The sequence below is a fragment of the Shimia haliotis genome, assembly GCF_900114415.1.
Taxonomy (GTDB): domain Bacteria; phylum Pseudomonadota; class Alphaproteobacteria; order Rhodobacterales; family Rhodobacteraceae; genus Shimia; species Shimia haliotis.
Map to the genome: position 1 here is coordinate 115,344 of NZ_FOSZ01000004.1, position 114,888 is coordinate 230,231.

Genomic DNA, 114,888 nt, shown 5'->3' on the forward strand with positions numbered 1-114,888 from the left:
AATAGTTCACGGCCATGTGCCGCTCATGGATGGTCAACGGCTGTTCGGTGAACAGTCCCGGTTCAGCGATGCCTGCGGAAGCTATGGCATAATCTGGTGGTCCCATGGTTTGCACCGCAGCTTTCACAGCAGAGGTGATGTCAGCGCGCTCAGAGACATCAACTGGAAAACCCTGAACAGTGATGCCCGGCGACTGGGCCAAAATGGCGGCACGTGCGGAGGCGAGTTTGTCCGGATCACGAGCGAAAAGCGCGATGTCATGACCCTGCGCCGCCAATTGGTGCGCCACGGCAAGCCCGATGCCACTCGATCCGCCGGTGACAAAGGCCGGACCAGGCATCCTTAATCCTGATCCCCGCTCACAAATTTGAGGATGACGTCATGGGCGTCTGTATCCTCGATCTGTTCAGGTGGGTGTTTGAAAAGGAAGGCGCTTGCCTCGGCAATGGGGCCCGCCATGTTGCGATCAAGCGCGATGCGCGCCAAACGGATCGCCACGAGCGCCTCGGCGGCGGCATTGGGGCTGTCTTCGACATCAAGGCGAATTTCGATATTGGTGCGCGCACCACCAAAAAGTCGTCCCTCAAGGCGCACATAGGCCACCTTGCGATCGTTCAGCCAAGGCACGTAGTCTGAGGGGCCGATACGAATGTCGTTGTCGTCCAGACGCTGTTCCATCACGGCCTGAACAGCTTCGGTTTTGCTCTCGCGTTTGTTGGCGAGGCGGTCGTGCTCGGTCATGTTGAGAAAGTCGGTGTTGCCCCCGACGTTCAATTGATAGGTGCGGTCAATTTCAACACCGCGCATCTCGGCCAGGTTGGTGATTGTGCGGTGCACGATCGTCGCGCCGAATTGCGCTTTGAAATCATCTCCGAGGATCGGCACACCCGCGGCGCGGAATTTTTCGGCCCAGACCGGATGCGAGGCGATGAAGACCGGAATGCCATTGACCACGGCCACACCCGCCTCAAGCGCGCATTCTACATAAAACTCCACGGCCTTTTGGGACCCGACGGGCAAAAAGACAATCATTACCTCTGCGCGCAATTCCCGCAGCTTGGCGACGATCTCCTCCTTGGTCATGGCCGGTTCCGCTGACAAGCGGAAGCTGCGATCCTCGGGTTTGGTCAACATATGCGCCGCAACGCCGTCAAGGTCAGGGCCACGCAGCACCGGTGCAGTTTGATCTGCAAGGTCCGTGTGAAACCGCTCTGTGCAATTGGGCGCGGCAAAGGCTGCTTCGGCCAAAGTCAGACCGACCTTGCGACTGTCGACATCAAAGCCCGCAACCAGGTCAACCTGAGCAGGCGTGTAGCCACCAAGATCAGGGAAGCTGACACCCACGGCATCGTCGCCCTTTTGGCGGCAATACGACACGCCTTGTATAAGGGAGCTAGCGCAGTTGCCCACCCCAACGATAACGGTGCGGATAGAAGAAGTTTTCGTGTTTGTAGTCATTCGCGGAAAGCTCCACCGGAAACGGCAATCGTATGGGTCATGAAGTTGCCCGTTTCCGGGTCAGACGTATAAAGCCGCAATCGCGTTACTCTTGGCAATAGACCGGAGTCATCCACGTCAATATATCCATAAATCATTCTGTAATCGCGCCCGTTTTGACGTGTATAGAGCGCTGCGTCAAAGGGTCCGTTCTGTTTCAACAGCAATTGTTGGTCTTTTAAGCCGTTAAAGCGCACCTCAAAGTCCGCCCCATTGTTCAATGCTCGCGTTCTGGCTCCAAATCCGGCGACACGCTCGTACCAGCGAAATGCCATCTGGTGCCCGCGCCCCGCAAAGCGCCGCCAATAGCCATGCATGGGCCTTTGCCGATTGAGTTGCCCGTCGGCGTCAAACTGCGCGACATATACAATTGTGTTGGCATTGGTGGTGCGTTGCAGGAAGAACACCTGATGCTGATCAACGGGATGTTTGAACTTGGGGTTCGCGACCGGCAAGGTTTCACTGGGGACACTTGATTGCAGGGAGAGACGTGGTTTGGCCTGCACCGACTGCGCCTGAACCGCAAGCATGCACAAAAGGATCACAGCGAGTCGCGAGAACGACAAAAGAATGCTTCGTCGGGCTGGCACGGTTATTCCGCGCTGATCCGGTTGCGCATGGCCTGTGCCGCGGCTGAGGCCTCGGCGACGGCGGCGATAACACGGTCAATGTCTGCCTCAGAATGCGTTTCACTGATGAAAAAGCGGATGCGTGGCAGATCTTTGGGGACACCAATATGCACGACCGGCGGTGCGTAGATACCTTGCTGCATCAGCGCCTCGGCAACAAATATGCAATCCTCAGGTGTCTCAAACAGAATGGGCACCACAGCTTCGCCGATAGCGGTGCCGGTGTTTAGCCCCGCGTCGCGGGCACGGTGCAAAAAGCGTCGCGAGTTGCCGCGCAATCGGGTGACACGATCGGGCTCGGCCTTGAGTATGTCCAGTGCTGCATGCGCCGACGCCACGGTGGAGGGTGACAGGCCAACGGAATACACAAACCCGGGAAGACAGAAGCGCATCCATTCAATCACATCCGCATTGGCGGCAATGAACCCGCCGGAGGAGCCAAAGCTTTTGGACAGCGTTCCGATAGCGACCTCAACCCGATTTGGATCCACACCGAAATGTTCGCAAGTCCCCCGCCCTGTTGGCCCAAGAACTCCGTAAGAATGGGCCTCGTCCAGCAACAACCAGCAATCCGCGCGCTCTTTGATATCTAACAATCGCGGCAAATTGGTGATGTCGCCATCCATTGAAAACAGCCCTTCGGTACAAATCAAAACGCGGGAATAGTCATCGCGCTTGCTTGCGATAATGCGCTCCAGATCGTCGAGATCGTTGTGGGCATAAGTAAGCAGATCGGATTTTACGCCTTTCGCGCCGACCATGATCGAATTGTGGGCCAATTCGTCGACGATCACGAGGTCTTTAGGACCAAGCAAAAGCTGGATAACGGATACATTGGTCAGATAACCAGAAATCACCGACAACGTTCCGCCAACACCCAAAAAGTCGGCCATGGCACGTTCGAATGCCTTGTGCGCCAGACGTTCGCCACCGACCAGTCGGGACGCCCCTGCGCCGGTGCCATGTATATCTATTGCAGTTTTGGCGGCCGACGTTGTCGCCGGATGATGTCCCAGTCCGAGGTAATCGTAGTGGGACATCGACAAATACCCATCCTTCCACTCGGCCGAGCGGGCCTCCAGTGCATCTGTGGGAACAAAATAAGGATGGCCATTCTCAATGATCGCCTTTCCGCTTAGGCGGAAGCGACGGTCTGCATAACTGAGAAAACTATCGTCTTTTTGGGTCATAATAGTCTCCGTTTACGGAGTGCGCTGAAATTGTTGAACTTGACGGTTTTCCGAAAACGGGCAGAATTTCTATGGTCCGTACCAATATGACGGTTAACGTGATGCGGGTCTAGAAATTTAGATCCCTCAAAAAGGATTGGGCCCAAGCGCGACGAACTTAGGCATCTTTGCGATAGATGAAACAGCGCCCTGCAACAGCATTTTCGGGAATCTCGATCTCGGTCAGCGCTTCAAAATACATGCAATCAGAGGATACCATCAAACCGCCCACTGCCAACAGAGGCTCGATGGCGGGCGAAATCGCCCGAGCGAACTGATCGTTGCGTTCCAGATTGTGCCCACCCAAGTCGGCATGAATGATCGAAGCCGTTGCGCCAAATCGGGCCAGCGCGGCGGGAAGTGTTTCGCGCACGTCACCCAACAACACTCGGTCTTCGGGAGGGGTAGACGCCGGATTGGACGCGACCTCACGTTCAAAAACGAAAATATCGCGGCCCGAGACAACCTCGCGGATGTGGTCATAGGTGCGCCCGTTGCCGAGGCCCAATTCAAACACAGGGCCGGAAAGATGGCTCGTGGCCTGAACGGCGAAATCAATGCAGGCGCGTTGCGACACCATTCGGTCAATAAAAACGTCCAGTCGGCTCATCGGTCCCTCACTTTTCCCTTTGCGACTCTCTTAGACACAAAATTTGCCCTCGCACAGGCAATGTGTGCCAATGGCACGATTTTTCCGCCGTTTTGGGCCCAGTTTCGGGAAAGTGCCGCAGGTTCCGTGTGCTTGGCCGCCTGAGATGCTTGCGGCAATTCAATTAATCATGTTCACTCCGAAAAGCGTTCGTGGAGGGCGCACAGGGTGAGACCGCGAAAATGCGGCGAGGGAAAACTAGCGTGACGGCACTATTGACTGTGGAGAATCTGACCATCGGCTTTGGCGGCGGTGCGCCGGTTGTGGACGATGTCAGTTTTTCCGTGAATCCCGGAGAAACGCTGGCATTGGTCGGAGAAAGTGGCTCTGGAAAAACGCTCAGTTGCCGCTCGGCGCTGCGCATCCTGCCGGCAGCCGCGCAAATGCGATCCGGAAAGATCACTCTTGCCGGCAAGGACGGCAAACCCGACATCGACCTCATGTCAGTGAGTGAGCGCAAAATGTGCGCCATTCGCGGCGAACGGATTTCCATGATCTTCCAAGAGCCAATGCGCTCTTTGTCCCCGCTGCACCGGATCGGGAACCAAGTTTCTGAAGTTCTTCGGCTGCACAAGAAAATCAGCAAGTCAGAGCGCAAGAAGCGGGTACTGGCGATGTTTGAACGCGTCGGATTCAAAGACCCGCTGCGTGTCTATGACAGTTATCCGTTTGAGCTTTCTGGCGGGATGCGGCAGCGGGCGATGATCGCGATGGCGATGGTCGGGCGGCCCGATATCCTGATTGCCGACGAACCGACAACGGCGCTGGATGTGACAACACAGGCGCAGGTGCTTGGCCTGATCAAGGATTTGCAGGCGGAATATGGCATGGCCGTGGTGCTTGTGACGCATGACCTTGGTGTTGTGGCCAATATGGCCGATAGCGTCGTAGTCATGAATCGCGGGCGCGTGATGGAGGCTGGCCAAGCGCCGCTGATCCTGAACGATCCAAAACATGGCTATACCCGAGATCTCATGGCGGCGGCTCCGGAAATTCCGGAGACGATTCCGGAACAGAAAAGTGAGACCGAGCGCGACTATATCCTTGAAATGCGGGATGTCAGCAAAACTTACGTCCTGAAGGGCGGGTCCGCATGGAAACCCAAAACCGTGATCAATGCGGTGCGCGGCGTGAATTTCGGTGTTGAACGCGGCAAGACCTTGGCCGTCGTCGGCGAAAGCGGGTCAGGCAAGACCACAACGGCTCAGATGGCGTTGGGGGCGGAGGTTGCCGACGCGGGATCTTCCATTTTGTTCCGCTCCGAGCCGGGCGGAGAAGCCGTCAACCTGCAAGACCTCGACAAAGCCGGCAGGCTGGCGTTCCAACGCAAGGCGCAAATGGTGTTCCAAGACCCCTACTCGACGCTTAACCCGCGTATGAGGGTCAAAGAGGCGCTGACGGAACCGATGGAGATTCATGGTGTCGGGTCAAACGAAGAGCGACTGGACCGCGCCACCGAAATGCTGCGTTGGGTCGGCCTGAGCGAGAACATGTTGACGCGCTTCCCGCATGCCTTCTCCGGCGGTCAGCGGCAGCGTTTGTCGATTGCGCGCGCCCTTATGCTCGGTCCGACATTCCTCGTGTGTGACGAACCCACCTCGGCGTTGGATGTGTCGGTGCAGGAGCAGGTTTTGCAATTGCTGGAGGATATCCGTGACCGGCTTAACCTGAGCTATCTGTTCATCAGCCACGACCTTGCTGTGGTGGCACGGATTGCGGATGAGGTTGCTGTGATGCGGTCCGGACTGGTGGTCGAACAAGGCCCACCCGAGGTGTTGTTCCATGACCCTCACCATCCCTACACCAAAGCTCTGATCGCAGCGCAGCCCGAACCGGATATCAACCGCCCGATTGACCTGAATATCGTGTCACAAGGCGCGGGCGAACCGTCAACTTGGCCGGAAGCGTTTCGGTTTGACGGCGTCGAGGCACCACCGCTGACGCAGACCGGCCCCAACCACAAGGTGCGATGCTATGTTTAAGAAGACTTTGCTTGCTGTTTCCACCGCCTTGGGCGTGATGGCCTCTGCCGTTGTGGCCGTAGAACCAATCGAAGGTGATTTCTGGCTGCAGGAAGTCAACGCAGGAAATCTGCCGCCGGTGAGCGAGCGCATGCCGAGCATTCCGCTCGTGCCTGATCTCAAACTGCGTGGCCGGGAGCTCGGCACACCCGGTGGTACCCTGCGTACCATGGTGACGCGCGCCAAAGATGTGCGCCAAATGGTAGTTTATGGCTACGCGCGGCTGGTTGGATACAACGAGCGCTACGAAATCGTACCCGACATTCTAGAAAGCCTTGAAAACGAAAACGACATCAAGTTCACCTTGCGTTTGCGTCCGGGACACAAGTGGTCGGACGGAAACCCGTTCACCTCTGAAGATTTTCGGTATTGGTGGGAAGATGTGGCCAACAACGAAATGTTGTCGCCTGCCGGTCCGATTGATTTCCTTCGGGTCGAAGGCGAACTGCCAACTGTGACCTTTCCCGACGCGCACACGGTTATCTACGAGTGGCACAAGCCAAATCCGGTGTTCTTGCAAAAGCTGGCTGAGGCCCGCCCGCCATTTATCTATCGCCCCTCCCATTTTCTGAAAGCCCTGCATGCGGATTATGCAGATGAGGAGACATTGAGTGAGGCGCTTTATGAGGCGCGGGTGCGCAGCTGGGCTGCGCTGCACAATCGCAGCGACAATATGTACAAATTCGACAACCCGGATCTGCCCACGCTGCAACCGTGGATGCTTGCCACCAAAGACGGCAAGAGCCGGTTCCTTTTTGTCCGCAACCCCTATTACCACCGCGTCGACCCAAATGGGGTGCAGCTGCCTTATATCGACGTCGTGGAAATGCAGGTTGTGGCGCCGGGTCTGGTGGCTGCCAAGGCAAACGCCGGAGAAGTGGATTTGCAGGCCCGCGGGTTGGATTTCAAAGACACCGCGATTCTCAAAAAGGGTGAGAACTCGGGGAAATACACAACTTTGCTTTGGGGTAATGGCACCGCTTCGCAGATCGCGATCTATCCCAACCTGAACTACAACGACGACTTGTGGCGCGAAACCATGCGGGACGTGCGCTTCCGCCGCGCTCTGTCTTTGGGCATCAACCGCAAGATCATCAACAAGGGCCTGTACTTCGGGCTTGCCAAGCAGGGCGGCATGACAGTCTTGCCGGTCAGCCCGTTTTATCGCGAGAAAAACAGTCAGGCCTGGGCGGACTATGACATCGAACAGGCCAATGCGCTGCTTGACGATATGGGGCTGACGGAGCGCGACAAGGAGGGCACACGCCTTTTGCCGGACGGGCGGCCCATGTGGATTGTGGTGGAGACCGCCGGAGAGCGTCAGGAAGTGGAAAACGCACTCCAGATCATCATCGACAACTGGAAAGACCTTGGCATCAAGCTTTTGATGCGCCCGCTAGAGCGCGATATCCTACGCAATCGCGTGTACTCGGGTGAAACCATGGCGGCGGTCTGGTTCGGTTGGGACAATGGCATCCCGCATTCCTATACCTCGCCTGACTTTGTCGCCCCTTGGCAGCAAGAGTTTTTTGCTTGGCCCAAGTGGGGGCAATATCATCAAACCAGCGGCGACGCCGGAGAGCCACCAGATTTGGCAGCTGCCGTCCGCCTGAACGATCTGGCGCATGAGTGGTCGCAGGCCTACTCCACTGTCGATCGCGCCGTGATTTGGCAGGAAATGATTGATATTCATGCGGAAAATGTCTTTGCCATTGGGCTTTTGAACAACGCGCCGCAACCTGTTGTGGTGTCAAACCGTCTGCGCAACGTGCCGGAAAAAGCGATCTGGGCCTGGTCCCCCGGTGCGCATTTCGGCGTGTATCGCGTCGATGAATTTTTCTTTGATGAATAGGACGATCTGATGGCGCTGCTGCGATTTGCAGTTTTCCGGTTTGTGACGATGCTGGCCACACTTTTGGTGGTTTCAGTGTTCGTCTATGCGATCATAAACCTGCCTCCGGGTGACTTTCTGTCCAACCAAATCAACGAGTTGCGGGCGACAGGACAGTCCAATGGCATCGCCAAAGCTGAATTCCTGCGCAAGGAATTCTCGATGGATCAACCGATCTGGAAGCAATACTTTATCTGGCTTGGCGCATTGCCGGGTCCGCATGGGTTTGCAGGGCTGTTGCAAGGCGAATTCGGATGGTCCTTCGAATTTGACAAGCCGGTAAGCGAACTGGTTGGTGGCGCGCTGTGGATGACGGTTCTGGTGAACCTCGCTGCGGTGGTGTTCATCTATGCTGTTGCCCTGCCGCTGGGCGTTCTGGCCGCCGCCCGATCCAAGACATGGATCGACTACACCTCGGCCTTCATCGGGTATCTGGGGCTTGCCACACCGAACTTTTTGCTGGCCTTGATCCTGTTTTATTACGGCAACCGCTATCTGAATCTGCCGATTGGCGGCCTTATGGATCCGAAATTCGAAGGCGAACCGATGTCCTTTGACAAGATGAAGTCGGTTCTGATCCATCTGATCATCCCGACCTTTGTGATCGGCACCTCTGGCGCGGCGGCAATGATGCAGCGCTTGCGGGCGAATTTGCTGGATGAGCTTGGTAAGCCCTATGTGGAAACCGCGCGGGCAAAAGGCATGCGGGAAAGCGCGATGCTGACAAAATATCCGCTGAGGGTCGCGTTTAACCCCTTTGTTGCCGACATCGGCACGCTGTTGCCATCACTGGTATCAGGCTCGGTTCTGGTTTCGGTGGTTCTGGGACTTCAAACGATTGGGCCAGTGCTCCTGCAAGCGCTGAAATCCCAAGATGTGTTCCTGTCAGCCTTTGTCCTGATGTTCGTGGCGCTTTTGACGCTGATCGGCACCCTTGTGTCTGACCTTCTGCTGGCGCTGCTTGATCCACGAATTCGGTTCGGAGGGCGCGAACGATGACCATTCTGCCAGACGGTCGCTATGTCGACGACGCGCCGTATGAGACCGACACAGGCGCCGAAGCACGCAACGCTGAATTGGACATGTCCAATTCGCGACTCCTTTGGTTGCGGTTCAAACAACACAAACTGGGTTTGATTTCGGCTCTGTTCCTGCTGGTTTCCTACCTCAGCCTGCCTTTTGCGGGGTTCATCTCTCCCTATACGCCAAACGAGCGGCTGGAAGACTATCTCTATGCGCCGCCGCAGTTGGTGAGACTGTTTCACGACGGGGAATTTGTCGGCCCGTATGTCTATGGCACAACCGCAGAGATGGATCTTGAAAGCTTCAGTTGGAAGTACATCCAAGATCGTGAAACGCCCATGAAGCTTAAGTTCTTCTGTGAAGGGAGTGAGTACAAGCTTTCCGGATTTATTCCGACCAAGACGCATCTTTTCTGCGCGCCCGAAGGCGCGACGGTGTTCCTTTTGGGATCAGACAGACTTGGTCGTGACGTGTTTTCACGCATTCTTTACGGGGCGCAGCTGTCTCTTACAGTGGGTCTTGTCGGCATCACCGTCAGCTTTGTAATCGGCATCATATTAGGCTCTATTGCGGGGTACTTTGGCGGGTTCTTGGACTGGATCATCAACCGCGTGATTGAGATCCTGCGCAGCCTGCCGGAATTGCCGCTGTGGCTGGCATTGTCCGCTGCGGTGCCATCGCATTGGGGGCCGGTGGCGGTGTTTTTCATCATATCCATAATTCTCGGGATATTGGATTGGCCCGGGCTTGCAAGGGCCGTCCGATCCAAATTCCTGAGCCTGCGGGAAGAAGAATTTGTACGCGCCGCGGAGATGATGGGCGCCAAACCCAGCCGCGTGATCGGCAAGCACCTTCTGCCCAACTTTCTGAGCCATCTGATCGCCAGCGCAACCCTGTCTATCCCAGCCATGATTTTGGGCGAGACCGCGCTGAGCTTCCTTGGGTTGGGCCTACGGGCACCTGCGGTGAGTTGGGGCGTTATGCTGAACGACGCGCAAAATCTTGCGTCTATTGAAATCTATTGGTGGACGGCCATTCCGATGCTGCCGATTGTGATTGTGGTGCTGGCATTCAACTTCTTTGGAGATGGCCTGCGAGACGCGCTGGATCCCAACCGGAGTTAATCTTCACGCCATCTTGAAATGGGGCTCCGCGCCGCTGCGTGGCTTGCCCCAAAGTATTTGCGCCAGAAAGAAGCTTGGAACACTTGCTTCTTCCTGGCTTCAAATACCCAACGTCCCAACATTGCCGAGAGCGCGGATTTCGGTCAGGCGCGCTAGCGATCGTCGTCAGGGCCACCTTCCATGGCGTCTTCGTCAATCGCGGCCTCAACAGCCCCCACAACCGCTTCCTTTTGCTTTGGAGTGAGCTCACGGTCTTCCTGATCGTCGGCGATGCGCACAGTGACTTCGCGGTGGGCAAACTTAATGCCTTCGCGCTCAAACAGTTCCCGGATGTCTTGATAGACCTTTTTGCGCACGAGCCACTGATCACCGGGCTTGGTCATGAACTTCACACGGATGATCATGGCGCTGTCCTGCATTTCCACCACGCCCTGCGATTTCAACGGCTGAATGAAGTTATGCCCAATGGTCGGATCATCCAGAAGTTCGATACCCAGGTTTTTGATCAACTTGCGGACCCGCTCCACGTCTGTGTCATAGGTCACACGCAGCTTGAGTTTCATGATCACCCAGTCACGCGAATAGTTGGTCAGATATTGGATTTCGCCAAATGGAATGGTGTGCAGCGGGCCGAGGTGATGGCGTAGCTGAAAGGAGCGGACCGAGATTTTCTCGACCGTGCCTTTGACTGATCCGATGTCGATGTATTCGCCTTTGCGGAACGCATCGTCAAACAGGAAGAACGCACCGGAAAAAATGTCGCGTACCAAAGATTGCGCGCCAAAGCCTACCGCCAAGCCGACCACACCGGCACCAGCGAACAAGGGGCTGACGTTCACGCCAAGTTCCAGCAGCACGATCAGAATGATCGAGATAACGATCACCAACAACATCGCAGCGCGGAACAGAGGCAGCAGAGTGGCAAGACGGCTCGCGCTGTTGGCGCCGCCTTCGTCTCCAAGTTCGCCCTCTTCCTCTTCTCCCTGCTCCTCGCGGATTTTGCCATCCACCCAAATGCGGAAGACGTGGAAAACGATGTAGCCAATGAAGACAATCACCAGAACATCAAGCGCACGGTTTGACACCGATTCCGTCATCATTTCGCCAGCGCCGAATGCCAAAACGGCGGCATAGACACCGGCGACAACCGCCAGAATACCAGAGACACGACGGGCGAGCTGCTCGTAGGTGCTGATCTGTTTTCCCTCGAGCCGCTGTTTGAGCTCTTCGATCTCGTCGAGTTGCTCTTGCGTGGGAGATTCGGTTTCTTCGGCCTGCTCTTCTTCCTGCTGCAGTTCTTCGTTCATTTCGCGCACGCGACGGGCGCGGTCAAAGAACTTTTCAATGCAGAAGTTGATTGTCGCATAGACCACTATGATGGCCATGAAGATGCCATAGGCAGCAGCCAGCGCCGGCACCGATTCCTCTACCTCCAAAATCAAATCAAATGCCTGATCAAAGAAGCCGTAAACCACGTAAACGATGAACACAGGCGCCCAGAACACGCTGACAAGGCGCAGGGGCAAGCTGACGTCTTCCAGCGCCTTACCATTGCGGATCGCATTGGCAATCGGTTTGTAGTTCACCAGCGCCATAAGGATATTGCCCAACGAGAAAATCGACACCAGCGCCAATGTCAGGAGTGCATAGACGTCGTAGTTCAGACCCAGCTGACGAAGCCAATCACCAAAGACTTGAGTACAAATGTCCAAAGATGCGAGCAGGAACAGCCACCGATACAACCGTTTTGCATCGCGGGTGGAAAAGGCCGGAATGCGATACTGATCCAAAAAGGGAGAAAGGATCATCCGCCAAAGGAGCGCGGCCACGCGGGCGACGAAATAGGCAAAATAGATCGAACCGATGGTGAAATCGATGGCGGTGTCATCCGAGCTGCCAAACAGAAGCCAACCAAGAATAAATGCAACGGCCATGGAAAAGATCACGCCGAGAACACCACCAATGAACCGCACCACGAGGAACGGCAGCTTGTCGGAATACCCCACTGGGTTTTCCTTGATCATCGGCATGACAAACCGCGCGGCAATACGTTTGCCATAGATGTAGCGTTCGGGGAAAAGCGCGACAAAGAACAAAAGAAGCGACCAAAGAAGCACCTCTACGAAAGTGAATATTTCTCCGGTCGGGCTGCTGGCACGCAGGATAAACAGCACTTCGTTGACCGACGCCGGCCACGCATCAAGACGGCGCTGCAAAAGATCACGAAACTGATCTACTTCAGACTGGACCATCATGATCGTGTTGCCGCTGTCGCCTTCAACGACCTCTTCTACGACGCTTTCCTGCGGCGTTACCTCGGTCGGCACCGCATTGCCATTTGCATCCATGATGATCACAGTCATGCCGTGCTTTGCAGCCTCCTGCATCAGCGAGGTCATCGGGTTGGTCACATCAGCATCGGCCGTCTCCTGAGCCACAAGCACAACAGGCAGAAACAGCGAAAACAGAAAAACAGAGAGGAAGCGCAGCATCAGGGAGCCTTTCTTAACACTTCCACTCGGTCTACCCCGAGATTGCGTATTGGGCAAACTGTTGATTTTGTGTGGCACGCAACCCATACGGGAATGGTTCAGAGGGCGAGTTGCTCAGCTTTTGGGGTGACAACACACAGCAAAAGAGATAGCGCAAAGCCTAGGTTTTCTTGGGGAACGCCAAGGGGCGACCCATAGCAAGAGGCACCACCAATCGTGATGCAAAAGACACAGGAAAAAATCGCGGTATTGGGCCAAGGATACGTTGGCTTGCCGTTGACGCTTGGGTTGGCAAATGCCGGATTTGACGTGGTTGGATTTGACACCAACTCGCGCCTGATTGAGCGGCTTTTGAACGGCACTGATCCCAATGGCGAAGCCAGCAGTGATGCCGTTGGAACAACTGGCGCGACGTTCAGCGCGGATGACGCTGATTTGGCGGAATGCACGGTGTTTATCCTCACGGTTCCGACGCCAATCACCTTGGCCAAGAAACCCAATCTTGATCCGATTTTTGGCGCTGCAGAAACTGTGGCTCCGCACCTGCGCAAAGGATCTTTGGTGATCCTTGAAAGCACAGTCTATCCCGGTGTGACCGAAGACGTTCTTGGAGAGGCTTTGGAGAAGGCCACAGGACTGACACGCAAAGTGGATTTCAAGCTGGGATATTCGCCGGAGCGCGTGAACCCCGGTGATCCGATCAACAAACTGGAAACCATCGTCAAAGTGATCTCCGCTCAAGACGAGGAAACTCTGGATCGAGTTGAGGCGATTTATGCGCCGGTGATCACTGCCGGCTTGCACAAGGCAAGTTCAATCAAAACCGCCGAAGCCGCAAAAGTGATAGAAAACACACAGCGCGACCTCAACATTGCACTGGTGAACGAGTTCGCTCTGATTTTTGACAGGATGGGGCTGGATACGCTTGAAGTACTGGAAGCGGCAGGCACCAAATGGAACTTTTTGCCGTTCAAGCCCGGTCTGGTTGGCGGTCACTGCATTGGCGTCGATCCTTACTATCTGACTTATCGGGCCGAGCAGTTGGGGTACCACCCCGAGGTGATCCTTGCCGGTCGGCGGATCAATGACAACATGGGCAAATACGTCGCGCAGCAGACCATCAAGGGGATGCTGGACACAGGCGCCAATGCGGCCGGTGCGCGGGTACTGGTCATGGGGTTCGCATTCAAAGAAAACTGTGCTGACACGCGCAACACGCGGGTGGTGGATATCGTGGAAGAGCTTGAAAGCTATTCCGCAAAGGTCGAGATCTGGGATCCAAGGGTTGATACCGAAGCCGTGACCGAAGAATACGGCATCTCTCTTACTCGAAATCCGGCATCAGGCGCCTATGACGCGATAATTTTGGCCGTAGGCCATCAGGAATTTGTAGAGATGGGCGCCGCGGCCATTCGGGCTCTCGGAAAGCCAGGAGCTTTGCTCTATGATATCAAAGGCATTTTGGCCAAGTCCGAGTCGGACTTGCGTCTATAATAAACGAAGCGAGGCGGGACGTGGTAGAAGCCATGATACAAGCAGAACAGCGGGTGACGCGCGCGCCCCGCGTTTTGTTTTACAGCCATGATACGTTTGGGCTCGGTCATCTTCGCCGGTCCCGGGCTTTGGCGGGCGCCATCACGCGGGCCGCGCCCGACGTTTCGGCGCTGATCCTGACGGGATCGCCGGTTGCGGGGCGGTTTGCCTTCCCTGACAATGTCGACCACATTCGCCTGCCTGGTGTCACAAAAACACCTGACGGCAACTACGAAAGCGAACGCCTCGGGCTGAGCATTGATGAAGTCACCGAACTGCGGGCGCGTCTGATAGATGCAACCGTCAAGCATTTCGACCCCGATATTGTGATAGTGGACAAAGAGCCGACGGGGTTTCGCGGCGAAATGATCCCCGCGTTGGAATGGCTGCGCAAACAAAAGAAGGCACATATTGTGCTGGGGCTGCGCGATGTGTTGGATGATCCCGATACGTTGGCAGCCGAATGGGAGCGCAAGGGCGCACTTAAAGCGGCTGAGCAGTATTACGACGAATGCTGGGTATATGGGCTAAAATCCATTCACGACCCCACAGAAGGCCTGGAATTCTCCTCCGAGTTTCGTGCAAAGACACGGTTTGCCGGCTATCTGCGCCGCGAAGAACTGCCGGACGGAGAAGCGCCTACGGACCCCTATATTCTGGTCACGCCGGGGGGCGGTGGAGACGGCGCGAGCATGGTGGATCTCGTGTTGTCAGCCTATGAGCGGAATCCCGATTTGGACCCGCGGGCGATGCTGGTATACGGCCCATTTCTGTCTGGCGAAGTGCGGGCGGAATTTGAAGAGCGTGTTGCCAAGCTCAAAGGTCGCGTGCACGCGGTGGGTTTTGACAGCCGCATGGAAACCCTGATGAACGGTGCCAAGGGCATCGTGTCCATGGGGGGGTACAACACCTTCTGCGAAGTGCTGTCTTTTGACAAACCGGTCGTGATTGTGCCGCGCACGCGTCCGCGTCTGGAGCAGTTCATTCGCGCCAGCCGCGCCGAAGAGTTAGGGTTGGTGCGGATGTTGGACGAAACCCGCGGAGAGCTGACCCCCGAGGCCATGACCTTGGCCATTCGCGGTCTAGCAACACAACTTAGTCCATCGTCTGCATTTGTTCCTGGATTACTGGATGGTTTGGACGTGATTGCAGATCGCACGCTCGATATTCTTGACCTGAACCGCTCGCAAGGGGTGGCATGAACACGCTTTCTCGACCCAAACTGGCTGTGGCCGTCAAAGGGTGGCCGCGCCTTTCAGAAACTTTTATTGCCCAAGAATTGGTGGCGCTTGAAGAAGCTGGATATGAACTGGAACTCTGGTCCTTGCGTTTTCCCACGGACACCAAAACACATCCGTTGCACGACCGGCTGAAGGCCAAGGTCCACTACCTGCCGGAGTATCTGCATCAAGAACCCCTTCGCGTGGCAAAAGGCCTATTGCGCTCAATGATGCGGCGCGGATTCTGGGCGGCCTGCGGCACATGGTTGAAGGATCTAAGGCGCGACCGGACGCGCAACCGTGTGCGCAGATTTGGACAGGCTTGTGTGCTCGCTACGGAATTGAACCCGGACATCGACGCCCTCTATGCGCATTTTATGCATACGCCGGCGTCGGTTGCCCGATACGCAGCAATTCTGCGGGGCATGCCTTGGTCGGTGTCAGCCCACGCCAAAGACATTTGGACCTCCCCCGAGTGGGAAAAACGCGAGAAATTGCAGGCCGCGACCCATGGGGCGGAGTTCCTAGCAACCTGCACCGGCGTCGGGGCCGAGCATCTTGCCGGATTGGCGGATCGCCCCGATCGAGTAGAGTTGATTTATCACGGTCTGGATCTGACTCGTTTTCCTGAACCACCGGCCACGCGGGATCACAGCGGGCCAGTTAATTTCCTGTCGGTTGGACGTCTTGTTGAGAAAAAGGGTTTTGACCGGTTGATCGCAGCGCTGGCTCTGTTGCCTGACGATCTTGACTGGCGCTGGGAACATATTGGCGGTGGCGGGTCTGATGCGAAATTCCGCAAGCAAGCCGAAGCCGCTGGCGTGGCAGACCGAATCATTTGGCGCGGCGCTTGTGATCAGCCAGAAGTGATCCAATCGATGCGCGCGTCCGACGTGTTTGTCCTGCCAAGCCGCATTGCAGAAAGTGGCGACAGGGACGGATTGCCGAATGTGTTGATGGAAGCCGCAAGCCAAAAGTTGTGTTTGTTGTCGACCCCTGTCAGCGCCATTCCGGAATTCATCGACGACGGTGTGCACGGCGTTCTGAGCAGTGATGAGCCTGCGCTTTTGGCAAGCGCCATGGAGAGCCTCGCCCGCGATCCCGCAAAACGAGCTGAGCTGGCGGATGCCGCCTATGGTCGTCTGACATCGCATTTCCTGATGCAGCCCGGAATTGCCAAGCTGGATCTGCGCTTGCGCGCCTTGGTGTGACACAGTGGCCCGCATCGCCTTTTACGCTGCCCTGAAATCTCCGCATCACCCTGTGGCTTCCGGTGAGCGCACAATTGCCCGCAACCTAATGACTGCCATTGAGAAACCAAGGCACTCCGTGGATCTCGCGTCGGAGTTTCGACCCTTTGACAAGAACGGTAGTCCAAAGACCCAGAATGCCTTTTTGGCGGAAGCTGACGCCATTGCTAAGGGGCTGATTGCTCAAGGTAGCTGGGACGCTTGGGTGAGCTATCACAGTTACTACAAAGCGCCAGACTTGCTCGGGCCTGTGGTCAGCAAAACCCTTGGCATACCCTATCTGTCAATCGAAGCGACCCGCGCGTCCAAGCGTCTTGGCGGTCCTTGGGACCAGTTCGAGCGCAAGGCAATGGACGCCTGTGACGCCGCAGATGTTTTGTTTCACTTTACCGCGCGTGATGCTGTCGCATTGTGGCGGGACTTGCAGGATCATCAGCTTCTCGTTGGATTGCCCCCGTTCCTTGGTCGCGAAACTTTGCCGGAACCAGCGCGTCCTGAAACACCGCTCATCCTGATTGCAGGTATGATGCGCGCGGGAGACAAACTGGCGTCTTATGAGATCGCAGCCGAGGTTCTGGCGTTGCTGGAGGGAGACTGGCAGGTGGAAATCGCCGGAGATGGACCTGAGCGCGCGCGTGTTGAAGCTTTGATGGCACCCTTTGGGCCGCGTGTTCGATTTCTGGGCGGTTTAGACGAAGCGGGTATGACTGAGGCCTATCGGCGAGCGCGTGCATTTTTCTGGCCAGGTGTGAACGAAGCCTTCGGAATGGTCTATCTGGAAGCACAGGCCCACGGGGTTCCCGTGGTGGCCCAAGACAGGCTGGGTGTGAACGAAGTTGTGTCCGCTGCAGGACTTTGTGCCGTTGACCGCCCGAAGGCCCTTGCAGAAGCGCTTGGGCAGTTGTTGAATGACGACGCATTTCACGCAGCGCGGTCCGCTGCGGCGCGCGACAAAGTTTCCAAGCATCACCTGATGGGGGCTGCGCGCAATACACTTTGGGGCGCCTTGTCGCCTTTGATTTCGGAGACACCATGATCCGTTTTGCGATGCTGCGCCACGGGCACACAAGCTGGAACAGAGCCGGACAGATTCAAGGCAGCACGGATATCCCGCTCGATGATCAGGCGCGCGCCGACCTTGGCGGGTTTCGTCTTCCCGCCGACTGGCAAGACGTTGATATTTACAGCAGCCCCTTGGGCCGCGCGGCAGAGACCGCAGAAATTGTCACTGGCCGTGCTGCGACGACCGTGGATGCAATCACCGAGATGGATTGGGGTGATTGGGAGGGACGCAAAGGTATCGACCTTAAGGCCGACCCCGCCAATGGGTTTCGTGACATCGAGCAATGGGGATGGGACTACCGCCCGCCAAACGGCGAAAGCCCGCGGGATGTTTGGGAGCGGATTGAACCGTGGCTCTTTGGGCTGACGCGCGACAGTCTGGCAGTTTGTCATATTGGAATCATGCGTATGGTTTTGGCCAAAGCGCATGGTTGGGATTTTGACGGTCCTGCGCCCTTTGCGGTCAAACGCAACCGGCTGTTCGTCGTCGAACTGGATGCCGGAACAGTGCGGGTGGCAACACCGGATATCGTGCGTCTGGACAAGGTGGGCGCATGAAAGTTCTGATTGCGGTGACGCACCTGTTGGGTACAGGACACCTCGGGCGTGCCCTGACCCTGGGTCGGGCTTTTGCCAAAACCGGACATGAGGTCGTCGTCTTGTCCGGAGGCCGACCGGCCCCCCACCTTGATGCGCGCGGCGTGCAAGTCGTTCAGGCACCCTCGCTTGCCTCAGACGGCACCAATTTCACGCGGCTGTTGTGCGGTGACGGGCGCGAAGCTGACGCCCAATACCTGAACGATCGCTCTGCCTTCATGGTGGCAACCTTGATGGCGCATCAGCCCGACGTTTTGATCACAGAGCTGTTTCCTTTTGGCCGACGCTCCTTGGCCACGGAATTTGTGGCCCTTCTGACGGCTTGCAAGGACTTGCCCCGCAAACCTTTGATCTTGGGATCTGTGCGCGACATTCTCGCGCCACCAAGCAAGCCCGCCAAGGCGACCCGCGCGCGTGACATCCTGTTGGCGCACTACGATGGCGTTTTGGTGCACTCTGATCCGGCCATCACCGAACTGTCCGTCAGCTGGCCGGTCACTCCGGATGTCGCGGACATGCTGAAATACACAGGCTTCGTCACCCAAGATCCGGCGGGCCCGCATCCTGAGGGTGTCGGAAACGGAGAAGTCATTGTCAGTGCCGGCGGCGGTTCTGTCGGGCAGACCCTGTTCGAAGCCGCCGTTGAAGCAGCGCGCGGCCACCCGCTCCACTGGCGCATTCTGGTAGGCGGAACCGACAAAGCCGAAAGGATCGCCGCGCTAAAAGCGCGGGCCGGAGCCATGGACATCACCATCGAACCCGTCCGCCCTGATTTTCGGGAAATGCTGAGCGGTGCGGCGGCTTCGGTCAGCATGTGCGGCTACAATACCGCGATGGATTTGTTGCAAAGCGGCGTTCCTGCGGTCCTCGTGCCCTTTGACGACGGCGGCGAAGTCGAACAAACCCTGCGTGGGCAGTCGCTGGCAGCACAAGGCGGGTTTGAGGTGCTTATGGCGCAGGACGTTACCCCGGACAGCCTGTCACGCAACGTGACGCGGGTGCTGAAATCCGGCAAGCGTAGCGCGGCCAGCCTGCGAATGGACGGGGCCGCGGAAACGGTTCGAATTGTGGAAACGATGCTCGCTGAGGTGCCAGCATGAAGGTGGACTGGTCACCTCTGAAGCATGAACTTGGCGAGTGGCGCGCTGCGGGGCTGACTCTACCGCTATGGTGGCGTGATGACGACGCTGTTGCGCCGACCGAATCTTTGGCGCGGCTCGAAAGCCTGAGCGCCACAAGCGGCGTGCCCGTTCATATGGCGGTGATTCCGCGCGATGCGACGCGTTCTTTGGCAGATGACCTGAGCGATCAGTTTATCCCCGTGGTGCACGGGTGGGCGCATGTCAACAATCAGACAGAAGGCAAGAAAGCCGAGTTTGGAATGGGGCGGGATGCACATGCCGCACGCTTGGACTTACAGCAATCTATGGCGCGGATGAGGGATCTTTTTGGTGCGCGTCTGGCACCTATGTTTGTTCCGCCGTGGAACAGGTTCGACGCGGCTCTGTTGCCGACACTCGCTGAGTTTGGAATTGACGCCTTATCGACCTATCTGCCGCGTCAAACCGCGACTCCGATCGCAGGCGTCACCCAGATAAACACCCATATCGATCCGATCTTCTGGCGCGGCACCCGTGGATTGGTGCCACCAGACGACCTTGTGGCTCAGACCGTGGCGCTTTTGCAGGCGCGGCGCACGGGCATGCAGGACAACGCCGAACCGCTCGGATATCTTACGCACCACCTTGTGCATGACGCCGATATCTGGGAGTTTTCACAACAGTTTATGCAGGAAATGTGCGATGGGCCGGTGCGGCTTTATCGTCACGACACAAAGGGGTTTTCATGAGCCGTCTCAACAGCATGATGCGTCGCCTCGCGGCTCAGGCCGAAGGCCTTGAGTGGGGGCTGACCCAAATTGGCACTTTGGAAGGGGACTTCCTTGAAATGGGGCTAGGCAATGGCCGGACCTATGATCACATGCGCGAAATCGCACCCGAGCGCCGTATCTGGGTGATTGATCGCGCGTTGAACTGTCACCAGTCCTGTGTGCCGCCCAAGGAAGATTACCTTGAGGGCGAAGCCGAAGACATGCTGCGCAAACTGGCCGATCAAGGCACCAAAGTTGCATTGGGTCACTATGATTTCGGATTTGGTGTCAAAGAGAAAGACGTGGCCGAAGCCGCGCGTTTGTCGGCAATGATTGCACCGGTAATGGCGGCAAATGGCGTGCTCATTTCAGGCCAGCCTTTGGTCGGGTTTGAACAGGTGCGCGGACCGGAAACCGTCGCACCTGATCGATATTACTTTTACCGCACCTAATCTAAGTAAAGCGGCGCAAGGCGTTTTTATCACCATGCGCACAGCGGTTTGTGGGCCACTTGTGGGCGCTATTCGGCGGCCGGCAGTTTGAATTCTGCGGCTTCCGCACGCGTCAGCATCGCGCCCATCTTGCGCTCTCTCAAAACCTCACGTGCCTTGGCATAGATCGGATCTTCCCAGAAGATCAGACATCCGTTGCAGCCCTTGCCACAACACCCTTCCGTGCCTTTGCGGTTGGTCTTGAAGCGCTTGGTGTTGGTGTCGGCTTCGATTGCATCGACCAGCGCGTCGCGCCGGCGTTTATAGGCGGTTTCGTTGGTCGAATCCTTCACTTCCATCGCCAACGCCGTTTTGTCGAGTTGCAGGCGTTTCCACTGCTCCTCGGTCAAAGCGCGCTCTTTGCGGATCACGGTCATCGGCGGGAAATTCGTGCGCAAATCGTTGATGTCTTCATGCTCAAACAATGAGAACGGCAGGCGGATCACGGTTTTGGTGGAACCATGGACGACCTCTTTCTTCTCTCCTGTTGCCGCAACTTCGTAGTCATAAGCACGCAGAAGAATGGTGTTGCGGGCGACTGGCGACACGATTTCCAACACATCACCTGGCTCCAACTTGTTCTTCACTTCTACATGGAAGGCGTCATCCACCACATCGGTCACAAAGCCCGCGTACTCCCATTGGGCGATTGCTTGGGTTTGTTCATAGCCGTGCGCCAGATTCGTCAGGCGGCCCTTGTGGAAGGCGAGGGTGTAGCCGCGGTTGCCCACGGTTTCGAGCTCTTCCATGTAATCCGCCGCGTTCCAGTTTTCAGGGTCAGCGTAATAGTCATCAATCGCCATGCGGTAGGCGCGCGCGACGATGGCGGCGTAGTATTCCGACTTGCCACGACCTTCGACCTTGAGGCTGTCAACGCCGATCCGCAGGTAGTCATCCAGCTTGGGCATCAGGCACAAGTCTTTGGAATTCAAGATATAACTGCCGCGTTCGTCTTCCTGAATGGGCAGAAGCTCCCCGGGGCGCACACCTTCCTCGAGCAGGAATTCGAACATGTGCAGATTGTCTTCATCCACGATCAATTCCTGCACTGTGCCGTCTTTCAGACGCATGTGGAACTTGTAGTTCCAGCGACAGGAGTTGGCGCAGTTGCCTTGGTTCGCGCCGCGTTCGGCCATGAAATTCGACAACAGGCAGCGCCCCGAATAGGTCATGCACATCGCGCCGTGAACAAAGGCTTCGAGCTTGATATCAGGGCATTTTTCGCGAATCTCTTCCAATTCCGGAAAGCTCACTTCGCGAGCCAGAACCACCAGATCGGCGCCTTGGCTTTGCCAGAACTGCGTGGTCAGCCAGCTTGCGATATTGGCCTGTGTGGACACGTGCAAAGGGATTTCCGGCGCGCGTTCCTTGACGTATTGGAACACACCGGGATCAGAAATGATCAGCCCGTCTGGCTTCACCTGTCGCACGGTGTCGATGTATTCATCGAGCTTGGGTATATCTTTGTTATGGCTAAACAAATTCAACGTCAGATACGCGCGTCGGCCATGTTGATGGCAAAATTTAACACCCTCGATCACGTCATCCAGAGAGAACTCCGACTTGGTGCGGAGGCTCATATCCGGCGTACCGAGATAGACAGCATCAGCGCCATAGAGCACCGCCATCTTGAGTTTGCGAAGGTTGCCTGCCGGCATCAGCAGTTCGGATCTGTGTTGGGTCATTGCGCGCGCTTTCCTGATCAGAGGGGCGTCATACACCGTTCCCCGTTTTGGGGCAAATGGGGGCTCTGACCCATGTCTGCAACACGTCGGTATAACGTCGGTGCCGCAATCAGGTTCTGGGAGTCACACGCATTTCAGGATGACACGAGAAATGCGACCACCCCACCCCAGATCAGGCGCAAAGCGATCAGCACGAGGATCACGTTCAGGACACGATGGAATCCGTGATCGGTCATGCGGCCCAGAACGAACTTACCGGCCCACGTGCCAAAGGCGCCCGCGGCGATCAATCCAGCAATGAAAAGCGTCCAATCCGCAAAGGCAAACCCAAGAAAGCCGAACATTGCGACCTTGAGGCCATGCTGAACCGTCATCAGGGCGGCGTGGGTGGCAATGTGGGTATGACGATCCAAATTCTGCGCTTTGACAAAGCCCGCCACAAAAGGACCGGTCGCGCCAAAAAACATGGTCAGGAAACTGGAAACCAAACCGGTTATCAGCGGCCACTGAGACAGCCATTTGGGCGGCTTTGCAAACACCACCCAAAGAATGAAGACCCCGACAACGGATTGAATTAGCCATCCAGGAAGGCTAACGACGACGCTGCCGCCTATGGCGACCCCGATCAGGGAGCCGACCACGAAGGCCGGCAGGGCCGTCCACATGATATGACGCAGAAACATCAGCGCACGGATGCTGTTGGAGCCAAGCTGAACAACGCCGTGGACGGGAATGATTGCAGCGGGCGGCATCAGAATTGCGCAGGCGCCCAGAAACACCACGCCACCTCCAATGCCAAAGGCGGCTGTAATGAAGGAACCCGCAAAGCTGACGGCAAGCAACATGATCGCCGCAAGATGGGTCAGATCAGGGGGAAGTATGTCCGGCATTCGGCGATCATTCCCTCAGATGGACGCAGGTCAATGCGCACAAATTGATTGCAGCACGCGTCAATCGCCCAACTTGGCGTGGACCTCATCCAGATCAATCTCGCCGATTGGCATCTTATTGCCCGGATTTTCAAAGTCGTATTTGAACAGTTGGAAGTCACGCTTGTAGATTTCGTAGACCAGATGCATCGACAAATCATCGAAGTACTCTTCGACCGGATGCGCGCGTTTGGGGCCGTGGCCTTCGGACTCGTTAAAGCGCGGAATCTGAGCGAGATCAATGGAATGAGGCGTTTCGATATTGTCCAGAACGCCTTGCATTCCCTCGTTGAACTGTTCCGTCCAGACTATTTTGTCGTAGGCCCCGCCGTTGACAATAAACGTCGATACGTGGCCTGACATGGCCGACCAGTGGATGTCCGGATCCATTGGACGACGCCAGCGGATGGTGTCGCGGGCAAACAGGAGAAAGCGGCGGAAGCTCTGGATTTGGTCAAACTCCTGCTTGCCGTCATCCCCGCCCACTTCGATTCCGTATTTTTGAATCAACATAGGCACGAGGTTGCCGCGATACCGTTTGCCGTTGCGCTGAATGCCGCAGATCTTGTCAAAGAAGGACGACAGAATGCGGGTGTACGGGTTGCGCACGCACGTAAAGGCATAGGATTTGTGGTCACGCACATTGTCGATGATCGGCTGGTGGCTGTCTTCGAGAGCCCATTTGTGCATGCCGCCCTTGGCATCGTGAATGTCGCCGTCAAAAAAAGTGCCATGATCTGAATAGAACATGATCTGGCCGATGGTTGAACAGGCGCACTTTGGCACCACGCGATAGACCACGCTTTCGCTCTCTGTCATCCATGTTCCCGGAAAACCCATCCTACTCGCCTCCTGCCATGCCGCGGTTCTTACCGTCGGTAGTTACCTGTCAGACCTAAAAAAATCCAAACAAAGCCTGTTTATTCAATGCGACTTCATCTTTAAATGGATAAAGCACAGTCGTCAAAGCAGGGATCACGGAACTTACATGGCACGAATTGCGTATATTTTGCTGTGCCACAAAGATCCCGAGGCCATCATCCAACAGGCACAGAGCTTGACGGCAACCGGTGACTACATCTCGATACACTTTGATGCGAGTGCCAAACCCGAGCATTACAAACAGATCACCACAGCGCTGGCCAGCAACCCCAACGTGGCCTTTGCCCACAAACGCATCAAATGCGGCTGGGGCGAGTGGTCCTTGGTGGAAGCGACCCTGTATGCGGTAGAAACCGCGGTCGAAACATTCCCGCGTGCGACCCATTTTTATATGGTGTCCGGCGATTGCATGGTGATCAAATCCTCGGAGTACATCCACAACTTCCTTGATGATCACGACGTCGATTTCATCGAAAGCTTCGACTATTTCGAAAGTGACTGGATCAAGACCGGATGGAAAGAAGAGCGGCTGATCTATCGCCACATCTTCAACGAGCGTACCCAGAAATGGCGATTTTATACCGCGTTCAAACTGCAACGTTATTTCGGCATCACCCGCGAAGTGCCTGCCGACATTCAAGTGATGATCGGCTCGCAGTGGTGGTGTCTCAGACGCCAGACCATCGAGGCGGTGTTGCACTTCACGCAGCAACGGCGGGATGTCATGCGGTTTTTCCGAACCACTTGGATTCCGGATGAAACGTTTTTTCAGACCATTGTGCGCCATCTGGTGCCATCAACGGAAATCCGCACCCGCACGTTGACGTTCTTGATGTTCTCCGACTACGGGATGCCGTTGACGTTTTACAACGATCACTATGATCTGTTGCTGACGCAGGATTACCTCTTTGCGCGCAAGATCAGTCCGGAAGCGACCGAACTGAAGGAACGCCTCGGGGCGCTTTACGCGGAAACCGGCGTTGACTTCAGCATCTCCGCCGAAGGGCCAAGCCTTTTCAAATTCCTGACCAACCGCGGCCGTGTGGGCAAACGATTTGCCAGTCGGTTCTGGGAAACCGAAAGCTCGTTGGGGCGGGATCGCGAGCTGATGCTGCTGGTGTGCAAGAAATGGCATGTGGCCAAACGCTTGCTTGAGAAAATCGGGCAGGAAACAGATATTCCGACCATTGCCTACCTGTTCAATGAAGAAGGCACACCTTTGCCGGATCTGGGCGGGATTCAATCTACGCTGAGCAAACGAACCCGCCACCGTCGAGCTTTGATGCGGATGCTGTTTGATTACTATGACACAAACCGGCTGGTGGTGTGTCTGGACCCATCTGCCATGGACCTGATGCAGGATTTCTTTGGCGACCGCTCCACCACGCGCATGCTCGAAATTCAGTGTGAATTCACCGACGACTATCTGACAGGGCATTCGATGCGGATTGGCCTTGCGGGTGAACAGACGCCGCAGGACACGTTGGAACGTCTGCTGCCAACCATCCGGCGCGACATCGTGAACGAAAGCGACCGGATCAGGGATGCGGAATTCGAGAACCTCAGCATCATTCGGCAGGCCGACGGTTTGGACGAATTTGTGCCCGCCATTGCGCAGTTTTTGAATGTCACAGATGACGTGGCGGAAAAGATCGCCCACACCGATCATTTGTTTGCCGACTAGGATCGGGGCGCTCCCGCCTAAGGAAAATGCCCTGACGGGCACCTTCGCTTGGTTGGGCATGGCTCAGCTGCGCTGAGCCTGAGTGGGTATTTGAGGCCAGAAAGACGCCGGTGGCGGCCTAGCCCAGCAGCCCCTCTTTGCGGAACAGGTCTTTGACGTCAACTTCGGGACGTGCGCCGTAGTGGCTGATGACCTCGGCGGCCGCGATGCAGCCCATGCGACCTGAAACCTCAAGGCTTTGACCTGTGGCCACGCCGTAAAGGAATCCGCAAGCGAACTGGTCGCCGGCGCCGGTGGCGTCCACGGGAACAATTTCGTTCACAGGCACGGTGACTTCTTCGTCGCCAGAGACAAGCACAACGTCTTGGCCAGAGCGGGTGCACACCACCATGCCGCAATCCTGCGCGGCCTGTTCGAGAGCGGCGCCAAGATCGGTTTCATAGAGCGACGCCCATTCGTGTTCGTTGCCGATCACGAAATCGAGCTCTTTCACCAGACGCCGGAAATCGTCGCGATGACGTTCCACACAGAACGGATCCGATAGGGCGATGCCCGCCTTGCCGCCGCCGTCGCGGCACAGTTTGGCCGCACGTTCAAAAGCTTCTTTGCCTTTGGGCTTGTCGTAAAGATAGCCCTCAAGGAACAGGAGTTGCGCGTGGCCGGCGACATCGTCGGACACGTCGTCGGGGCCAACCTCAGAAGAAATCCCAAGATACGTATTCATCGAGCGCTCGCCATCGGGGCTGACAAAAATCATTGAGCGCGAGGTGGGCAATGCATCGCCTTGCACCAGAGGGTTCACAAAATCCGTGCCGTCTGCCTGCATTTCGCTGGCGTAGAACTGGCCCAGCGCATCGTCGCTGACGCGGCCGATGAAGCCAGTGGACAGACCAAGCGCCCCGAGACCCGCGAGAGTGTTGGCCACTGAGCCGCCGGGCGCCTGTTTGCGATTGGTCATCGCTCCATAAAGCATCTCGCCCCGCTCTTTTTCCACGAGCTGCATGATGCCTTTCTGAATGCCCATAAGGTCCAGAAAGCTGTCGTCAGATTGGCTGATGACGTCCACGACGGCGTTGCCGATACCGACAACCTGATAATTTTTCATAGGTTCTTGTCCTCGAACTGACAGAGATCTCGAATAAGGCAGTTGCCACACATGGGTTTGCGCGCCTTGCAGACGTAGCGGCCATGCAGGATCATCCAATGATGGGCGTGCAGTTGAAAGTCCACCGGAATATGATCCTCAATGGCGCGTTCAACGGCGACAACATCTTTGCCGGGGCACACGCCTGAACGATTGCCAAAACGGAAAATATGGGTGTCCACCGCTTGCGCCGGATATCGCCACCACATGTTGAGCACCACATTGGCGGTTTTGCGACCAACGCCCGGCAGGCTTTCAAGAGCGGCGCGTGAACAAGGCACCTCGCCGCCATAGTCGTCGACCAAAATGCGGCTTAGCTTCATCACGTTTTTGGCTTTGTTGCGAAAGAGCCCGATGGTTTTGATATGCTCGATCAGCTGCTCTTCACCCAAATCCAGCATCTTCTGCGGCGTGTCCGCCACTTTGAAAAGCTCTTTGGTCGCGCGGTTCACGCCAACATCGGTGGCCTGAGCCGACAGCGCCACAGCCACCACCAACGTATAGACGTTGACGTGATCCAGCTCGCCTTTGGGTTCGGCTTCTGCTGCCTCAAACCGCGTGAAAATCTCGCGGATCGTGTGATAATCAAGTTGCTTTGCCATGACTTGTCTAAAGCACGGAGCGCCGGTTCAGGCAACAGGCGCTGCGCGGCAGCTTCTATTTCTGCTGCCCGTCACGGACCATCGCCTCGATTTTGTCGAGCCGCGCCAAAACCTCGTCGCGGTAATTACCGGTCTCTTCTTCGGCTTCGACGTGATGGGCGTCCTGCATCGAGTTCACCACAAGACCTACAACAAGGTTCAGCACCACAAAGGTGGTCAACAGAATGAAGGGCACAAAGAACATCCATGCGAAGGGGAACACCTCCATCACGGGGCGCACAATGCCCATGGACCAGCTTTCAAGCGTCATGATCTGAAACAGCGAGTAGCCGGATTTACCAAGTGTGCCGAACCAAACGGGGAAGGCCTCGCCAAAGAGTTTGGTCGCCATGACCGCGCCGATGTAAAAAATCAGCGCCATCAGCAGAAACACCGAGCCCATGCCCGGCAACGCATTCAACAGACCTTCGATGACACGGCGCAGAGAGGGCGCGACGGACACGACACGCAGCAAACGCAGGATGCGCAACGCCCGCAGAACTGCGAGGCCCTGCGCCGCGGGCACCAAGGCAATTCCCACAATCACGAAATCAAAGAGGTTCCAGCCGTCGCGGAAGAACTGGCCACGTTGCACAAAAAGCTTGGCAAGGATTTCGATCACAAAAATCGCCAGACACAGCGTGTCGAGAAAAACCAGAACGGGGCCGATTGCCTCCATCATGGGCTTGGATGTTTCCAAACCGAGAATGATCGCGTTGAAGAGGATGACCCCGAGAATGGCATTGCGGAATGTCGGGCGATCGATAAACGCCCCGATTTTGTCCCTAAGGGTCATGCAGAAGTCCTAGTTGTTGCGCAGTGGCGACGGTGTCGCCTTCATATGGGAGGGGCGCGTCCTTTCGCAAGGCGCGCCCCGTGATTTCGGGTTTAGGGATCAGGCTTCCAGCCGGGCGGTCCAAACAAACGCCCGCGCAGTTCCCGTCCGGATTTGGCGTTGCGGATGTCTTTCCACAGCGCCGGAATTTCGCTGAACCAGACTTTCACCGGATTTTGGCTGTCGAAATCCGTGGTCAGACCGTATCGGGGGCGTTCTTCTTCAACCTGAAAGCTGCCGAACATGCGATCCCAGATGATCGAAATGCCACCGTAGTTTTTGTCTAGATACTTGTTGTCACAGCCATGGTGCACGCGGTGGTGGCTTGGGGTGTTCAGCACCCATTCCAGTGGGCCGAGTTTGCCAATCAGTTCTGTGTGCAACCACGTCTGATAAGCCTGAACGAGGATCACGGACCCAAGCACTACGTCGGGGCTAAACCCGATCAAGATCATCGGAATGTGGGCGATGAAGGACCACAGGCTTTCCAGCGGGCCAAACCGGATCGATGTGATAATGTTGTAATCCCGGCTGGAGTGATGCACCGCGTGCTGTGTCCAGAGCAGACGCACCTGATGGGCGATGCGGTGTTCCCAATAGTAGGTGAAATCCGCAAGCACGATCGCCAGAACTATCCATGGCAGCGTCGACGGAAGATGCCAGCTCACCACGGTTTCGCTGAAGACATAAAGCCCAAAGTAAAGCGCGGTCATCATTGTGACTTCCAGCAACAGGTAAGGCACCTGAGTGCTGGCGCTGGCAAGCATCTCTAGAAACGTTTTGCCCTTGAGAGAGCCCTTGAACCACGCTTCTGCAATTTCGATCACAAGGATCAACCCACCCAACGTGAAGAACACCTCGTCTATCTGTTCGGCCAACGCCATAAATGCTTCGGGGGTCATTTTCCGCCTCCTACTCCGGTTGTCAGTGTTCGCCACGCAAGATCCGCGGCTTGTTTTGGTGTGGCGTCTTCGGATTTCACCATCTCCCAAGCCGCAAACAGCAGGGCGTCAAAGCTTTGGGCAATCCATGCGCTTGGCACGTCTGGCGCAAAGCCGCCTTCGGATTTGGCCTGCTCAATCGCGTGTATCATTTCATGCTTTTGCCGCTCTGTTTCAGCTGCCAGCGCCGGTGAGTTTACGGATGGCCAGTCTTCCAAAAAATGCGCGCGATTGGCCAAAGGGATCATCGCGGCCATGCCAAGTCGCAGGGCCTCGGTATAAGTTTCGGCCTCTGCGGCGGCTGTTTCAAACACGTCGTCCAGTTCGCGCATCGCCTGAATGGCCATGGCGGTCAGCAATTCGTCCCGACCGCTGAAGTGGCGATGTAATGTAGCGCGGCCGACCCCTGCTTCGGCAGCCACATCGGTCAAAGTCGCGGTCGGTGTGTCGTCAAAGACAGAAAACGCAGCCTCAAGAATGGCCTCTGCGGTTTTTTCAATCATAACCCTCTCCAATCAGGTTGCTTCTCTGATGTGAGACATAGGTGTCTCATTTGAGACTTCAATGTCTACTTTTCATATTTCCGCATGTTTCGGGTCGATAGAACCGCGCGGCAGGCATAGTTTGAGGGCAAAGGAGAGCCGCCATGAACGATATGAGCGAAGGATATCACTACCATGTCATGCGCCGCGCCATCGAATTGATTGACGCCCACAGCGCCGATGGGGGGGATGTTTTGTCTTTAGAGCAGCTGGCCAACGAAATGGGCATGAGCCCTGCGCATTTTCAGCGACTGTTCACAAAGTGGACCGGAGTCAGCCCGAAGAAATACCAACAATATTTGACGTTGGGCCACGCCAAGGTGCTGTTGAGGGAGCGTTTTACAACTTTGGAAACGGCAGGGTCCGTGGGCCTGTCGGGATCTGGCCGCCTGCATGATCTTTTTTTGCGGTGGGAAGCCATGAGCCCGGGGGATTATGCCCGCCACGGTGACGGTCTGACGATCTATTGGGGCTGGTTTGAAAGCCCCTTTGGTCTGGCTTTGGTGATGGGCACCGAAAAAGGGTTGTGCGGCATCGGGTTTGCCGCGGAAATGGGAGAAGAGGCGACAATGGAAGATCTCGCCTCCCGCTGGCCCAAAGCCAATTTCGTCGAGGATCCGATGTTCCTGCGCCCTTGGGTGCTGGCGGCCTTTCAGGCGGAATCCGGGGATCAGGACAAGGTGCCTGTGTATATGATCGGCACCAGCCTGCAGATCAAAGTCTGGGAAGCCCTGATGCGCATCCCGTCGGGTGAAGTGACAACCTATTCCGAAATCGCACGCGCCATCGGCAACCCGCGCGCCGTGCGTGCGGTGGGGACGGCAGTTGGGCGCAATCCGGTGAGCTGGCTCATTCCGTGTCACCGCGCAATGCGCAAGTCAGGCGGGTTGGGCGGATACCATTGGGGGGTGCCCGTTAAGCGAGCGCTTCTGGCATATGAGGCGGCGCGGGCGGAGGCCTAGATCACGGCAATTTTCGGCGCTTTTTTGCCGACACGAGCGCCAGAACGCTTGGGACAATGCGTCCGATGACCTATAATTACGACAAAGCCGGACCAAACCGGCGCTATATTTGAGGCATCGACATGAAGAAATTCACACTCACCCTGTGTTCCGTTTCGCTTGTGGCTCTGACCGCATGCACCGATCCGGCTTATGTGACGGGTGACGGCGGCGGCAACAAGACCGTGAACGGCGCAATTATCGGCGGTATCCTTGGCGCAGGGCTGTCGGCCGCGACCAAAAATGACCCGCTGATCGGCGCCGCGGTGGGCGCGGGAGCGGGTGCACTGATCGGCAACAACCTCGCCAAACAGGAAGCCGAACTGCGCGCGCAATTGGATGATGACGTGCGCATCGAAAACACCGGCGACCGTCTTATTCTAACCATGCCGCAGGACATTCTGTTTGACGTGGACAGCGCCAATGTCAGCGCCAGCCTGACCGACGACCTAGGCAAGGTGGCCTCCAGCGTGAACCAATATCCGGACACCACGGTGCAGATTCTCGGTCACACTGACAACACCGGTTCAGCCGAACACAATAAGGGCCTTTCGCAACGCCGTGCCAACGCGGTCGCGGATGTGTTGATGGACGGGGGCGTGCCGTTTGGCCGGATCGAAGCCATCGGTCGTGGCGAGGATCAACCAATAGCCTCCAATCTGGACGATGCGGGCCGCCGCCAGAACCGGCGCGTCGAAATTGTCATCCTGCCAAACGCGACGACCTGATCGCAGGCAAATGATTAAAAAATCAAGGCGTCGCTTGTCAGCGGCGCCTTTTTTGATACCTCTATGGGCGCACAGACGAACAGGATGTCCTCATGCCCCATACCCTTCTTGGCCTGTCCGGCGCGCTCCGCACCGGATCTACCAACTCAGCGCTCCTGCGCGAAGCCGCGCGGCTTTACGGCGCTGCAAGTTATGCAGAGGCGGATCTGAACCTGCCCCTTTATGACGGAGACCTCGAAGACGAGGACGGCCTTCCGGAGGCGGTGAACCGGTTGGTGACACAGATTGCGGCGGCTGACGCGGTGTTGATCTCGACGCCGGAATACAACGGCGCAGTGACTGGCGTTCTGAAAAACGCGCTGGACTGGATCAGCCGTCATTCCAACAAACCGATGGTTGGCAAACCCACAGCTCTGATGAGTGCTGCCGCAGGCCGCGCGGGCGGAGTGCGGGCGCAAACCATGTTGCGCAGCTGTCTTGTGGCTTTTCGTCCACGTATTACCCTAGCGCCGGAAGTAGGCATTGCCGACAGCGGTGCTGCCTTTGACGAAAACGGGCATTTTACCAGTGACCGCTACACGGCCTCGGTGCAGACCCTGATGGATGCGCTGAAGGCGGACGTCACCGCATAAGGGGCGTTGCCCCTGCAACAGCAAGCTGTCGCTACCCCAGAGTATTTCTGCAAGAAAGAGGTCAGGGAAGCGGCACGCTTACCTCGATCAGATTGCCGTCAGGATCACGGATATAAAGCGACAGGATTGGCCCTGTCGCGCCGGTGCGTTTGATTGGGCCATCCTCGATTGGGATATTTAGGTCGGCAAAATGGGCCTGCCACAGGACAATTTCGGTGTCGCTGAGAAAACAGAGATCAGCCGAACCTGCGGCCACGGTTGCGGCATGGGGCGCAAAAGGCGTGTTTACCTCATGCAGGTTGATCTTTTGGGTCCCGAATTTGAGCGCCCAGCGCGTTGATCCGTCAGCAGGCGTAAACTGCTCCGCCTGCATGCCCAGCGCGTCGGAATAGAAAATGATCGTGCGGGCAATATCAGTGACGCTGAGCACCAGATGATCCAGCGATGTGACCTGTGGCATGGTCTCTCTTGTCCTTGTGGGCGGCTCTGTTAGCCTGATGTCATGAACCATGACAGCCCCACATTGATCCGTCAAAACGATGTTCTTGACCCCGCCCGCGCGGCGGCGTTCTGGACGGCCCTGAGCCGCGCGGACGCCCCCTGCGATCCGCTGCCACCGTTCTTTCATCAGCTCTATTTCTGGGACGCTCAGGAACCGGCCGCTTTGGGGCGGGACGGCCATCCGAAAGTAGGCGGCATCATCCCCGACATGGGCCTCCCCCGCCGCATGTGGGCTGGCGGGCGATTGGAGTTTCACGCGCCTTTGCGGGTGGGTCTGGCGGCAGAAAAAGTCACCACACTGGACAGCAGTTTGCGCAAGGAAGGTCGCAGTGGACCGCTGGCTTTTGTCACTTTGCGCCACGAGGTGTCACAAAACGGCGCTGTCTGTGTGCGGGAGTTTCAGGATCTTGTGTATCGCGAAGACCCCAACCCGACCGCACCGAAACCGCAGACTCAGGCCGCGCGCACCGATGAGGTGCATACCGAAACCCAAGCCTTCGACAGCACGCTTCTGTTCCGCTACTCGGCACTGACGTTTAATGGCCACCGCATCCACTATGATCTGGACTATGCCCGAGATGTCGAAGGATACAGCGGGCTTGTGGTGCATGGCCCGCTTCTGGCACAGCTTTTGATGCTGATGGCGCAGCGGCAGCTTGGCAAGCTCACGTCCTTCAGTTTCCGAGCCGCCTCACCGCTCATGCATTTTGAAACCGCCACGTTGTGCTGGGGCGGGGATGACACGTGTTGGGTGCGCGGGCCGGACGGGCGGCTGGTGATGAGCGCCGAGGCGACCTAGAGAGAGGCCTCCGGGCGGAACCGGTCCGGAATGGTGTCGCGCCCTTCCAGCACCAGATCCGCCATGGCCTCGGACACGCCTGGCGCCATGCCAAAGCCAATCTTGAAACCGCCATTGGCGATGAATTGTCCCTGATGCAGGGGGTGTTCGCCCAGCATCGGCGCGCGGCTTTTGGCGCGTGGGCGCAGGTTGGCCCAGCGTTCCACCACTGGCGCCGCAGCCAGCAGGGGAAAGACGTCACACGCCCGCGCGATCAGATCTTCGAGCAAGTCATCCGTGGCATCGGGTGAGGAATAGTCCCGCTCTGACGTTGACCCGACAGCGACGGTCCCGTCTGCATGTGGCACCACAAGAACGTCGCCCGCGGAACATATCGGCGCGCCGCCGGCATCAAGCCCGAAGACTGCCGCCTGCCCTTTCACACCGTTGCCGACTGTTTTGCCTTTGGCCTCGGTCAACTCCCTGAGACCCGCGACTCCGGTGGCCCAGATCACTTGCCCTTGCAGGTTGCTCGCTTCACCGATTTCCACCGTGCAGCCGCGTGCATGGAGGGCCGCCACAAGGGCCTCACAGGCGCGGCGCGGATGCAGACGGGCGCTCAGGGTGTCCTCAATCAGCAGTCCCGTAGACGTCGCTGGCGCCCAATCGCCTGCTTTAGCAGCGTCAATCACACGCCAGTGGGCCTTGCCTTGCCAATGCACCACCGCATTCTCTGTGCGCTCCCGCGCCAGTTCAAGCGCGCGCTCGGTCTCAATCGGTTGCAGGCGCCCGACACGATCATAGCCCGAGGACACACCACCCACGGTCTCCACTTCGCGCCAGAACGCCTCGGCATAAACGAGGCTTTGGAACTGGAATTCCTTGGTCTCGTTCCATCGCTCCGGCGCGTGCGGAGACAGCATGCCAACCACGCCGCCGCTACAGCCCGCCGCGACACCGGTGCGGTCAATGACCCGCACCTTCGCGCCCCGCCGTGCGCAGGCCCATGCGCTCGCCAGCCCAAACACGCCCGCGCCCACAACCGTCACATCCGCTGCTCTGCCCATTGCCAAATCACCTGCCTTCGCTCAAAGCTTTCCTGACCTCTCAATAAGGCAAGCCGAGATGAGCGACCAGCATGCAGAGTTGGAGTGGCGAGATCAGGCCATTCCGGTCTCAACCCGCTTTGATGACCCCTATTTCAGCCTCGAAAACGGGCTGGCAGAGACACGCCATGTGTTTCTGGCGGGCAACGATCTGCCTGCACGGTTTGCGCCTGATTTTCATATCGCAGAACTGGGCTTTGGCACCGGTTTGAACCTTTTGACGGCTTGGATGGCTTGGGATCAGGCGGGCATGGACACGCCGCTGACGTTCACCAGTTTCGAAGCCTTCCCGATGGAAGCCGACGAGATGGCTCGCGCGCTGGAGGCGTTCCCCGAACTTGGCGCCTACCGCGACAGGTTGGTGGCGGCATGGGGCGAGGACAAAACACTGGCGTCACTTGACGGCATTCGGGCGCGCGTCATGCTTGGCGACGCACGCGAGACCCTGCAAGGCGCGGATTTCATGGCTGATGCGTGGTTCCTTGACGGATTTTCCCCCGCCAAAAACCCTGAACTCTGGGATGAGGCGCTGATGATGCAGGTCGGCGCGCACACCAAGCAGGGCGGCACGGCGTCGACGTATACCGCGGCCGGGTTCGTGCGTCGCAACCTCACGGATGCGGGCTTCACCGTGACCCGAACCAAAGGATTTGGCCGCAAACGTCATATGACCACCTGCCGCAAGGGCACGTCATGAACGCGGTGGCCGACAACAGGCGCGGCATCCTTCTGATGTGCCTCACGACCTTTGTCTTTGCCATGCAGGACGGGTTTTCGCGGCATCTGGCGGACACTTACAACACATATCTGGTGGTGATGATCCGCTATTGGTTCTTCGCCGCCTTTGTTGTGGCACTTGCGATCCGTCAGGACGGCGGGCTGCGGCGCGTGGCACAAAGCCGCTTTCCGTTTCTACAAGCCTTTCGCGGGGCTTTGCTGGCTCTGGAAATCTGTGTGACGGTGTTGGCCTTTACCTTGCTTGGCCTCACCGAAACCCATGCTGTGTTCATCTGCTATCCACTGATGATTGCCGCGCTGTCCGGCCCCATTCTGGGTGAACAGGTGGGCTGGCGGCGCTGGGTGTCGATTGGTGTCGGGGCAATTGGTGTGATGATCATCCTGCAACCAAGCTCGGGCGTCTTCTCACCGGCGGCGGCAATTCCGCTATTGGGGGCGTTTATGTTCGCAATCTACGGACTGCTGACACGCTATGTCTCACGCGGGGACAGCTCGGAAACCAGTCTGTTTTACACCGGAACTATGGGCTGTGTGGTCATGACCGCAATTGGAGTGTTTTTCTGGGAACCGATGAGCGGACAGGACTGGATTTGGATGCTCGTTCTCTGTGTGTCCGGTGTCTTTGGTCACTGGCTCCTGATCAAAACCTATGAGGCCGCGGAAGCCAGCGCGGTCCAGCCATTCGCCTATCTGCAACTGCCGTTTGCTGCCGCATTGGGGATGCTGGCCTTTGGGGAAACGCTGCGAATGAACGTAGCTGTGGGCGCTGTTGTGGTTGTTGGTGCAGGTCTGTTCACTTGGTGGCGGGAGCAGCGCAAAAGGCTGTGATGCCGCCACCAAAACAGTCTCTATTCCTGCGGAAAACGCCTATTTGGCGTTGAAAATAAACAACTGCTCGCCGTTCAGTTTGTACCCGTCAATCAACGCCTGAGCGCGGTCGCTCACAAGCCAGGCTTCCAACTTGGCTGCAAGGTCTGCATGAACGTGACCATGTTTGCCGGCATTCACCGGCAGATAGGCGTATTGATTGAAAAGAACGGGATCACCGGCGAACAGCAGCGCCAGATCCCCTTTGTTGCCAAACTTCAGCCAGCTCGCCCGGTCAGACATGATATAGGCGTTCATGCCGGAGGCCGTGTTGAGCGCCGCACCCATGCCTGCGCCAACTTCGCGATACCAGTCGGATGCACGGTTTTCTATGCCTGATGCTGTCCAAAGGGAGAGCTCTTTCTTGTGGGTGCCGCTGTCGTCGCCACGGCTGACAAAAACCGCTTGGGCGGCCGCAATTTTCGACAAAGCACTAGCAGCGGTATCCGCGCCCTTGATCGCAGCGGGGTCACTAGACGGGCCAATCAGCACAAAGTCGTTGTACATGATTTCGGTGCGATGGGTGCCATAGCCGCCCGCGACAAACGCGTCTTCTGCCTTTTTGGAATGCACGAGAATGGCATCCACATCCCCCGCTTCGCCCAGACGGATCGCCTGACCGGTGCCAACAACCAACAACTGGACCTCAAGACCGAGGTCGGCCTTGATCTCGGGCAGCAGGACATCGGCCAGCCCCGAGTTGTGAAACGAGGTCGTGACCGCCATTTTCATAGTCTCAGCCGCGGCCATGCCGGTGCTGGCAACCAATGCGGCTGCGGTCAGAACTGCTTTCAATGTCATTCGACAATGTCTCCTTCAATAAATGCGCGCGCTTCCGGAGTTTGTGGGGTGTTAAAGAATGTTGTGGCGGGGGACGCCTCGTGGATGCGTCCGTGATGAACAAACCAGACATCTTCTGCCAAGCGTCGTGCCTGACCGATGTCATGAGTCGCCATAACAATGCGCGTACCCTCGGCGCGCGTGGCATGCAGGAGATCTTCGAATTCCCGTGTCGCGCGCCCGTCGAGGTTGGCACAGGGTTCATCCAGAAACACAATCTGCGGGTCGCGGATCAACGCCCGCGCCAAGGCCATTTTCTGTCGCTCGCCGCCGGACAGAACATGGGCGGGCTTGTGCTCGCTGTCGCTGAGGCCAACCCGCGCCAGCCAGTGGGCGGCCTGTGCGCGGGCGTCTGATTTCGACACACCATGCACCCGCAGCGGATAGGCCACATTGTCCAAGGCAGAGCGCCGCATCAGGATCGGGGTCTGAAACACAAAAGCCTGAGCCGAGCGTGCCTCAGACTCGGGCACCTGCCATTTCAGCGTGCCCTTGGACATACGTTCCATCCCGTGAAGCAGACGCAACAGCGTGGTTTTGCCCGCGCCATTCGGCCCCATCACAATGGTCAGCCCATCAGTCTCTAACGTTGCCGAAATCGGACCAACCAGCACCTTGCCACGCCGCCTGACAACGGCCTCGGAAACCGTCAGGGGGAGAATCGGTTTCATCACCATCTTCCGCTCCTTTCAGTACGTGACAGGCTGTGGATGATCAGGTTCACCAGAACGGCCAGCCCGATCAGAACAAAGCCGAGCGCCAAGGCGAGGGCAAAGTTGCCTTTGCCGGTTTCAAGGGAAATGGCGGTGGTTAGAACCCGTGTCGCATGGTCGATGTTGCCGCCAACAATCATAATCGCGCCCACTTCGCCAATTCCGCGCCCGAAACCGGCAAGCGACGCCGTGAGCAACGCACGCCGCCCGTCCCACAAGAGCGTCCCGATGCGCTGAAACCGTGACGTGTTCAACGAAATCAGCAGATCGTGATACTCGGCCCAAAGATCCCTGATCGCCTGATGCGAAATTGAAGCAATGAGCGGGGTGAGGATGATCACCTGTGCGATGATCATGGCCGCGGGGGTGAACAGCAATCCAAAGACCCCAAACGGGCCGGACCGGCTGAGCAGGATATAGACGATCAGACCCACCACCACCGGCGGAAGCCCCATCAACGCATTCAATGTGGCAATGACAAAGCGTCGGAACCGGAAGCGGCGCACCGCGAGCCAGCAGCCAAGCGGCAAGCCGATCAGCGAGGAAATCAGCACAGCCGTCAGCGTCACCCGCAGGGAGCGCAGCGAAATCTCGATGAGATCAGCGTCAAGAGAGACGATAAGTTGGCCCGCCTTAAGCAGCCCTTCGACAATCTCGTTCATGCCCTGTTGGTGGTCCCCATCCCTTGGTCTTGCGCCCGCGCCCCTCCGCGCGTTTGGCGTTTTGACCTTGATTGTTACATTTTGCTGGTTTGACAAGGGAGGGAAACATGAAATCGCAACCTTGCCAATGAGGAGGGGCAAACGGGTGCAAATTGTCCGGCTCAAACATCGCCAAAATGACATTCTGTCCTTTGCCGGATTCCTGACCCGCAAGGGCAACTTGCCTCAGGGCCAAGACAAACGGTTGCCAGACAACGGCAATTCGGGGTTTCATACCGGCAACAGCCGGTGACAACGCAATTTTAGAATATCCATTTGAGGGCGCGGAAATGCCGAGGCATGGCTCTCATCTGTCTGTGTAAAGGGAGGATCACATGACAACTCGCAGAACAATTCTCAACATTCTTGGTGGTGCAGCGGCGCTGGCCATGACGGCCGGTGCGTCGGTGGCACAGGATGTCACGCTGCGCCTGCACCAATTCCTGCCGCCGCAGGCCAACGTGCCAAAGCACATTCTGGACCCTTGGGCCGACAGCGTCGAAGAGGCGTCCGAGGGCCGTATCAAGATCGACCGTTTCGGCGCGATGGCGCTGGGTGGCACACCGCCGAGCCTGATGGATCAGGCCAAAGACGGCGTTGTTGATCTGGTGTGGACTGTGGTCGGCTATACGCCAGGCCGCTTCCCGTCGACCGAAGTCTTTGAACTGCCCTTTATGGTCGAGGACGCGGGCGCGGGCTCCTATGCCTATTGGAAGATGTTTGACAAACACATGAAGGACAGCGAGTTCAAGGATCTGAAAATCCTTGGCACCTGGGTTCATGGTCCCGGCATGTTCCACACCAACAAGCCGGTCGCAAAACCGGGCGATCTTGCGGGTATGAAAATCCGCGGCGGCTCGCGTCTGGTGAACGAATTGCTCAAGACAACCGGTGCAAACCCTGTGGGCATGCCGGTTCCGGCGATCCCCGAGGCGCTGTCCAAAGGCGTGATCGACGGCACCACCATCCCGTGGGAAGTAACCGCCGCGCTGAAGGTTCCGGAACTGGTGGGCAACCACACCGAATTCGAAGGCAACGCGCTTTACACGCTGACTTTTGTGCTGGCGATGAACAAAGCCAAATGGGACAGCCTGCCTGCCGATCTTCAGGCCGCAATGGACGCCAAATCCGGTCTGGATTTCTCCGTCTTTGCGGGCAAAACTATGCAAGAGTATGATGCTCCGGCCCGAAAGGCCGCTGCTGATCGCGGCAACAACATCTTTACGGTCTCCGAAGCTGACGCAGCAGAATGGGCCACGGTTGTGAACCCGATCTATGACACTTGGATCGCCGACATGGACAAACGCGGCATCGACGGTCAGGCGATGATCGACGAGGCAAAGATGCTCATGGAAGAGTACAAGAAAAACAACATGTAAGCGTGTCTTTCGCTTGCTTTGGCCGGTCGCCCTTTGCGGGGCGGCCGGCTTTCTTTTCCCTTATCCCTGCGGGGTCACATTGGGCCGCGCCTTGCCGCGTTTCAGACCAAGCTGCCGCTCCCGCCAGATGATCATGATGCCCGCCGCGATCACAATCGACGCGCCTGCCAACATCGCGCCTGTGGGAACTTCGTCGAACCACACGTAGCCAATCACCAACGCAAACAACATCGACGCATAATCAAAGGGCGCCACGACAGACGCCGGCGCAAACCGGTAGCAGGACGTCAACATGATCTGCGCAAAGCCGCCAATCAGCCCCGCAGCGATCAGCATGAGAGCCTGCGACAAGGTTGGCACCACCCAGCCAAAAGGCAGGGTCAGCAAAGACAGGCACGTCGCCGTCAGCGAAAAGTAGAACACAATGGCCGAGGTTTCGTCGGTTTGGACCAGTTGCCGGATGTGGATTTGCGCCAGAGCCCGAAACACAGCCGATCCAAGCACCAGCAGCACACCAACGGTGGCCAACGCAGCCTCGGGGCTTTCGTCAAAGATCGTCAGTCGCGGCCAGAGCACGATAACCACCCCTATCAGGCCAATACCGACAGCGGTCAGGCGAAACGCCCGCACTTCTTCGCCAAGAAACATCGCCGCGAACACAACGGTCAGCAGCGGTGCGGCATAGCCGATTGCCGTCACTTCCGGCAGAGGCAGCAAGCCAAGAGCCGCAAAGTTCAGCGCCATGGACGTTGTGCCAATCACCCCGCGCCAGACGTGACCCATTTTGTTGTTGGCCTTAAGGCCCGAGGACAAGTCCCCGCGCATGGCCAGCCATGCCAGGATGACCCAAAGGGCAAAAAAGGAGCGGAAAAACACGGCCTGTCCCGCAGGCACGGTGTCCGCCGTTGCTTTGATCAATGCTGCCATGATTGAAAACAGCGCAATTGCCGTAACTTTGAGCGCAATGCCGCGAACCGGATTCATGCTATGCCTTGCCGTTTGGGAATGGCTGCGACTGTGCCGCGCAGAGACCGTGATGACAAGGCGGCGGCCTTGATCTTTTGCAGACAAAACGAAACAGTCTGCCAAAGATCGGGGAGGCCACCATGTATGACACCAACCACCTGTTAAACGCCCTGCGCATCGCGTCGGCGGGCCGAGAGGGCGACGTATTTGCCAAAGTACCCTGCGGCGCTGATGTGTCGTTTGGAGACCTTTTCGCAGGGGCCGAGAAAATAGCCGCTGCGCTGGTGGAGATGGGCGTCACACCCGGTGATCGCGTGGCCGTGCAGGTCGAAAAGACCGTCGCGGCGATCCAGCTCTATCTTGGCACGGTGATGGCGGGCGGTGTGTTTCTTCCGCTCAACACAGCCTACACAACACCCGAAGTGGCCTATTTCCTCGGGGACGCCGCTCCGCGTGTGGTGGTCTGCGACCCTGCCCGAGAGACCGACACAAAAGGCATTGCAGGCGAGGCCGTGGTCAAAACGCTCGATGCGGATGGTCATGGCAGCCTTCTTGAGGCCGCTGCCTCGCATTCGGGGTTTGCGCCGGTAGCACGCGGCGCCGACGATCTGGCGGCAATTCTTTACACATCTGGCACGACCGGCCGGTCCAAGGGCGCGATGCTGAGCCACGGCAATCTTGCCTCCAACTCCACCGTCCTGCGCGACTTCTGGCGCTTCACCTCCGATGACGTGCTGATCCACGCCCTGCCGATCTTCCACACCCACGGCCTTTTCGTGGCAACCAACGTCGCGCTTCTTGCAGGGGCCTCCGTGGTCTTCCTGACCAAGTTCGACGCTGACGCCATCCTTGAGGCCATGCCCGCTTCTACCGCGTTGATGGGCGTGCCAACTTTCTACACCCGCTTGCTGGATGACCCACGCCTGTCCCGCGATCTAGCCGCTAACATGCGCATCTTTGTTTCCGGTTCTGCGCCTTTGCTGGTGGATACGCATGAAGCTTGGGAAGACCGCACCGGACACCGGATTCTCGAACGCTACGGGATGAGCGAAACCAATATGAACACTTCCAATCCCTATGACGGTGAGCGCCGCGCCGGCACTGTTGGCTTTCCGCTGCCACAGGTGGAAACGCGCATCAGGCAGGACGGGGTCATGGTGGCGCAGGGAGAGATCGGCGTGCTGGAAGTGCGCGGGCCAAATGTTTTTAAGGGCTATTGGCAGATGCCGGAAAAGACAGCCGAAGAATTGTTGCCCGACGGGTGGTTCATCACCGGTGATTTGGCCCGACAGGATGCTGACGGCTACATCACGATTGTGGGCCGTTCAAAGGATCTGGTGATCACCGGCGGCTTCAACGTTTACCCCAAAGAGGTCGAAAGCTTGATTGATGACATCGCGGGCGTGAAAGAAAGCGCCGTGATCGGTGTGCCACATGCGGATTTTGGCGAGGCGGTGGTGGCAGTGGTTGTTCGCGTAGACCCAACATTGACCAAAGACGCAATCACCGGACCGCTCGCAGAAAACCTCGCGAAATTCAAACAGCCCAAAGAGGTCATTTTCCTACCGGAACTGCCGCGCAACACCATGGGCAAAGTTCAGAAGAAAGCGCTGCGAGAGGACTTTGCCGCACTGTTTGGATAAGGGGGCTTTGCCCCCGTCGCAGCAAGCTGCGCCTCCCCCAAGGTATTTTGGGCAATAGGAAAGAACGACCTAGCGCCAAGTATCCGGCAGATCGGTTCCAATTTCCACGGCGAGGCTTTCGGCGAAACGCCGCATCTCGGCCACACGGGCGCGCGCGATGTCCCGACCGGTTTTTGTCTTCATAGTTTGTGGCAGGCGAAACAGTTTCACTGGCCAGTGATCCAATGCCCATAGGCGATCATTGAGCGGACGGCGCTCGGCGAATGGGTCTTGAGGGTCATAAAGCGCCAGCTTGAGCGCGCCTGCCACGGCAAAGGTGCGCGCAATGCCGATGGCACCAATGGCATCCAGCCGATCGGCATCCTGCAAAATCCGAGCCTCCGAAGATTTCGGCTCTATTCCTGCGGAAAAGCTGTGAGATTGGATGGCGTGCCGGGCCGCGTCGGTCTCTGAATCGGAGTATCTCAGCCGCCCGAGAATGGGCGCGGCGTCCTTGGCAGCCAACTGCGACGCCTGATCCCGTTGCGGATCGTTTTTGGCGAGGTTTACCAGATCGTGAAGGTAAGTCGCGCCAAGCAACACACGCATGTTTGGCGCGGCCTCATGCTTGGCGATGTCCAGACAATTGGCCCAGACCCGATCCAAATGCGCCAGATCATGTGCGGCGTCTGTGACCATGCGTGCTGCAACCGCCTCACGCAGCGCGGCGCGCAGGGCCTCCATCAGCCGATTTTGCCCTGATTTTCACCGATCTGGCCGCGGTGCAACAGCAAATGGTCAAGGATCACGCAGGCCATCATAGCCTCCCCGACGGGCACAGCCCTGATACCGACGCAGGGGTCGTGACGGCCCTTGGTGATGACCTCGGTCGCACTGCCGTCAATGCGGATCGATTTGCGCGGGGTCAGGATTGAACTGGTGGGTTTCACCGCAAAACGCACCACCACGTCCTGACCTGTAGAGATGCCGCCGAGAATACCGCCGGAATGATTTGACGAATATTCTGGCTGGCCATTCGCCCCCATGAAAATCTCGTCAGCGTTTTGCGATCCCTTGAGGCCAGCCGCGGCCATGCCTTCGCCGATTTCGACGCCTTTAACAGCGTTGATCGACATCATCGCCGCCGCCAGATCAGTGTCTAACTTGCCATAAATCGGCGCACCAATGCCCGCAGGCACACCGCGCGCCACAACTTCGATCACGCCACCAACACTGTCATGCTCTTTGCGCAGCGCTTGCAGGTAATCTTCCCATTTCTGCGCCACATCCGCACCTTGCGGGATCCAGAAATCATTGCCGTCAATCGCGTCCCAGTCAAAAACCGCGCGGTCGATCTCCAGATCGCCCATCTTGGTCATGTAACCCTTGATTTGAAGGTCCGGAACCAGCGACTTGATCGCTTCACGCGCGATACCGCCCGCAGCCACCCGCGCTGCGGTTTCCCGAGCAGAACTGCGCCCGCCTCCACGATAGTCGCGGTTGCCGTATTTCTGATGATAGGTGATGTCCGCATGCCCTGGGCGGAAGGTCTGGCTGATCTCGCCGTAGTCGCGGCTGCGCTGGTCGGTGTTTTCGATCATCAACTGTATCGACGTGCCGGTGGTCTTGCCATCAAACACACCGGATAGGATTTTTACCGCATCCGGCTCATTGCGCTGTGTGGTGTTCTTGTTCTGGCCTGGGCGGCGCTTGTCGAGCCAATGCTGCAACATCGCCTCATCCACTGGCACCCCCGGAGGACACCCGTCAACTGTCGCGCCCAAAGCGGGCCCGTGGCTTTCGCCCCAGGTGGTGACCCGAAACAAATGTCCAAAGCTGTTCATCGACATTGCGCGACCTTTCAAACCGTTCTGCCGCGCAGCAATAAACGGAATATTGCATGTGGGAAAGCCACCAAGAAAAAAAGCCGCCCGAAATCGAGCGGCCTTTCCTTGGTCAGCTGTGCGGATCTTAGAAAAGACCGCCAATACTGGACCACGTGTTGTGGAACACCGAGGTCCGGCTGAAGGTCTTGCGACCAAGGGATGCGTCACCCTGAAGGGCGAAACTCAGAGACAGACCAAATTGGGTCGCATTCGCCCCACTCCCGTCAATGCGGGAAAGATGTGCGGACAAATAGACCGGCGTATTGCCACCCATGGAGAATTGATTGCCCACGCTCAGACCGTATTGCGCCATGTCAAACGAGGTATCCATATCCTCACGCAGATAGAACGCGCCGAAATCCAGCGTGTCGCTGACCGAATAACCCACATCGACGCCATAAACCAATGACTTGGCCGGCGCGCCCAAAGCATCATAATCGCCTTGGCCGATAAACGCGCTGGCTGCGATTTTGTCGACCTCAACGCCACCCTCCAAGCCGTAGACAAATGCCCAATCCGAGCCACCACCCGACACATAGGTGGAATCAACAAATGCCCCGACAAATGTGGTTTCGCTGACATCAAGCTGACCGCCAAAGCTCAGGCGGGTCAGATTGTTGACGCCGCCAATGGTATTGGACGGGTTTGCGCGTGCGATCCCAAAATTCAAATCGAAGGACTCTGACAAAGACACTGTCGCATCACCTGCAATGTTCCAGCTGTTGAAATCGAGTCCAACGGCCTCGCTACGTTCATAGGCGATACGCGCCTCAACAGATGTCAGTTCTGCCGCTTGCGCCACGGAAGCCGAAATCGCCAATACCAAAGACCCAAACAAAATCGAATTTTTCATAGTATTTTCCCAATTTAGGTGGGGGTTTAGACCGAATTTTCCCAAATTGGAAAACGTACAGGTTGGCCGATCGTGAATGTGTTGCATTTCGGCGACCCTGTCTGGCGATATTCACGCAAGACAGCTGGCCTCATCTTCTGGGCATTTGGCGTCCGAACCGCCTTGCGTTGCCCAAAGCATATCAATAAGTACGTCACCACCTCGGGGTGTCCGCAAAGGCGGGCTGAGATGCACAATGCGAACCCGTTGAACCTGAACCGGTTAAGACCGGCGGAGGGAAGGTCGAGGGAATGAGTCCTGACTATCTCCGCCCGTCGCAATTTGGAGGATACCATGAAGTATCTGAGTATTGCCGCGGGACTGTTTGCTGCTACGACTGCCGTGGCCGAGACGCCTGTTCTCACAGTCTACACCTATGACAGTTTTGTTTCGGATTGGGGGCCCGGCCCTGCGGTCAAAGCCGCCTTTGAAGAAACCTGTGGTTGCGAACTCAACCTCGTGGGCGCGGGCGACGGTGCCGCGCTTCTGGCGCGCGTAAAGCTTGAAGGCGCGCGGTCCGATGCGGACGTGGTGCTTGGACTGGACAACAACCTGACAGCGGCTGCGGTTGCATCTGGCCTGTTCCAAGAGCACGGGCAGACCGTGACCGTGGATGTGCCCAACCCGTTTGGCGAAGCAGGCACTTGGTCGGACACCCATTTCCTGCCCTATGACTGGGGTTATTTCGCCTTTGTCTATGACAACACCAAACTGGCAACACCGCCGGCTTCGTTTGACGAGCTTGCCGCCTCTGATCTGAAGATTGTCATTCAGGATCCGCGCAGTTCCACTCCGGGCCTGGGTCTTCTGCTTTGGGTCAAGGAACAATATGGCACGGATGCCCCCAAAATCTGGGAGGCTCTCGCCGACAACATCGTGACCGTGACCAAAGGCTGGTCCGAAGCTTACGGCCTCTTCCTTGAAGGCGAAGCGGACATGGTGCTCAGCTACACCACTTCGCCCGCCTATCACATTGTGGCCGAAGAGGATCAGAGCAAATCCGCAGCCGCCTTTGGCAGCCACTACATGCAGGTCGAAGTTGCCGGTAAACTTGCCGCCACCGATCAGCCCGAACTGGCGGATCAGTTCCTGACCTTTATGACAACCGACGCGTTCCAGTCGATCATCCCAACAACCAACTGGATGTATCCGGCGATCACACCGGCGGGCGGTCTGCCCGAAGGCTTTGCGGCGCCCATCGCGCCGGAACAGGCGCGATTGATCGCGCCCGCCGACGTGCCGGCAATCCGTGACGAGGCGCTGGCGGAATGGCAAGCGGCCCTATCGCAATAAAACGCGCCCTTCCGGGCTGGATCGCGGCGGCATTGGTCGCCGCGATTGTTCTTGGCACGCTTAGCGCGGTCGCTATGCGCGCTGAACCGGGTCGCGGCCTTGGCCCCGCCGAATGGGCCGCCATTCGCTTTACTGTTTCTCAGGCCGTTCTCTCCGCCGCCTTTTCCGTTCTCTTGGCTGTTCCCGTCGCCCGCGCCTTCGCGCGCCGCCGCTTTGCGGGTCGCCGCCTGCTGATTTCGCTGTTGGGCGCGCCCTTTATTCTGCCGGTCATCGTTGCCGTTATGGGGCTGCTCGCTGTTTTTGGGCGCAGCGGCATTCTCAACGAAACACTGCGCTTTATGGGGCTGCCCGAAGTGTCGATCTATGGCCTGCATGGCGTGGTGCTGGCGCATGTCTTTTTCAACCTGCCGCTTGCCACGCGCCTCATCCTACAAGGCTGGCAAGATATTCCTTCAGAACGCTTTCGCCTCGCCGCGCAACTTGGCTTCACGACACGCGACATATTCCACACGCTGGAACGCCCGATGCTCACACGCACCCTCCCCGGTGCGGCGGCCATCATATTTGCCATTTGTCTCTCGAGTTTTGCTGTCGCTCTGACCCTTGGCGGCGGGCCCCATGCCACAACCGTTGAACTCGCGATTTATCAGGCCTTCCGTTTTGATTTTGACCTTGGACGGGCGGCACTGCTCTCTTGCGTGCAAATTGCCCTTGTGGGCACAGCAGCAATAGCCGCTCTGAAATTCTCGACCCGCGACGGCTTTGGTGCCGGTCTTGACCGTCCCGTGCAACGCTGGGACGCCGCACATCCTTTGCTGCGCATCATCGATACCACTGCCATCGCCCTTGCCGCACTGTTCCTGCTCCTACCCATCACCCTCGTGATCCTGCGCGGCGCACCGGCCCTTACCAGCCTGCCGACCTCTGTCTGGGCCGCCGCCCTCGCCTCCATCCTGATAGCGCTGATCTCTACCGTTCTTATGCTGGCGCTCGCCCTGCCCCTCGCCATCGCCGCGGGCATCCATAGCGCCCGCCTTGAGACCGTGGGTCTGCTTGGCATCGCCGCCAGTCCGCTTGTCATCGGCACCGGCCTCTTTATCGTGATCAACCCGATTGCAGACCCTTTTGCGCTGGCACTGCCCGTGACCGCCACCGTCAACGCCATCATGGCCCTGCCTTTCGCCCTGCGTATCCTGACGCCTTCTGTGCGCGACACACATGCCAACTATGACCGCCTTGCGACATCGCTCAACCTCACCGGCTTCACATGGCTGCGGCTGGTTTTGATCCCCCGCATTCGCCCCAACCTCGGCTTCGCCTGCGGTCTGACCGCCGCCATGTCGATGGGTGATCTTGGAGTGATTGCCCTGTTTGCCGACCCGCAAACCGCGACGTTGCCCTTGCAGATGTATCGCCTGATGGGCGCCTATCGCATGGAACTTGCATCAGGTGCCGCCGTCCTGCTGCTTGGCCTGTCCTTCGGCATCTTCTGGCTCTTTGACAAAGGAGGTCGCGCCCGTGCTGACGCTTGATGCCTTAACTCTGACCCAAGATGATTTCCGCCTGACCGCGGACTTCAAGATCCCCACCGGCACCCGCGCCGCCGTGATCGGCCCCTCAGGTGCCGGCAAGTCCACACTGCTCGCCGCCATCGCAGGCTTTCTAACACCCGAGAGCGGCGGCATTCGCTGGCAAAGCTCTGATCTCACCGAAACAGGCCCTGGCAATCGCCCCATTGCCATGCTGTTTCAGGACAACAACCTTTTCCCGCATCTGACCGCCGCGCAAAACGTCGCGCTGGGCCTGCGTCCCAACCTGCGACTGGCGCGTGACGAAACCAAAACAGTCTCAGCCGCCCTTAGCCGAGTTGGCCTTGCGGACCACCAATCCCGCAAACCCGCACAACTCTCCGGCGGCCAGCAAAGCCGCGTGGCCTTGGCGCGTGTTCTCGTGCAGTCTCGCCCCCTGATCCTGCTGGATGAACCCTTCGCTGCGCTTGGACCCGCGCTCAAGGCCGAAATGCTCGACCTTGTGGCAGAGCTGCTGGACGAAACGAACGCCACACTTCTGATGGTCAGCCACGACCCCGCCGACGCGCGCCGCATTGCGGACCAAACCATCCTTGTAGCAGACGGCACAGCCCACCCGCCAACGGACACCAAGGCGCTACTCGACACGCCGCCAGAGGCGCTTAAGGCTTACCTCGGCTGACCGGTCTTTCTAGCCAAAATATCCAAAACACAACGGGGCCCAAAAAGGGCCCCGCTACATACAGCGCGCGTCAAATGCGCGCTCATTTTCCTGACACTTATGCGCGCACCAGTTCCTCATAAGCCTCGGCAATCTCGCGCGTGATGTCGCCCACTTCGAAGGTGTAGTCACCAATCTGACCCACAGGAGTAACCTCGGCAGCCGTACCCGTCAGCCAGCACTGCTCAAATTCCGTCATTTCTTCGGGCATGATATGGCGCTCATACACGGTAATACCGCGATCCTTGAGCATGCCGATCACCGTTTGACGGGTGATGCCATTCAGGAAACTGTCGGGCAACGGCGTATGCACTTCGCCATCTTTCACAAAGAAGATGTTCGCGCCCGTCGCCTCGGCCACATAGCCGCGATAATCCATGAACAGAGCGTCAGAACAGCCTTTGGCCTCCGCCTTATGCTTGGAGATCGTGCAGATCATATAAAGACCCGCCGCCTTGGCATGAACAGGAATGGTCTCCGGGCTCGGACGTTTCCATTCAGCGATGTCGAGCTTCGCACCCTGCATCTTAGCGTCACCGTAATAGGCACCCCATTCCCACACTGCGATCGCAACTCTGACAGGATTCGCAGCCGATGCGACACCCATGTCTTCGCCCGAGCCGCGCCACACGACAACACGCACATATGCGTCCTGCAAACCCGACTTTTTCAAAGTCTCCTGCTTGGCGGCTTCCAACTCGTCCAGTGTGATCGGCATCGGCATGTCCAACGCCTCGGCACTTTTGAACAGGCGCTCGTTGTGCTCGCGGCTTTTGAAAATCTTGCCGTTATAGGCGCGCTCGCCTTCGAAGACCGAGCTTGCATAGTGCAATGCGTGGGACAGCACATGCACCTTGGCCTCGCGCCAATCAACAAACTCGCCATCCATCCAGATGACACCGTCACGATCGTCATATGCACCAGCCATGGTCGCTCCTTTCAGACGTCTAAACTTTTCATTTATTGCGCTACTTAAGGCCGCTTCGGTCATAAAGTTGCGCAAAACCTGCGATTCGCTACCAGTTTGGCCTTGGAGTGTCAACAAAGCTGACGTATTGTGACGCACCAAGAGGCATTTTGTGAATTCCGGAGGCCACATGGGCGAAGGCATCAGGAGCGACAGCCTGCTCTATCTGACAGATGAGCAACTGCGACAGGGGATCGAGGCGATGTATTTTGCCTATCGCGGCTTTACTGCTGATCCCGACCGAATCCTCGAATCAATGGCGTATGGCCGCGCCCACCACCGCGCGATCCACTTTATCAATCGTGCGCCTGGCACCACGGTCACCAACCTTCTGGCGATCCTCGGCGTCACCAAACAATCGCTGAACCGCGTGTTGCGCACTCTGATCGAGGACGGGCTGGTCGAAAGCCGTGTCGGCACCTCCGATCGACGCGAGCGCAATCTTTATCTCACCGAAGAGGGCATCTCTTTGGAAAACCGGCTGTCTGACGCCCAGCGCGCCCGCATGCGCGCCGCGTTCCGCGATGCAGGGCCTGACGCGGTATCAGGATTCCGTCAGGTGCTTGAGTCGATGATGGACGGCGAGCTGCGCCGGCAATACAAATCACTGCGTGAAAATGGCCAGTAGGGGCACAAAATGACTGACATTGATCCGCACCTTCTGATCGTTGACGACGACGAACGCATCCGCAGCCTGCTGCGAAAGTTCCTCATGCGGAACGGCTTTCTTGTGACCGCCGCCCGCGACGCAGCACATGCGCGGCGTATCTTGTCCGGTCTCGACTTCGACCTGATCGTGCTTGATGTGATGATGCCGGGTGAAGATGGCACGTCGCTGACCCGCCATATCCGCGAAACCAGCGACACGCCTGTCATGTTGCTGACCGCGAAAGGCGAAACCGAAGACCGCATTAAAGGGCTTGAGGCTGGCGCTGATGATTATCTTGCCAAGCCGTTTGAACCCAAAGAGCTGCTGCTGCGCATCAACGCGATCCTGCGCCGCATGCCCGAACCGGAGGGCGATCAGTCTGTGCCAAAGGTCCTGCACCTTGGCTCTATCCGTTATGACATCGACCGCGGCGAGATGTGGCAGGGCGACGAACCTCTGCGCCTTACCGCCACCGAAAGCCAGCTCATGCGCATCTTCTCCAAAACACCTGGAGAAGCGGTGACACGTACCAAACTGGTCGAAGAGCTGGGCCGCGACAAAGGTCAGGCACAGGAACGCGCAGTAGACGTGCAGATCACCCGCCTGCGCCGCAAGATCGAAGAAGACCCGAAACAGCCCCGCTATCTGCAAACCGTGCGCGGCGCGGGTTATATGCTGGCGCCGGACTAATCGGTTGGTGATGGCGTCGCCGACAGCGAGAGTATTTTGGCAAGATTGAGAGGCGGACCATGACCACAGCCCTGTTCACCCACGACAGTTCGCTCAAACATCAGACACCACCCGGTCATCCGGAGCAAATTGCGCGGATCGAGCACATTAATGCAGCGCTTAACGCTCCGCAATTCGCCGCGCTGGATCGTCGTGATGCGCCGGACTGTGAAGACGCGGATATTCTGCTGTGTCATCCGCAAAGCCATTTAACCGCCATTGCGCAAGCAGAACCAACCTCCGGAACCGTTGCATTGGACGGGGACACGCATATGTCTTCCGGCTCAACCATGGCCGCCCGCCACGCGGTTGGCGGTTGTGTTGCCGCCGTGGACGCGGTGATCGCAGATGACGCCGGCAATGCCTTTGTCGCGTGCCGCCCCCCTGGCCACCATGCGGAACAAAGCACACCAATGGGGTTTTGCCTTTTTGGCAACGCCGCCATAGCAGCAAAACACGCGCTGGACCGCCACGGATTGTCCCGTGTTGCCGTGGTTGATTTTGATGTCCATCACGGCAACGGCACACAGGCGCTTTTGTGGGACGAGCCGCGCACGCTTTTCATCACTTCCCACCAAAATCCCCTCTGGCCCGGCACCGGTATGCCCGGCGAAACGGGTGCTGCCAACAATGTGCAAAACTGGCCCCTTCCACCCCATTCTGACGGGCGACTGATGCGGGCGACCTATCAAGCCGAGGTTTTTCCGGCTTTGCGCGCCTTTAAACCCGAATTGCTTATCCTTTCTGCCGGCTTTGACGCACACACAGACGACCCGTTGGCACAGCTGAACTGGAACACGGAGGATTTCGCGTGGATCACCCGAGAACTCTGCACAATAGCGGATGAATTTTGCGCTGGGCGGGTGGTCTCGACTTTGGAAGGCGGATATGATCTGAACGCTTTGGCGGCGTCGGTCGCCGCCCATGTTCAGGTTTTGATGGAGTTTGCCGCATGAGTGACATGCCAATCGACGAAATGAGCTTTGAAGCCGCGATGCGCGAGCTTGAGCAGGTTGTCGGCCAGCTGGAACGTGGCGATGTCGAGCTTGAGAAGTCGATCGCGCTTTATGAACGGGGCGCACAGCTCAAGAAGCGTTGCGAAGACAAGCTCAAGGAAGCCGAAGAAAAGGTCGCGGCGATCACGCTTGATGGCGACGGCAGCCCAAAGGGTCTGACCCCCGTCGAAGGCATGTAAATCAAAACCGCCGCCGTGTCGCACCACCCAAGTGCAAGGACCGGTTGCGGGCGAAACGAAGCACCCGCTCGAGGGGGCGGTCGGGCGCTGCACGGCATCACCGTGAAAAGGTCCCCCGCAAGTCACACACAGGATCCTTCGGTGTTCCCAACCCGCCTCAAAGAAACCGCCAATCTTATCGAAACACATCTGCATTCTGTGATGGCCCCTTTGGGGGATCTGCCGGTGATCGACGCCATGCGCTATGCCGCTTCAGGCGGCAAACGTCTGCGCGCCTTTCTGGTTCTGGAAAGCGCGCGTCTGCATGGTGTGTCACAAGACTACGCCATCTGGCCTGCCGGTGCGATCGAGATGATCCACGCCTATTCGCTGGTGCATGACGATCTTCCCTGTATGGACGACGACGATCTGCGCCGTGGCCTGCCAACTGTGCATGTAAAGTGGGATGAAACCACGGCGGTTCTGGCAGGTGATGCGCTGCAAACTTTGGGCTTTGAAAGCGTTTCCCGCCCCGAATGCCACCCGGATCCCCTTGTGCGTGCGGATCTGACGGCAACCCTTGCGAGCGCCGCCGGCGCACAGGGTATGGTGTTGGGTCAGGCGCTTGATATTGCGGCCGAATCCGCGCCTTTGCCGCTGACCTTGGATGAAATCACCCACCTGCAAGCCGGCAAAACCGGTGCCCTGATTGCGTGGTCCGCAACTGCGGGCGCGATCATGGCCCATGCCGACACCACGCCCTTGCTGCGGTACGCCACCGATCTTGGCCTCGCGTTCCAGATTGCTGACGACATTCTTGATGTCGAAGGGGATGCCGCAACTGTTGGCAAGGCGGTGGGCAAGGACGCCGACGCCGGCAAGGCCACTTTTGTCTCGCTTCTTGGTCTGGACGGCGCCAAAGCCCGCGCCCGCGACCTTGTGGCGGATGCCTGCGACGCACTTTCGCCTTATGGTGACGATGCTGATACCTTGCGGGAAGCCGCCCGTTTCGTTATCTCGCGGGACAGCTAGCGAAAGGCACGTGCGATGTCCGCCAGACCCGAGACCCCTCTGCTTGATCAGGTTACTTCTCCGGAAGACCTGAAGCAATTCTCCGACGCACAGCTGACGCAGCTGGCCCATGAGTTGCGCGCGGAGACCATTTCTGCCGTTTCCGAAACCGGCGGCCACCTTGGCGCTGGGCTTGGTGTTGTGGAACTGACGGTTGCCCTGCACGCGATCTTTGACACGCCGCGTGACAAGGTCATCTGGGACGTGGGTCATCAATGCTATCCGCACAAGATTCTCACCGGCCGACGGGACCGAATCCGCACCCTGCGCATGGAAGGCGGCCTGTCTGGTTTCACCAAACGCTCCGAGTCGGTTTATGACCCCTTCGGCGCCGCACATAGTTCCACCTCGATCTCGGCCGCGCTGGGGTTTGCCACGGCGCGCGACCTTGGCGGTCAATGCGAAGGCGGTCTGGGCGACGCGATTGCCGTGATTGGCGACGGGTCGATCACCGCGGGCATGGCCTATGAGGCTATGAACAACGCGGGCCATCTTAAGAAGCGCCTGTTTGTGGTTCTAAATGACAACGACATGTCGATTGCCCCGCCAGTCGGCGCGATGTCGGAGTATCTGTCCCGCCTTTACGCAGGTGAGCCGTTTCAGGAATTCAAAGCCGCCGCCAAAGGCGCGGTGTCCCTGCTGCCGGAACCCTTCCGCGAAGGGGCCAAGCGTGCCAAGGAAATGATCAAGGGCATGGCTGTCGGCGGTACTCTGTTTGAAGAGCTGGGCTTTAGCTACGTCGGACCGATCGACGGGCACGACATGGAGCAACTGTTGCCGATCCTGCGCACCCTGCGACAGCGCGCGACCGGTCCGGTGATGCTGCATATCATCACCAAAAAGGGCAAAGGCTATGCTCCGGCGGAAGGCGCTCCGGACAAAGGCCACGCCACCGCCAAGTTCGACGTCATCACGGGCAAGCAACAGAAAGCGCCCTCCAACGCGCCGTCATACACGTCCGTTTTTGGTAAGGCGCTCACCGACCTGGCTGCGGATGATCCGCGCATTTGCGCCGTGACTGCGGCAATGCCCGACGGCACGGGCCTGAACCTTTTTGCGGAACGCTACCCCAGCCGTTGCTTTGATGTGGCGATTGCCGAACAACATGGTGTGACCTTCGCTGCTGCACTGGCTGCCGGCGGAATGAAGCCGTTCTGCGCGATGTATTCCACCTTTTTGCAGCGCGGGTATGATCAGGTTGTGCATGACGTCGCCATTCAGCGCCTGCCGGTGCGCTTTGCGATTGACCGTGCGGGACTGGTGGGGGCCGATGGCGCCACCCACGCAGGCAGCTTTGATATTGCCTATATGGCCAACCTGCCGGGCATGGTGGTGATGGCCGCCGCGGACGAGGCCGAACTAAAGCACATGGTGGCAACCGCAGCTGCCCATGACGACGGCCCGATCGCCTTCCGTTACCCACGTGGCGAGGGTGTTGGGGTGGAACTGCCGGAAAAAGGCGAGATCCTTGAAATCGGCAAAGGCCGCATGATTGCAGAGGGCAAGCGCGTGGCGCTGCTGTCCTTTGGCACCCGCCTCGAAGAGGTTCGCAAAGCCGCCGAAACACTTGCAGCCAAGGGTATCACACCCACCATCGCTGACGCCCGCTTTGCAAAACCGCTGGACGAGGCGTTGATCCTCGATCTTGCGGCCAACCACGAAGCCCTGATCACCATCGAAGAAGGGGCGATCGGTGGCTTCGGCTCACATGTGGCGCAATTGCTGGCGGAAAATGCTGTCTTTGATCGCGGCTTGAAATACCGCTCTATGGTGCTTCCGGACACCTTCATCGATCAGGCGTCACCCAAAGCCATGTACGATGTGGCGGCCATGAATGCCGAGCAGATCGAAACCAAGGTTCTGGACACGCTGGGCATCACTCAGATCGGCGAAAAGTCTGCCTAAAGACGCGCGGCGTCACCGCACTTTCGGGTATGTTGAGCCAGAAAGAAGGCCTAGGTCTGCTCTGCGTCCAACATGGCTTTCAACGCGTCGCGGTAGTTCGGGTACGTCAGATCCACGCCGAGCTCTTTCTTGATGCGGTCGTTGCGGACACGCTTGCTGTCGGAATAGAAACTGCGCGCCATCGGGCTCATGTCCGCCTCCTCAAACGCCACCTCCGGTGGGGGGTCCATGCCCAACAACTCAGCGGCATAGCTCAGAATGTCCTGCGGCGGTGCAGGGCTGTCGTCGCAGACGTTATAGACCCGTCCGGCATCCGGTGCGACCATCGACGCCTCTAGAACCTGTGCGATGTCTGCCACATGGGCGCGGGAAAATACCTGATTTTTCTTGATGATCCGCCGTGCCGTGCCCTTGCGCAATTTGGCAAAGGGACCACGGCCTGGGCCATAGATGCCAGCCAGACGGAAAATATGAAGCGGGAGCCCCTCAACGGCCTGCCATTCAGCCTCGGCTTTGACCCGCATCTTGCCGCGCAGCCCACCCGGATCAAGCGGCGTTTCTTCATCGACCCAACCACCATCCATATCGCCGTAAACGCCCGTAGTGGACAGGTAGCCGACCCATTCCAACCCCTTGGCAGACGCCAAAGCGTCACGTCCCATCCGCAACACCGGATCGCCATCCGCGTCTGGACGGATCGAACTTAGAACATGACTCACGCCTTCGAGTGCGGTCTCAAAATCAAGTGGCCAGAGCATCGGAGTCACGCCCGCAGCCCGCAACTCATCAAATTGCGTTTCATCGCGCAGCGTCCCGATCACGGTCCATCCTTGCGGCACCAACCGTCGCGCCAAAGCGCGCGCAGTATAGCCATGTCCTAGTGAAAGCAGTGTCTTTGTCATGATCGCACCCTGCCGCCCAGCGGCGCTGGCTGCAAGGCCGCGCACTTGATTTTTCAACATTCCCGCCGTTCCCTCAGGTCATGCGCCCAGAAAATGACCCCTCCCTTGACGCCGCCTATGCCCTGAAAACCCCTCAGGACAGCAAACGCCTTTATGCGGAGTGGGCCGACACCTACGACCGTGAATTTGCGGCGTCCTCTGATTACATCCTACATCATCACGTAGCCCACCGATTTGCCGGCGCTGGTGGCATTGGGCCCGTTCTGGATGTAGGGGCTGGAACCGGCCTTCTGGCCGAAGCGCTGGCCCCCCTGATTTCAGCCGAGATCGACGGCACAGACATCTCGCCAGAGATGTTGCAGCGGGCCCGCGTCAAAGGGCTGTATCGGCACCTGTTCACCGGCGATCTCACCCGCACGCTTCCGGTTCAAAACGGCACCTATGCCGGCATCACAAGTTCGGGCACATTCACCAACGGACATGTCGGCCCCGACGCATTTGACGAACTCCTGCGCATCACCGCGCCAGACGGGCTGATTGTCTTGTCGATCAACGCACAACATTTTTCGGACGCCGGTTTTGCCAAAAAAATAGACTCTATTCAGGCCCAAATAACTGATTTGAGCCTGCAAGAGGTTTTAATTTACGGCACTGCCGCGACGGGCGATCACAAGGACGATACCGCTCTGATCGCGTGTTTTCGCAAAGCCTAGTTACTTGCCCTTCCAAACCGGATCGCGTTTTTCAGAAAAGGCTTTTGCGCCTTCCAACTGATCCTCGCTGTCATAAAGCACGTCCACGCTCCGCAGTTGGCGCTTGGTGATCCGGTTCATCGCATCCTGAAACTTGGCATCCTCCGCATCGCGCACGATCTCCTTGATCGCCGCATAAACCAGAGGCGGCCCCGAAGCGAGCAACTCCGCCTGCTCCCAAGCCCGCGCCATCAGCTTGTCCGCCGGTACGATCTCATTGACCAATCCCCAGCGATGCGCCTCCTCGGCATCAAACCAGCGCCCCGTCAGCAACAACTCCATCGCGATGTGATAGGGAATCCGCTTGGGCAACTTGACGCTTGCAGCGTCCGCCACCGTTCCGGAACGGATTTCCGGCAACGCAAAGCTGGCATGATCCGCCGCAAGGATCATATCCGCCGACAGGGCCAGCTCGAGGCCACCGCCACAAGCGATCCCGTTCACTGCCGCGATCACAGGCTTGTTCATGTCGCGCAGTTCCTGCAATCCGCCGAACCCACCAACGCCGTAGTCGCCATCAACCTCATCGCCATCCGCAGCCGCTTTGAGATCCCAGCCGGGGCAGAAAAACTTCTCGCCCCCACCCGTCAGGATCGCAACGCGCAACTCCGGATCGTCGCGAAAGTCCCGAAACACCTCGCCCATGACGCGGCTGGTAATCAAATCAATCGCATTGGCCTTGGGGCGATCCAATGTCACTTCCAAAATGGCGCCCTTGCGCCGCGTTTTCACTGGGCTTTCGCTCATGTCGTGTCACTCCTCAACCGCGAACGGATCATTGTCCGCGTCTCTGTTTGCTTCATATTCAGCCCAGAAAGCGGCCTTTTCGGCCGCCGCCTCTCCCAACAGGTCCGCAATGACCTGAAGGCTCATATCTGTGCCTGCCGACACGCCGGAGCTGGTGTAAAATTTGCCATCCTTGACCCAGCGCGCCTTGGGTTTCCAATCCACTGTATCGGTGCGGCTGATCTCGCGCACCCAGTCAAATGCCAGCTTGTTTGTGGTCGCCGCGCGCCCCTCAAGCAGACCCGCCCGCGCCAACAGTGCCGAACCCGTGCAGACGCTGGTCACGACCTCCGCCTTGGCGCTGGCCTGTTGCAACCAATCCAGCATGGCGGCGTTTTCGACCTCTTCCCGTGTGCCCTTGCCACCGGGAACCAGCAGCACGTCATAAGTGTCGCCCTCATCAAACCGCGCATCCGGCACCACAGCAGGGCCGCCCGAAGATGCCACCGCATGGCCGGTTTCACCGACCGCCACAATTTTGAAGTGCTCCCGATGCATCGCAAACATTTCAAGCGGCCCGAAATAGTCGAGCATCTCGAAACCCTCAAAAATCACCGCGCCAATGGTCTGCATCACAAGGCCTTTCTAATCAGAGCATCCGCTGCAACCGCCCGTGTGGGCGTGCAGATTAACGGATTGATCTCAGCCTCCTCCAGGCTGTCGAGGTTGGCAAGCACATAGGCCTGCAAAGCGTCAACCGCATCCAGAACTGCGTCCAGATTGACCGGCTCAGACCCGCGATACCCAAACAGAAGTTTTGACGTTTTTAGCTTTGTTAGAGACTGTTTTATCGATGAACGACTTGCGGGAACCAAGAGCGAGATGCTGTCTGACAACACCTCTGTCAGAACTCCGCCAGCAGCCAGCGTAAGGACAAACCCATGCGCCGGATCACGGGTCACACCAACCAAAAGCTCCGCAACACCCCCATCGATCATTTCCTCCACAAGAAAGTCTTCTGTTGGCATCCCGTCTGCAGCAGCATCCAATTGCGCATGCGTCAGCCCAAGTTTCACCGCACCTGCTTCGGTTTTGTGTGCCAAACCGCACCCCTTTAAGACCAAAGGCGCCGGCAAGCTTACGGCGGCTTCAGCCAGGCCATATTTGCCCTTGTTAGAGACTGTTTTTGGCACATCTAACCCGTGCTTTCGCAAGGCTGCCTTTGCTGTGGCTTCATCCAAAACCACGGCGCCTTCAGCACGTCCAGGCAAGGCCAGAGCCTGTGTCTCAGGCGCGTGTATCCATACCGTTGCAGCGGCGGCCTCTAGCGCATCACGCATGCCATACATCGGGATCACGCCCCCCGCAGCCAGCTCCGCCGCCGTGTCGGCAGGCATCAATTCCGGCAGGCTGGCGACAACCGCCATTGGCCGTCCAGTTGCCACCTTGGCTTTGATCGCCGCAGCGGTGGCACAATCCCAGTCCTGCCGGCTCTTGGGCGGATAGTCCACAACCGAAAACGTCAGGCCGATGTGCTCTGCCATCATCGCGCCCCAAGCCTGAGCCATCGCGTCTTCATCGCGCCAAATGTAGGTGTGGTAGTCCAGCGGATTGGCCAGAGCGACCATTGGCCCCAATACCTCACCCAAGGTCTGTTTCTGGCTTTCGGTCAATGCCGGAAAGGTCAGTCCGGTTCCCAGCGCTGTGTCCGCCATCAAACTCGCCTCGCCTCCCGAACAACTGATCGACGCAATCGTCGGCATCTCAAGCGGGCCGTTCATATGCAACAGCTTCAGAGCCTCAAGAAACACCGCCAAATCCCGCACGCGTGCAAACCCAAACCGCGAGATCAAAGCCTCAGCCCCTGCATCACTGCCAGCCAGTGACGCTGTGTGGCTCACCGTTGCCGCCTGCGCCTCTTCGCTTGCGCCCACTTTCAACACCACCACCGGCACGCCTTTGGCATAGGCCTTCTTCGCAAAATCCTCCCAATCCCGCAGGTCGGTGAACCCCTCGATATGCAGTCCAATGGCCGTGACCCTTGAGTCATCTAAAAAGGCACTGGCAATTTTGGCCTGACTGAGCTGCGCCATATTTCCACAGGTCGCCACATAGGAAATCGGTACACCGCGTTGCTGATTGGTCAGGTTGATCGCAATGTTCGAACTTTGCGTCAGGATCGCGACGCCTTTGTCCACGCGCACACAGCCGTGTTGATCCGGCCACAACACTGCTCCATCCACAGCATTGATCACCCCATAACAATTGGGGCCCAAAATCGGCATCGCGCCCGCTGCGGCAACCAGCTGCGCCTGCAAATCACCTCCCGAAGCATCCTCCGCAAGCGCCTCTGAGAAACCCGAAGCGAAACACACGGCTCCGCCTGCGCCCATAGTTGACAAAGCCTGCACCGCCTCGATCGTGGCATGCCTGTTGATCCCGACAAAGGCCGCATCCGGCGCATGTGGCAAATCCTCGAGAGCCGCAAAAGCTGCCCGCCCTGCGACCTCGGCCGCCTTGGGATGCACAGGCCAGATCTCACCCTCAAACCCGAGCTTCTCCAGCTGTCGCACAACCTCGACGCACCACGCCCCACCGCCGATCACCGCAACGCTTTTGGGCTGGATTAGTCTCGAAATATTACGCGCCATTGTGCTGTGCCTCCCAAAGAAGTTCGCCCTCGGCACGGACAAATTTCGCATGAAAAAACATAGGCCCGAGGCGAATGCGTCGACCTTGCCCATCACTTCCTATTGCCGGAAATACCTCGGGGGTGCGGGGGCTGGCCCCCGCCCATGAGCGGTCTAGCGGTCCAGATGTCCTAAATCGCGTTCTGGTGCGATCACATCCCGCAATCTTTTCTTGATCTCTTTTGCTTCCGGAAACCCGCCATCGCGCTTGCGGTCCCAAATGGTGTCGCCATCCACCACAATGCGATAGGTCCCCGGAACATCGGCCGGCGCAATGGTCACGCCTGACAAGTCGCTGCCCAAGGTTTGCAACAGCTCTTGCGCCATCCATCCCGCACGCAGCAGCCAGTTGCATCCGACGCAATAGTAGATTGTCACAGCCGGCTTCATGGCGACTCCCCCACGGTTCACATCCGCAGTTGTGCCGCCCATTTGCGCGGGACGCAACGTCCGCCATTACGCACCAAGCGCCCGTAGCATTTCGCGGCTGATGATGTGACGCTGGATTTCGCTGGTGCCTTCCCAGATGCGCTCAACCCGCGCATCACGCCAAATCCGTTCCAGTGGCAGCTCGTTCATCAACCCCATGCCGCCATGAATCTGGATCGCCTCATCCGCGACAAAGGCCAGCATTTCGGTCGCCTTCAGCTTGGCCATGGACATGTCCGATTCCGTCACCGTGCCCTGATCAAACTTCCAACCCGCTTCCCAAGTCAGCAGGTTCGCTGCCTTCAATTCCAACGCCATGTCCGCCAACTTAAAGCTCACGCCCTGAAACTTGCCGATTTGCTGACCAAACTGTTTGCGCTCTGCTGCATAAGAAATCGAGTGCTCCAACGCGCGCTCGGCGCGCCCTAGACACGTTGCGGCAACCTGAAGGCGTGTGGCGCCCAGCCACTCGTTGGCCACTTGAAATCCCTTGTCAACTTCTCCCAAAACCGCCTCATCCGGCAGCCGGCAATCGTCAAACTCCAGCACTGCGTTGGTATATCCCCGATGGCTTACGTTGCCGTAGCCCTCGCGCACTTCAAATCCTGGCGTGCCTTTATCGACGAAAAACGCGGTGATCTTCTTCTTTGGTCCACGCGGCGTGTCTTCAACTCCGGTCGCCATGAAACAAATCGCGAAATCCGCGATGTCGGCATGGCTGATGAAATGTTTGGTGCCATTCAGAACCCAATCGCCGCCATCGCGTTTTGCTGTGGCCTTCATCCCACGTAAATCGGATCCTGCGTCCGGCTCGGTCATCGCGAGACAGTCCCACTTCTCGCCCTTCATGCAAGGCACCAGATACTTTTCCCGTTGCTCTGCCGTGCCCGCCATCAGGATGTTGGACGGCCGCGCCACGCCTGTCCAATGCAGCGCATAGTTCGCACGCCCCAACTCTTTTTCGTACATCAGCCATGTCAGCGTATCGAGACCCGCGCCGCCGACTTCCTCCGGCATGTTCGCCGCATAAAGCCCGGCTTCCATCGCCTTTTTCTGCACGTCGCGGATCACGTCCATATCAAGATGCCCGGTCCGCTCGATTTCCGCCTCGTGCGGATAAAGCTCGTTCTCCACGAAAGCCCGCGTGGTTTCCACGATCATGGCCTGTTCTTCGGTCATCCCAAACTGCATAGCGCGCTCCAAATTCTTTACCGCCCCAGTTCAATCCACTTGACCGGCCAGATCATGCGCAATTATCCCTGTATCATGCAGTTTTGGCAAAAAACCTCCGCCGCGCCGCAGCGCATTGGTGTTCTTCTATTCGAGGGCTTCTCCAACCATTGCCTTGCCAACACGGTGGAACCCATGCGCGCGGCCAATATGCTGTCGGGCAAGGCACTTTATGACTGGACGTTTCTATCGCTCGATGCGCAACCAGTCCAAAGTTCGTCCGGTCTTCCGGTGGCCCCGCATGATCGCCTTGATGCGGCCCGTGGCGACATGTTGGTGGTGATGCCGTCTTACGGTTTTCGCCACCACGCCGGATGGAAAACCCAAGCAGCGCTCAGATCCGCCGCCACGCGGTTTCCCAAGCTTTGCGCCATGGACACCGGAAGCTGGCTTTTGGCGCATTCTGGGCTTTTGGATGGGCATCGGGCCACGATCCACTGGGAGGAACTCACCAACTTCGCCGAACGTTTTCCAGAGGTTGAGGCAATCCGTGAACGTTTTGTCATCGACGACAATCGCCTGACCTGCTCCGGCGCCATGGCCGCCTTTGACCTGATCCTGCACCTGATCGGGCAAACCCATGGTCAGGCCCTCGCGCTTGAGGTCGCGCAGCTCTTTATGACCCGTGACAGCGCCCGCAGCCACGCTGGCGGCGCCACCCCTGCTGGCCGCATTGTGAACCGTGCGCTGGCGGTGATGCAGGAACACCTAGAGAATCCACTGCCCATCCCAGACATCGCCCGCCGCACAGGTGTTACGCAGAAAACGTTGGAGGCACGAATGAAAGCCGAATTGGGCGCGACACCCACAACGGTTTATCGCCGTCAGCGCCTGTCACTGGCACGCAAGCTTGTGGTCGACACGGATCTGTCAGTCGCAGAAATCGCCCTACGAACAGGGTATGGAAACCCTGCGGCCATGACCCGAGCATTCAAAGCCGATTTTGGGACCACTCCAAGTCAGATTCGGCAGAGTTAGTCTCTATTTCGTATACATCTGTTTCTTGTGTGCCCGTGTGCGCTCGGTACCTTCGGCTGATCCGTCGTGAAACGTGCCGAACCACTTATCAAACGGGATTTCCGAGGTGCCATAGTTACATTCGAAATACCTGTGATGCAGTTGGTGAAAGAAATCCCCCGATTTGGCCACTTCCGCATCTTTGGCGATCAGTTTCTCAAATCCACAGTGTGAAAACACCGGACTGAGTTGCTGGAAATAGACGTGAAACATCAAATGCAGGGTGCCTGAGGGCACCACCAGATGCACAAAGTAAGTCGTGAAATAGAACATATTTTCGTACCAGTGGTTCGAAATTCCCGACCACGGCCCGACATTCACATTGCGATGATGCACAGCATGCACGTGTTTATAAAGTTTCGGGTGATGCTCCAACCGATGCACCCAGTAAAAGTGCAACCCCGACCACATCGGGATCAACGCCAGCCACGCGACAAAGAACACCGGCGTCTCGGCAAAAGTGATCACCGGCACCCAGCCGTTCGCCATCACCCAGAAAATCAAGCACTGGTATACCGTCGCCACGGTCATCGCGCTGCCAAGTGTCCACCAGATATTGTCGAGCACCTGATTGTTGAAGGTGAAGGTGCCGTTCTTACGTGTCAGGTCGCGCTTGTCGAACTTCTTGCGCATGCCCTGACCCTTGCGCATGTAAAGCCACCAATGCAGCCCGCCTGCCACCATCGCCTGTGGCACTATGTTCATCAGCCAGACCGTTCCGATCCAGCGCCAGTGAAACACCTGCATCTGCTCCAGCGGCGGCAGCACAAAAGCCCAGACCAGCACCGCGACTAGAAACGGAATCGTCAGCGCCGTCAGCATCATCCACGCCCCGCGATACCAGCGCAGCACCGCCAGCGGCCTTGGCGGCCATGCAAAAAGTGGATTTAAAGCAATCGGGTGCGACGGGCGATAGTTCCAGCGCTCCGCCTCGGCATCATTGGCAAAATCATGTGGCATGGTGCAATCCTCCCAAGGTGCGCGTGGGGCGACCGGTTATGTCGCGTAATTTGACCCTTCGTCGTCCAGAATGGCCTTAAGTTCCGCCAGATGCCGCGCGTCCTGATCTGGATACTCCTCCAACTCCCGCGCGGTTTTTTCGGCAATGTCATCGGGCAAAACGCGCAACGGCTGTCCGGTCTGCAACGCGCGGATATAGGTCTCTGCCGCCCGCTCGAAGTAGTAGAGCCGGTTAAATGTGTCCGCGACGCTGCTGCCAATGACAAGCACACCATGGTTGCCCATGATCATCACCTTCTTCTTCGGATCGGCCAGCAACGCCGCACAGCGCTCTCCCTCATCTTCAAAGGCCAACCCGCCATAGCCCTCGTCGATCACATAGCGGTTATAAAACGTCGCACAGTTCTGATCGATCGGCGGCAGGTTGCTGTCCGCCAACGAAGCCAGAACCGTGGCGAAAATCGAATGCACATGCATCACACAACGCGCATGCGGGCAATGACGGTGAATACCGCCATGCAACCCCCAGGCCGTGGGATCAGGCGCATCCGGTCCCTTGAGGGTTTCCGGATCGTTGGCATCCAGCAACAACAGCTCGCTCGCCCGAACCCGCGAAAAATGCACTTGATTGGCGTTCATCAGGAACTGCGTGCCGTCGTCATTCACTGCAAGGCTGAAATGGTTCGCCACGCCCTCGTGCATGTTCAACCGCTCGGTCCAGCGAAACGCCGCCGCCATATCAACGCGTTCCTGCCAATGCTCCATATTGGGCCGCAAGTTGGTGACGCTCATCTGATCTGTCCTTTGTATTTGTGCTTGACCAAAAACCTGCCCAAGCGCCGCTGCCTTTACCAACGAAAAAAACGGGGGTAATCCATTAGTCAAACTACTGGATAGATAATGTGATGTCTCAAGATCTGCCCCCCCTGAACTGGCTGCGCGCGTTCGAGGCCGCCGCGCGCAGCCTGTCGTTCACCGGTGCAGCACAGGAACTCAACATCACCCAAAGCGCGGTCAGCCAACAAATCAAAGCCCTCGAAGGCCACCTCGGCCAGCCGCTTTTCCATCGTCGTCCCCGAACGCTGGAACTCACCAGAACCGGCCTGCTCTACTTGCCGGTGGTACGCGACGCCTTCCGTACCCTGCGTCGTGGAACCCGTACCGTTCTGGGTCCTCAAAGGCAGGTGCTTCAAATTCAGTGCAACATCACCTTCGCCATCCACTGGCTCGCCCCGCGCATGGCTGGGTTCCATGCGGCCCACCCCGACATTCAACTCAACCTGCGCACGGAACTATGGGAACCACGGGACATGGCGGAAGGTGTGGATCTGGAAATCCGCTATTCCCTGCGCCCCGCGGAACATTTGCGGGCCGAACTTCTGCGTCGGGATCACTACTACCCCGTCACCGCACCGAATTATGACGTGTCTCTCGCCACCTTGCACACACATCCTCTTTGGGATTGCGCCAATTTGATGTGCAACTGGTCCAGTTGGGCAGAAGATCAGGCACTGGATTGGCCGGATCCCTTCGTGACCTACGCAACCACATATTCCGTCACAATGGCTGCCGCAGCAGCCAGTGCCTGCGTGGCGCTTGCCCATGACACCATTGCCGCCAACCTCCTGCGCAACGGAACTCTCGTGGCGCCCTTTGACCATCGCGTTCCGATGGAAGAAGCCTACTATCTCTTATCCGCGCCCCAAGCCGAAGACATGCCCGCCGCCCAAGCCTTTGCCACATGGCTGCGCTCCGAACTGGCACAAGAAAGACGCTCGTCCCTTTCGGGATCCTGACCGCCGCCTGCAAGCGTTGGGTGACGTCGCAAATTTCAAACCACTCCTGAAACTGTTTTCGCAAAACCTTCATCTTGCCGATGGTTGAACATCCCTCAAACGCATGGCACCTTACGCCATGGAACATATGCACTTTCAAAGCTGGGCCGACGTGGCCCCCCGCCTTGTCGCCGTGGCCGCCGGCCGCGCGCCCGCAGACACCGTCATTCGCAAGGGCCAGTGGGTCAACGTTCACACCCGCGAAATTCTCCCAGATCATGACATCGCCATTGCCGCAGGCCGCATTGCCTATGTCGGTCCTGACGCCAGCCACTGCACTGGCCCCGATACCGAGGTCATCGAGGCCAACGGCCGCTTTATGATCCCGGGCTTGTGTGACGGTCACATGCACATTGAAAGTGGCATGCTGACCCCCGCGGAATTCGCCCGCGCCGTGATCCCGCATGGCACCACCACCATGTTCACCGATCCGCACGAGATCGCCAATGTGCTCGGCCTTGAGGGCGTGCGCATGATGCATGACGAAGCTTTGATGCAGCCCATCAACATTTTCACGCAAATGCCTTCCTGCGCCCCCAGCGCGCCGGGTCTGGAAACCACAGGTTATGAAATCGGCCCCGACGATGTGAGTGCCGCCATGGGCTGGCCCGGCATCATTGGTCTGGGCGAGATGATGAATTTCCCCGGTGTGATCAACGGCTCCCAACAGATGTTAGCCGAAATCGCCGCCACGCAGAACGCCGGCAAAACCGTAGGCGGCCATTACGCCAGTCCCGACCTTGGTATCCCGTTCCACGCCTATGCGGCAGGTGGTCCCGCGGATGACCACGAAGGCACCTGCGAGGCCGACGCCATCGCCCGTGTGCGTCAAGGTATGCGCATGATGATGCGGCTCGGATCGGCTTGGTATGACGTGGAGACCCAGATCACCGCGATCACCGAAAAGGGGCTGGATCCGCGCAATTTCATCCTCTGTACCGATGATTGCCACTCGGGCACCTTGGTCAACGACGGTCACATGAACCGCGTGGTGCGCCATGCCATCGAATGCGGCTGTGATCCGGTGGTGGCCTTGCAGATGGCAACGATCAACACCGCCACCCATTTCGGCGTTGAACGCGACCTCGGCTCCATCGCGCCAGGCCGCCGCGCCGATGTGATCCTGACCTCTGATCTCAAAACCCTGCCCATCGAACATGTCATCGCCCGTGGCAAAACCGTCGCGCAGGATGGCAAAGGCTTGGTGGACTGCCCGCATTATGACTGGCCTGCCCACGCGCGTCAGACCGTCAACATGGGCCGCGACCGCACCGCCGCTGACTTTGAAATCCACGCCCCCGAAGGGGCAACCAAAGTCACAGCCAACGTGATTGGCGTGGTGGAAAACCAAGCGCCGACCAAAGCGCTCACTGCCGATCTCCCCGTCGAAAATGGCGTGGTTTGCGGTGACATAGAGACTGATATCGCCCAGATCGCCCTTGTCGAACGTCACCGCGCCACGGGTGGCGTGGTGAACGGGTTTGTCTCGGGCTTTGGGTATAAAGGACGCATGGCCATGGCCTCCACCGTGGCCCATGACAGTCACCACATGATCGTTGTCGGCACCGACCACGAAAACATGGCGCTGGCTGCCAACCGTCTGGGCAAAGTTGGTGGCGGTGTGACCGTGTTCAAAGACGGGCAGGAAATCGCGCTGATTGAGTTGCCCATCGCGGGCCTGATGTCAGACGCGCCGGCCACCGAGGTTGCTGCCAAAGCCGACAACATGGTGCAGGCGATGGAGGCTTGCGGCTGCACGCTGAACAACGCTTATATGCAACACTCGCTTCTGGCGCTGGTGGTGATCCCTGAACTCCGGATCTCGGACCTTGGCCTTGTTGATGTAACCAAGTTTGAAATGACTGATGTGATTAAGGCCGCTGAATGACCCCGCAACAAATTCCCGTACATTCTCCCGCTATCCCCGCTGCGCAGAGCTTTACCGATGCCGCCGCAGCTGTTGAACGCCTCGAAGAGCTCTACACTATCGCAACAACCTATCTCTGCGATCAATTCAGCCGCGCCCTGCGCAAAGGGCCTGACGGCCACCGCATCCGCGCGTTTTATCCGGAAATCCGCATCACGACGACCTCATTTGCACAGGTCGACAGCCGACTCAGCTTTGGCCACGTGTCAGAGCCAGGCACCCACGCGGCCACGATCACGCGACCGGATTTGTTCCGGAACTATCTGCAGCAACAAATAACCCTGCTGCTGGAAAACCACGGCGTGCCGGTCACGATTGGAGTCTCAGACACCCCGATCCCCGTGCATTTTGCAGTCGCCGCACGTAGCAACATGACTGTACCTCAGGATGGCGCTGCAGAATTCACATTGCGCGACATTTTTGATGTTCCGGACCTGTCGACCACCAACGATGACATCGTGAACGGCATGAACGAGGCAAACGGCGCTGAACCTCTGGCGCCTTTCACGGCCCAGCGCGTCGACTATTCACTCGCGCGGCTCAGCCACTATACCGCCACCGATGCCGAGCATTTCCAGAACCATGTGCTGTTCACCAACTACCAGTTCTACGTGACAGAGTTCGAAGCCTACGCCCGCGCCATGCTCGACGATCCAAAGTCGGGCTACACCAGCTTTGTCAGCACTGGAAATGTCGAAATAAACGACGCGGAAACCCCCATCGCGCCCGTCGATAAACAGCCGCAAATGCCGACCTACCACCTCAAGCGCGAAGATGGCTCCGGCATCACGCTGGTGAACATCGGGGTTGGGCCGTCAAATGCCAAAACTGCAACTGACCACATCGCCGTGTTACGACCCCACGCGTGGATCATGGTTGGCCACTGTGCCGGACTGCGCAATTCACAATCGCTCGGTGATTTTGTTCTCGCCCATGCCTATCTGCGTGAAGACCACGTTCTTGATGACGACCTGCCTGTTTGGGTGCCAATCCCTGCCTTGGCCGAAGTGCAGATCGCCATGGAGGAAGCCGTCGCCGAAGTAACCGAGCTCAAGGGGTATGACCTGAAGCGTGTTATGCGCACAGGGACAGTGGCAACCATCGACAACCGCAACTGGGAACTGCGCGAACACGCGGGCCCCGTGCAACGTCTGAGCCAATCCCGCGCAATCGCGCTGGATATGGAAAGCGCGACCATTGCGGCCAACGGCTACCGGTTCCGCGTGCCTTATGGCACTCTTCTCTGTGTCAGCGACAAGCCGCTACATGGCGAATTGAAGCTTCCAGGAATGGCATCGGACTTCTATAAGACGCAGGTCGCACGCCATTTGATGATCGGCATTCGCGCGATGGAAACCCTTCGTGAGATGCCGCTGGAACGGCTGCATTCGCGGAAATTGCGCTCATTTGACGAGACCGCATTCCTTTGACTCTGCGGAAACTTGCCAAAAACCCCACTTTTTATGGGTTTTTGGGCACACAATTTATTGTGTTCGCCTACTATATCCCGTTAAATGCCCGGCACGAGGCCCAATACTCGGGCAGACCAATGGAGACCTGAAATGGCAAAACCGATGACAAAGACCCAACTCGTTGCCGCTCTGGCCGAAGAAATGGGTTCGGACAAGAAATCCGCAGGCGCAGCGCTGGAAGCAGTATGTGCACTGATCACCCGTGAAGTTTCCGGCGGCGGCGCAGTGACCCTGCCTGGCGTTGGCAAAATCTACTGCCGCGAGCGCCCAGAGCGCATGGTGCGCAACCCTGCCACCGGCGAGCAGATCAAGAAAGACGCAGACAAGGTTGTGAAAATGACCATCGCCAAAGCGCTGAAAGACAGCGTAAACGGCTGATCGCGTTGATCACTGATTTACGGAAAGGGTCGCCCACGGGCGACCCTTTTTGTTTGGCCTGACGTCGCGGGTTTTCACCCCATGCGCCGCCGGTCTCACAACTGCGCGCTTGGGGTCGACCGCGAAATTTCCAACTCCGCCGCGTCCATCTCTTCGCCGACGCCTTCAAACAACGGCGTCGACAAATACCGCTCGCCAGTGTCCGGCAGCATCACCAGAATGTTGCTGCCCGCGGGCGCGGTCTCTGCAACTTGCATCGCCGTGGCAAAAGTCGCCCCGGCCGAAATGCCAGTGAAAATGCCTTCTTCTGCTGCCAGTCGCCGTGACCACACGATCCCGTCCGGCCCAGCGACGGTCAACAATTCGTCATACAGCCCGTTGTCCAGCGCCTCCTGCAAAACCCACGGGATGAAATCCGGCGTCCAGCCCTGAATAGGATGCGGTTCGAAATTCGGATGGCTCTCGGTCGCCTGATGGTCGGCGTTGCGCGTGTTTACATAGCCCGATCCGACAAGCGCAGCGTTGGCCGGCTCGCTCAGGATGATCTTGGTGTCCGGACTTTCCTTGCGCAGAACACGACCCACTCCGCTCACCGTGCCACCGGTGCCGTATCCGCTCACGAAGTAGTCCAGTTTTTCGCCCGCAAAATCCGACAGAATTTCCCGCGCTGTTGTGGCCTCGTGAATATCGGCGTTGTCGGCTGTCTCAAACTGACTCGCCAAAAACCAGCCGTTCGCCTCGGCCAATTCCTTGGCCTTCTGGTACATTCCGAACCCCTTTTGCGCCTTTGGCGTCAGAACAACCTTGGCCCCAAGGAACCGCATCAGGCGCCGACGTTCCACGGAAAACGCCTCCGACATGGTGATCACCAGCGGATAGCCTTTTGCGGCACAGACCATTGCCAACCCGATACCAGTGTTGCCGGATGTGGCCTCAACCACCGTCTGCCCAGGCTTCAGTCGCCCGTCACGTTCCGCGGCCTCGATGATGTTCAGCGCCAGACGGTCTTTGACCGATCCCGCGGGATTGAAGGCCTCGAATTTCACATAGACGTTCACATGCTCCGGCGCGATCCGGTTGATGCGCACCACCGGCGTGTTGCCTACGGTGTCCAGAATGCTGTCATAGCGCCGTCCGCGCCCATCGGTTTCACGAATACTCATGGTTGGTCACCTTGCTGAATTGCAACTTTTGTTGGTTCAAAACATAGGCTCTGCCTACGCTGGCGAAAGGCAGGTATCGGCAAAAAGGACCGCCATCGCGCAGCACATCGCGATTCAGAAACCAAGTCCGCAAAAGGGACGCTGTGCCCAAACCGAATTGGAACTTTTGCCAAATATCAAAACCGGCGTTTCACAGGAAACACTGCACTTCGATCAAGTATCCGTTCGGATCGCGCACAAAGAATGAATAAATACCGAAACGGTCCATATTCTGAGGCGCCCCCTGAAGATCCACGCCCGCTGTCTCAAGCCGGGCATACCACGCATCCACTGCCGCCACGCCGTCCACCAAAAGCGTGATCATCCCACCGTTAGGCTCCACCACGCGATCCGCAAAAGTCTCGCAAACCCCGATCCGCGCACCCTCCGCCGTGGCAAATATCATTGCCTGTCCGGCATCCAGAGCCACCTCTAGCCCCAGCGCATCGCGATAGAACGCAATGCAGGGCGCGAGGGTTTCCGTATAAACCCAACTGATTTGCCCCGTGATGGCCTTCATTTCAGCCGTCCCACAATGCGCCCGATAAAGATCGCGACAAACATGGTGCCGACGATGGCCTGTAGACCTGTCAGAATGCGCGGCAGACTCGCTGCCGGAGTGATCTCGCCATAGCCTACGGTGGTCATGGTGATCATAGAAAAATAGACAAACGGCGCACGGTGACCGGCCACATCCTCAGGCAAATTAAAACTTCCCGGATGCATCACCTCGATCCGCCAGTAAATCAGCCCCCACAACATCGCGATCAGCAGGTATCCGAAAATACCGCTCGACAGGCGCTCATACTCTGAATGGACCGGGCCAATCAGCTGGCGGAAACTGATAATCATCGAGCCGAACAACAACACTGCCGCCAAACCCGACAGGCTGCCATCCACATGCACGTCCAGCGATTCGCTCATGATCAGCAACACAAACCACGCAAACACCGGAATAGACATCAGAAGACGCAGTGCAGTGTTGCGCTCAGTTGCCCCAACAACACCGAGAAACAGGAAACTCAGCCCCCAAAGCGCCACCTGATCCGCAAACGGCAACCGGTCTTCAAACCCGTCCAGAAGGATCAGAGAAACCAAAAGCCCCAAGAGAATCGACCACCGGTGGGTTTGAAACAAACCGTCAGGCACCGAAACATGTTTCACATCGTTCATTTTCTTGTCCTCAAAACCCGCATCCCTGTGCAAATATGCCCCCATAACAAATGCGTGAGCCGAATTAGTGTGCTCAAACGTAAGCTGAATTGAATTGATAAGGGAAGGACTTTGACATGAGCGGGATGGATGAACGTCGCTTGATAGACCTAGGCATTCGATTGCTGTTTTTGGCAGTTTTCGCGTATGCCGCCTTTGCGATCATCATGCCGCTGTCGGGCATTGTGGTCTGGGCAATTATCCTCGCAGTGGCGATTTATCCGGTCTTTGACTGGCTTCAAGCCAAGCTCGGCGGTCGTCGCGGTTGGGCTTCCACAATCATCACGTTGCTCGGCCTTGTTCTTACAATCGGGCCTCTGTGGGCGTCCATCGGGCAACTCGCAGAATCGCTCAACAGCTTCTCAACCAAACTCCACAACGGCACGCTCAAGTTGCCGCCACCGCCAGAAGGCCTTGACGAAATCACTCTCGTTGGACCCAAAGCGGCCGAAATCTGGTCCCTGTTCAACACCAACATGGATTTGGCCTTCAAACAGTATGGTTCGGTCATTCTCGAATTTGCCGGCTCTGTTGGTGGTGCGGTGGCCGGTATCGGCTTCCAGCTTCTTGCGATGGCACTCTCCGTCATCGTTATGGGTATGATGCTCTCACCCGGACCGAAACTTGGCGAGATGCTGCAATCCTTCGGCAACCGCGTCTTTGCTCCAAAAGGCGGCGAGTTTGTTGAAATGGCCGCAGCCACCGTGCGCAACGTTTCCCGAGGCGTTCTGGGCGTCGCCGCCTTGCAAGCTGCGCTTATGGGCATCGTCATGAAGGTCTTTGGAATCGAAACCGCCGGTATGCTGGCGGTGATTGTCCTGATCCTTGGCATCATTCAGGTCGGACCCACCATTGTTGTGATCCCGCTTGTGATTTGGGCATGGGGCTCTATGGGCACCGGCGCTGCGCTTCTGTTCACAGCCATCATGATCCCGCTCATGCTGATGGATAACTTCCTGCGCCCGATTTTCATCGCGAAAGGTCTCAACACCCCAATCCTCGTGATTCTTGTCGGCGTCATTGGCGGAGTGCTATCCGGTGGCCTAATTGGCATCTTCATCGGCCCGGTAATTCTCTCTGTGTTTTATGAACTCGTGGTGGCGTGGATGAACGCTGACATCGCCAAAGACATCGAAGCCGACACGGAAGAAGGAGCTGCCGGATGAAACGCGCCTTCTGGATTGCTTTAGGCCTGCTGATGATTCTGGTCAGCTGGTATCTTGCGGCGGACCGCCGGACGCCATTTACATCCAATGCGCGCGTCAAAGCGGTGATCACACCGATCACACCGCAAGTTTCTGGAACGGTCCTCGAAATCAATGCCGAGAACGGAGAAATCGTCGAAGCCGGCGCCGTTCTCGCACGCATCGACTCGCGCCAGTTCGAAATTCAGAAACACAGTGCTGAGGCCGATCTGGAGCTTGCCACTCAGGACGTGGGCGCAGGGTCAGCTGATGTCAGCAGCGCACAGGCCCGCGTGACCCGCGCCGAAACCGATCTGGAGACCGAAAGCCTTCAAGCGGCCCGCGTGTTCGACCTTGAGAAAAAGGGGCTGATCGCGGTCGCCAAAGCTGACGAATCCCGCCGGCTCCTCGCGGATGCCGAGGCCACGTTGGAACAAGCGCGGGCCGATCTGGAAAGCGCCAAGCAAGCCCTTGGAAGCTCCGGTCAGGACAACCCACGCATTCAAGCTGCGCTGGCGAAACTGGCGGACGCCGAACTCAAACTCAGCTGGACGGTACTCAAAGCCCCAGCGCGCGGCGTTCTCTCCGATCTTGATCTCGCCGTCGGCAACTACGCCCGTTCCGGACAAAGCCTGATGACCTTTGTCGACAGCACGAATGTCTGGATCGAGGCCTATATGACCGAGAACAATCTCGGAAACATCAAGATCGGCGACCCCGTCGATGTGGTTCTGGACATGCACCCCGGCAAAATCTGGAAAGGCCAAGTTGCCAGTCTCAGTATCGCAAGCTCAGATGGAACCAGCTCAAAACCCGGCGAGCCTACGGCAATCCCGCGTGTCTCCGGCTGGTTACGTGACCCGCAACGTTTTGCCCTGCGCATCGTGCTGCCGGACTATACAGAAGGCGACGAAACTGACGATGTCCGGTTCAATGTCAACGGACAGGCAGACGTGATCGTTTATACGAGAGACCGCGGATTCCTAAACGCCATTGGTCGCGTGTACATCAAGATCGTCGCGCTTTTCTCCTATGCCTACTGAACCAAACAATCGCGGCAAGAGGCTCGCTGTCGGAACGGCGAGCCTGTTTGCCCTTGGCCTGTTGATTGGCTGGCCGCTTGCCACAATCGGAACCGTCTTTGTTGTGCTCTTCCTGCAAGCGCCCGGCCCAATGCCTGGCGTGGCGATACGCACGCTGTTTCAACAGGGCATTGTTTTCCTCGCAGCCTCATGGCTGATTTCCTCTGCCCTCTCGCCCTATCCCGTCGCCTTCTTGCTGGCGCTCGCCATGGCTGTGGCCACTTGCTTTTACTGGTCCACCAAGGGCGCGGGCGTGCTCTCGGTTGTGCTTGCACTGATGGCAGCGCTGATGTTGCCGAAACTGGTGATGACCTCCCAAGAGCTGGCGCTGACTCTGGTTATCTGGCTGCCGATCAATCTGCTGCTGGCATGGCTGTGGACGGTCTTTATGTTTTACGTCTTTCCGCCAACACCGGCCGGCATCGCCGCTGCGCAAAAGCCCGACGGACCGACCTACGACCCCAACAGGCTGGTGTTGCGCATGTCCTTGGTCACCATTCCTTTCGCAATCTACTTTTACCTGGTCGGGTCTTCCGCTCTGGTGACTTTGCTCTTCGTCGCAATCCTGAGCCAACAACTCGCAGCCGCAACCGCAGCCGGACCTACAGTCGCCAAAACCATGCTCAAAGCAAATTTCTGGGGCGGCATCACAGCCATCTTCTGTTACGAAATCACCGTGATCGCACCCTTGATGATCGTCGCAATGCTGGCGTTCGCAACCGCCGCATTTGTGCTGGCGGGTTGGCTGGTCTCCGATCGTGCTGATGCATCCATGGCAGGCACCGCGCTCACCACAACGGTCATTCTGTTCGGGGGTTCCATCGCGCCGTTTGGGAACGATGCAGATGTGAAGATGATCGACCGCCTCGTGCAAATCGGCAATGCGCTGGTCTTCGTCCTGATCGCATATATCGTTGTGGATTCATTCTTCCCGCTCAACCGCGAAGACCGAATGAGACCCAAACGCCGCGGCCTGCGTGGCCTGTTGCGAGGCGCACAGTCGCAATAGAGACATGCCCAATCCAGCAAGGTGAAAAAGTTAACCACTCTGACCGAGGCGGTTGTAACCCCCTTTCCTTTGCGATTAGATCGCGTCGAGCAGGGGTATTTCAGGACAGGCAATATGGACATCCGCGCAATAGGCATGGGGCTTCTCTTTGCCTTCATCTGGTCCTCAGCCTTTACCTCGGCCCGTATCATCGTGGCGGACGCGCCGCCGCTGGCGATATCGTCGATCCGCTTTGCCATTGCCGGCGTGATCGGAGTTCTCATTGCCCGCGCATTGGGTCAGACATGGCATTTGACCCGCGCTCAATGGCGGGCCACGCTAATTTTCGGCCTCTGTCAGAATGCGCTATATTTGGGTCTGAATTTCACCGCCATGACCACGATAGAAGCCTCATTGGCCTCCATCATCGCCTCGACCATGCCGTTGATCGTCGCCTTCCTCGGGTGGGCCGCGATGGGCGAAAGGCTAAGCCCGCTTGCCGCCATCGGGCTGGTGGTCGGCTTTGCCGGCGTTGTCCTCATAATGGGCGGACGCATGGACCAAGGCGTCGATCTATTTGGTGTGCTCCTTTGTGTCATTGGCGCCTTGGCGCTGGCTGTTGCCACTCTGACGGTGCGCAACGCCTCTGCGGGTGGCAATGTCATGATGATTGTCGGCCTTCAGATGTTTGTCGGCGCAATCGTCCTCTTTTTTGCCTCGCTCATCTTCGAAACATGGGAGTTCAACTGGACCCCAAGAATGCTGACGGCGTTGACCTATACAATTTTTGCCCCCGGCCTGTTGGCCACGTGGATCTGGTTTGCGCTTGTCGCCCGTATCGGTGCTGTCAAAGCGGCGACGTTCCACTTTCTCAATCCCTTTTTCGGGGTTGCCATCGCCGCGCTCATTCTTGGTGAACGTCTTGCCGCCACGGACATTGTCGGCGTTGTAATCATTGCCGCTGGCATCCTTGCGGTGCAGCTTTCGAAACAATCGCACACGCCCAAGTGAAGCCTCGTCAACGCTGTTTGACATGACATAAGTCGCATGTGTTGGCACAACAGGTGCATGGAATTTGTCTTTGCATATGGTGCGGGCCTGCTGACGCTGATCAACCCCTGCGTTGTTCCGGTGTTACCGATCGTGCTGACCACCGCCCTGAACGCGTCCCGCCATGGCCCTGCCGCCTTGGCATTGGGCATGAGCCTCAGCTTTGTTGTGCTTGGCATGGCGGTCACGGTGTTCGGCCACGCCATTGGCCTCACCCCTGAGACTTTGGCCAAGGGCGGCGCTGTGCTGATGATGGTGTTCGGAGCCATCTTGCTTGTCCCGAAATTCTCCGCTGCGTTCTCAACAGCCACCGCCGGTGTCGCAGCCCGCGCGGACGGTACGCTCGACAACGTGGATCACTCCTCTCTGCAAGGCCAGTTTCTTGGCGGCCTGTTGCTTGGAGCGGTCTGGTCCCCCTGCATCGGCCCGACGCTGGGGGGCGCAATTTCCCTTGCCAGCCAAGGCGAAAGCCTCGGCAAAGCCGCCCTCATCATGGTGTTCTTCGCCCTTGGCATTTCCACCCTGATCTTGGGCCTTGGCTATGGCGCGCGCTCCGCACTGCAAAACCGTCAGGCCCTCCTGCGCCGGATCGCCGCCAAAGCCCGCCCCATCATGGGAGCAGTCTTTCTCGCGACCGGCCTCGCTCTCTTTTTCAATGTCCACCACATGATCGAATTCTGGCTCGTCAGCATCCTGCCGGCGTGGCTCATCGATCTTTCTGTATCCCTTTGACCCAACAGGAGTTTCACATGGATCGTCGCACTTTTCTCGCCACCGCAACCGCGGCCCTGACCCTGCCCGCACTGGCCAATGCCACCACCAACTACACCCCGGGCCTGGTCAAAAAACACCTCGCAGCCGGCGACACCGTTTTTCTGGTTTTCGGAACCGAGTGGTGCAGCACCTGCGCCGCCCAAGATCGCGCAATAAATGCCCTGTTGCAGTCCAACCCCGACTACGAAGCAAAAGTCGCCTTTATCCACGTGGACTATGATCAATACGGGCAATCCGATCTTGCCCGTGACTTGAAGATTCCCCGCCGCTCCACTCTGGTTGTCCTGAAAGGCGATCAGGAGCTCGGCCGCATCGTGGCCGGAACCTCAAAAACACAAATCAAAGAGTTGATGGACACAGCGCTGTCGGCTTCGGTCGCCTGATCCCATACGTCAATCCGAGGCACAGCCCCGTGTCTCGGATTGACGCCGTGAATGCATCCATAGCCTGCGCCTATCCAATTCATTGGTATTTCACTGGATCAAAACCGCAAACCCTCTGGCTAGTCTGAACTTCTCGTCGTTTCAGGAGACACGCCATGACTCAGGCGCTCGACATTTCCCGCAGCAAAGCCAGCCCCGTGGGCGAAACCAAACCTCGTCGTTTCGTGTTTCTTCTGCTGCCCGAGTTTTCCCACATCAGCTTCTCCTGCGCTCTTGAAGCGCTTCGAATGGCGCGTGGGTTTGACGGACGGACGCACTTTGAATGGCATGTGCTGTCCTGTGATGGCGAACCCGTCAAAGCCTCCAACGGATTGGGGCAGATCGTCGACGGACCCCTTGAAAACCTTGACCGCCAGGACACCTTGATCGTCTGTGGCGGTGACAACATCGCCTGCCATGCCACCCCGCAGGTGCTCAATTTCATACGGCGCGAGGCCCGCCGCGGTGTGCGGATCGGCTCGGTCGCTTCGGCCACATATGTTCTGGCACTTGCCGGGCTTCTCGCGGGAAAACAGGCCACCGTGCATTGGGATTTCCACAACGCGATGGCCGAAGTTTTCCCTGGCATCGACCTTCTGGACCGTGTGTTCGCCATTGACGGGCAGCATTTCACCTGCGCTGGCGGCGCGGCCTCTATGGATCTGATGCTGTATTTGATCGAGCGGGATCATGGCCGCGATCTGGCGAATTACATTTCCGAGAAAATGGTCTATTCCGCGCCGCGCAGCCCGCACCACAACCAGCGCCTGTCTTTGCAACTGCGCGCCGGCAAGCGCAGCTCGAAGCTCTCGGACGCTGTGGACATCATGAACGCCAATATCGAGGCACCTCTGACGCCAGGCGAAGTTGCCACAGCCGTCGGTCTCAGCTCCCGTCAACTTGAGCGGCTGTTTCGCAAACATCTCGGCACCACGCCAAAAACCCACTACACCGGTCTGCGCCTGCGCAAAGCTCGTGACCTGATGTTTCAGACCGACATGAAGCTCTCCGAAATCTGCTTTGCCTGCGGCTTCAACAGCCAGACACATTTCTCCAAAGCCTACCGCGCCGTTTTTGGCGTCAGCCCCTCGCGCGATGACGGTCGGTTCGAGGCGGCCTCTCCGCACGCCCGCGCCGCTGCTTCAGATGCGATCACTATGGCTTGACCACGCCGCGTTTACTCTTTTCAAAAGGGTCTCAGGCCCCATATCCCAGATTGGGAAGGCACCCGTGCCTGAAAGGAGACGCGCATGACCAAATATTTCAAAGACCCTGATGTGGTCGCCACGCTGACCGATGAACAGTTCTGGGTCACTCAGGAAAGCGGCACCGAACGCCCCGGCTCCGGCAAGCTGCTCAACAACAAGGAACCCGGCATCTACGTCGATGTTGTCTCTGGTGAGCCGCTGTTTGCCAGCGCCGACAAATACGAAAGCGGCTGCGGCTGGCCCAGCTTCACAAAGCCGATCGAAACCGCCCACGTCACCGAACATCACGACGCCACACACGGCATGATCCGCACCGAAGTGCGATCAACACACGGCGACAGCCATTTGGGTCACGTTTTTCCAGATGGGCCACAGGATCGTGGCGGCCTGCGGTATTGCATCAACTCCGCTTCGTTGCGGTTCGTCCACCGCGCCGATATGGAGTCTGAGGGCTATGGCGCCTATCTCGATCAAGTAGAGGAGATCGATCAATGAGCGAACGCGCAGTTCTCGCAGGCGGCTGTTTCTGGGGTATGCAGGATCTCATCCGTAGGATGGACGGGGTGATCGGCACCCGTGTCGGCTACACCGGCGGTGACGTTCCCAATGCGACCTACAAGGATCACGGCACCCACGCCGAAGGCATCGAGATCACCTTTGATCCCGCCCGCATCAGCTATCGCAAACTGCTGGAATTCTTCTTCCAGATCCACGATCCGACCACGCCCAACCGTCAGGGCAACGATCTGGGTATGTCCTACCGCTCTGCGATTTACTTCGTCGATGAGGCCCAAAAAGCCTGCGCAATCGACACCATCGCCGACGTCGACGCCTCCGGCCTCTGGCCCGGCAAGGTCGTGACAGAAGTCGAGCCGGTTGGCGATTTCTGGGAAGCGGAGGACTTCCATCAGGATTATCTGGAAAAGAACCCCAACGGCTACACCTGCCACTTTGCACGCCCCGATTGGGTACTGCCGAAACGGGATGTGACGGCCTAATTCGGGACTGAAACAAAGGCCAGCGCCGGACCCGGCGCTGGCCCGGCGGCCTGCGGCCTTGTTTCCGGGCCAAGGATAATCCACCACCGCCGCCCCCCCGTATCTCCCACATGACCAGCCAAATCCGCCTGATCCTCGGCGATCAGCTCACTCACGACCTGCCCACCTTCCGCGACGCAGACCCTGCGACCGACCTCATCCTGATGGCCGAGGTTCGCACTGAGGCGACCTACGTCAAACACCACAAAAAGAAGATCGCCCTAATCTTCTCCGCCATGCGCCACTTCGCCGAAGAACTGCACCAACGCGGTTTCACTGTCCGTTACATCCGCTACGACGACCCCGACAACGCAGGCAGCCTGCTGGAGGAACTTCGCCGCGCGATCACGCCGAAAACACAAGAAATAACCGTCACCGAAGCCGCCGAGTACCGCCTGCTCACCGAAATGCAGACGTGGCAGAACACGCTAGACCTTCCGGTCCACATCCTCCCCGACGACCGCTTCCTCGCAACGCCCCAAGACTTCGCCACATGGGCCGAAGGTCGCAAACAACTGCGCATGGAGTTCTTTTACCGCGAGATGCGCCGCAAACACGGCATCTTGATGCAGGGCAATGACCCCATCGGCGGCCAATGGAATTTTGACGCCGAAAACCGCAAGCCGCCCAAATCTGGCCTGCACATCCCGCCCCCGTTTGAAACAGCCCCCGACGCCATCACCCGCGATGTGCTCGCCCTCGTAGACACCCACTTTCCAGACCATTTTGGCGACCTGCTCCCCTTCCACTTCGCCACCACCCGCGACGACGCGATCGCAGTCCTTGACCACTTCATCACCCACCGCCTGCCGCTCTTTGGCACCTATCAGGACGCCATGATCGCAGATGAACCGTGGATGTTTCACAGCCACATCAGTTTCTATCTCAACATCGGGCTCCTGACCCCGATGGAGTGCATCCGCGCCGCCGAACGCGCCTATTTCGAGGGCCACGCGCCGCTGAACGCTGTCGAAGGTTTCATCCGGCAGATCCTCGGCTGGCGCGAGTTTGTGCGCGGCCTCTACTGGTATCGCATGCCCGACTACGCCAGTGAAAACGCGCTAAACGCCAAACGTCCCCTGCCACCGATGTTCTGGACGGGCCAAACGCAGATGAACTGCCTCTCCCAGAGCTTCGGCCAAACCATAAAATGGGCCTACGCCCACCACATCCAGCGCCTCATGGTGATCGGCAACTTCGCCCTGCTCGCGGGCCTGTCGCCAGACGAGGTTAACGAATGGTTCTTCATCGTCTACGCCGACGCTTTTGAGTGGGTGGAACTGCCAAATGTGTCAGGCATGATCCTCTTCGCCGACGGCGGCGTTCTGGCGTCCAAGCCCTACGCCGCCAGCGGCGCCTACATCAATCGCATGTCAAACTACTGCGCCGGCTGTCGCTACAAACCATCCGTCAAAAACGGCCCCGACGCCTGCCCGTTCAACTACCTCTACTGGGATTTCCTGAATCGCCATCGCGCGCGCCTCGGCAACAACCCGCGCCTCGGCATGCCCTACCGAAACCTCGCCCGCATGAGCGACGAAAAACTCGACGCTGTTGACGCCGACTCGCGCCGCTTCCTCAAGGCACTGGACGCCGGAGAGCTCGTCTAACCCTCCGCCACACGCGGCCGGCCTGACGCCTCCACCGTGATCGTTGCCTCGATAAAAACATCACGCGCTTCGGCTTTCGCCCGCTTCACATCCCGTTCAACCCGCAACCGGATGCCTTCGGCCCCTGCCGCTTCCGCATCCGCCCGCGCATGATCCGACAAATGCATCTCAAGTCGCGTCAAAGCTTCGCTCTCGCTGGCGAAATCCTCTGGCCCTGCCTCAAGATGCACCCGATATTTTCCCTCACTTGGCGCCGTCACTGTACCAGCCCGCCGGATCGTGACACGCCCGACAACCGCGCCGATCGCATTCGCAACGCCACCGTGCTCCGGCAGTTTCATCGCACAGCCCATCTGTTCCGCCACCGCCGGATAATAATTCGCCGCCGAGGCACCGAGACCAATCACAGCACTCGCCAATCCCGTCTCCAACCGGATCAACCCGCGATGCCCGCCATTCAACCCGCGCAGCATCAACACATGCCGCGCCAACTGATCCGGCGGCAGATCAAACCCCATGTCTTCTTCTGCAAAAGCAGTCTCTAACAAAGCCAAACCCGTCTGATGGGTCAACTGATCGACAATCATCCACGCAAGATCATCTGGCTCCGCCGCCAATGTCTGCCCAGCCCCCGTCCGCCGCCGCCCAAACAGCCGCAGCGCCTTCTCTGCAGCCTCTGCATCCCAAGCCGCAACCTTGCCCAAAACATGCGACGCATCCGATGGCGTCAAACCCGACACCTGCACCAACCCACGTTCCACCAACCGCCGCAGCGCCTTGATTTCGATCCGATTGCGCAGCACATCGCCCAGCGGCATCACGCCATCTATGCGCTGAAACAGGGCCTCTTCCCGCTCCGACAACCCAACCGGCCCCGCGCCCTGCACCGCACGCACAAACCGTCCGTCATGCTCGCCTGGCACCGTCCGCAACAACTGCGCATCCAACGCCGCATGCACGCCTTCGGGATCATCCAGCGCAATCAGCGACACCGGCACCACCCGCTTCGGTCCAAGCGTCACGCCACCCTGCAACCCCTCGGCCACAAAATGCACCTCGCTGTCCCCGCCAAGACCAAAGGTGCGCATCGCCACCGCCTCAACCATCGTGCGAAACGGCCCCACCTGCGCACCATCGGGATCAATCGCAGGCCGCCCACCGCGCAGCACAGCCACATCTGTTGTCGTGCCGCCAATGTCGCTGACGAGCGCGTCATCCGCATGCGTCAACCACCGGGCACCCACAATGGACGCCGCCGGCCCGCTCAGAATGGTCTCGATCGGACGCTCGCGTGCAAATTTGGCCGAGATCAGCGCCCCATCACCGCGCACCACCATCAATGGTGCGGTCACACCCAATTCCCCAAGCCGAACCTCGGCACGCGAAATCAATCTATCGATCATACCAATCAACCGCGCGTTCAAAACAGCAGTCAGTGCCCGCTTTGGCCCGTTCAACTTGGCTGACAAATGGTGTGAAGCGCTCACCGGACGACCGGTAAGCTCGACAACCATCGCCGTGGCCCGTTGCTCGTGTGCCGGATTGCGCGTGGCAAATTGCGCCGCAACCGCAAAGCCGCTCACCTCATCCCCATGCTCGGTAAGCCAGCGCCGCAACACCGCCTCATCCAATGGCGCTTTTTCTCCGCCTGCATGATCGTGCCCGCCCGCCAGAACAACAACCGGATCGCCGCCAAGCGCCTCGGCGAGACCGTGCTTCTGCAAATCGGCGTCCCGAAACCCGATCAGGATCAAACCGACCCGTTCTCCCTGTCCTTCAACCAAAGCGTTGGTCGCCAGTGTTGTGGACAAAGACGCCAGCGTCACCTGTGCCGGATCAACAGCGGCCTGCGCCAAAACGGCTGAAACCGCTTCACCGATCCCCTCAGCCAGATCATACCGCGTGGTCAATGCCTTTGCGCTGGCGATCACATCGCTTTCATCTCTGATCAGCACCGCATCGGTATAGGTGCCGCCGGTATCCACCCCCAAAGACAGACTCATTGTGCCCAACCCTCATCTGTTCGCTAAAAACCGGATAGCGGCGACAGAACCGCAACGCCAGCCCGTTTGCGACACCTTTAAATTTCTTGCGCGTCGCCGAAATCCAGCGCGGTCAGCCGCACCAACGGGCGCACGTAGAAATAGACCATAATCGAGGCGAGTTTTCCGCCGCTAAAGACCGCTCTTCACGGGTCAGATCCCGCAGATTGAACGCCTCCTCCGGATGCGAGTCATCCCGTATCGCGCAACCGCCCAACGGCCCAACGCGCGGCGTCCGACACCACGTCATCCGGATCATCGCACAAAGCCAATGTAGTCTCTAACAATGCCAAATCGCCTGAATTTCCGATGGCATATAGCACATTTCGGACAAATCTGTTGCGCCCGATCCTCTTGATCGGCGAGCCCGAGAAATGCGTCCTAAATCCCGCGTCGTCAAAGCTCGCCAATTCGGCCAGCTTGGGCGCCACCAACTCGGCACGGGCATGATATTTCACCTCTCGTGCCTCTTGCGCAAACTTGTTCCACGGACAAACGCCCAGGCAATCGTCACATCCGTAAATCCGGTTGCCCATCAAGGCCCGCAAATCCTCATCCACCGGCCCGTGATGCTCGATGGTCAGATAGGAAATGCACCGCCGCGCGTCGATCTGATGTGGGGCCGGAAAGGCTCCGGTCGGACAGGCATCCAAACAGGCCCTGCAAGATCCGCAATTGTCGATCTCTGCCGCATCCGGCGGCAACTCAATTGTCGTGAACACCGACCCGATAAAGAACCAAGACCCCAAATCCCGACTGACAAGATTGGTATGCTTGCCTTGCCACCCCAACCCCGCAGCCTGTCCCAGTGGTTTTTCCGGAACCGGTGCTGTATCCACAAAAACCTTCACCTGTGTCGCGTCACCGGTTTGCGCAATCAACCATCGCGCCAGTCTTTTCAGCCGCTTTTTGACCGTATCGTGATAATCACGGTTTTGCGCATACACAGAAATCGCACCGCGATCGGGCATCCCGTGCACCGCCAGCGGGTCATGTTCCGGCGTGTAACTTTCCCCCAACACAATCACGGACCGCGCTTCCGGCCAAAGCACGGAAGGATCAGAGCGCCAATGCGTCCTGTCGGCCAGCCAACCCATACTTCCGTGATAGTCCTTGTCGAGAAATCCGGCCAGTCCGGCAGCCACATGACCCACGGCATCTGGTCGGCACACCTGCGCCATGTCAAACCCGATGGCCTTGGCCTCAGCCACCAATTGCGCCTTTAAATCATCCATTCGGCCCCCTTCCTGTTGCCGGAAATACCTCGGGGGGTTTGGGGGGCTGGCCCCCCATTTAGATCAGCATCAAAAATCCAGATCAGCATAGTGCGCGGGCGGCGGGAACCCGGGAACCTGATCCGCCAGAATGGCGCGAAACGCGGGGCGGGACTTGATCGTCGCATACCAGTCCTTAACCACCGATGACCGGTTCCAGTCCACGTCTGATATATAGTCCAATGCCGAAAGATGGGCCGCGGCCGCGAAATCCGCCATGGTCATCACATCGCCCGCAAGCCAGCGGCGGTGATCCAGCAGCCAAGCCATATAATCAAGGTGATACTTGATCGCCTTGGCGCCCGCTTTGACATTGGCGCTGTCCGGATACCCTGTTCCCATGAGCTTCTTGTTGACCCGCTCATAAAGCAGCTTTGACGTCACTTCGTGATGAAACTTGTCGTCAAACCACGCCACCAGCCGGCGCACCTCGTACCGGCCATCCGCATCTCGCGGCAACAAGGCGGGCTCGGGATATTTCTCGTCAAGGTATTCGCAAATGGCGTTGCTGTCCGCCATCATCTTGCCGTCCATCTTCAAGATCGGCACTTTGGCGGCGGGGTTGCGTCGCAGGAAATCGGGATCCTGCTCCCAATACCGCTCTTCCACCAACTCCACCTCAAGCCGCTTTTCGGCCATGCAAAGGCGTACCTTGCGGCAGAACGGGGACAACGGCACATGGAACAGTCGATTCATCACAACATCACTTGGTTTTGGTGTTTTGCCTTCAATGCCCCGACCTTACGGGGTTTTCAATCGGCAAAACAAGCGCCGCGCGGCTCTCCGCGTATGGTTTCGGCCCCATCCATGATCGCGGCCGCCCGCCGGCGCAGTTTGGCAGTTGGCTTGCTGGCCGACCGCGCCTTAGGATTTGGCAGCACCGCAGCCAACCGTGCGGCCTGAGTTGCGCTAAGCTCCTCCGGTCCGACCCCGAAATATTGCCGCGCCGCCGCCTCGACTCCGAAGACACCCTCATCAAACTCTGCAACGTTTAGATAAACCTCCAGAATGCGCCGCTTGGACCAAGCGATTTCCACCAATGGAGTCAGCACTGCCTCAATGGCTTTGCGCAGGTAACTCCTGCCCTGCCAAAGATAAACGTTTTTTACCGTTTGCTGGGTCAAAGTGGACGCGCCGCGCTTGCCCCCGCCCTCAATCGCCTCGCGAATGGCGACCACATCGAACCCCCAATGCAAACAGAAATTCGCGTCCTCCGCGGCGACAACAGATCGCGCCATCACCGGCGCAATGTCCTCGATGGGCGTCCACTGGTGATCAATCTGCCCTAAACGGCGTTTTTCTTCCCACATGGTCCAAGTGATCGGCGGGTTCACAATGACAAAAAGAACAAGCGCAAACAGCGTGAAGGACACCAGCCAAACAGCCGCGCGCCGCGCCCAGTATCGCGCCTTCAACCAACGCCGACGCAACCAGTGTGTGTCAGGGGTCTTCTTCTTTTTCTTCGCCACAGGGCACCGCTCCACTCTCCTTCAGAGCAGTAAAGCAGCCCCTCTTGTCTCGCAAGTCTTCCGGAAACCGCTCTTGATCTCAGCACCTTCGCAGGGACAAGCCGGATTGGTGCGCCGGTTCAATCTCGCACGCATCATTTTCGGTATCTCGGTGCTCCGGGCGACTGAACCACTCACCAGCAAACCACTTTTCTCTCACTCAAGCCGCTCACAAAAAACCGGGCCTTATGGCCCGGTTTCTTTTGGCTTTATTCTGCCGGAACCGCTGCGGGGTCGTTGGTCAAAGGATGCGGAATATGCACCAACATCTCTTTCGGGCAGACCTGAAGGAAATTGGCTTTCTCCATGTCCCAGTGTTGCAGGATGTCAGCGGCCTTCCGACTGCCGGTTTCCGCCACATGACGCTCGATCAACCCTTTCAGCTGATCTTCCCAATGCGCCACTGTCACCGGACATGTCACCAAGGTCTCGAGGTTCATGACATTTTCTGCCTTCCCCTCAGGGTCATAAAGATAAGCCATGCCACCGGTCATACCCGCACCAAAGTTGGCACCGATATCGCCAAGGATCACCGCAATGCCGCCAGTCATGTATTCGCACCCACATGCACCACAGCCCTCGATCACCACTTTCGCGCCGGAGTTGCGAACTGCGAAACGTTCACCCGCGCGGCCAGCCGCAAACAGATACCCGTCGGTCGCACCATAGAGCACGGTGTTGCCGATGATGGTGTTGTCCGCCGCCGTCAGCGGGCTCTGCATCGGCGGGCGCACCACAACCGTACCGCCAGACAAGCCCTTGCCGACGTAATCGTTGGCGTCACCCGATACTTCGATTTTCAGACCCGGCGCTGCGAAGGCACCCAACGACTGACCAGCCGAACCGGTCAGCTTGACCGTCAGGTGATCCTCCTGAAGCGCGTTGCGCATACCAAAGTTGCGCACGATGTGGCTTGAGGTGCGTGTCCCAACCGTCCGGTGCGTGTTCTGCACCGCATAGGAAAGCTGCATCTTCTCGCCATCCTCAAGGAAACGCGCAGCATCGCGTACGATCTCCGCATCAAGCGTGTCGGGCACGTAGTTGCGCTCTTTCTTGCGGTCATACACGATGTCATGTGCACCATCGACCGTGATCAGAAGCGGGTTCAGATCCAGATCATCAAGGTGGGCAGAGCCACGGCTGACCTGTGCCAGAAGATCCGCACGACCAATCACATCATCCAAAGAACGCGCGCCGATCGAGGCGAGAATTTCCCGCACTTCCTGCGCATAGAAGGTGATCAGGTTCACCACCTTGTCGGCCGAACCGGTGTACTTCGCACGCAGATCTTCATCCTGCGTACACACGCCCACGGGGCAGGTGTTGGACTGACACTGACGTACCATGATGCAGCCCATCGCAATCAACGCCGCGGTGCCGATGCCATATTCCTCGGCCCCCATCATCGCGGCCATCACAATGTCACGACCCGTGCGCAGACCACCATCGGTCCGCAGGGTCACGCGCTCACGCAGGTTGTTCATCGCAAGCACTTGGTGTGCTTCGGTCAGACCCATTTCCCACGGCAGACCACAGTATTTGATCGAGGTCGCAGGGGACGCACCGGTACCACCGTTGTGGCCGGAGATCAGGATGATGTCGGCTTTCGCCTTCGCCACACCGGCGGCAATTGTGCCAACGCCCGAGGACGCCACCAGCTTCACCGTCACCTTACAACGCGGGTTGATCTGCTTGAGATCGTAAATCAGCTGCGCGAGGTCTTCGATCGAGTAGATGTCGTGGTGCGGCGGCGGCGAAATCAGGGTCACACCTTTGGTCGAGTGACGCAGACGCGCAATCAGGTCGGTGACCTTCATGCCCGGCAGTTGGCCACCCTCACCGGGTTTCGCGCCCTGTGCCACTTTGATTTCCAGCTCTTCGCACTGGTTCAGGTATTCAGCGGTCACACCGAAACGACCCGACGCCACCTGCTTGATTTTTGCCGACGGGTTGTCACCATTCGGCTCCGGCACAAAGTGCGCCGGATCTTCGCCGCCCTCACCGGAGTCAGACTTCGCGCCAATCCGGTTCATCGCCACGTTCAGCGTCTTGTGCGCCTCCGGGCTCAGGGCCCCAAGCGACATGCCCGGCGTCACAAAACGCTTGCGGATTGCGGTGATGCTTTCCACTTCCTCAATCGGAATGGCGTCACCCAACGGCTTGATGTTGAGCAGGTCACGCAGATGGATCGGCGGGTTCGCCTGCATCTTCGCGGAGTATTGCTTCCAAAGCTCGTAAGACGCACGGTTACAGGCCGCCTGCATCATATGCATGGTCTGCGCGCCCCACGCGTGGGTCTCGCCCGATTTGCGCGCCTTATAGAAGCCGCCGATCGGCAGCACATCGGTGCCACTCAGGAAACCCTTGGCGTGCACCTCTTCAGCCTTGTGCTGAATGCCGCTCACACCAATTCCGGAAATGCGACTGGTCATGCCCGGGAAGTATTCCGCACACATCGCACGGCTCAGACCAACAGCTTCAAAGTTGAGACCGCCGCGATAGGAGGAAATCACCGAAATCCCCATCTTCGCCATGATCTTCAAAAGACCTTGGTCAATCGCCTCACGATAACGCGCCATGTTCTCGGTCAGCGTGCCATCCGCCAAACCGCGCGCAATGCGGTCCGCCAGTGTGTCCTCTGCAAGATAAGCGTTCACCACGGTCGCACCGGCACCGATCAGCACTGCAAAATAGTGCGGGTCGATACATTCAGCCGACCGCACGTTCAGCGAACAGAACGTCCGCAAACCTTTGCGCGTCAGGTGGCTGTGGACTGCGCTGGTCGCAAGGATCATCGGCATCGCCACTTTGGCGGCACCCTGCGCTTCGTCGCTCAGAACGATGTGACCGGCACCGGACCGCACAGCGTCCTCTGCTTCAGCACGGATACGCTCCAAGGCGGCTTGCAAAGCGCCATCGCCCGCATCCGCATCAAAGGTACAGTCGATCCGCACCACCGCGTCGTCAAACGCCTCAAGCAATTTCTCAAACTGCTTGTTGGCCACAAACGGGCTCTCCAGCATGACAATCTCGGTCTGGCTGCCGTCTTCGCCCAACACGTTCTTCAAATTGCCAAAGCGCGTCTTGAGCGACATCACGCGGTATTCACGCAGGCTGTCGATCGGCGGGTTTGTCACCTGAGAAAAATTCTGTCGGAAGAAATGGCTGAGCGGGCGATAGAGTTTCGACAAAACCGCCGACGGGGTGTCATCCCCCATCGAGGCCAGCGCCTCTTTGCCGTCCTCGGCCATCGGCGCGAGGATCTGTTCGACTTCTTCCATCGAGAAGCCCGCAGCTATCTGACGCTGACGCAGCTCTTCGCCGCTGAACGTTGCGGTCTCTTCAACACTCTGAAGCTCGCCTGCCAGATCACGGATTTTGCCGACCCACTCGCCAAACGGGCGCGCAGCGGCCAATTTGTCCTTGATCTCGGTGTCGTGATATAGCTTGCCCTCTTTCATATCCACGGCCAAAAGCTGCCCCGGACCAAGCGCGCCTTTTTCAACGACGTTGGCCTCATCGATCGGCACCATGCCCGCCTCAGAGCCGGAAATCAGCAGCCCGTCACCGGTCACAACATAGCGCATCGGGCGGAGGCCGTTGCGGTCCAGACCCGCACAGACCCAACGACCATCGGTCATCGCCAGTGCGGCCGGACCATCCCACGGCTCCATCACAGAGTTGCAGTAGGAATACATGTCGCGCCACGCCTGCGGCAGTTCCACCGCCTGCTTGGACCACGACTCAGGCACCAGCATGGTTTTCGCCATCGGCGCCGAGCGCCCAGCACGCACAAGAACCTCAAACACACCATCCAGCGCGGCAGAGTCAGACGCCCCGCCCGGCACAATCGGTTTGATATCCTCGGCAAAGTCGCCAAAGGACGCCGAAGCCATGCGGATCTCGTGGCTCTTCATCCAGTTCAGGTTGCCCTTGAGCGTGTTGATCTCACCATTGTGCGCCAACATGCGGAACGGTTGTGCCAACCACCACTGCGGGAACGTGTTGGTGGAATACCGCTGGTGATACAGCGCAAACGCAGACTCAAACCGCTCGTCCATCAGGTCGGGGTAGAACACCGCCACCTGCTCGGCGAGCATCATGCCCTTGTAGATGATCGACCGGCAGGACAGCGACGCGATGTAAAGCTCGGTGATGTTCGCCGCCAAGGCCGCTTTCTCAATGCGGCGACGGATCACATAAAGCTCACGTTCAAACGTGTCCTCATCCACCCCCTTGGAATTGGTGATCAGGATCTGTTCGATCTCAGGACGGGTTGCATTGGCTTTCTCACCCAAGCAGGTCACATCGACCGGCACGTGACGCCAGCCATAGATGCGATAGCCCATTTTCAGAACTTCGGTTTCAACAATCGTCCGACACACTTCTTGCGCGCCGTGGTCGGTGCGCGGAAGGAAAACCTGACCGACAGCCATTAGCTGATCCGTGATCGGCTCGTGACCTGTGCGCTTGATCTGATCATAGAAAAAGCTGACCGGAATTTGCACGTGAATGCCCGCACCATCGCCGGTCTTACCGTCCGCATCCACAGCGCCACGGTGCCAGATTGCTTTCAATGCGGTGATACCGGCTTCAACAACCTTGCGGCTTGGTTTGCCGTCGATGGACACAACAAGACCCACACCACAAGAAGAGTGCTCTTCGCTCTCGTCATACAGACCGTTTTCGGCCATCCACTTGCGTTTGGCTTCTTCTGTGCGCACCCAGTTTTGATCGTACTTGGTCATGAACATAACCCTCTCTTTTCTCACTTAGGTCAGGCTTGCTGACCTCACGGTGCTTCCGGCGTTCTGTCGCTCTGGAAATGGCACCGACGTAATACCGACGTTTTACCGACGTGTTGCAGACGTCGAAAAACGGCTCTTATTCCGCTGCTACAGCCGCACGTGCATCAAGCTTCTCAAGGATCGCATCTGCACAATCGCGGCCATCTTTAATCGCCCAAACAACAAGGCTCGCACCGCGCACGATGTCACCCACGGCATAGACGCCATCAAGATCCGTCGCACCTGTAGTGAACTGTGCCTTTATGGTGCCCCAACGGGTCACCTCCAACTCCGGCTGCTCCCAAAGTGTTGGCAGATCTTCCGGCTCAAAGCCCAGTGCTTTGATTACCAAATCAGCGTCTTCAACATAGTCCGCGCCTTCGATCACCTCGGGGCTTTGACGACCCGACGCATCGGGTTGACCCAATCGCATCTTCTGCACCATCACACCTTCGACCTTGTCGCCGCCGGTGAATCCTTTAGGCGCGCTCAGCCAGACAAATTCGACGCCTTCTTCCTCGGCGTTCTGTGTTTCACGCTGCGAGCCTGGCATGTTGGCCTTGTCGCGGCGATACAGGCATTTCACGCTCTCGGCTCCCTGACGGATCGCCGTGCGCACACAGTCCATCGCCGTGTCGCCACCGCCGATGACAACAACCTTTTTGCCCTCGGCGTTCAACTCGCCGCTTTCGATCTCGGCGACTGTGTCCCCAAAGTCCTGACGGTTGGACGCGGTCAGGTAATCAATAGCCTTCACGATGCCCTCGGCACCTGCGCCCGGCCCTTGCAAATCACGGGATTTGTATACGCCCGTCGCGATGATCACCGCATCATGCGCGGCGCGGATGTCGGCAAAGGAGATGTCCTTGCCCACTTCGCAGTTCATCTTGAAGGTCACGCCCCCGTCTTCCAACAGCTTGTTGCGACGCATGACCACATCTTTCTCAAGCTTAAAGCCCGGAATGCCGTAAGTCAGCAGGCCGCCCGCACGGTCATAGCGATCATAAATCGTCACCTGCAGACCCGCTCGACGCAGACGATCCGCAGCTGCAAGACCACCTGGGCCGGCACCAATGATGCCGACGCTCTCGGACCGCTCCTGCGCCGGAGAAATCGCCTGCACCCAACCTTCTTCCCAGGCGGTGTCGGTGATGTATTTCTCAACCGACCCGATGGTCACGGTGCCGTGGCCAGACTGTTCAATCACACAGTTGCCTTCACACAGACGGTCCTGCGGGCAAATCCGGCCACAGATTTCAGGGAAGGTGTTGGTGGCTTGGCTCACCTTATAAGCCTCTTCCAGACGACCGGTTGCCGTCAGCCGCAGCCAATCAGGAATGTTGTTGTGCAACGGGCAATGGCTTTGGCAATAGGGCACACCACACTGGCTGCACCGGCTCGCCTGCTCTTCGGCCTTCGCCTTTGCGAACTCTGCGTAGATTTCATTGAAATCTTCTTTGCGCACACTCGCGTCACGTTTCTCGGGCATGTCCCGATCTACGGTCACGAATTTCAGCATAGGTTGCTTTGCCACGTCAGCTGCCTCCGGTTTTCTTCAGTCGTAGGTGTGTAATATGAGCGTTTCGAATATAAAAGTCAGAACTGATGACCTATATTGCAGTTTTTTCCGCTCCGCAGCGTCAATTTTTATGATGTAGGGCATTTTTAAGGTCCGGATCGGACATAAATCAATTATTTTCTTTATTTTGCAGCACTCTTATACCATTCGCGAACACATAGGGGCCGGTGAGTCATGTCAATCTTCCACATTCTTCTGGTCGCAGTCATCCAAGGCATCACCGAATTCCTCCCCGTCAGCTCTTCGGGGCACCTGATTCTCCTGCCGAATCTCACTGCTCTTGACGATCAAGGCCTCGCCATTGATGTCGCAGCGCATGTCGGCACACTGGGTGCGGTGGTGCTCTATTTCTGGGCAGATGTTCGCCTCGCCATCCTTGGTCTCCCCCGCGCTCTTATTGGCAAGCGCGACACACAAGGCAGCAAACTTGCGTTCCTGCTGATTGTGGCAACCATCCCGGTCATCATCGCGGGACTGTTCCTCAAATTAACCGGACTCAATGACGCCATGCGGTCAATCGCCGTGATCGGCTGGACAATGCTGGGCTTCGGCCTTGTGCTTTGGTGGGCCGACCAAAAGGGCGCCAACACAAGAACCGAAGCTGACTGGTCAACCAAAGACGCATGGCGCCTTGGCCTTTGGCAAGCGGTGGCCCTGATCCCAGGCACATCGCGATCCGGCATCACAATCACCGGCGCCCGCTTTATGGGTTACGAACGGTCCGACGCGGCAAAGATCGCGATGCTGATATCGATCCCGACCATTTTGGCCAGTGGCACTCTACTTGGTCTTGATGTGGCCTCTCAGGCCAATATGGCGATGATGCGCGATATGGGCCTTGCCGCGATCTTTTCTTTCATCGCCGCACTTCTGGCTTTGGCATTGATGATGCGCCTGCTGAAATCCGTGAGCTTCACGCCGTATGTGATCTACCGCGTGGTCCTCGGCGCTATCCTGCTTTTCATCGCTTACAGCTAACAAAAAAGGCGGGCCCTCAGACCCGCCCCAAAATCTTATTTGACCTGCGCTCACACCTTAAGGTTACGCGCGGAATCCTTGATGGCATCATACTGACCGGATGGGCGATAGCGCCACAAATAGTCCGCTATGATCGCCTCGGGCGCCAAAGGAACAATCCCAAGATCGGCAAAGCCTTTGGCATCGTCTGATACTACATTGTCCAAGCGTAGCAGCTTCACCTGGTCCTTGGTCAACACCGAGTTGTGCACCAGTCCAAAAGTCAACGCCTGCAGCAAGCCGAAACCAAAGGCCATAAGGTTTCCGACCCAGAACGGCAGATTCATCACGATCCGTTTGCGATGCACCACCTCAAGGATCTCATTTACCCAACCGCGCAGGGTTTTGACTTCCGGCCCTCCAAGCTCATAAACGCCCTCGGCCTGTCCCAGCACACCCATAACCGCAGCCTTGGCAACATCATCCACAAAGACCGGTTGGAACTTTGTCGCTCCACCCACCACCGGCAGGAAAGGCCCCATGCGCGACATGGAAGCGAAGCGGTTAAAGAAACCGTCGTCCTGACCAAAGATCACCGACGGGCGCAAGATCATCGCGTTCGGCATGTGTTGCAGAACACCCTCTTCACCCAGAGCTTTGGTGGTCGCGTAGTTGCTTTCACATGCGGTGTCGGCAATCGCCGACAAGTGCACCATCGTGTCCACGCCCTGCGCTGCTGCAATTCGTGCGATACGCTCTGCGCCTTCATGCTGAACGGCATCAAAGGTGTTCTTGCCGCGGTCCGACAATACGCCAACGCAGTTCACCACCGCATCCGCACCCGCCATGGCACCCGCCACGGAAGCATCATCCCGGACGTTGCAAAAAACTGGTTCAACCTGCCCCACAGAGCCGTAAGGTTTGACGAACATCGCCTCGTTGGGCCGCCGCACTGCAACCCGAACGCGCCAGCCTTCTTTGGCCATACGCTGGGCAATGTGACGTCCGACAAATCCGGACCCGCCGTAGATTGTGACAAGTTTCGACATGGCTCGCCTCCGCTGGTGTCGTGACAGTTGGAATAGCCCCCCACGCGCTTCCAAACAAGCGACAAGGTGGTGGCGCGACAAGAAACCCCAGCTTTTGCAACGTCAATTCGATACGCCTCTGAGAGATCACGTCGCCCGCTGCAAACAATTTTGGGGAAATCAGTCGAATCGCGTTGACACCCCCCGCGCACAGGACTAAATGCCTGCCTCACCAACCCGTGCCCAGATGGCGGAATTGGTAGACGCGCTAGCTTCAGGTGCTAGTGTCCGTATGGACGTGGAGGTTCGAGTCCTCTTCTGGGCACCATTTTTCCCACAAGATCACTGGCTACAAGCGGATCCGCCGGATTCTTTCGCACAATCGCTACACAGCGAGGGCAGAGTTGTTAGGATCGCGTTGGAACTTCAATACCTGACCCAGGCCAGAAAATCCGGTCGTCACAAGTTTCAAAGGCGCGCTCCGAAGCGTCCAGAGACCCATCACAAAATCGCAGCCGACCTCAAATACGTAAACCAAACGGATGTCTCGGAGGTTGGCCGCATGGCGGCGATGCCCATCCTTAAGAGGCGTAACTTGCTTAACCAGCCTCGCGCAACAAACCGCAATACGGCCAAACAGTCTATTTCCCCCAAGGGCAGATTGCCTCAACCCTTTGGCGACCAAGCTTTTTCAATGCTTTGATGTTGTCCAAATAGATTTGCTCGGGGTTTGAAACATGAGCGAGGGCTTTGGACATTTGATCTTGGCGCAGCAGGTGTATGGTTGGATAGGGTGAGCGATTGGTAAAGTGACTAAGATCGTCTGCCGCGACGCCCTCAAACAGATATTGAGGATGAAATGAGGCCAGTTGCACATGCTCTGTTAGCTCAACTTGCTCCAGAAGCCACTGAAACCAGTCTAGTACTGAAAGGAAATCTTCGAACTCTTCAAGACCTTGGGTAAACATGAGCAAGCTGGTGGCAATGTCATGTTCGTTGGTTCCAAGCAGACGCTGCAATTCATTCAAAAAGAACTGCTTTTGTTGGGTATCACTCTCGGCATCACAAACAGCATAACGAACTTGGTTTCGGGCTATGACGCTCGAGGAAAATGGGCAAAGGTTTAGCCTCACAACCATTTGTTCAAGCCACAAACGGGTGCTTTTGACGACGTCTTGATGAGCTATCGATAGCGTCTTTTGATCGAACTTAGTAATATAAGAAATCCCTTTTTTGATTAGCTTATTGCTCGTTTACCCAAAGTCCCAATTTGATTGCAAAAGCCAGATCCTTCGGCACGGCGTAGACACAACTAACTTTTGTGTCAAACCATCTTTCACCGATAGCAGATAGCCCAAAGCCGCTATCCACCCGGGTCCCCCTTTGAAGGTCTTGGACTGCGACTCCCTTCGACAAAAGATTCAAACTGCGGGCCTTCAGGGTTGGGCTTGCATCATAAAATGTGCCATTTCTGCGCCAATGTCATCTAATCGCGCCCTGCTGATTATCGAACTGACAAAATTAAGCATCGGTCAAGAATTTGCCTCTACGGCTCAGCCTGAAGGGGCTTGGACCAATGTTGATTATCTTGAAACGCCTATCGTGGGTGCTGATCTTGTTGGCACCGGCACAGATGCTTTCTGCAGAAGTGCTTGTGCTTGGAAGTTTGGAAAACGACGTTCGTCGCCAAGTCGCTCGATTTACCCCTCTTGCTGACTATCTGGAAACCGCACTAGCCCCGCACGGCATTTCGGAGGTCCAGATAACTGTCATGCGAGAAGATCAGGATATCGCGGGCGCGATTTCCAGCGGTGACATTGATTTGTATTTTGACACGCCTGTGATTGCCGCAAAGGTGGCCAGAGATTCCGGCGCGATTCCCCTTCTGAAACAATACCGCAACCGCGACGCCACCTTTCGATCAATGATCGTCGCCCCCGTCGATGGGCCCGTACAAACATTAGATGATTTGGTCGACCGCAAGATTGGTTTTGAAGAACGCTCGTCCTCCGCGGGATTTCTTTTGCCAGTCTACCTTCTGGATCAAGCCGGCCTAAAGCTCGCAAAGCTACGCACCCGCCACCGAGACGTGCCAGCTGGCAAGGTAGGCTATTTATTCACCGGCGACTGCGACAACACGATGTATTGGCTGGTGCGCGGGTGGGTCGACGCAGGGGCCATTAACGATATCGACTTCCGAAGACTGGACAGCGCCTTTCCTGGACAGTTTCGCGTTCTTTCAGAGAGCCGTTTCATGCCCCGAGAAGTGGTGATGCAGCGTCCGAATATGGAGCACGATCTTTCCCAGGCAATCTCGGATGCGCTCACCTCAATGCACGAAACGCCAGAAGGGCGTGTTGTCATCAAGGGGTTCTCGCACACGGACCGCTTTGAGCGATTTCCGGACATCTATGGCACTTTTCAGCCAATTTTTGCGATTCTGAACCGGCTAATCAGCATCGGCATGATCTAGGTATGGTAAATTGAGCGACGTTTTCCAAACTCCACAACCCTCCCGTTGGCGCAAGTTGACCTATGGTCTGCATTTGCGCATGCTGTGCTACTTTGGGGCGCTGTTTACGATCTGTGTGACCATCCTGATCTATGCAAACACCGTGACTCAGCAGCACTTGGTGGAACAACGATTTCAAGAGCGTGCGGAGTCCCTTGGGCGCCTTATACTTGAGGTTTCCCTTCCCTATCTTTTTGACGGGCATCCGTCAGAGCTAGATGTGATCTATGAGGAACTCGAGGAGCAACCTGACGTCGTTTCACTCTCACTGATTGACTCCCGCGGGTACCTCATCGTGACCGGACGAAACGACGGATACTCTCTGTTTCTCGATCAAGTTCACGACCCTCTCGTCGAGCAGGCACAGAAAACCCAAAAGGTTGCGTTTATTAAGAACAACGGTCTGATCGAGATCGCTCTTCCGGTTATTTACGGCAACTTCAACTTTGGCACGATCCGTTTTGACTTGGATGGTACTCTTGCAGACCGCGAAGTGGTACTTTTGCGTCAACGCAACACCACACTTGGGGTGATGTTTATCATTTCTGGTCTGGCGCTGAGCTTTTTTGTGGCAAGACGCCTAACCAACCCTCTTGCCAAGTTGACTCAGGCCACCGAACAAGCCGCGGCTGGTAATCTTGATCACCGTATGTCGATCCGCACCAACGACGAAGTTGAAAGCTTGGCCAAGTCATTTAACACAATGATGGACCACCTTGCAGACCGCGTGCAAAACCTCGAACACACCAAGGAACAGTTGAAGCAATTCAGCGACGAGGTGCACAAAAAGAACCTTCAGTTGCAAGTAGCCGTGGAAACGGCTCAAAACGCAGAGAATGCCAAGTCACAGTTCCTGGCCAGAATGAGCCATGAAATTCGCACTCCGATGAACGGTGTGCTGGGTATGGCAGAATTGCTGTCGGACACAGACTTAACCCCCGCCCAGCTTGGTCTATTGGAGTCCATGCATTCCTCAGGATCCTCTCTGCTAAATATCATCAACGACATTCTCGATTTCTCGAAAATGGATAGCGGTCATATGACCGTTCACAAAGAACCCTGCCGTCCTGTGGACGTGGTTGAAAAAACCGCGCAAATTCTTGCATTTCAGGCATCCGACGCCGGTGTGGATTTAATCACACGCGTTGACCCAGACTTGCCGGATCACATTCTCGGCGACAGTCCAAGGCTGAAGCAAATCGTCATAAATCTCGCGGGCAACGCTCTGAAATTCACGGACGAAGGGTACGTGATGATTGATGCGCAATTGTCGCAAGACGCGGCCGGTGCCCCGCATATGCGGATCAATGTTTGCGACACGGGGATCGGCATTCCCACAGAAAACCTCGCCACTATTTTTGACCAGTTCACTCAAGTAGACGGCGGTACCAGTCGCAAACATCAGGGTACGGGCTTAGGTCTGGCAATCTCGAAAGGTTTTGTTGAATTAATGGGAGGGGAAATTTGGGCCGAGTCCTGTGTCGGCGAAGGATCCAAGTTCTGCTTCAGCATACCGATCGAAGAGCCGACAGCTGGAACTGTACGAAAAGTCAAAAAGCCGAACCTTGATGGGCTACGGGTTTTAACGGTCCAAAAGGAGCCCGTTGCTTCTTTCGTCACAAATGAACGGCTCAGCTATTGGAATGCCAAACCCGAGTCATGCGAAAACGGCGCCAATGCACTTTCCACGCTCAAAGAAGCAAGCGGCCAATCTAAGGCTTTTGATGTCGTTCTCGTAGAGAGACGTTTGACCGACATATCTGCAGAAACATTCCTGAGGGCCTGTCGCGCATTCAAGAACATCCACCAACCACGAGTCATTTTTGTTGATGAATTGCGCGATTCAATTGAAATCGGCTGTTCGCCCGACGTTCTTGCGGACGCAAATCTCCAAAAACCGATCCTATCGGAAAATCTACTACGCGTGCTTTTGAATGAAACTGACACGATGCCCGCAACGGCAAATTGCTCTGCAGAAACCAAAACCAAACGCCCGGGAATGAATCCCATTTTGATCGTCGACGACAATCGCACCAACCGCAAACTAATTGAGGTTTTTCTGGACCGCTTGGGTCTACCTCATGCGAGCGCGGAAAACGGACTTGAAGCCATTACCCAAGTTGAAGCGCTGAGGCCGGATCTAATCCTCATGGATGTCAGTATGCCGGTTATGAACGGCTTGGATGCTGCCCGCGAAATTCGTGTTGGCGAAGGAAACGACAAGGGGAAACGCGCACGGATCATTGGGTTGACAGCGCACTCATCGCCGGAAGACCGGCAAAAATGCCTCGATGCGGGCATGGATGAGCACATGGCCAAACCGATCAAATTGGCCTTGCTTAGGGAAATCGTCGAAGGACTGTGAGTTCGTGTTCAAAAGAAAAGTTCGGAAGGGCGGTTCAAAGCCCGCCCCGCTTTAACTTTTGACCCGAAATGTCACGCGGGCCGAGCTTCCTGATTGTCTGCGACTGTTGCATCAACCGGTTCTTCGTCGTCAGCATCCTCTAGGTCAGCGTCATCGGAATGGTTTTCCAACGCGCCGATAATCAGGGGAAGCATTTCCACGCCCGATCCAGAACCTGCCTCGGTTTCAGGGGGAGCCACCCAGCTCAACGTGTCAAAGCTCCCGCAATTGGTGCAGGTCGGCGCCCATTCCGTATGAATGTTGTGGCAATTGCCACACACCCACTGCGGGCCACGTGGAGCGGACAGCGCTTTGGCCAAATACCCTTTCACAACCGCATCATTGCCACCCTCACCACGTTCAATAGCCGCCATAATGGTCAGCGCCCGTTGCGTGGGATCAGTTTCATACAAATCGCCCAGCGCGCGGCGCGCTTCTGGAAAATCTTCTGCCGCGATATTCAATTCCGCGTTCAACATCCGGGTCTCCGGATGATCCGGCGTCGCCTTCGTAAGGGTTTTGAAGCGCTTGATCCGCGCCTGTGGGGTTTCCTCCGGCTCAATTGCCGCAAATGCCGCTGCAAGATCGGGGTGCGGGCTCACGTCCCAGGCTTTGCGCAACAAACGCGCCGCATTGCGCGGCCGCCCCTGCTCGATATAGCCATGCGCGGCAAGAACCGCTGCAGGCACAAGATCAGGCGACAAGCGGTTGGCCTCAATCGCTCGTTCACGCGCCTCAACCGAACTGTCCTCATCAACGATGCCCTTCGCCTCGCCCAGCGCCAGAACGGCATCCCGACGACGGTGCACATCACGCGGCAAAGCCCCGTGCTTGAGTTTCGCATTCAGTGTACCGCGCGCGCCCTTCCAATCTTCTTTCTCGGTCTGAAGTCGGAGCAGGGTATCCTGCACCTCTTCGTGACGCGGCTTCAACGCAAACGCCGTCTCCGCAAGCTTCAGCGCAACGTCCGTTTTGCCTTCGTCCAGCTTCTGTTTCATCAGTCCGCGCACACCGACAAACCGGGTGCGTTCGTCCTGCAAAAGCTTCTTGTACACCTCTTCGGCCTTCTTGCCGTCACCGCTCATCTCTGCGGCCTGCGCCACGATCAGGTTGGTCAACTCCGGCTTCTTAAGGTACTTCTCAGCCTTGCGCGCTTTATCCATCGCCAGACGACCCTCGCCCGACGACAACGCCATCAGGCCATCGGCCAGTGCCTGATAGCCATTCTTCTCTCGGTTACGATCGAAATACCGGCTGATCGCCGTCTCGTCGCCGTTCAAAAATTTCAGCGTCGCCACCAATAGCGCCAGAAGCCGGATCGCCAACCAGGTCGCGGCCACCAAAGCAATAAGGGCTAGCGCGGTGTGGAATAACCCAAGGGAGTACTCAACACCGTTTATGTCTGGAAACACGATAAATGAACCACCGTCGCTTTCCAACAAATGGATCGCGCCAAAGGTCACAGCCCCGACAACGGCAACAAAAACAAGGATTTTAATCAAAGACCACAGCATGTTCTGACTTTCAGTTCGTGTTCAGGGCTTGCGCCATTGCTTCAGCAGCTTGCGTAGCCGCCAGTCGGGTTTCCGCCTGAGCGCGCCAATCCGCCATCACGGTTTTGGGCGCATCCGCCAACGCGTCCAGCTCGGCCAATGTCTCTGCCAATTGCCCGCTCCTCAGCGCTGCTTCCGCCCTGCTCAGGATCGCGTCAGTGTCATTGCCTTCTTTGGCCTCCACAGATCTCGCGCCCAAATGGGTCTTCAGGAAATTGCCAAGTTTGCTGCCCTGCGCGTCGTCTACATTTTCCGAACGAGCCTTGGCCAAGGCAGCACGAGCCGCTTCTGGGAATGCTTCGGTCAAAGCCACCAGAGTAATCACTCCAGTTTCCGCATGATCCGCCAGCACTTCCGCTACACCTTCTCCCGTCGCTGATCTGTAATCGACCACCGCACCGCTGAAGGCCGCACCGCTATCCAATGCCGCGATGATCCGAGTTGTCGCAGAGCGCGCCAGCGCGGTCTTGGCTGACAGGTCGGCCCTGTCTTTCAATTCCATCGCCTCGGCTTTCTGTTCCGCCACCAATGTCTTAAGATCTTCGACCTCTCGCTCATAGGCTGCGATTGCTGCCGCGCCCAAACCTTCGTTCAAGGGGCGCTTCTCGATATCGCTAAGACGTGTTTCAAATCCCGTCACCGCCTCGCTTAGGCTGTCGAGTTTTGCGTCATGCAGTTCCCGCAGCTTTTCAAGCTCAACCGCTGACTCCTTTGCAGTCTGTGAGGCCGTCAAAGCCGCGTCCGTGGCTTGCGTCGTGCGGTCATGGAGCGCTTTCAACGTATCGCTCTGTGCCGCAAGCTCCTCTGAAATCTTGGCGATTGCATCAGATGACTTAGCGCCGATACCAAGTTGATCACCAAAATAGACCGCTCCGCCAAAACCAAGACCGGCGGCTATGACGCCCCCCAGAACTAAAGGTACAAATCCACCACGTTTGGCGGGCTCTACAACTGATGGGGTCTCTTCGACGCCAGGCTCTACTGCGGGTTCATCCACTCCGCCCACAACCTCATTGTCTTCGATCGGTAGGTCATCAACGCCTTCGGTTTCGTCGGACGCATCACTTTCGGGATCCTCAAGTGTCTCTGGCTCGGCTGTATCGGACACATTCCCGACAGCCTCGTCTTCAACAACAGCCTCTTCGATCCCGTCAGAGTTGGCGATCTCCGCCGTCGTCTTGTCGTCGTCCGGTTTGTTGGTCTTGTCAGAGTTACCCACCTGAAGTCCTTTCGAATCCGGTTATTTTGCGGTCGCAGAACCAATCTAGGTCAGCGGCCCGCGGTCCTCAATATTCTCTACTGCGTCCAACAGTCCTTTTACCGCGTCAATCATAGCACTGACGTTGGGTTCAGCGGCCACAATCCGCTCAACTGCGGGCAAATTTCGCACTGTCTCATCTATCACGGAGCTCAATACGGCCAAAAATAACGGCGCTCTGCCTTGAATCTGGTTGTACTCATTTAGAAACTGCATTGCCGTTCGTGGCGAAAAAAGGGGAACAACCACGGGGGTTTCCCGCGTCAAAATGTCTTTGGCCTCATCGGTCAGACCGCACAATTCCTGATCATACACAATGGCTTCGCGCGTCGCTATTCCCGCTTCAGACAAACGGGTTGCAACATCTCCTCGGGAAATGTTGCCACGGAGGTGCAACAATGGACCGGTCGGGGCGTCAGCCGTAATTCTTGCAATCAAAGTACCAGAATTTCCACCGGCAGCTGTGGCTAACCATCCCTTCGACCTCGCGACTGCAGCGGTGGCCTGACCCACGCACCACGCTGGCAAATCCGACGGCGGGGCCGCTTCAACCCCGTTTACGGATGTAAAAATGACCCCAGTAAAACCCACGTAGGAAACCGGCTCCGTGGTTTTCTCCACCCGCAGCAGCGGGGACATCAAAGTATCCTGCCCAATCCCATCGTCGCGCATTGCAGCCACAAACCGGTCCGCCGCGGCCGCCGGCCGCGTGATCAGGATGGTGGGGGACAAATCGCTCATGAAAAATGTGCCGGGATTGTTTGAACCGCCTTCCGGTGTTACCTGCCTAAAAACAAAGGCGCAACGGCAAGGACCCATGACAAAGTCTCTCACCATCCTCGGACTGGAAAGCAGCTGCGACGACACTGCGGCCGCCATCTTGCGTCAAACCGGCAGTGATGCTCCGGAAATCCTCGCCTCGGTTGTCTATGGCCAAACCGAGTTGCATGCACCTTATGGGGGAGTTGTCCCCGAAATAGCGGCCCGCGCTCATGCCGAGAAACTGGACCTTTCGGTTGAAGAGGCTTTGAGTTCCGCCAACGTATCCCTTGCAGACATCGACGCAATCGCTGTGACCTCGGGCCCGGGATTGATCGGTGGCGTTCTTTCGGCCGTGATGTGCGCAAAAGGTCTCTCCGCAGGTCTCAACATCCCACTCGTCGGTGTGAACCATCTTGCTGGGCACGCCCTCACACCGCGTCTGACCGATCAGGTATCTTTTCCCTATCTGATGCTGCTTGTCTCAGGCGGCCATTGTCAGTTCCTCATCGCGCATGACCCCGAGAAATTCTCGCGCCTCGGCGGCACTATCGACGACGCGCCGGGCGAAGCCTTTGACAAAACCGCCCGTCTTTTGGGTCTTCCTCAACCTGGAGGCCCGTCGGTGCAGAAAGAAGCTGAAAACGGAAACCCGAAAGCGCATCGTTTTCCGCGACCTCTTTTGGATCGACCTGGCTGCGATATGTCTTTCTCTGGCCTGAAAACCGCCCTGCTGCGCGCCCGCGACGCCATCATCTCAGACAAAGGGGGGCTGACCGTGCAAGACCGCTCCGACCTTTGCGCCAGTTTTCAAGCGGCCGTGGTTGACGTTTTGGCGGAAAAAACTCGTCGCGCTCTCGAAATCTATATGGCTGAGAACCCTCCCACGCCCCTACTCGCTGTCGCAGGAGGCGTTGCGGCAAATACGGCAATTCGAGCACGGTTAGAGACTGTTTGCGCGGATCGAGGCGTCACATTTACAGCCCCTCCGCTTACGTTGTGCACGGATAACGCCGCCATGATTGCCTTTGCGGGTCTAGAACGGTTTAAATCCGGTGCGCGTGACGACATGAGCCTGTCGGCCCGTCCGCGCTGGCCCTTAGATCAGAGCGCACCAGCCCTACTGGGCAGCGGCAAAAAGGGAGCTAAAGCATGATTTCGATCCTTGGGGCCGGCGCTTTTGGCACAGCACTTGCGGTTGCCTTCGCCCGCAATGGCACTCCTGTATCTCTGTGGGCGCGTGATGCGGTTGCTGCTAAAACCATGCAGGACACACGCCAGAACACGCGCCTTCCAAATGTAAACTTGCCTGAAACAGTCTCTGTTACTGCGGATTTTGCCTCTGCCATTGCCGATGTCGTGCTTTTAGCCGTGCCAATGCAGAAACTTCGCGGTCTGCTAGAAACTCATCCGGAACTCTCCGGACACACCCTTGTCGCCTGTTGCAAGGGAGTTGAACTTGGGACCCAGCTTGGACCGGTGGCGGTGATCCGCGATGTGCTACCAGATGCAACGCCAGGCATTCTCACCGGCCCCAGTTTCGCATCTGACATCGCACGCGGCCTGCCAACGGCACTGACGCTTGCTATTGCAGACGATACCGCAGGCAAGGCGCTGCAAAAAAACCTGACTTCCCCCAATATCCGCATCTACCGAACCGCCGACACCGTCGGCGCAGAACTTGGCGGCGCACTTAAGAACGTCATTGCGATCGCTTGCGGGATCGCCATTGGCGCCGGTTTCGGCGACAGCGCGCGCGCCGCGTTGATGACACGCGGCTACGCAGAAATGCAACGTATGGCCCGCGCGCTCGGGGCACAGCCCGAAACTCTCTCCGGTCTGTCTGGATTTGGGGATTTGACGCTAACTTGCTCGTCTGAACAGTCCCGAAACTATCGCTTTGGTCTATCACTTGGCCGCGGAGAGGACTTTGACCCATCCGTGACTGTCGAAGGAGCGGCCACAGCCCGCGCCGCCGATGCCCGCGCCAAATCCATGGATATCGACATGCCCATCACCGCAGCCGTGGTCGCCGTGCTTGATGGGGGCTTGCAAATCCGTGACGCCATGGAAATGCTGCTCGCAAGACCACCCAAGGAGGAATAACCCATGCTGATCGCACTCATCGCCAAAGACAAACCCGGCGCGCTGGATATCCGCAAAGCGAACCGTGATGCCCATGTCGCCTATCTCAAGGACTCTGGCGACACGATCATGATGGCGGGCCCGTTTTTGGATGAGGCGGGCAACATGTGTGGCTCGCTCATTATCCTGAACGTCGCTGACATGGCCGAGGCCAAAGCTTGGGCCGCTGGGGATCCCTACAAGGCCGCTGATCTTTTCGACAGCGTCGAGCTGAAACCCTGGAACAAGGTTTTGGGCTGATGCGTTACTGGCTGTTCAAATCCGAACCTTCGACGTGGAGCTGGGACCAACAGGTCGCCAAGGGCGAGGAAGGCGAAGAGTGGGACGGCGTGCGCAACTATCAGGCGCGCAATTTCATGCGGGAAATGGCCGTAGGCGACCGCGGCTTCTTTTATCATTCGCAGAAAGAAAAATCCGTGGTCGGTGTGGTGGAAGTCTGCGCTGCGGCCCACCCAGACAGCACCACCGATGACGAGCGCTGGGAGTGCGTCGATATCAAAGCGGTTAAGGTGGTGAAAAACCCTGTGACACTCGACATGATCAAGGCAGACCCGCGCCTTGCTGATATGGTGCTGGTGAGAAATTCGCGACTGTCCGTGCAACCTGTCACCACTGCCGAATGGCACATCATCCTTGAGATGAGCGGTTCTCAAATCTGAAAATTCCGGCATACTTCCCAAGCGAACGAATAGACGGGGAGAAAAAATGGGATTTGTCGCAGTGTTGGCCGCCGCAGTGGCCTCTTATGTGTTCGGTTCAATCTGGTATATGGCGCTTGCTAAACCGTGGATGGCCGCGGCAGGTGTCGAAGTCGGCGAAGACGGCCGACCGATCAATTCCAAGAACCCAACACCATACATTCTCGCCTTTGTCTGTGCGATTGTTGTTGCCGGAATGATGCGGCACGTCTTTGCGCTTTCCGCCATAAATACCCTCGACAAAGGGCTGATTGGCGGCTTTGGAGTGGGTCTCTTCCTTGCCACACCTTGGATCGTTACCAACTGCGGATTTGCAGGCCGTCCTGCAAAACTGATGCTCATCGACGGCGGTTATGCCACTATTGGGTGCACGATAATCGGGGCAGTGCTAACGCTTTTCTGATGAGTAAACGGATGCCCGACCAGCACCTCGAATCCTCTGCTTCCCCACGCGCTCATAATTGGATCGCCTATTTGCCGCTTCCTTATTTGCTGGGCCAACATTCAAGAGCTCTCAAGGAACAAGTGTTTGGAAGTTTCCTCAAGGACGGAAAGCAAAAACGCCCGCGGCATCCAAGCGCGCGGGCGTTATGTTTTCTGGTCGGGTTCGGCTTAACCGTACACGGCCTCTTTGCCGAAATGCTTGGTCAGCATGTAGTATACAACGGCGCGATACTTGTTGCGCTCAGATTTGCCGTAGGTCTCGATGACTGCATTGATCCCCTCCATCAGTTCCGGACCGTCGCTCAGCCCAAGCTTTTTGATGAGGAAGTTGGTTTTGACAGTTTCAAGTTCGCTTTCCTGAGAACCGGCTACAGTTGACGCATCATCATTATAGATCGCCGGACCGCACCCAATAGTCACTTTGGTCAGCAGGTCCATATCGGGGGTCATTCCGCATTTGTTTTTCAAATCATCAGCATATTTTGCGATCAGATCGTCACGTTTGCCCATTTTTCTCTCCCAGGTTTTGGCCCATCGGCCTTTTTCATTTTGTGCCCCTTGTGGCTGCTTGCGACAGTAAACAGGGTTCGAGCCCAGACAAAGGGAAATCTCCTCCCTATTTCCCCATAACCGTTGCGCTCTCTGGTCAACAAATTTCAATGCCCCTAGGGTGCGCCCATTGCTAAAGGGAAATGAACGAAAATGCTGCGTTGGGGTATCATCGGAACCGGCTTCATCTCACATGCCATGCTGCGCGCAATCTCAACGTCGGAGAGGTCTGTGGTGACAGCCATAGCCGGCCGAAACAAGACGGCACTGGCGGAACTTCAATCGCAGTATAGCGTTGATCTTGGGTTCACCGAAACAGATGAATTGCTAGCATCAGAACAGGTCGACGTGGTCTATATTGCCCTTCCCAACCATCTACACGCTGAAGCGACTGCTGCGGCAATGGCGGCTGGCAAACCTGTGCTATGCGAAAAATCGCTCACGGTCACAATGGATCACGCAGACCTATTGGCAAGGGCCGTACGCCAAAGCGGCCTCTTTTTTGCCGAGGGATTGATGTACCTTTCCCACCCCCTCATGGAGCAATTCACCGCTCTTTTGCGCGACCCGTCTCTAGGCTCCCTCCGTTCCGTTTCCGGCTATTACTCGGCTGATATCTGGCAAGTGGTGAACCCTGAAGGTGGCGGCACTCTCTACAATCTGGGCTGCTATCCGTCGTCCTTGTTGCATCTTGTGGTTAAAACAATGTGCGGAGAAGACGCTTTTTCAAAGCGTCATATCTCAGCGCATGGCCTTAAGAACAACGACGGCAATATACAGGACACCGCCGCTGTTATTCACTTTGAAAATGGTGTTCTTGCAACACTACAAAGTTCTGACAGCCACGGCATGACACACAGCTTTGAGATTGTGACAACAACAGGAAAACTGCGCTTTGACACAAACCCATGGCTGCCGGAGGCGGGAGTCAATCGCATGATCTGGCAGCCCTATGTGGGTGCAGCACGCGAAATTCTGGTTAAGGATGAAAATGACGCGTTCTACCATCAAACAAGGATGGTAGAACGCGCTTTGGCGCAGGGACAAACCGAGGCACCACGTCCTGCCCCTCGCCTGTCAGACAGTCTGGAAATCATGCAATTTCTGGCAGATTGGGACGCGGCTGCGGGGGCTTCCTTCCAGCCCCACGCAACGACGGCTTAAAATCGTGCTTCATCCACATCCTTGAGGTCCGGAATCACGTCTGCCGTGCCGTGTCGTGTCACCATCAAAGCGGCGGCACGCATGGCAAGTGCGATCGCTTGCTCCATTGGCAACCCACGGTCACGCGCCGCAAGGACGAAGCCTGTGAACGTATCTCCTGCGCCAGTGGTGTCCACGGCTGTTACAGGCATGGCAGGGAAGTCTCGGGTTTGACTTCCATTGATCCAACGCGCGCCTTTGGCACCCAACGTTATGATCACATCGGCAATGCCCAGCGCCTCAGGGGTTTTGCCAATTGATTGGGCCAGCTGCTCAGCTTCCACCTCGTTCAGGATCAGAAAATCCAAGTAGGGCAATATCGCTGCCGTTGCAGAGGCATCAAACGGCGCTGCCGCATAAGCAACATAGAGACCCAGATCGCGCGCCGTTTTGGCCATTTCTGCCTGCATTAGAGTCTCATTTTGGACCAGAAGGATGTCGCCAGCCGCAGCTTCGGACAAAGCAGCCTCCTGTGTCTCGGAAGGAATGGCATGATTTGCACCCGGAAGCAGGACAATGGCATTTTCTCCTGCGTCATCGACATTGATAATGGCGTGGCCTGTGGGCGTATCAGCAAGAGTGGCAACATGGCGTGTGTCGACGCCGGATTCCATCATTTGATCCCGCGCCCAAAGACCGTCAGCCCCAACCGCGCCGATATGAATGGTACGGGCACCCGCGCGCGCGGCGGCGACTGACATGTTCGCGCCCTTGCCGCCAAGACCTCTGGAAAGGCCGGTGGAGGCCAAAGTCTCGCCCGGTCCGGGTAGGTGTGGAACGCGATAAAAATAGTCTGCGTTGATTGAGCCGAGGTTGAAGATTGCCATATGAGATGCCCTTTTTGACCACATGATCAAATACGTGCCGACCTGTCCATCGCAGATTATCCGATTTGCGCGTTTCCTCCTATGCGTGGGTTTGCTATCTCATGAAGACCGAAAACTTGGGGGTTTTGAGCAGTGAAAGGCGACAAGCCAACTGTGACGCCGATGATGGCGCAATATCTGGAGATCAAAGCGCTGTATCCGGATGCATTGCTGTTCTATCGGATGGGCGATTTCTACGAGATGTTCTTTGACGACGCGGTTGCGGCGGCAGAAGCGCTGGATATTGCCTTGACGAAACGCGGCAAGCACGACGGGGCGGATATCCCCATGTGTGGCGTGCCGCATCACGCCGCCGAAGGGTATTTCCTGACACTTATCCGCAAGGGATTTCGGGTGGCTGTCTGTGAACAGCTGGAGAGCCCTGCGGAGGCGAAGAAGCGCGGCTATAAAGCGGTTGTGAAGCGGGATGTTGTGCGACTGGTGACGCCAGGTACGTTGACCGAGGATAGTTTGCTGGATGCGCGCAGGCACAATTTTCTGGCGGCTTTCTCTGTGGTGCGTGACGAGGCCGCGCTCGCATGGGCAGATATTTCGACCGGCGCGCTACACGTGATGCCAATGGCGCCTGTTCGGCTGGGACCAGAATTGGCGCGACTTGCTCCGAGTGAGTTGCTTGTTGCCGAAGGTGCGGAAGCAGACGTCAACGCTGTGGCAGATGACATGGGAGTGTCAGTGACGTCGGTTTCGCGCGGTAGTTTCGACTCTGTTTCTGCGGAAAAGCGGGTTTCTTCGCTGTTTAAGGCGTCGTCACTCGAAGCTTTCGGCACCTTTGGGCGGGCCGAGGCGGGCGCACTTGGTGCGATCGTGGACTATCTGGAAATCACCCAAAAAGGAAAGCTGCCTCTGTTGCAGCCGCCGGTGCGCGAAGCAACGCATGGGGTGATGCAGATTGATGCGGCGACGCGACGCAATCTGGAACTGACCGCGAGCCTGTCTGGTGGGCGCGCGGGATCGTTGCTGGAGACCATTGATCGGACTGTGACGGCCAGTGGAGCGCGGCTGTTGGAACGGCGGTTGTCGTCGCCGTCTCTGTCGCTTGAGGCGGTTGGGCGGCGATTGGATTCCGTAAGTTACATGACCGAACAGCGTGGTGTTGCGGCGGATGTGCGCGACAGCCTGCGAAAAGTGCCGGATCTGGATCGGGCGTTGTCGCGCCTATCTTTAGACCGTGGCGGGCCGAGGGATCTGGCGGCGGTGCGCAACGGGCTTGGTCAGGCGGGCGAATTGGCCACGCGCGAGTTTGGGAACTTGCCAGCCGATCTGGCAACCGCGCGGCAGGCACTGGAGGGACATGACAAACTGCTCGACCTTCTGGAAGATGCGCTGATCGCGGAGCCACCGTTGTTGGCGCGCGATGGTGGGTTCATCGCGCCGGGGTTTGACGTAGAACTGGATGAAAGCCGCGAGTTGCGTGACGAAGGGCGCGGCGTGATTGCAGGCATGCAGACGCAGTATTCGGAGCAGACCGGCATTGCAGCGCTGAAGATCAAGCACAACAACGTGCTGGGATATTTCATCGAGACCACGGCGAAACATGCGGATGTGATGATGTCACCGCCTTTGTCGGAGACCTTCATTCACCGCCAGACCACCGCCAATCAAGTTCGGTTCACTACCGTTGAGTTGAGCGAGATGGAAACCAAGATCCTGAACGCCGGCAATCGGGCGTTGGAGATTGAAAAACGGCTCTATGACAACCTGAAAGGCGCCATTCTTGAACGCTCATCACAGGTTGCGACAGCCTCCAAGGCATTGGCTGAGTTCGATCTGGCGAGTGCGTTGGCGGAGCTTGCCATCGCCGACAACTGGACGCGCCCCGAGGTCAATGACAGCCGCGATTTTGCCATCGAGGGCGGGCGACATCCGGTGGTGGAGGCGGCCCTGCGCAAGGTAGGTGATCCGTTTGTTGCCAACGATTGCGACCTGTCCGGAGGCGATGCGGCAAGCATCTGGTTGCTGACCGGTCCCAACATGGCAGGTAAGTCGACCTTCCTGCGGCAGAACGCCTTGATCGCTCTTTTGGCGCAGATGGGAAGCTTTGTTCCCGCAGACAGCGCAAGAATTGGCTTGGTAAGTCAACTCTTCAGCCGTGTAGGCGCGAGCGATGATCTGGCACGGGGTCGCTCGACGTTTATGGTCGAGATGGTGGAAACCGCTGCAATCCTCAATCAAGCCGATGACCGCGCACTTGTGATCCTTGACGAGATCGGGCGCGGCACAGCAACCTATGACGGCCTATCAATTGCATGGGCGACGCTGGAGCATCTGCATGATGTGAACAAATCCCGCGCGCTGTTTGCCACGCATTATCACGAGATGACACAACTGGCGAGTAAGATGGCGGGTGTGGACAACGCCACCGTGACCGTACGCGAGTGGGAGGGTGAGGTGATCTTCCTTCACGAGGTCACTCAGGGCGCCGCAGATCGCTCCTATGGTGTTCAGGTGGCACAGCTGGCCGGCCTTCCTGTGGCAGTGGTCGAACGAGCGCGTGTTGTGTTGGATGCGCTTGAAAAAGGTGAACGCGAAGGCAAAGCACAGAAGGCGTTGATTGATGATCTTCCGCTGTTTGCCGCAACGCCTGCCCCGATGCCGGCTTCACCAAGCGGGCCGTCACCGCTTCAGCAGAAGCTTGGCGACGTGCATCCCGATTCGCTGACCCCGCGTGAGGCGTTGAGCCTGATTTATGAGTTGAAAGAAATGTCGGAAAAATAGCTCTACCAACTGCCCGACGCGCCACCGCCTGATGAACTGCCACCACCAAAAGAAGACCCGCCAGAGGACGATGAGCTGGACGATTTCTTAGGGATGACGCGCGTTACACTCCAGCTGTCATGGCAATGGTGGCAAGAATAATCGATCCGCTTTTTGCCGGTTGATGTTGTGGTTGCGGATTCAAGGATCGTGGAATCGCTTTCCAAAGTCTTGTAGTTACACGACCGGCAAGCGCCGTATCGAGAAAACAGATTCTTGTAGCCTTCGATTGTTCTGTGGTCGCAGCGCATGCAGCACCAGACATCGTAATCTTTGCTCTTGAGGCGCTCTTCGGTGATTTGCCCAGCCTGCAAATAGTCGTCGTCCAGGTCCTCTTGAATTCGTTCCATTTTGGAGCCGTCATTGGGGCACCGACGAGGACGATTTCGTTTCCAGCGGCGAAATAAAAGAACTGCGGCCCCTGCCGCAGCGGCCCAAACCGCATAAATCCATGCACCTATGCGATCGACGGTGCGACGTGTGGCGTTGAGGGCTTTTTCGACACCCGTGGCATCGGCCTCACCCGGCCACTGACCTGTCAGATTGTGGAACACATAATCCACGCCAGTATTGATGCCGGTAAAGTAGTCGCCCTTTTTGAAATGAGGAGTGATCACCGTGTCGATAATGTTTTTCATTGGGGTGTTCTTGTCGGATCCATAACCTGAACCGACCTCGATCCGCATCAAACGATCGTTCACGGCAACGAGCATCATGACGCCATCGTTTCGCTCCGCATCTCCAACCCCCCAATGATTGAAAAGCCCGGTTGCAAAAGGTTCAATCTGACCGTTGTGGGCATAGCTGAACATGCTGTCGATGGTGACAATTGTAAATTCGATGCCGTGATCGCGACGCAGTTCCACAAGCTTTTCTCGAATTTTGAGCTCTTCTTGTTCGCTTAGAAGAAAAGCAAAATCATTCACATAAAGCTCATCGTAATTCGGATAGTCCGCAGCCAAGGCGGCATTGATCCAAACGAAACAAGCAACAAGGGACAAAAGCAGGTTACGCAATAGAAAAGGCTCCCGTGGTAGACGGGAGCCTTTTAGCAAGGTTTTTGCCGTGTGTTTAGCCCGGGTTCGAGCTGACACCAACTTGGGCAGGCCGAAGAAGCCGGTCGTGCAACATGAACCCCTGCGCAGACACCTGAATGATGTCGCCGGATTTTGTGTTGGGAACTGGGGCTTCGAACATCGCCTCATGGATGTTCGGGTCGAATTTGTCGCCAACTTCAGGGCTGACGATTTCGATGCCGTGCTTGGAGAAAGTCTTCAATAGCTCGCGCATGGTGAGTTCAATACCTGCGATTAGCGCGGCCGAGGCTTCTTTCTGTTCGTCTGTGATCGTTTCAACGGCGCGTTTCATATTGTCGAAAACCGGCAACATATCACGAGCCAGCTTAGATCCACCGTATTGTTCGGCCTCGCGGCGCGCTCTGTCGCCACGTTTGCGCGCGTTCTCGGCATCAGCCAGCGCGCGCATCCAGCGGTCTTTCAATTCATCACGCTCTGCGCGAAGCTCGTCCAGCTCGATCGCATCGTCTTCCAGTTCGTCAAGAGACTGGGCAAATTCTTCTGCTTCGGCCTCTGCCAAATCGTCCAGAAATTCGTTGTCTTTCGGCTCTGCCATAATGCACCTCTAACCGCGGTCGGAGAGGAGTTTTCCGACCAGCTGTGCCGTGTAATCCACAATCGGCACGATACGTCCATAGTTCAGGCGCTTGGGTCCGATGACCCCGACCGCGCCCACGATCTTTCGATCAGCGTTCATATAAGGGGAAACCACCAAAGAGGAACCCGAAAGTGAAAAAAGTTTGTTCTCTGAGCCAATAAAAATGCGCACACCGTCGCCTTCTTCGGCAAGCTGCAGGAAATCGGCAATGTCACGCTTACGTTCCAGGTCATCAAAGAGGGTACGGATTCGATCAAGGTCTTCCTCATCCTCCTCTGCACCCAAAAGATTTGATCGGCCCCTTACGATCAAACGCTCAGGTTGCTCTTCGCCGTCAGCCCAAAGGGCCAACCCGCTTTCCACCATGTCTCTCGCCAGCGTATCTATCTCCTGTCGCCGAGCCTGAATTTCCTTTCGCACCGCAGATTGCAATTCTGAAAGCGTGCGACCCTCTGCAACCGCATTGAGGAAATTGGCGGCTTCGCGCAAAGAGCTCGGAGTCTGTCCGACGGGTGGAGTAAACAAACGGTTTTCGACGTGACCATCCGCAAAGACCAGCACCACAAGAGCGCGGTCGTGAGCCAGCGAAACAAATTCGATATGCTTGATGGGCGCTTCGTGTTTAGGCGCCAACACCAGAGAGGCTCCATGTGTGACACCGGACAGGGCTGTAGATACGCGATCCAGCATCGATCCGACATCGCCTCCCGTGTCCCCCATGGTGGCGTCAATCTTCTGGCGATCACCGGTGTCGAGGTCGCCAACCTCAAGCAGGCCATCGACAAACATACGCAAACCCATCTGCGTCGGTATGCGGCCGGCTGATACATGCGGGCTATCCAAGAGCCCCATGTACTCCAGATCCTGCATCACATTGCGGATTGTCGCGGCACTGACCTTTTCTGAAAGGGATCGCGTAAGTGTGCGGGAACCGACGGGGCCACCCGTGTCCAGATAGCCCTCCACCACGCGGCGAAACACTTCGCGAGAGCGATCGTTCATTTCGTCAAAAAGTGTTGTGCTGTCTGTCATGGATTTTTGCCTCTGACTGACCATTAAAAGGGACAGAGCGCCAAGGTCAATCAGGTGCTTGTAAGTTGGGGGAACGGGCTTGCCCCACCCTGCCCGCGCGCGTATGCCTTTGCCAAACAGCAAAAGGAATATTGCCCATGCGCCCTTCCGGTCGTCAGCTTAACGAAATGCGTGATGTGTCGATTGAAACCAACGTCACAAAACATGCCGAAGGGTCATGCCTGATCAAGATGGGCGATACGCACGTGCTCTGTACCGCATCTTTGGAAGCGCGCGTTCCGCCATTTATCAAAGGCTCCGGACTCGGCTGGGTGACAGCGGAGTACGGGATGCTTCCACGTTCGACTTCTTCGCGCATGCGCCGTGAAGCCACTGCCGGAAAACAAGGCGGTCGCACCGTCGAAATCCAACGGCTCATCGGTCGCTCCTTGAGGGCCGGTGTCGATCGCGTTGCGCTTGGCGAACGTCAGATCACCGTAGACTGCGATGTGATCCAGGCGGACGG

At 57.5% G+C, this 114,888-nt stretch carries 108 protein-coding genes, 1 tRNA gene and 1 riboswitch (2 of these 110 running past the window's edge); of the genes, 58 read left to right on the forward strand and 51 right to left on the reverse strand.

What is annotated here, in order from left to right; all coding sequences use genetic code 11:
• The 5 genes from BM069_RS11190 to BM069_RS11210 all read right to left on the reverse strand — a co-directional run.
• Nucleotides 1-340, reverse strand: partial view of an SDR family oxidoreductase gene (locus BM069_RS11190; RefSeq protein ID WP_093323757.1) — the 5' end (the start) only. It extends 461 nt beyond the left edge of the window; the window shows 340 of its 801 coding nt (coding positions 1-340); it begins with the start codon at nt 338-340; its stop codon lies beyond the left edge, outside the window.
• Between the two features lie 2 nt (nt 341-342).
• Nucleotides 343-1,458 carry an inositol-3-phosphate synthase gene (locus BM069_RS11195; RefSeq protein WP_093323759.1) on the reverse strand — a complete coding sequence of 372 codons (1,116 nt, stop codon included), beginning with the start codon at nt 1,456-1,458 and terminating at the stop codon, nt 343-345.
• Complete coding sequence (locus BM069_RS11200) at nt 1,455-2,087, reverse strand: DUF4833 domain-containing protein (protein WP_139216188.1); 633 nt, start codon at nt 2,085-2,087, stop codon at nt 1,455-1,457. Before BM069_RS11200 ends, BM069_RS11195 begins: the two co-directional genes overlap by 4 nt.
• A 2-nt stretch (nt 2,088-2,089) precedes the next feature.
• A complete protein-coding gene (locus BM069_RS11205) occupies nt 2,090-3,316 on the reverse strand; it encodes an aminotransferase class I/II-fold pyridoxal phosphate-dependent enzyme (RefSeq protein WP_093323762.1) in 1,227 nt (408 codons plus the stop codon).
• Nucleotides 3,317-3,473: 157 nt separating this feature from the next.
• The gene (locus BM069_RS11210) at nt 3,474-3,965 is read right to left on the reverse strand and encodes a class I SAM-dependent methyltransferase (RefSeq protein WP_093323763.1); all 492 of its coding nucleotides are present in this window, start codon (nt 3,963-3,965) and stop codon (nt 3,474-3,476) included.
• Nucleotides 3,966-4,207: 242 nt separating this feature from the next.
• On the opposite strand from BM069_RS11210, the gene BM069_RS11215 reads away from it, so the two are divergent.
• The 4 genes from BM069_RS11215 to BM069_RS11230 are packed head-to-tail and all read left to right on the forward strand — an operon-like array spanning nt 4,208 to nt 10,063.
• On the forward strand, nt 4,208-5,986 hold the full coding sequence (locus BM069_RS11215) for an ABC transporter ATP-binding protein (RefSeq protein WP_093323765.1): 1,779 nt from the start codon (nt 4,208-4,210) through the stop codon (nt 5,984-5,986).
• On the forward strand, nt 5,979-7,877 hold the full coding sequence (locus BM069_RS11220; RefSeq protein WP_093323766.1) for an ABC transporter substrate-binding protein: 1,899 nt from the start codon (nt 5,979-5,981) through the stop codon (nt 7,875-7,877). Before BM069_RS11215 ends, BM069_RS11220 begins: the two co-directional genes overlap by 8 nt.
• 9 nt (nt 7,878-7,886) lie before the next feature.
• Nucleotides 7,887-8,915, forward strand: coding sequence for an ABC transporter permease (locus BM069_RS11225; protein WP_093323767.1), 1,029 nt, complete (start codon nt 7,887-7,889; stop codon nt 8,913-8,915).
• On the forward strand, nt 8,912-10,063 hold the full coding sequence (locus tag BM069_RS11230; RefSeq protein ID WP_093323768.1) for an ABC transporter permease: 1,152 nt from the start codon (nt 8,912-8,914) through the stop codon (nt 10,061-10,063). The genes BM069_RS11225 and BM069_RS11230 overlap by 4 nt, the downstream gene beginning before the upstream one ends.
• A 152-nt stretch (nt 10,064-10,215) precedes the next feature.
• Here BM069_RS11230 and BM069_RS11235 read toward each other — a convergent pair whose 3' ends face one another.
• The gene (locus BM069_RS11235; RefSeq protein WP_093323769.1) at nt 10,216-12,555 is read right to left on the reverse strand and encodes a mechanosensitive ion channel family protein; all 2,340 of its coding nucleotides are present in this window, start codon (nt 12,553-12,555) and stop codon (nt 10,216-10,218) included.
• A 219-nt stretch (nt 12,556-12,774) separates the two neighbouring features.
• On the opposite strand from BM069_RS11235, the gene BM069_RS11240 reads away from it, so the two are divergent.
• Genes BM069_RS11240 through BM069_RS11275 form a run of 8 tightly spaced genes read left to right on the forward strand, consistent with a single transcriptional unit; the run spans nt 12,775 to nt 20,539 of the window.
• A complete protein-coding gene (locus BM069_RS11240; RefSeq protein WP_093323770.1) occupies nt 12,775-14,049 on the forward strand; it encodes a nucleotide sugar dehydrogenase in 1,275 nt (424 codons plus the stop codon).
• Between the two features lie 32 nt (nt 14,050-14,081).
• Nucleotides 14,082-15,290: a glycosyltransferase family protein gene (locus BM069_RS11245; RefSeq protein WP_093323771.1), complete on the forward strand. Its 1,209-nt coding sequence runs from the start codon at nt 14,082-14,084 to the stop codon at nt 15,288-15,290.
• Nucleotides 15,287-16,519: a glycosyltransferase family 4 protein gene (locus BM069_RS11250; protein WP_093323773.1), complete on the forward strand. Its 1,233-nt coding sequence runs from the start codon at nt 15,287-15,289 to the stop codon at nt 16,517-16,519. The genes BM069_RS11245 and BM069_RS11250 overlap by 4 nt, the downstream gene beginning before the upstream one ends.
• A 4-nt stretch (nt 16,520-16,523) precedes the next feature.
• Complete coding sequence (locus BM069_RS11255; RefSeq protein WP_093323774.1) at nt 16,524-17,594, forward strand: glycosyltransferase family 4 protein; 1,071 nt, start codon at nt 16,524-16,526, stop codon at nt 17,592-17,594.
• Nucleotides 17,591-18,178, forward strand: coding sequence for a histidine phosphatase family protein (locus BM069_RS11260; RefSeq protein ID WP_093323776.1), 588 nt, complete (start codon nt 17,591-17,593; stop codon nt 18,176-18,178). The genes BM069_RS11255 and BM069_RS11260 overlap by 4 nt, the downstream gene beginning before the upstream one ends.
• Entirely contained in the window at nt 18,175-19,317 is a 1,143-nt protein-coding gene (locus BM069_RS11265) for a glycosyltransferase family protein (protein ID WP_093323777.1), read from the forward strand. Before BM069_RS11260 ends, BM069_RS11265 begins: the two co-directional genes overlap by 4 nt.
• The gene (locus BM069_RS11270) at nt 19,314-20,066 is read left to right on the forward strand and encodes a polysaccharide deacetylase family protein (RefSeq protein ID WP_093323778.1); all 753 of its coding nucleotides are present in this window, start codon (nt 19,314-19,316) and stop codon (nt 20,064-20,066) included. Before BM069_RS11265 ends, BM069_RS11270 begins: the two co-directional genes overlap by 4 nt.
• On the forward strand, nt 20,063-20,539 hold the full coding sequence (locus BM069_RS11275; protein ID WP_093323779.1) for a class I SAM-dependent methyltransferase: 477 nt from the start codon (nt 20,063-20,065) through the stop codon (nt 20,537-20,539). Before BM069_RS11270 ends, BM069_RS11275 begins: the two co-directional genes overlap by 4 nt.
• Before the next feature lie 68 nt (nt 20,540-20,607).
• On the opposite strand, the gene BM069_RS11280 is transcribed toward BM069_RS11275, so the two are convergent.
• The 3 genes from BM069_RS11280 to BM069_RS11290 all read right to left on the reverse strand — a co-directional run bounded on the left by BM069_RS11280 (nt 20,608) and on the right by BM069_RS11290 (nt 24,032).
• A complete protein-coding gene (locus BM069_RS11280) occupies nt 20,608-22,263 on the reverse strand; it encodes a U32 family peptidase (protein ID WP_093323781.1) in 1,656 nt (551 codons plus the stop codon).
• Nucleotides 22,264-22,397: 134 nt separating this feature from the next.
• Nucleotides 22,398-23,153, reverse strand: a complete 756-nt coding sequence (locus BM069_RS11285) for a sulfite exporter TauE/SafE family protein (RefSeq protein WP_093323782.1) — start codon at nt 23,151-23,153, stop codon at nt 22,398-22,400.
• A 60-nt stretch (nt 23,154-23,213) separates the two neighbouring features.
• Entirely contained in the window at nt 23,214-24,032 is an 819-nt protein-coding gene (locus BM069_RS11290) for a sulfotransferase family protein (protein WP_093323784.1), read from the reverse strand.
• Between the two features lie 148 nt (nt 24,033-24,180).
• Between BM069_RS11290 and BM069_RS11295 the strand changes: the two genes are divergently transcribed.
• Nucleotides 24,181-25,758 (forward strand): DUF5928 domain-containing protein, encoded by a 1,578-nt coding sequence (locus BM069_RS11295; protein WP_093323785.1) that lies wholly within the window; start codon nt 24,181-24,183, stop codon nt 25,756-25,758.
• A 118-nt stretch (nt 25,759-25,876) separates the two neighbouring features.
• On the opposite strand, the gene BM069_RS11300 is transcribed toward BM069_RS11295, so the two are convergent.
• The 5 genes from BM069_RS11300 to BM069_RS11320 form a co-directional block, all read right to left on the reverse strand.
• Nucleotides 25,877-26,863 (reverse strand): adenosine kinase, encoded by a 987-nt coding sequence (locus BM069_RS11300; RefSeq protein WP_093323787.1) that lies wholly within the window; start codon nt 26,861-26,863, stop codon nt 25,877-25,879.
• Complete coding sequence (nth, locus tag BM069_RS11305; protein WP_093323789.1) at nt 26,860-27,504, reverse strand: endonuclease III; 645 nt, start codon at nt 27,502-27,504, stop codon at nt 26,860-26,862. The genes BM069_RS11300 and nth overlap by 4 nt, the downstream gene beginning before the upstream one ends.
• Before the next feature lie 55 nt (nt 27,505-27,559).
• Nucleotides 27,560-28,339: an ion transporter gene (locus tag BM069_RS11310; protein ID WP_093323790.1), complete on the reverse strand. Its 780-nt coding sequence runs from the start codon at nt 28,337-28,339 to the stop codon at nt 27,560-27,562.
• A 92-nt stretch (nt 28,340-28,431) separates the two neighbouring features.
• Nucleotides 28,432-29,280: a sterol desaturase family protein gene (locus BM069_RS11315; protein WP_093323792.1), complete on the reverse strand. Its 849-nt coding sequence runs from the start codon at nt 29,278-29,280 to the stop codon at nt 28,432-28,434.
• Nucleotides 29,277-29,822: a TetR/AcrR family transcriptional regulator gene (locus BM069_RS11320; RefSeq protein WP_093323793.1), complete on the reverse strand. Its 546-nt coding sequence runs from the start codon at nt 29,820-29,822 to the stop codon at nt 29,277-29,279. Before BM069_RS11320 ends, BM069_RS11315 begins: the two co-directional genes overlap by 4 nt.
• A 143-nt stretch (nt 29,823-29,965) precedes the next feature.
• Here BM069_RS11320 and BM069_RS11325 point away from each other — a divergent pair, with 143 nt between their 5' ends.
• The 3 genes from BM069_RS11325 (at nt 29,966) to BM069_RS11335 (ending at nt 32,222) form a co-directional block, all read left to right on the forward strand.
• Nucleotides 29,966-30,823 carry a bifunctional helix-turn-helix domain-containing protein/methylated-DNA--[protein]-cysteine S-methyltransferase gene (locus BM069_RS11325; RefSeq protein ID WP_093323795.1) on the forward strand — a complete coding sequence of 286 codons (858 nt, stop codon included), beginning with the start codon at nt 29,966-29,968 and terminating at the stop codon, nt 30,821-30,823.
• Between the two features lie 122 nt (nt 30,824-30,945).
• Entirely contained in the window at nt 30,946-31,590 is a 645-nt protein-coding gene (locus BM069_RS11330; protein WP_093323797.1) for a YiaD family glycine zipper/OmpA-like lipoprotein, read from the forward strand.
• Between the two features lie 92 nt (nt 31,591-31,682).
• Complete coding sequence (locus tag BM069_RS11335) at nt 31,683-32,222, forward strand: NADPH-dependent FMN reductase (protein WP_093323798.1); 540 nt, start codon at nt 31,683-31,685, stop codon at nt 32,220-32,222.
• A 61-nt stretch (nt 32,223-32,283) separates the two neighbouring features.
• Here the strand turns inward: BM069_RS11335 and BM069_RS11340 are convergent, their stop codons facing one another.
• Nucleotides 32,284-32,682, reverse strand: coding sequence for a VOC family protein (locus tag BM069_RS11340; protein ID WP_093323800.1), 399 nt, complete (start codon nt 32,680-32,682; stop codon nt 32,284-32,286).
• Nucleotides 32,683-32,724: 42 nt separating this feature from the next.
• Here BM069_RS11340 and BM069_RS11345 point away from each other — a divergent pair, with 42 nt between their 5' ends.
• Nucleotides 32,725-33,522 carry an HTD2 family dehydratase gene (locus BM069_RS11345; RefSeq protein WP_093323801.1) on the forward strand — a complete coding sequence of 266 codons (798 nt, stop codon included), beginning with the start codon at nt 32,725-32,727 and terminating at the stop codon, nt 33,520-33,522.
• On the opposite strand, the gene BM069_RS11350 is transcribed toward BM069_RS11345, so the two are convergent.
• A complete protein-coding gene (locus tag BM069_RS11350; protein WP_093323803.1) occupies nt 33,519-34,568 on the reverse strand; it encodes an NAD(P)/FAD-dependent oxidoreductase in 1,050 nt (349 codons plus the stop codon). The two genes, BM069_RS11345 and BM069_RS11350, sit on opposite strands and share 4 nt — an antisense overlap.
• Before the next feature lie 58 nt (nt 34,569-34,626).
• Here BM069_RS11350 and mnmC2 point away from each other — a divergent pair, with 58 nt between their 5' ends.
• A complete protein-coding gene (mnmC2, locus tag BM069_RS11355; protein ID WP_093323804.1) occupies nt 34,627-35,304 on the forward strand; it encodes a tRNA (5-methylaminomethyl-2-thiouridine)(34)-methyltransferase MnmC2 in 678 nt (225 codons plus the stop codon).
• On the forward strand, nt 35,301-36,173 hold the full coding sequence (locus BM069_RS11360) for a DMT family transporter (protein WP_093323806.1): 873 nt from the start codon (nt 35,301-35,303) through the stop codon (nt 36,171-36,173). Before mnmC2 ends, BM069_RS11360 begins: the two co-directional genes overlap by 4 nt.
• Nucleotides 36,174-36,212: 39 nt before the next feature.
• Here BM069_RS11360 and BM069_RS11365 read toward each other — a convergent pair whose 3' ends face one another.
• The 3 genes from BM069_RS11365 to BM069_RS11375 are packed head-to-tail and all read right to left on the reverse strand — an operon-like array spanning nt 36,213 to nt 38,427.
• Nucleotides 36,213-37,013, reverse strand: a complete 801-nt coding sequence (locus tag BM069_RS11365) for an ABC transporter substrate-binding protein (protein ID WP_093323808.1) — start codon at nt 37,011-37,013, stop codon at nt 36,213-36,215.
• The gene (locus BM069_RS11370) at nt 37,010-37,723 is read right to left on the reverse strand and encodes an ATP-binding cassette domain-containing protein (protein ID WP_093324132.1); all 714 of its coding nucleotides are present in this window, start codon (nt 37,721-37,723) and stop codon (nt 37,010-37,012) included. Before BM069_RS11370 ends, BM069_RS11365 begins: the two co-directional genes overlap by 4 nt.
• Nucleotides 37,723-38,427, reverse strand: coding sequence for an ABC transporter permease (locus BM069_RS11375; RefSeq protein WP_093323809.1), 705 nt, complete (start codon nt 38,425-38,427; stop codon nt 37,723-37,725). The genes BM069_RS11370 and BM069_RS11375 overlap by 1 nt, the downstream gene beginning before the upstream one ends.
• A gap of 374 nt (nt 38,428-38,801) precedes the next feature.
• Between BM069_RS11375 and BM069_RS11385 the strand changes: the two genes are divergently transcribed.
• A complete protein-coding gene (locus tag BM069_RS11385; protein ID WP_093323812.1) occupies nt 38,802-39,845 on the forward strand; it encodes a TRAP transporter substrate-binding protein in 1,044 nt (347 codons plus the stop codon).
• Nucleotides 39,846-39,905: 60 nt separating this feature from the next.
• On the opposite strand, the gene BM069_RS11390 is transcribed toward BM069_RS11385, so the two are convergent.
• On the reverse strand, nt 39,906-40,829 hold the full coding sequence (locus tag BM069_RS11390; RefSeq protein WP_093323814.1) for a DMT family transporter: 924 nt from the start codon (nt 40,827-40,829) through the stop codon (nt 39,906-39,908).
• Between the two features lie 122 nt (nt 40,830-40,951).
• Here BM069_RS11390 and BM069_RS11395 point away from each other — a divergent pair, with 122 nt between their 5' ends.
• The gene (locus tag BM069_RS11395) at nt 40,952-42,454 is read left to right on the forward strand and encodes a malonate--CoA ligase (RefSeq protein WP_093323815.1); all 1,503 of its coding nucleotides are present in this window, start codon (nt 40,952-40,954) and stop codon (nt 42,452-42,454) included.
• Between the two features lie 69 nt (nt 42,455-42,523).
• Here the strand turns inward: BM069_RS11395 and BM069_RS11400 are convergent, their stop codons facing one another.
• From BM069_RS11400 to BM069_RS11410, 3 genes are all read right to left on the reverse strand, one after another.
• Nucleotides 42,524-43,177, reverse strand: a complete 654-nt coding sequence (locus BM069_RS11400; protein ID WP_093323817.1) for an HD domain-containing protein — start codon at nt 43,175-43,177, stop codon at nt 42,524-42,526.
• Nucleotides 43,177-44,283, reverse strand: coding sequence for a chorismate synthase (gene aroC / locus BM069_RS11405; RefSeq protein ID WP_093323819.1), 1,107 nt, complete (start codon nt 44,281-44,283; stop codon nt 43,177-43,179). Before aroC ends, BM069_RS11400 begins: the two co-directional genes overlap by 1 nt.
• 121 nt (nt 44,284-44,404) lie before the next feature.
• Nucleotides 44,405-45,172, reverse strand: coding sequence for a hypothetical protein (locus BM069_RS11410; protein ID WP_093323820.1), 768 nt, complete (start codon nt 45,170-45,172; stop codon nt 44,405-44,407).
• A 192-nt stretch (nt 45,173-45,364) separates the two neighbouring features.
• A riboswitch (TPP riboswitch) is annotated at nt 45,365-45,468 on the forward strand.
• Between the two features lie 37 nt (nt 45,469-45,505).
• On the opposite strand from BM069_RS11410, the gene thiB reads away from it, so the two are divergent.
• Genes thiB through BM069_RS11425 form a run of 3 tightly spaced genes read left to right on the forward strand, consistent with a single transcriptional unit; the run spans nt 45,506 to nt 48,715 of the window.
• Nucleotides 45,506-46,504 (forward strand): thiamine ABC transporter substrate binding subunit, encoded by a 999-nt coding sequence (thiB, locus tag BM069_RS11415; RefSeq protein ID WP_093323822.1) that lies wholly within the window; start codon nt 45,506-45,508, stop codon nt 46,502-46,504.
• Nucleotides 46,480-48,036, forward strand: a complete 1,557-nt coding sequence (locus tag BM069_RS11420) for a thiamine/thiamine pyrophosphate ABC transporter permease ThiP (protein WP_093323823.1) — start codon at nt 46,480-46,482, stop codon at nt 48,034-48,036. The genes thiB and BM069_RS11420 overlap by 25 nt, the downstream gene beginning before the upstream one ends.
• Nucleotides 48,023-48,715: a thiamine ABC transporter ATP-binding protein gene (locus BM069_RS11425; protein WP_093323825.1), complete on the forward strand. Its 693-nt coding sequence runs from the start codon at nt 48,023-48,025 to the stop codon at nt 48,713-48,715. Before BM069_RS11420 ends, BM069_RS11425 begins: the two co-directional genes overlap by 14 nt.
• 97 nt (nt 48,716-48,812) lie before the next feature.
• On the opposite strand, the gene BM069_RS11430 is transcribed toward BM069_RS11425, so the two are convergent.
• Nucleotides 48,813-49,682: a branched-chain amino acid aminotransferase gene (locus BM069_RS11430; RefSeq protein ID WP_093323826.1), complete on the reverse strand. Its 870-nt coding sequence runs from the start codon at nt 49,680-49,682 to the stop codon at nt 48,813-48,815.
• A 169-nt stretch (nt 49,683-49,851) separates the two neighbouring features.
• Between BM069_RS11430 and BM069_RS11435 the strand changes: the two genes are divergently transcribed.
• The 6 genes from BM069_RS11435 (at nt 49,852) to dxs (ending at nt 55,249) form a co-directional block, all read left to right on the forward strand.
• Entirely contained in the window at nt 49,852-50,349 is a 498-nt protein-coding gene (locus tag BM069_RS11435) for a MarR family winged helix-turn-helix transcriptional regulator (RefSeq protein ID WP_093323827.1), read from the forward strand.
• Between the two features lie 9 nt (nt 50,350-50,358).
• Nucleotides 50,359-51,060 carry a response regulator gene (locus tag BM069_RS11440; RefSeq protein WP_093323828.1) on the forward strand — a complete coding sequence of 234 codons (702 nt, stop codon included), beginning with the start codon at nt 50,359-50,361 and terminating at the stop codon, nt 51,058-51,060.
• Nucleotides 51,061-51,119: 59 nt separating this feature from the next.
• A complete protein-coding gene (locus tag BM069_RS11445; protein WP_093323829.1) occupies nt 51,120-52,055 on the forward strand; it encodes a histone deacetylase family protein in 936 nt (311 codons plus the stop codon).
• The gene (locus tag BM069_RS11450; RefSeq protein WP_093323830.1) at nt 52,052-52,294 is read left to right on the forward strand and encodes an exodeoxyribonuclease VII small subunit; all 243 of its coding nucleotides are present in this window, start codon (nt 52,052-52,054) and stop codon (nt 52,292-52,294) included. Before BM069_RS11445 ends, BM069_RS11450 begins: the two co-directional genes overlap by 4 nt.
• A gap of 141 nt (nt 52,295-52,435) precedes the next feature.
• Nucleotides 52,436-53,305 carry a polyprenyl synthetase family protein gene (locus BM069_RS11455; protein ID WP_342028854.1) on the forward strand — a complete coding sequence of 290 codons (870 nt, stop codon included), beginning with the start codon at nt 52,436-52,438 and terminating at the stop codon, nt 53,303-53,305.
• Between the two features lie 15 nt (nt 53,306-53,320).
• Nucleotides 53,321-55,249 (forward strand): 1-deoxy-D-xylulose-5-phosphate synthase, encoded by a 1,929-nt coding sequence (dxs, locus tag BM069_RS11460; protein WP_093323831.1) that lies wholly within the window; start codon nt 53,321-53,323, stop codon nt 55,247-55,249.
• Nucleotides 55,250-55,299: 50 nt separating this feature from the next.
• Here the strand turns inward: dxs and BM069_RS11465 are convergent, their stop codons facing one another.
• Nucleotides 55,300-56,151: an SDR family oxidoreductase gene (locus BM069_RS11465; protein ID WP_093324135.1), complete on the reverse strand. Its 852-nt coding sequence runs from the start codon at nt 56,149-56,151 to the stop codon at nt 55,300-55,302.
• Nucleotides 56,152-56,231: 80 nt separating this feature from the next.
• Between BM069_RS11465 and BM069_RS11470 the strand changes: the two genes are divergently transcribed.
• Nucleotides 56,232-56,864 carry a class I SAM-dependent DNA methyltransferase gene (locus BM069_RS11470; RefSeq protein WP_093323832.1) on the forward strand — a complete coding sequence of 211 codons (633 nt, stop codon included), beginning with the start codon at nt 56,232-56,234 and terminating at the stop codon, nt 56,862-56,864.
• Here BM069_RS11470 and BM069_RS11475 read toward each other — a convergent pair whose 3' ends face one another.
• The 5 genes from BM069_RS11475 to BM069_RS11495 all read right to left on the reverse strand — a co-directional run bounded on the left by BM069_RS11475 (nt 56,865) and on the right by BM069_RS11495 (nt 61,939).
• A complete protein-coding gene (locus tag BM069_RS11475) occupies nt 56,865-57,650 on the reverse strand; it encodes a carnitinyl-CoA dehydratase (protein WP_093323833.1) in 786 nt (261 codons plus the stop codon).
• A 6-nt stretch (nt 57,651-57,656) separates the two neighbouring features.
• Nucleotides 57,657-58,262: a DJ-1/PfpI family protein gene (locus tag BM069_RS11480; RefSeq protein ID WP_093323834.1), complete on the reverse strand. Its 606-nt coding sequence runs from the start codon at nt 58,260-58,262 to the stop codon at nt 57,657-57,659.
• Nucleotides 58,262-60,280, reverse strand: a complete 2,019-nt coding sequence (locus tag BM069_RS11485) for an acetate--CoA ligase family protein (protein ID WP_093323835.1) — start codon at nt 60,278-60,280, stop codon at nt 58,262-58,264. Before BM069_RS11485 ends, BM069_RS11480 begins: the two co-directional genes overlap by 1 nt.
• A gap of 153 nt (nt 60,281-60,433) precedes the next feature.
• Complete coding sequence (locus tag BM069_RS11490) at nt 60,434-60,709, reverse strand: Rdx family protein (RefSeq protein WP_093324136.1); 276 nt, start codon at nt 60,707-60,709, stop codon at nt 60,434-60,436.
• Nucleotides 60,710-60,775: 66 nt separating this feature from the next.
• Nucleotides 60,776-61,939 (reverse strand): acyl-CoA dehydrogenase family protein, encoded by a 1,164-nt coding sequence (locus tag BM069_RS11495; protein ID WP_093323836.1) that lies wholly within the window; start codon nt 61,937-61,939, stop codon nt 60,776-60,778.
• 54 nt (nt 61,940-61,993) lie between these two features.
• On the opposite strand from BM069_RS11495, the gene BM069_RS11500 reads away from it, so the two are divergent.
• On the forward strand, nt 61,994-62,956 hold the full coding sequence (locus BM069_RS11500) for a GlxA family transcriptional regulator (RefSeq protein WP_244503604.1): 963 nt from the start codon (nt 61,994-61,996) through the stop codon (nt 62,954-62,956).
• A gap of 3 nt (nt 62,957-62,959) precedes the next feature.
• Here BM069_RS11500 and BM069_RS11505 read toward each other — a convergent pair whose 3' ends face one another.
• Nucleotides 62,960-63,955, reverse strand: coding sequence for a sterol desaturase family protein (locus BM069_RS11505; RefSeq protein ID WP_093323837.1), 996 nt, complete (start codon nt 63,953-63,955; stop codon nt 62,960-62,962).
• A gap of 36 nt (nt 63,956-63,991) precedes the next feature.
• Nucleotides 63,992-64,747 carry a class II aldolase and adducin N-terminal domain-containing protein gene (locus BM069_RS11510; protein WP_093323838.1) on the reverse strand — a complete coding sequence of 252 codons (756 nt, stop codon included), beginning with the start codon at nt 64,745-64,747 and terminating at the stop codon, nt 63,992-63,994.
• Between the two features lie 113 nt (nt 64,748-64,860).
• Between BM069_RS11510 and BM069_RS11515 the strand changes: the two genes are divergently transcribed.
• The 4 genes from BM069_RS11515 (at nt 64,861) to BM069_RS11530 (ending at nt 69,567) form a co-directional block, all read left to right on the forward strand.
• Complete coding sequence (locus BM069_RS11515) at nt 64,861-65,751, forward strand: LysR substrate-binding domain-containing protein (RefSeq protein WP_093323839.1); 891 nt, start codon at nt 64,861-64,863, stop codon at nt 65,749-65,751.
• A 118-nt stretch (nt 65,752-65,869) separates the two neighbouring features.
• Nucleotides 65,870-67,678: an adenine deaminase gene (gene ade / locus BM069_RS11520; RefSeq protein ID WP_093324139.1), complete on the forward strand. Its 1,809-nt coding sequence runs from the start codon at nt 65,870-65,872 to the stop codon at nt 67,676-67,678.
• Complete coding sequence (locus BM069_RS11525; protein WP_093323840.1) at nt 67,675-69,147, forward strand: AMP nucleosidase; 1,473 nt, start codon at nt 67,675-67,677, stop codon at nt 69,145-69,147. The genes ade and BM069_RS11525 overlap by 4 nt, the downstream gene beginning before the upstream one ends.
• A 132-nt stretch (nt 69,148-69,279) precedes the next feature.
• Complete coding sequence (locus tag BM069_RS11530; protein ID WP_054004273.1) at nt 69,280-69,567, forward strand: HU family DNA-binding protein; 288 nt, start codon at nt 69,280-69,282, stop codon at nt 69,565-69,567.
• Between the two features lie 95 nt (nt 69,568-69,662).
• Here BM069_RS11530 and cysK read toward each other — a convergent pair whose 3' ends face one another.
• From cysK to BM069_RS11545, 3 genes are all read right to left on the reverse strand, one after another.
• Nucleotides 69,663-70,730 (reverse strand): cysteine synthase A, encoded by a 1,068-nt coding sequence (gene cysK, locus BM069_RS11535; RefSeq protein ID WP_093323841.1) that lies wholly within the window; start codon nt 70,728-70,730, stop codon nt 69,663-69,665.
• 190 nt (nt 70,731-70,920) lie between these two features.
• On the reverse strand, nt 70,921-71,289 hold the full coding sequence (locus BM069_RS11540; protein ID WP_093323842.1) for a VOC family protein: 369 nt from the start codon (nt 71,287-71,289) through the stop codon (nt 70,921-70,923).
• A complete protein-coding gene (locus BM069_RS11545; protein ID WP_170846736.1) occupies nt 71,286-71,942 on the reverse strand; it encodes a potassium channel family protein in 657 nt (218 codons plus the stop codon). The genes BM069_RS11540 and BM069_RS11545 overlap by 4 nt, the downstream gene beginning before the upstream one ends.
• A 116-nt stretch (nt 71,943-72,058) precedes the next feature.
• On the opposite strand from BM069_RS11545, the gene BM069_RS11550 reads away from it, so the two are divergent.
• The 10 genes from BM069_RS11550 (at nt 72,059) to BM069_RS11595 (ending at nt 81,336) form a co-directional block, all read left to right on the forward strand.
• Nucleotides 72,059-73,147: an AI-2E family transporter gene (locus BM069_RS11550; RefSeq protein WP_093323844.1), complete on the forward strand. Its 1,089-nt coding sequence runs from the start codon at nt 72,059-72,061 to the stop codon at nt 73,145-73,147.
• Nucleotides 73,144-74,208 (forward strand): HlyD family secretion protein, encoded by a 1,065-nt coding sequence (locus BM069_RS11555; RefSeq protein WP_093323845.1) that lies wholly within the window; start codon nt 73,144-73,146, stop codon nt 74,206-74,208. Before BM069_RS11550 ends, BM069_RS11555 begins: the two co-directional genes overlap by 4 nt.
• On the forward strand, nt 74,198-75,256 hold the full coding sequence (locus tag BM069_RS11560; RefSeq protein WP_093323846.1) for a DUF2955 domain-containing protein: 1,059 nt from the start codon (nt 74,198-74,200) through the stop codon (nt 75,254-75,256). The genes BM069_RS11555 and BM069_RS11560 overlap by 11 nt, the downstream gene beginning before the upstream one ends.
• 114 nt (nt 75,257-75,370) lie before the next feature.
• Nucleotides 75,371-76,246, forward strand: coding sequence for a DMT family transporter (locus BM069_RS11565; RefSeq protein WP_093323847.1), 876 nt, complete (start codon nt 75,371-75,373; stop codon nt 76,244-76,246).
• 57 nt (nt 76,247-76,303) lie between these two features.
• Complete coding sequence (locus tag BM069_RS11570; protein WP_093323849.1) at nt 76,304-77,017, forward strand: cytochrome c biogenesis CcdA family protein; 714 nt, start codon at nt 76,304-76,306, stop codon at nt 77,015-77,017.
• Nucleotides 77,018-77,034: 17 nt separating this feature from the next.
• A complete protein-coding gene (locus BM069_RS11575; protein WP_093323851.1) occupies nt 77,035-77,442 on the forward strand; it encodes a thioredoxin family protein in 408 nt (135 codons plus the stop codon).
• A 155-nt stretch (nt 77,443-77,597) separates the two neighbouring features.
• Entirely contained in the window at nt 77,598-78,647 is a 1,050-nt protein-coding gene (locus BM069_RS11580) for a GlxA family transcriptional regulator (RefSeq protein WP_093323852.1), read from the forward strand.
• Nucleotides 78,648-78,731: 84 nt separating this feature from the next.
• Entirely contained in the window at nt 78,732-79,184 is a 453-nt protein-coding gene (msrB, locus tag BM069_RS11585; protein ID WP_093323854.1) for a peptide-methionine (R)-S-oxide reductase MsrB, read from the forward strand.
• The gene (gene msrA / locus BM069_RS11590; protein WP_093323856.1) at nt 79,181-79,687 is read left to right on the forward strand and encodes a peptide-methionine (S)-S-oxide reductase MsrA; all 507 of its coding nucleotides are present in this window, start codon (nt 79,181-79,183) and stop codon (nt 79,685-79,687) included. Before msrB ends, msrA begins: the two co-directional genes overlap by 4 nt.
• A gap of 110 nt (nt 79,688-79,797) precedes the next feature.
• A complete protein-coding gene (locus tag BM069_RS11595) occupies nt 79,798-81,336 on the forward strand; it encodes a cryptochrome/photolyase family protein (RefSeq protein ID WP_093323858.1) in 1,539 nt (512 codons plus the stop codon).
• Here the strand turns inward: BM069_RS11595 and BM069_RS11600 are convergent.
• The 6 genes from BM069_RS11600 to BM069_RS11625 form a co-directional block, all read right to left on the reverse strand.
• Complete coding sequence (locus BM069_RS11600; protein ID WP_093323860.1) at nt 81,333-83,339, reverse strand: hydantoinase/oxoprolinase N-terminal domain-containing protein; 2,007 nt, start codon at nt 83,337-83,339, stop codon at nt 81,333-81,335. The two genes, BM069_RS11595 and BM069_RS11600, sit on opposite strands and share 4 nt — an antisense overlap.
• A 230-nt stretch (nt 83,340-83,569) precedes the next feature.
• Nucleotides 83,570-84,613 (reverse strand): tRNA epoxyqueuosine(34) reductase QueG, encoded by a 1,044-nt coding sequence (gene queG, locus BM069_RS11605; RefSeq protein ID WP_093323861.1) that lies wholly within the window; start codon nt 84,611-84,613, stop codon nt 83,570-83,572.
• Nucleotides 84,614-84,682: 69 nt separating this feature from the next.
• Nucleotides 84,683-85,348, reverse strand: a complete 666-nt coding sequence (gene fzlA, locus BM069_RS11610; RefSeq protein WP_093323863.1) for an FtsZ-binding protein FzlA — start codon at nt 85,346-85,348, stop codon at nt 84,683-84,685.
• Nucleotides 85,349-85,404: 56 nt separating this feature from the next.
• The gene (gene mtgA, locus BM069_RS11615; RefSeq protein WP_170846737.1) at nt 85,405-86,121 is read right to left on the reverse strand and encodes a monofunctional biosynthetic peptidoglycan transglycosylase; all 717 of its coding nucleotides are present in this window, start codon (nt 86,119-86,121) and stop codon (nt 85,405-85,407) included.
• Nucleotides 86,122-86,369: 248 nt separating this feature from the next.
• On the reverse strand, nt 86,370-90,908 hold the full coding sequence (gene gltB / locus BM069_RS11620) for a glutamate synthase large subunit (protein WP_093324141.1): 4,539 nt from the start codon (nt 90,906-90,908) through the stop codon (nt 86,370-86,372).
• A 136-nt stretch (nt 90,909-91,044) separates the two neighbouring features.
• Nucleotides 91,045-92,481, reverse strand: coding sequence for an NAD(P)-dependent oxidoreductase (locus tag BM069_RS11625; RefSeq protein WP_093323866.1), 1,437 nt, complete (start codon nt 92,479-92,481; stop codon nt 91,045-91,047).
• A gap of 219 nt (nt 92,482-92,700) precedes the next feature.
• On the opposite strand from BM069_RS11625, the gene BM069_RS11630 reads away from it, so the two are divergent.
• On the forward strand, nt 92,701-93,504 hold the full coding sequence (locus BM069_RS11630; protein ID WP_093323868.1) for an undecaprenyl-diphosphate phosphatase: 804 nt from the start codon (nt 92,701-92,703) through the stop codon (nt 93,502-93,504).
• A 50-nt stretch (nt 93,505-93,554) separates the two neighbouring features.
• Here BM069_RS11630 and BM069_RS11635 read toward each other — a convergent pair whose 3' ends face one another.
• Nucleotides 93,555-94,532: a complex I NDUFA9 subunit family protein gene (locus BM069_RS11635; RefSeq protein ID WP_093323870.1), complete on the reverse strand. Its 978-nt coding sequence runs from the start codon at nt 94,530-94,532 to the stop codon at nt 93,555-93,557.
• Between the two features lie 220 nt (nt 94,533-94,752).
• On the opposite strand from BM069_RS11635, the gene BM069_RS11640 reads away from it, so the two are divergent.
• Nucleotides 94,753-94,839 (forward strand) — tRNA-Leu (locus BM069_RS11640).
• A gap of 313 nt (nt 94,840-95,152) precedes the next feature.
• Here BM069_RS11640 and BM069_RS11645 read toward each other — a convergent pair.
• Entirely contained in the window at nt 95,153-95,749 is a 597-nt protein-coding gene (locus BM069_RS11645) for a DUF1415 domain-containing protein (protein WP_342028855.1), read from the reverse strand.
• Nucleotides 95,750-96,087: 338 nt separating this feature from the next.
• Here BM069_RS11645 and BM069_RS11650 point away from each other — a divergent pair, with 338 nt between their 5' ends.
• Complete coding sequence (locus BM069_RS11650) at nt 96,088-96,984, forward strand: phosphate/phosphite/phosphonate ABC transporter substrate-binding protein (protein ID WP_093323874.1); 897 nt, start codon at nt 96,088-96,090, stop codon at nt 96,982-96,984.
• 10 nt (nt 96,985-96,994) lie between these two features.
• Nucleotides 96,995-99,388: a response regulator gene (locus BM069_RS11655; RefSeq protein ID WP_139216189.1), complete on the forward strand. Its 2,394-nt coding sequence runs from the start codon at nt 96,995-96,997 to the stop codon at nt 99,386-99,388.
• Nucleotides 99,389-99,459: 71 nt separating this feature from the next.
• On the opposite strand, the gene BM069_RS11660 is transcribed toward BM069_RS11655, so the two are convergent.
• Genes BM069_RS11660 through BM069_RS11670 form a run of 3 tightly spaced genes read right to left on the reverse strand, consistent with a single transcriptional unit; the run spans nt 99,460 to nt 103,117 of the window.
• Complete coding sequence (locus tag BM069_RS11660; RefSeq protein ID WP_093323877.1) at nt 99,460-100,941, reverse strand: heme biosynthesis protein HemY; 1,482 nt, start codon at nt 100,939-100,941, stop codon at nt 99,460-99,462.
• 10 nt (nt 100,942-100,951) lie between these two features.
• Nucleotides 100,952-102,199 (reverse strand): COG4223 family protein, encoded by a 1,248-nt coding sequence (locus BM069_RS11665; RefSeq protein ID WP_093323879.1) that lies wholly within the window; start codon nt 102,197-102,199, stop codon nt 100,952-100,954.
• Between the two features lie 45 nt (nt 102,200-102,244).
• Nucleotides 102,245-103,117 carry a uroporphyrinogen-III synthase gene (locus BM069_RS11670; protein ID WP_093323880.1) on the reverse strand — a complete coding sequence of 291 codons (873 nt, stop codon included), beginning with the start codon at nt 103,115-103,117 and terminating at the stop codon, nt 102,245-102,247.
• On the opposite strand from BM069_RS11670, the gene tsaD reads away from it, so the two are divergent.
• The 5 genes from tsaD to BM069_RS11695 are packed head-to-tail and all read left to right on the forward strand — an operon-like array spanning nt 103,056 to nt 106,243.
• Nucleotides 103,056-104,153: a tRNA (adenosine(37)-N6)-threonylcarbamoyltransferase complex transferase subunit TsaD gene (gene tsaD, locus BM069_RS11675; protein WP_093323881.1), complete on the forward strand. Its 1,098-nt coding sequence runs from the start codon at nt 103,056-103,058 to the stop codon at nt 104,151-104,153. The genes BM069_RS11670 and tsaD overlap by 62 nt on opposite strands.
• Nucleotides 104,150-105,103: an NAD(P)H-dependent glycerol-3-phosphate dehydrogenase gene (locus tag BM069_RS11680; RefSeq protein ID WP_093323883.1), complete on the forward strand. Its 954-nt coding sequence runs from the start codon at nt 104,150-104,152 to the stop codon at nt 105,101-105,103. Before tsaD ends, BM069_RS11680 begins: the two co-directional genes overlap by 4 nt.
• 3 nt (nt 105,104-105,106) lie before the next feature.
• Nucleotides 105,107-105,382: a YciI family protein gene (locus BM069_RS11685; RefSeq protein WP_093323884.1), complete on the forward strand. Its 276-nt coding sequence runs from the start codon at nt 105,107-105,109 to the stop codon at nt 105,380-105,382.
• The gene (locus BM069_RS11690) at nt 105,382-105,801 is read left to right on the forward strand and encodes an EVE domain-containing protein (RefSeq protein WP_093323885.1); all 420 of its coding nucleotides are present in this window, start codon (nt 105,382-105,384) and stop codon (nt 105,799-105,801) included. The genes BM069_RS11685 and BM069_RS11690 overlap by 1 nt, the downstream gene beginning before the upstream one ends.
• Before the next feature lie 46 nt (nt 105,802-105,847).
• Nucleotides 105,848-106,243, forward strand: coding sequence for a DUF1761 domain-containing protein (locus tag BM069_RS11695; RefSeq protein ID WP_093323887.1), 396 nt, complete (start codon nt 105,848-105,850; stop codon nt 106,241-106,243).
• Nucleotides 106,244-106,452: 209 nt separating this feature from the next.
• On the opposite strand, the gene BM069_RS11700 is transcribed toward BM069_RS11695, so the two are convergent.
• Nucleotides 106,453-106,794: a DUF2853 family protein gene (locus tag BM069_RS11700; protein ID WP_093323888.1), complete on the reverse strand. Its 342-nt coding sequence runs from the start codon at nt 106,792-106,794 to the stop codon at nt 106,453-106,455.
• 192 nt (nt 106,795-106,986) lie between these two features.
• On the opposite strand from BM069_RS11700, the gene BM069_RS11705 reads away from it, so the two are divergent.
• Nucleotides 106,987-107,997, forward strand: a complete 1,011-nt coding sequence (locus tag BM069_RS11705; RefSeq protein WP_093323890.1) for a Gfo/Idh/MocA family protein — start codon at nt 106,987-106,989, stop codon at nt 107,995-107,997.
• Here the strand turns inward: BM069_RS11705 and BM069_RS11710 are convergent.
• Entirely contained in the window at nt 107,994-108,863 is an 870-nt protein-coding gene (locus BM069_RS11710; protein ID WP_093323891.1) for a ribokinase, read from the reverse strand. The two genes, BM069_RS11705 and BM069_RS11710, sit on opposite strands and share 4 nt — an antisense overlap.
• A 162-nt stretch (nt 108,864-109,025) precedes the next feature.
• Here BM069_RS11710 and mutS point away from each other — a divergent pair, with 162 nt between their 5' ends.
• Entirely contained in the window at nt 109,026-111,638 is a 2,613-nt protein-coding gene (gene mutS / locus BM069_RS11715) for a DNA mismatch repair protein MutS (protein WP_093324142.1), read from the forward strand.
• Between the two features lie 2 nt (nt 111,639-111,640).
• Here the strand turns inward: mutS and BM069_RS11720 are convergent, their stop codons facing one another.
• From BM069_RS11720 to hrcA, 3 genes are read right to left on the reverse strand one after another with little or no spacing between them, the layout of a single operon-like run.
• A complete protein-coding gene (locus BM069_RS11720) occupies nt 111,641-112,693 on the reverse strand; it encodes a TPM domain-containing protein (RefSeq protein ID WP_170846739.1) in 1,053 nt (350 codons plus the stop codon).
• A gap of 55 nt (nt 112,694-112,748) precedes the next feature.
• On the reverse strand, nt 112,749-113,309 hold the full coding sequence (locus tag BM069_RS11725; RefSeq protein ID WP_093323894.1) for a nucleotide exchange factor GrpE: 561 nt from the start codon (nt 113,307-113,309) through the stop codon (nt 112,749-112,751).
• Between the two features lie 9 nt (nt 113,310-113,318).
• Nucleotides 113,319-114,383 (reverse strand): heat-inducible transcriptional repressor HrcA, encoded by a 1,065-nt coding sequence (gene hrcA / locus BM069_RS11730; protein WP_093323896.1) that lies wholly within the window; start codon nt 114,381-114,383, stop codon nt 113,319-113,321.
• 137 nt (nt 114,384-114,520) lie between these two features.
• Here hrcA and rph point away from each other — a divergent pair, with 137 nt between their 5' ends.
• Nucleotides 114,521-114,888, forward strand: the 5' portion of a protein-coding gene (rph, locus tag BM069_RS11735) for a ribonuclease PH (protein ID WP_093323898.1). It continues 346 nt past the right edge of the window; 368 of the gene's 714 nt are visible here — the first part of the coding sequence; its start codon is at nt 114,521-114,523; its stop codon lies beyond the right edge, outside the window.

Coding starts and splice junctions, on each gene's coding strand:
- BM069_RS11195 (WP_093323759.1), bottom strand. CDS start 1,458: ATGACTACAAACACGAAAACTTCTTCTATCCGCACCGTTATCGTTGGG.
- BM069_RS11205 (WP_093323762.1), bottom strand. CDS start 3,316: ATGACCCAAAAAGACGATAGTTTTCTCAGTTATGCAGACCGTCGCTTC.
- BM069_RS11210 (WP_093323763.1), bottom strand. CDS start 3,965: ATGAGCCGACTGGACGTTTTTATTGACCGAATGGTGTCGCAACGCGCC.
- BM069_RS11220 (WP_093323766.1), top strand. CDS start 5,979: ATGTTTAAGAAGACTTTGCTTGCTGTTTCCACCGCCTTGGGCGTGATG.
- BM069_RS11225 (WP_093323767.1), top strand. CDS start 7,887: ATGGCGCTGCTGCGATTTGCAGTTTTCCGGTTTGTGACGATGCTGGCC.
- BM069_RS11230 (WP_093323768.1), top strand. CDS start 8,912: ATGACCATTCTGCCAGACGGTCGCTATGTCGACGACGCGCCGTATGAG.
- BM069_RS11235 (WP_093323769.1), bottom strand. CDS start 12,555: ATGCTGCGCTTCCTCTCTGTTTTTCTGTTTTCGCTGTTTCTGCCTGTT.
- BM069_RS11240 (WP_093323770.1), top strand. CDS start 12,775: ATGCAAAAGACACAGGAAAAAATCGCGGTATTGGGCCAAGGATACGTT.
- BM069_RS11245 (WP_093323771.1), top strand. CDS start 14,082: ATGATACAAGCAGAACAGCGGGTGACGCGCGCGCCCCGCGTTTTGTTT.
- BM069_RS11250 (WP_093323773.1), top strand. CDS start 15,287: ATGAACACGCTTTCTCGACCCAAACTGGCTGTGGCCGTCAAAGGGTGG.
- BM069_RS11260 (WP_093323776.1), top strand. CDS start 17,591: ATGATCCGTTTTGCGATGCTGCGCCACGGGCACACAAGCTGGAACAGA.
- BM069_RS11265 (WP_093323777.1), top strand. CDS start 18,175: ATGAAAGTTCTGATTGCGGTGACGCACCTGTTGGGTACAGGACACCTC.
- BM069_RS11270 (WP_093323778.1), top strand. CDS start 19,314: ATGAAGGTGGACTGGTCACCTCTGAAGCATGAACTTGGCGAGTGGCGC.
- BM069_RS11275 (WP_093323779.1), top strand. CDS start 20,063: ATGAGCCGTCTCAACAGCATGATGCGTCGCCTCGCGGCTCAGGCCGAA.
- BM069_RS11280 (WP_093323781.1), bottom strand. CDS start 22,263: ATGACCCAACACAGATCCGAACTGCTGATGCCGGCAGGCAACCTTCGC.
- BM069_RS11285 (WP_093323782.1), bottom strand. CDS start 23,153: ATGCCGGACATACTTCCCCCTGATCTGACCCATCTTGCGGCGATCATG.
- BM069_RS11290 (WP_093323784.1), bottom strand. CDS start 24,032: ATGGGTTTTCCGGGAACATGGATGACAGAGAGCGAAAGCGTGGTCTAT.
- BM069_RS11295 (WP_093323785.1), top strand. CDS start 24,181: ATGGCACGAATTGCGTATATTTTGCTGTGCCACAAAGATCCCGAGGCC.
- BM069_RS11300 (WP_093323787.1), bottom strand. CDS start 26,863: ATGAAAAATTATCAGGTTGTCGGTATCGGCAACGCCGTCGTGGACGTC.
- nth (WP_093323789.1), bottom strand. CDS start 27,504: ATGGCAAAGCAACTTGATTATCACACGATCCGCGAGATTTTCACGCGG.
- BM069_RS11310 (WP_093323790.1), bottom strand. CDS start 28,339: ATGACCCTTAGGGACAAAATCGGGGCGTTTATCGATCGCCCGACATTC.
- BM069_RS11315 (WP_093323792.1), bottom strand. CDS start 29,280: ATGACCCCCGAAGCATTTATGGCGTTGGCCGAACAGATAGACGAGGTG.
- BM069_RS11320 (WP_093323793.1), bottom strand. CDS start 29,822: ATGATTGAAAAAACCGCAGAGGCCATTCTTGAGGCTGCGTTTTCTGTC.
- BM069_RS11325 (WP_093323795.1), top strand. CDS start 29,966: ATGAACGATATGAGCGAAGGATATCACTACCATGTCATGCGCCGCGCC.
- BM069_RS11330 (WP_093323797.1), top strand. CDS start 30,946: ATGAAGAAATTCACACTCACCCTGTGTTCCGTTTCGCTTGTGGCTCTG.
- BM069_RS11335 (WP_093323798.1), top strand. CDS start 31,683: ATGCCCCATACCCTTCTTGGCCTGTCCGGCGCGCTCCGCACCGGATCT.
- BM069_RS11340 (WP_093323800.1), bottom strand. CDS start 32,682: ATGCCACAGGTCACATCGCTGGATCATCTGGTGCTCAGCGTCACTGAT.
- BM069_RS11345 (WP_093323801.1), top strand. CDS start 32,725: ATGAACCATGACAGCCCCACATTGATCCGTCAAAACGATGTTCTTGAC.
- BM069_RS11350 (WP_093323803.1), bottom strand. CDS start 34,568: ATGGGCAGAGCAGCGGATGTGACGGTTGTGGGCGCGGGCGTGTTTGGG.
- mnmC2 (WP_093323804.1), top strand. CDS start 34,627: ATGAGCGACCAGCATGCAGAGTTGGAGTGGCGAGATCAGGCCATTCCG.
- BM069_RS11360 (WP_093323806.1), top strand. CDS start 35,301: ATGAACGCGGTGGCCGACAACAGGCGCGGCATCCTTCTGATGTGCCTC.
- BM069_RS11365 (WP_093323808.1), bottom strand. CDS start 37,013: ATGACATTGAAAGCAGTTCTGACCGCAGCCGCATTGGTTGCCAGCACC.
- BM069_RS11370 (WP_093324132.1), bottom strand. CDS start 37,723: ATGAAACCGATTCTCCCCCTGACGGTTTCCGAGGCCGTTGTCAGGCGG.
- BM069_RS11375 (WP_093323809.1), bottom strand. CDS start 38,427: ATGAACGAGATTGTCGAAGGGCTGCTTAAGGCGGGCCAACTTATCGTC.
- BM069_RS11385 (WP_093323812.1), top strand. CDS start 38,802: ATGACAACTCGCAGAACAATTCTCAACATTCTTGGTGGTGCAGCGGCG.
- BM069_RS11390 (WP_093323814.1), bottom strand. CDS start 40,829: ATGAATCCGGTTCGCGGCATTGCGCTCAAAGTTACGGCAATTGCGCTG.
- BM069_RS11395 (WP_093323815.1), top strand. CDS start 40,952: ATGTATGACACCAACCACCTGTTAAACGCCCTGCGCATCGCGTCGGCG.
- BM069_RS11400 (WP_093323817.1), bottom strand. CDS start 43,177: ATGGAGGCCCTGCGCGCCGCGCTGCGTGAGGCGGTTGCAGCACGCATG.
- aroC (WP_093323819.1), bottom strand. CDS start 44,283: ATGTCGATGAACAGCTTTGGACATTTGTTTCGGGTCACCACCTGGGGC.
- BM069_RS11410 (WP_093323820.1), bottom strand. CDS start 45,172: ATGAAAAATTCGATTTTGTTTGGGTCTTTGGTATTGGCGATTTCGGCT.
- thiB (WP_093323822.1), top strand. CDS start 45,506: ATGAAGTATCTGAGTATTGCCGCGGGACTGTTTGCTGCTACGACTGCC.
- BM069_RS11420 (WP_093323823.1), top strand. CDS start 46,480: ATGGCAAGCGGCCCTATCGCAATAAAACGCGCCCTTCCGGGCTGGATC.
- BM069_RS11430 (WP_093323826.1), bottom strand. CDS start 49,682: ATGGCTGGTGCATATGACGATCGTGACGGTGTCATCTGGATGGATGGC.
- BM069_RS11435 (WP_093323827.1), top strand. CDS start 49,852: ATGGGCGAAGGCATCAGGAGCGACAGCCTGCTCTATCTGACAGATGAG.
- BM069_RS11440 (WP_093323828.1), top strand. CDS start 50,359: ATGACTGACATTGATCCGCACCTTCTGATCGTTGACGACGACGAACGC.
- BM069_RS11445 (WP_093323829.1), top strand. CDS start 51,120: ATGACCACAGCCCTGTTCACCCACGACAGTTCGCTCAAACATCAGACA.
- BM069_RS11450 (WP_093323830.1), top strand. CDS start 52,052: ATGAGTGACATGCCAATCGACGAAATGAGCTTTGAAGCCGCGATGCGC.
- dxs (WP_093323831.1), top strand. CDS start 53,321: ATGTCCGCCAGACCCGAGACCCCTCTGCTTGATCAGGTTACTTCTCCG.
- BM069_RS11465 (WP_093324135.1), bottom strand. CDS start 56,151: ATGACAAAGACACTGCTTTCACTAGGACATGGCTATACTGCGCGCGCT.
- BM069_RS11470 (WP_093323832.1), top strand. CDS start 56,232: ATGCGCCCAGAAAATGACCCCTCCCTTGACGCCGCCTATGCCCTGAAA.
- BM069_RS11475 (WP_093323833.1), bottom strand. CDS start 57,650: ATGAGCGAAAGCCCAGTGAAAACGCGGCGCAAGGGCGCCATTTTGGAA.
- BM069_RS11480 (WP_093323834.1), bottom strand. CDS start 58,262: ATGCAGACCATTGGCGCGGTGATTTTTGAGGGTTTCGAGATGCTCGAC.
- BM069_RS11485 (WP_093323835.1), bottom strand. CDS start 60,280: ATGGCGCGTAATATTTCGAGACTAATCCAGCCCAAAAGCGTTGCGGTG.
- BM069_RS11490 (WP_093324136.1), bottom strand. CDS start 60,709: ATGAAGCCGGCTGTGACAATCTACTATTGCGTCGGATGCAACTGGCTG.
- BM069_RS11495 (WP_093323836.1), bottom strand. CDS start 61,939: ATGCAGTTTGGGATGACCGAAGAACAGGCCATGATCGTGGAAACCACG.
- BM069_RS11500 (WP_244503604.1), top strand. CDS start 61,994: ATGCGCAATTATCCCTGTATCATGCAGTTTTGGCAAAAAACCTCCGCC.
- BM069_RS11505 (WP_093323837.1), bottom strand. CDS start 63,955: ATGCCACATGATTTTGCCAATGATGCCGAGGCGGAGCGCTGGAACTAT.
- BM069_RS11510 (WP_093323838.1), bottom strand. CDS start 64,747: ATGAGCGTCACCAACTTGCGGCCCAATATGGAGCATTGGCAGGAACGC.
- BM069_RS11515 (WP_093323839.1), top strand. CDS start 64,861: ATGTCTCAAGATCTGCCCCCCCTGAACTGGCTGCGCGCGTTCGAGGCC.
- ade (WP_093324139.1), top strand. CDS start 65,870: ATGGAACATATGCACTTTCAAAGCTGGGCCGACGTGGCCCCCCGCCTT.
- BM069_RS11525 (WP_093323840.1), top strand. CDS start 67,675: ATGACCCCGCAACAAATTCCCGTACATTCTCCCGCTATCCCCGCTGCG.
- BM069_RS11530 (WP_054004273.1), top strand. CDS start 69,280: ATGGCAAAACCGATGACAAAGACCCAACTCGTTGCCGCTCTGGCCGAA.
- cysK (WP_093323841.1), bottom strand. CDS start 70,730: ATGAGTATTCGTGAAACCGATGGGCGCGGACGGCGCTATGACAGCATT.
- BM069_RS11540 (WP_093323842.1), bottom strand. CDS start 71,289: ATGAAGGCCATCACGGGGCAAATCAGTTGGGTTTATACGGAAACCCTC.
- BM069_RS11545 (WP_170846736.1), bottom strand. CDS start 71,942: ATGAACGATGTGAAACATGTTTCGGTGCCTGACGGTTTGTTTCAAACC.
- BM069_RS11550 (WP_093323844.1), top strand. CDS start 72,059: ATGAGCGGGATGGATGAACGTCGCTTGATAGACCTAGGCATTCGATTG.
- BM069_RS11555 (WP_093323845.1), top strand. CDS start 73,144: ATGAAACGCGCCTTCTGGATTGCTTTAGGCCTGCTGATGATTCTGGTC.
- BM069_RS11560 (WP_093323846.1), top strand. CDS start 74,198: ATGCCTACTGAACCAAACAATCGCGGCAAGAGGCTCGCTGTCGGAACG.
- BM069_RS11565 (WP_093323847.1), top strand. CDS start 75,371: ATGGACATCCGCGCAATAGGCATGGGGCTTCTCTTTGCCTTCATCTGG.
- BM069_RS11570 (WP_093323849.1), top strand. CDS start 76,304: ATGGAATTTGTCTTTGCATATGGTGCGGGCCTGCTGACGCTGATCAAC.
- BM069_RS11575 (WP_093323851.1), top strand. CDS start 77,035: ATGGATCGTCGCACTTTTCTCGCCACCGCAACCGCGGCCCTGACCCTG.
- BM069_RS11580 (WP_093323852.1), top strand. CDS start 77,598: ATGACTCAGGCGCTCGACATTTCCCGCAGCAAAGCCAGCCCCGTGGGC.
- msrB (WP_093323854.1), top strand. CDS start 78,732: ATGACCAAATATTTCAAAGACCCTGATGTGGTCGCCACGCTGACCGAT.
- msrA (WP_093323856.1), top strand. CDS start 79,181: ATGAGCGAACGCGCAGTTCTCGCAGGCGGCTGTTTCTGGGGTATGCAG.
- BM069_RS11595 (WP_093323858.1), top strand. CDS start 79,798: ATGACCAGCCAAATCCGCCTGATCCTCGGCGATCAGCTCACTCACGAC.
- BM069_RS11600 (WP_093323860.1), bottom strand. CDS start 83,339: ATGAGTCTGTCTTTGGGGGTGGATACCGGCGGCACCTATACCGATGCG.
- queG (WP_093323861.1), bottom strand. CDS start 84,613: ATGGATGATTTAAAGGCGCAATTGGTGGCTGAGGCCAAGGCCATCGGG.
- fzlA (WP_093323863.1), bottom strand. CDS start 85,348: ATGAATCGACTGTTCCATGTGCCGTTGTCCCCGTTCTGCCGCAAGGTA.
- gltB (WP_093324141.1), bottom strand. CDS start 90,908: ATGACCAAGTACGATCAAAACTGGGTGCGCACAGAAGAAGCCAAACGC.
- BM069_RS11630 (WP_093323868.1), top strand. CDS start 92,701: ATGTCAATCTTCCACATTCTTCTGGTCGCAGTCATCCAAGGCATCACC.
- BM069_RS11635 (WP_093323870.1), bottom strand. CDS start 94,532: ATGTCGAAACTTGTCACAATCTACGGCGGGTCCGGATTTGTCGGACGT.
- BM069_RS11650 (WP_093323874.1), top strand. CDS start 96,088: ATGTTGATTATCTTGAAACGCCTATCGTGGGTGCTGATCTTGTTGGCA.
- BM069_RS11660 (WP_093323877.1), bottom strand. CDS start 100,941: ATGCTGTGGTCTTTGATTAAAATCCTTGTTTTTGTTGCCGTTGTCGGG.
- tsaD (WP_093323881.1), top strand. CDS start 103,056: ATGACAAAGTCTCTCACCATCCTCGGACTGGAAAGCAGCTGCGACGAC.
- BM069_RS11670 (WP_093323880.1), bottom strand. CDS start 103,117: ATGGCGGCCGCAGTGTCGTCGCAGCTGCTTTCCAGTCCGAGGATGGTG.
- BM069_RS11680 (WP_093323883.1), top strand. CDS start 104,150: ATGATTTCGATCCTTGGGGCCGGCGCTTTTGGCACAGCACTTGCGGTT.
- BM069_RS11685 (WP_093323884.1), top strand. CDS start 105,107: ATGCTGATCGCACTCATCGCCAAAGACAAACCCGGCGCGCTGGATATC.
- BM069_RS11690 (WP_093323885.1), top strand. CDS start 105,382: ATGCGTTACTGGCTGTTCAAATCCGAACCTTCGACGTGGAGCTGGGAC.
- BM069_RS11695 (WP_093323887.1), top strand. CDS start 105,848: ATGGGATTTGTCGCAGTGTTGGCCGCCGCAGTGGCCTCTTATGTGTTC.
- BM069_RS11700 (WP_093323888.1), bottom strand. CDS start 106,794: ATGGGCAAACGTGACGATCTGATCGCAAAATATGCTGATGATTTGAAA.
- BM069_RS11705 (WP_093323890.1), top strand. CDS start 106,987: ATGCTGCGTTGGGGTATCATCGGAACCGGCTTCATCTCACATGCCATG.
- BM069_RS11710 (WP_093323891.1), bottom strand. CDS start 108,863: ATGGCAATCTTCAACCTCGGCTCAATCAACGCAGACTATTTTTATCGC.
- mutS (WP_093324142.1), top strand. CDS start 109,026: ATGATGGCGCAATATCTGGAGATCAAAGCGCTGTATCCGGATGCATTG.
- BM069_RS11725 (WP_093323894.1), bottom strand. CDS start 113,309: ATGGCAGAGCCGAAAGACAACGAATTTCTGGACGATTTGGCAGAGGCC.
- hrcA (WP_093323896.1), bottom strand. CDS start 114,383: ATGACAGACAGCACAACACTTTTTGACGAAATGAACGATCGCTCTCGC.